Below are 115,343 nucleotides of genomic sequence, written 5' to 3'. Positions count from 1 at the left end.
TCTCTTCGATGGAGTAACTATACGTCCAGCCACTTATTTTACTTATAAAATTAACGACAGATGCCTATGAGAAAACCGACATTATCTTAAGTGTTTGATAAATAATAACTTGTTTTTGGTGGGGAGGATTTGTACTAGTGAGGTGGTTCTCGCTAGTTGTTGAAAGTAACGTTTTTGACGTAAACGTTTTTAACGAAATTTACGAGTATGTATTTTCGAAAACATTGATTTCACACAATAGAATTGTGGGCATGTATGTGTATCATAGCGTTAATAGCAATCTTTCTCATTATCAGTCACGAATTGGGTACTTATGAAACTCTCACAACTAGAGCAAGGAAAGGCGGCTTCTATTGTTGCACTAACAGGTTTAACACCAGACGTAAGGAAGAAACTTATGGTCATGGGTATGTTGCCAAAAACCGAGGTGACGCTTATCCGCCGTGCACCTATGGGTGATCCGCTTCAAGTTGAAGTGAGAGGTGTTTCTATCGCCATTCGTGAAAGCATTGCAGAACAAATCGAGGTTATCTAAATGGATTATCAAGTTCTTACCGTTGGTAACCCGAATAGTGGTAAAACAACACTGTTCAACGCACTGACTGGTGCTAAGCAGCACGTTGGTAATTGGGTTGGTGTCACTGTTGAAAAGAAGACGGGTTTATACTCGCACGCTGGTGATCAGTTTCAACTAACGGATTTACCGGGTATCTACGCACTAGACAGTGGTAATGATGCGAACAGCATCGATGAGTCTATCGCGTCTCGCGCTGTTTTAACTCACCCAGCAGATGTGATCATCAATGTTGTCGACGCTAGCTGTCTAGAACGAAGCTTATACATGACATTACAACTACGTGAGTTGGGTCGCCCAATGATCGTTGTGTTGAACAAAATGGATGTATTGAAGCGCGAACGTCAGGTGATTAACCTTAAAGCACTAGAGAAAGAGCTAGGTTGCCCAGTTCTAAGCTTGTCTGCAAACGATAAAGGTCAAGTTGTTCGCTTTAAAGAGCGTCTGCATAAACTGCTTGTTCAAGGTGTGAGCCTTGACCCTATCTCTATTGATTACGATGCCGCGTTAGAAGCTCTTATCCCTTCTGTTGAGTCACAATTTGATGATGCTGACGTATCTCACCGAGCGCTCGCGATTCGTGCTTTAGAAAATGATTACTTGGTATTGAATGGACTGGCTCCACAAACTCGCACTCAAATTGATAGCGTGCGTCTTGGTGCCGATTTCGATATTGACCTTGCTGTTGCTGACGCTAAATACACTTTCTTACATGACCTTTGTAAACGTGTTCGTCGCAGCGAAGGCAAACTAAGCCGTAACTTTACAGAGAAAGCAGACCAATTCATTTTGAACAAATGGGTCGGTATTCCTTTCTTCTTCGTCATCATGTACCTAATGTTCATGTTCTCTATCAATATCGGTAGTGCGTTTATCGACTTCTTTGACATTGGTGTTGGGGCAATATTAGTTGATGGTGGACACCACTTATTAGATGGCCATTTACCAGTTTGGTTAGTTACTGTACTTGCTGATGGTATTGGTGGTGGTATTCAAACAGTTGCGACCTTTATTCCTGTTATCGCAGCGCTTTACCTATTCTTAGCGGTACTAGAAAGTTCAGGCTACATGGCTCGTGCTGCATTCGTACTTGATAAAGTGATGCAGAAGATTGGTTTACCGGGTAAAGCATTTGTCCCACTTGTACTGGGCTTTGGTTGTAACGTGCCTTCAATCATGGCAACTCGTACTCTTGACCAAGAGCGCGAACGTAAATTGGCAGCATCAATGGCGCCGTTTATGTCATGTGGTGCTCGTTTACCGGTATACGCACTGTTCGCAGCGGCGTTCTTCCCAGGCGCGGGTCAAAACGTAGTATTCGCTCTGTACATCATGGGTATCGTTGCTTCTGTATTTACGGGGCTTTTCCTGAAAAACACGATCTACCCAGGTAGCAGCGATAGCTTAGTGATGGAAATGCCAGATTACGAATTGCCGACAGTGCAAAACGTAATGTTGAAAACTTGGCAGAAGCTGAAGCGTTTCGTACTTGGTGCAGGTAAAACAATCGTGATGGTTGTGGCTATTCTTAGCTTCCTAAACTCTCTAGGTATGGACGGTAGCTTTGGTAACGAAGATAGCGAAAACTCAGTACTGTCTAGAGCAGCTCAAGTTGTAACACCTGTATTCCAACCAATTGGTATTACTGAAGAGAACTGGCCTGCAACGGTTGGTATCATCACAGGTATTTTCGCTAAAGAAGCCGTTGTTGGTACATTAAATAGCCTATATACAACGCCTTCTGATGAAGAAGCAACTGAGTTTGACTTAGCAGCAAGCCTGCAAGAAGCGGTAATGACGATCCCTGAAAACCTAGCCGGATTGAGCTACTCAGATCCATTAGGTATTGAAGTTGGCGACTTGTCTGACTCTAATTCTGTAGCAGCTGACCAAGAAGTCGATACATCTATCTTTGGTAACTTGAAAGACAAGTTTGTATCTGGTCATGCGGCATTCGCTTACTTGATTCTTATCCTGCTTTACACGCCTTGTGTGGCCGCGATGGGTGCTTATGTTCGTGAATTTGGTCAGACGTTTGCACGCTTCATCGCGGTTTGGACGATGGCTCTTGGTTACTTTGGTGCGACTTTCTACTACCAAGCGGCAAACTTTGCTGTGCATCCTGTGACAAGTGCAGTATGGATGGTGGCGATTGCTGGTGGTTTTGTGGTGACGTATCGCGTCTTCAAGAAAGTGGGTAGTAAGCAGAAAGCGCTAGAGGTGCAAATCGTATGATTTTAACTGAACTTCATCAATACATTGATAGCCAAGGTGTTGCGGCTCGTAAAGAACTCGCTGCAAAGTTTGGCATGAGTGAAGATGGCGTCGATGCGATGCTGAGTGTGTGGTTTAAGAAAGGGAAAGTATCTCGCTTGGTCGACACCAACAAGCATGGTCATACAACACGTGTTCGCTACACCATCAGCAAACAAGATGGCCTGTCGCTGAATGTGATGATGTAGTTTGGTCAATATCTAATAAAAAACCGCAGCCTATGAACTGCGGTTTTTTTGTTTGTGTTTATAGACTTAAGACTCTTTGGTCTCACCTAACCCAAGAACTTTAAGGCCGATACTCAGTAACAGTATGGATACTGGAAGAACCAAAATGTCCCATCCAATGCTGTCGAAATTAACGAGCACAAGCTCCAAAAATTTCACGAAGAGAATGATGATAATCACTTCAGCCAAAATGTTTTTCAGGTGACCAATGTTGGGTGTTTTTATCCAACTCAGTACTTTGCTTTTATTGATTTGCTGGTCACTTTTCGTGGTATTACTTTTATCCGAGATGAATAAAGTGAACACACCGTGAGAAAAGATGAAGAGTACAAAAGCAATCAAGAATGTATCCAGAGACTTAATCAAGTACGAGATCGCGATATCTGTTGTGTCTAAATGCGCGAGCGATTCTGGTGGTACCTGATTGAGCATGAAGATCGCAAAAGCAGAGTAAGTCTTGGTTGCTCCCATAAAGAATAAGAGTAGGGAAGCGAGCATAGAACAGATGATGGCGATCCAGCTGATATGACGAAATAAGTTGAAGGTTTGTTTCATGATGCTCTCTCCCTATGTTGTGTGCAAGAGAGTATTCGTGGGAGTCTATGTTGTGATAATTGGGTGTTTTTGTGAATTATTATTACGCAGTGGTAATAATGGTGATACCTAGCTAGGAGGCATCACCTGTGCCAGAAGGTTAAGCTTTCTTAAAGATAGAGCTTAGTGACAGAACGTTCTGAATACGAGTCAGGATAGCAGCTTGCTCTTCTTCACTGCGTTGTTCACCTTTGGTGTTGCCCCATACTGGACCAGGCCAAGCAATGTCATCTTTGAAACGCGCAATATGGTGAATGTGCAGTTGTGGCACCATGTTACCCAGCGCGCCTAGGTTGAGCTTATCCGGTTGGAACGTTGCTTCTAGTGCTTGGCTTACCGCTTGAGATTCATGTAAGAATTGCTGTTGCTCTTTCATTGGTAGGTGGTGCAGCTCTTTCAGGTTGGCACGTTTTGGTACCAAGATAACCCAAGGCACTGCGTTATCTTTGCTTAGTAGTGCTAGGCTCAGAGGAAACTCGCCGATAAGCGTGGTGTCTTTCGCTAACTGTGGGTGAAGTTCAAAGCTCATTATTGTTATCCATTTCGATTTCTTGAATTCAGTATACGTTAGATAAAACAAAAGGTTGATGCTCTCACATCAACCTTTGTATTTATTCTTTGTAACCCTAAGAGAATTACATACGCTCTAGAGTATCGATACCTAGAAGCGACAGACCTTGCTTGATAGTCTTCGCTGTTAGTGCAGCAAGCTTCAGACGGCTCTGCTTAACAGTTTCGTCTTCAGCAACTAGGATAGGGCATGCTTCGTAGAAGCTAGAGAATTGACCCGCTAGTTCGAACAGGTAGCTACACATGATGTGTGGTTGACCTTCACGAGCAACAGACTGTACCGCTTCTTCGAATTGTAGAAGTTTCGCGATAAGTGCTTTCTCTTTCTCTTCAGTGATTTTAATTTCACCTTCAAGAGAGTCCATAGAAATGCCAGCTTTAGCAAAGATTGAAGCAACACGAGTGTATGCGTATTGCATGTACGGTGCTGTGTTACCTTCGAACGCAAGCATGTTGTCCCAATCGAACACGTAGTCAGTAGTACGGTGCTTAGAAAGGTCTGCGTACTTAACCGCTGCCATAGCAACCGTGTTAGCGATCACTTTCTTCTCGTCTTCTGCTAGTTCTGGGTTCTTAGATTCGATCAGTTGTGCTGCACGAACTTCTGCTTCATCAAGAAGATCAGCAAGGCGAACCGTACCGCCTGCACGAGTCTTGAATGGCTTACCGTCTTTACCTAGCATCATGCCGAATGCGTGGTGTTCAAGAGAAACAGATTCTGGGATGTAACCTGCTTTGCGAACGATAGTCCAAGCTTGCATTAGGTGCTGGTGTTGACGTGAGTCGATGAAGTAAAGAACGCGGTCTGCGCCTAGTTCTTCAAAACGGTATTTTGCACAAGCGATATCAGTGGTTGTGTAAAGGAAGCCGCCGTCACGTTTCTGAATGATAACGCCCATTGGGTCGCCATCTTTGTTTTTGTATTCTTCTAGGAATACAACCTGTGCGCCGTCATCTTCTTTAGCAAGACCTTGCTCTTTTAGGTCAGCAACGATAGTTGGAAGCATGTGGTTGTACATGCTTTCGCCCATTACGTCATCGCGTGTTAGAGACACGTTTAGGCGATCGTAGTTGCGTTGGTTTTGAATCATTGTTACGTCAACAAGCTTCTTCCACATCTCTGCGCAGAACTCGTCGCCGCTTTGCAGTTTAACAACGTAGCCACGTGCTTTAACTGCGAACTCTTCGTCTTCATCGTAAAGCTTTTTAGATTCACGGTAGAAGCCTTCAAGGTCAGCAAGCTCCATTGAAACTTCGCCAGACTCAGCCTGAACGCGCTCAAGGTTTGCGATAAGCATACCAAATTGAGTACCCCAGTCACCGATGTGGTTAGCACGGATAACGTTGTGGCCTAGGAATTCAAGAGTACGAACTACCGCATCACCGATGATCGTTGAACGTAGGTGACCAACGTGCATTTCTTTAGCAACGTTTGGTGCAGAGTAATCCGCAACAATAGTTTGCGTTTCAGCAACTGCAACACCAAGGCGAGAGTCAGCCAATGCTGCGTCTGCTTGTTTTGCTAGGAAAGCTTCATCTAGGAAGATGTTTAGGAAACCCGGACCTGCGATTTCAACTTTAGACGCGATACCGTCTAGGTTTAGAACGTCCAATACTTTTTGAGCAAATTCTCGTGGGTTAGTGCCTAGTCGTTTAGCAACGCCCATAACGCCGTTTGCTTGGTAGTCACCAAACTGTGGTTTTGCAGATTGACGAACAGCAGCAGGAGAGCCTGCAGGTGCGCCAGCGGCTTCTAGAGCCTGAGATACTTTGTCATTAATAAGTGCTTGGATATTCACACGCGTTTCCTTCAATTCAAGGATGATAAGAGTGGCCGTTAATTCTTGGTCATTAAACTGGTTAATTATGCTTCTAGTTAACGATTTAATGCCAAAATCAGCAACAGACTCTGTTTAAGTTCACAGAAATGGCGGTAATCATACCAATTTTGTGGGGTTTCTTATAGGTCGAATTGATAGAAAATTAACATTTCCTGAGTGGTTTTTGACAATCGACTTTTACCAAGACGCGTTTGCATGTTTAAGGATCGGAAAGAACATAGTTATTGAGTATCTTTTGTAAAAGCAACGCTTGTTGCAAAAGGCAAAACTGATAACATGCAGCCATTATTTGGAGAACGCAGACAATGATGATGAGCCTGAAGCAAGCTGAACTAGAACCACAACAAATGATCGCCCGCCTTGATACCTTTATGGCAAAAGTCGAGAACCTAGGAAATACATTAGGTTTGGATTTAAGCTTTGCTCAAGCGGATCATATTGCGCTGCGAGTCAATGACACTGAGTTAGCCAAATCTGCGCATCAAGCATGGTCTGATTACGGCTCTACCATTTCAGAGGCGATGATCAATGGTCGTCCAATTGTGGTGTTGGCTTTCGATGAACCCTTGCAAAGCCTTGGCTGGAAAATTGAATGCTTGGAGTTGCCATATCCAGCAGAAGGTAAGATTTACCCAAGCCAAGATTGGGAACATGTAGAGTTTGTGATTCCGTCTCATGCCCAAACGGCTGATGAGTATCTAGCGGATCTGAAAGGTACTTACCCGCAATTCGCTGCTAACTTTGAAACGCTGGCTGAGCAAGGTATTAAGATCAAACTCTCTAGTCCGAAAGGCGAGGGGGAACGCTTGAATAACCCAACAGTGGCTTTTAAACATCAAGGGATTTGCATCAAGCTGCACCCACACTCACTTAAGCGTATTGTTGAATCTGAACAGGCTTAATTTGAGTAGAGAGTTGCTAGAAAAAGATTCCTGAACTCGCCTAGGCTCGTCGGAATGACGGATAGGAGTGGATGACTCGTCATTCCCGATAGCGACGAAGGAGCGTAGTCGGGAATCTCTCAAAGCGAGTCTGATCATCAGATACAAAAAAACGCGCGATGGGTTAACCCTGTTGCGCGTTTTTTATTGGGTTCTAACTGGAAGTCTTACCGGAAATTGAATATCCGACTTACAGAATCACAGTCTTGTTGCCGTAAACAAACACGTGATCGTTGATCACCTTGTTTAGCGCCTTACTTAATACATTCTTTTCTACGTCACGACCAGCTTGTGCCATGTCTTTCGCGCTGAAGTTGTGATCCACAGGGATAACATCTTGCTTGATGATCGGACCTTCATCCAAATCATTCGTCACAAAGTGTGCCGTTGCGCCAATGATCTTCACGCCGCGCTCATACGCTTGTTGGTATGGCTTCGCGCCAATAAATGCTGGCAAGAAGCTGTGGTGGATATTGATGATCTTGTGGTTGTACCTTTCAACAAATCCCGGAGTCAGTACTCGCATGTACTTAGCCAAAACAAGGTAATCAGCCTCGTATTGGTCAATCACTTCTAGCATCTTCTTCTCATGCTCTTCACGGTTTAGCCCTTCGTGAGAAACATGGTGGTAAGGGATGTCAAAACGCTCGGTTAGGCTTTGTAGAATGTCATAGTTGCCAACCACTGCTGCGATTTCCACGTCTAAACTGCCATCGAAGTTCTTCATTAGAATGTCGCCAAGGCAGTGCGCCTCTTTGGTCACGAGTATCACAACACGCTTGCGAGATGAATCAACAAGTTTACGCTTCGTATTTTGTGGTAGCGCCTGGTCTAAATCGGCAAGCAAGGTTTCGTCATTGAAATACCCTTCAAGCTCGGTGCGCATAAAGAAGTGGCCACTTGTGTTATCTACGAACTCATTGTTGTGAATAATATTGAGTTGGTGCTTATAACAAATGTTGGTGATCTTAGAGATGAGGCCCGGGGCATCAGTACAATGTGTTAGTAAAGTTTTTCTTTCCATTTGCATCTTACTTCCATGAAATATTTTTATTTTTTAAATTAAATGCAGGCCGTCGAACGGTGAACTGAGCCGCAATATCACCGTTATAATTAATCTATTATCAAGTTGGTTTCAACAAATTCTGCTGCTCATTTATCGCATTGATAAATTGTTTGATGTGGAAATATCAGTTTTTAGATAAGAAAACAGGCAGAAGCTTCATTTTTAAAGTTTTGACCGTAGTACGCATTTGAACTTCAACCGAGGCATTTACGCCTTGGCCCAAAATAGAGGTGGTACTTATGGATAAAGAGTTACTAGCAAAAAAACTGTACTGCCAGCGAGTGAATTCATTGGTGGGTGGTACGGAGTTAGATGGTAATGTTCTAGATGAAATGTGGGAAAGCAAGACCTCGCCAACCGATGTGGTGAAGGCCATGCAACCTTGTGATAACCATTTTGAAGGCGCCTCTTGGTTGTCACGTTACCTAAGTCGAAAATAAAAATGACTCTCTAATTCTTACTTCTTCAGTTCTTACCTTTAAGGTAACTCAAGTCACGTCAAACTAAACCAAACACCTCCGGTGCGAAGTCATTCTTGATTCGCGCCGGCTCACTAAACCTGCCATAATTCGTCTTTTATTTTTCTAAACTTCGTACTCTATGATATCTAAAACGTTTTCTGCTGATGGTGCTCTGGGTAAAGCGATCCCAGGGTTTCAGCCACGACAAGCTCAGCTAGACATGGCTGAAGCGGTTTCACAAGCTATTGAGCAACAGAGCCAATTAGTTGTTGAAGCGGGAACGGGTACCGGTAAGACCTTTGCTTACTTAGTGCCAGCGCTGCTTAGTGGCAAGAAAACCATCATTAGTACGGGGTCTAAAAACCTTCAAGAACAGCTGTTTCACCGAGATTTACCATTGATGGTCGATGCGCTTGGCTTTTATGGTCAGGTTGCGTTACTTAAAGGGCGTTCAAACTATTTGTGTTTGGACAGACTCAGCCGTCAAATGATCGAGAGTCATGGTGCTCATACCGATCCAACACTGCTGGCTCAGTTAGTCAAAGTTCGTAGTTGGTCTTCATCCACTCAAACGGGGGATTTAGGCGATTGTGATGATATCGCTGAAGACAGCCCAATCATTCCTACGATTACTTCCACTAACGACAACTGCTTAGGTAAAGAGTGCCCAAGCTACACCGATTGCTTTGTGCTTAAGGCGCGTAAAAAAGCGATGGATTCGGATGTGGTTGTTGTAAACCATCACTTATTCTTAGCGGACTTAGCGATTAAAGAAACCGGGTTCGGTGAGCTAATCCCAGAAGCAGACGTGTTTATCTTCGATGAAGCCCATCAGCTTCCCGATATTGCCAGCCAATACTTTGGTCAGTCCGTGTCGAGCCGACAGATCAATGAGCTCGCTAAAGACATCGAGATCGCCTACCGAACCGAAGCGAAAGACATGCGTCAGTTACAAAAGGTGGGGGACAGGCTCGTTCAGTCAGCTGCCGACCTACGCATTGTGTTGGGCGATACCGGCTTTCGTGGTAACTGGCGTGAAGCACTAAAGTCTGAGTCAATTGCACGAGAACTTGTTCGTCTACAAGATGCGTTGCAACTGGCCGTCGATGTATTGAAGCTAGCATTGGGTCGAAGCCAACTGTTAGACACCGCTTTTGAACGTGCGAACATGATTAAGTCACGCATTGAACGTGTGTGCGATGTGTCGATTACGGGTTACTCCTATTGGTATGACACAACACCAAGGCAATTCGCTTTGCACATCACACCACTGTCGGTTGCGGATAAATTCCATGAGCAAATCGAACTTAAACCGGGCGCTTGGGTATTTACCTCAGCAACCTTGGCGGTGTCAGATGATTTCGATCACTTTACCTCTCGACTTGGCTTAAAGCCATCGGCTCAGTTTTCACTGCCGAGTCCATTTGATTATCCGAATCAGGCACGTTTATGTGTGCCTCGTTATCTTCCAGAACCCAATAGTCCGGGTTTGGCGGATAAGTTAGTTCGAATGCTGACTCCGGTGATTGAGCAAAACCAAGGCCGCTGTTTCTTCTTGTGTACTTCACACAGCATGATGAAAGAGTTGGGTGAGCGATTCCGAGAAACCCTCACTGTACCAGTCCTATTACAAGGTGAGACAAGCAAGCAAAAAACCTTAGCCGAGTTCATGGAATTGGGTAACGCATTGCTGGTGGCTACCGGCGCTTTCTGGGAAGGGATAGATGTTAGGGGCGACGCATTAAGCTGTGTTATCATCGATAAATTGCCCTTTACCGCCCCTGATGACCCTTTACTTAAGGCTCGAATCGAGGACTGTAAGTTAAAAGGGGGTGATCCTTTTGCACAGGTACAGTTGCCAGACGCCGTGATTACCTTGAAACAAGGTGTAGGCCGATTGATACGTGACAAGCGCGATAATGGCGCTTTGATTATTTGCGATAACCGATTGGTGACTCGCGATTACGGTGGCATATTTTTGGCGAGTTTACCGCCTATCCCACGTACCCGTGACTTAGGGGTCATTAAAGAATTCTTAGCTAAAGACCATTCAACCGCTGCTGAGTAATTGGCATTGTTGAGCTTAGCCATTATTTTTAGATTAGATAACAGATATTTGAGACACAAATGAGCGCGAAAATTCTTGCAGTAGATACCGCAACTGAAAACTGTTCAGTTGCATTAGTAATGGGTGACCAGGTGTTCGCACGTAGCGAAGAGGCTCCTCGAGACCATACAAAAAAAATTCTACCTATGGTTGATGAAGTACTGAAAGAAGCGAATGTCGCTTTAACCGATATTGATGCTATCGCGTTTGGCCAAGGCCCAGGCAGTTTCACGGGTGTACGTATTGGTATTGGTATTGCTCAAGGCTTGGCTTTTGGTGCGGATTTACCGATGATCGGTGTCTCTACACTGGCAGCGATGGCGCAAGGTAGCTACCGTAAATTTGGTGAAACTTATGTAGCAACAGCGATTGATGCGCGTATGAGTGAAGTGTACTGGGCTCGTTACAGCCGTGAACAAGACGGTCGTTGGACTGCGGTTGATGCTGAGTGTGTTACACCACCAAGCGAATTGGCTGCGCAGTTAGAAGCAGATTCTGAAACATGGGCGAAAGTTGGTACCGGTTGGGCAGCTTATGCCGAGCATATGGACACATTAGCGATCAACACCAAAGCGTGTGAAGTGCTATTCCCAGAAGCTCAAGATATGGCGTTCCTTGCTCAATTCGCTTATGCAGAAGGCAAAGCGGTTGCAGCAGAAGAGTCTGAGCCAGTTTATCTTCGTGACAAAGTGACTTGGAAGAAACTGCCAGGTCGCGAATAATTTTTACAAGGTTCTGATGCAAATTAGATCTAAATGCGTATTATTTAGATTTGAGAGGGCAGATATTTAGTCATGGTATCAATTAACAACTTACCTCCTTCTTCGATAGGCAGCACGTCTAAGCCTAATCGAATCAAAAAGAAGGAGCAGGCAAAAAAATCTGATGCTAGCACTGCGGTTGGGCAACCAACTAAGGTGGCTAATGCTGTTTCTCACTCTATTCGTCAAGTTAAAGAGTCTGAACTGCACAAGGCTCAAATCCAGTATGATCTTCCAGAAGGCCGAGGACGTAAGGCTATGGAAGAGTATATGGATGTAATGAATCAGGCGAAGAAAGAAGAACTTGCAAAGCTTATCGGTGTCGATATCTACATCTAGAGCTTCTTATTAATGCCTGTTTAAGGACCAGAACCATGTCAAATTATCTCTCTAAATCACGCTTAATAGCCCTTTCTCTTGGTGTCTTGGTACTTGCCGGGTGTTCATCACTTCCTAGCGAGCTTGAAGCAAAATCAGAGCCTGTAATTAGCGATTACCAACAATGGGTCGACCAACTACCGGATGCGCAAAGTGTTCGATTAGGTGGCGTTATCTCTAAAGTGACCAACTTGAAAGACAGGACTCGAATCGAAGTTGCTAATATGCCGATTTCGAGTAGCGGTAAGCCAGATCTAGACGCAGAGCCAAGCGGGCGTTTTGTTGGTTATATTGAAGGGTATGTTGAGCCTCTAAGTTTTGCAGAAGGTCGTCTGATTACACTGGTTGGTCAGTCAAGCGGAAGTGAAGATGGAAAAATAGGGGAATACCCTTACACCTTCCCTGTAATGAAAGTGGACAATCAACGACTGTGGAACATAACTGAGCGCGTGGTTGTTAACGATTTTGCACCAACCTACTACTCGTGCAGAAGTTTACATTGTCGCAGTTTTCAAACGATGCCAAGACAAGGTCGAGTTATACAGGACGTAGAGTAATTAACTTTATTCCACGTTGATTGCGCAAACAGATGGAACTACATGTTTGATGATTGAAAAGTCATACTCCCTCGCGAGCGGGACGCTTGCAACACAACAGATTGGCAACCCACAAACGACCGCAACGACGGTCGTTTTTATTCATGGGTGGTTGGATAATTCGTCCAGCTTTAATCAGGTTATGCAGCAAGTCGCCAAGTTTGCGCCCAATGCTCACCTTGTGGCTATCGATCTCTTCGGACACGGCTTCTCGTCGCACAAATCGGGAAGTTACTACCCATTTCATGATTATATTGATGACTTGCATCAGTTGGTGACTAAATTATCGCCAAACAGACTGGTACTGGTAGGACATTCACTTGGTGCATTGATAGCAAGTTGCTATAGTGCCGCCTTTCCTGAAAAGGTGTCAGGATTAATTCAAATTGAAGGTCACGGACCTCTTTCTGAAGCTCCCCACGAAACAGTCTCTCGCTTGAGGGATGGGGTACTCAGTCGTCTTCGACAGCGAAGAAAGCCTTCACGTCCTTTGGCAAGCCTTGAGGATGCTATTAAGCTGAGAGCTCACGCCAACCAAATTAATGCTGAATTAATCGCTCCTATTGTTGAGCGAGGTATTGTCGAGTTCGAGAACTCTTGGCAATGGCGATGCGACCCTAATCTAAAATGTGACTCGTTATATCGAATGTCACAGGCGCACGCTGAAGCGATCATGGCGGCTATTGAATGCCCTCAATTAATAGTTTTAGGAAATGATGGATTCCGACATTTGCAGCATAATCGCTACAAATCAGCCCATAGTCCTCTAAATATAGAGACTGTTCCTGGCGGACATCATTGCCATTTAGAGAGTCCAGAGTTAGTTTCTGAGCTAATTCTTGGTGTAGTTAACAAAATTTAAACAAGTGTTTGAGCCTTTTAGTGCTCATGCACTAAAGCTGTGCTGTAATACCGCAATGATAAAAAGCGGCGAAACAGTCGTCAGCTGATAAACGAGGAGTAACAAAGTGGATAAACCTTGGCTTTCACGTTATCCAAGTGACGTACCAGAGACGATCAACCCAGATCAGTACCCATCTCTTGTTGAAATGTTTGAACAGTCGGTACAGAAGTACGCAGACCAACCTGCATTCGAGAACATGGGCTCGATTATGACATTCCGTAAGCTAGAAGAGCGCAGCCGTGCTTTTGCCGCTTACCTGCAGAATGACTTGAAACTGAAGAAGGGCGATCGCGTCGCGCTAATGATGCCAAACCTACTGCAATACCCAATTGCACTATTTGGTGTATTGCGTGCAGGTATGATTGCAGTGAACGTCAACCCACTGTACACACCTCGTGAGCTTGAGCATCAACTGAACGATTCTGCTGCAAAGGCGATTGTTATCGTATCTAACTTTGCGAGCACGCTAGAGAAAGTGGTTGATAACACGCCGGTTAAACACGTTGTACTCACCAGCCTAGGGCAAATGCTGCCACGCGCGAAAGGTACAATTGTCGATTTCGTAGTGAAGTACGTAAAAGGCATGGTGCCTAAGTATGACCTGCCGGGTGCTATCTCATTCAGAAAAGCACTGCACAAAGGTCGCCGTCTTCAGTATGTGAAGCCGTTTATGGCGGGTGATGACATTGCATTCCTACAGTACACGGGTGGTACAACGGGTGTAGCTAAGGGCGCAATCCTAACGCACCGCAATATGATTGCGAACGTACTTCAAGCGAAAGGGGCTTACGGTCCTGTTCTGCAAGAAGGCCGCGAGTTGGTTGTAACAGCACTGCCGCTTTACCACGTATTTGCACTGACCGTGAACTGCTTACTGTTTGTTGAGATGGGTGGTCGTAACCTTCTAATTACTAACCCTCGTGACATTCCTGGTTTTATTAAAGAGCTACAAAAGGTTCCGTTTACCGCGATTACTGGCGTAAATACCCTGTTCAATGCGTTGGTAAACAACGAAGATTTCCATGAATTGGATTTCAGTAACATGCGTTTATCTGTTGGCGGCGGCATGGCGGTTCAACGCGCTGTTGCTGAGCAATGGAAGAAAGCAACAGGCGTTCACCTATTGGAAGGCTATGGGTTAACCGAGTGTTCACCACTAGTAACGGGTAACCCATACGATCTAAAAGACTACACAGGTGCAATCGGCCTACCTGTACCATCGACAGAAGTTCGTATTGTTGATGATGAAGGGAAAGTAGTAGGCAATGACCAAGTGGGTGAGTTGCAGGTTCGTGGCCCTCAAGTGATGCAAGGTTACTGGCAGCGCCCTGAAGCGACTAAAGAAGTGATCGATCAAGACGGTTGGCTATCTACAGGTGACATCGTTAAGTTTGATGACGAAGGCTTGTTGTACATCGTAGACCGTAAGAAAGACATGATTCTTGTGTCTGGATTCAACGTTTACCCGAACGAGATTGAAGACGTAGTGGCTCTGCATGGCAAAGTGTTAGAAGTAGCAGCTATCGGCCAGCCTCATGAAGTGTCTGGTGAGTTAGTTAAGATCTACGTGGTTAAGCGTGACCCTAGCCTAACCAAAGAAGACATTATCGCGCACTGTCGTGAGCACCTAACGGGTTACAAGATCCCTAAATTAGTCGAGTTCAGAGATGATCTTCCAAAGACTAACGTAGGTAAGATCTTACGCCGCGTACTGCGTGAAGAAAACGATGCAGAATTGGCTAAACGCGCTAGCGAATAATTAGCCCGTTTACGCGAAAGTACTGCACCATAACCATTGAGGCGCTTAATCTAAGCGAGCGCTGAAAAATGGTGTTAGAATGCCGACAGTTAATGTCGGCATTTTTGTATCCGGCGATCAAATAGAAACCTGTGAGAGTTTTTGTGGATTATCAAATCATTACCCAATTGAAAGACCTTGAGCGAGTTTGCCAACAAGCACGTGAAGCCGATGTCGTTATGCTTGATACGGAGTTTGTTCGTACAAGAACCTATTACCCTCAATTAGGCTTGATTCAGTTATTTGATGGTGAAACGCTGTCACTGATTGACCCTATTGCTCTTGGTGAAATGACACCATTTGTTGGATTGTTGAAAGACGCCTCTGTTCTGAAAGTGCTGCATGCTTGCGGTGAAGATTTAGAAGTGTTCCAAAACGCATTTGGCTGCACACCAACCCAAATGGTTGATACACAGATCATGGCAGCTTTCTTAGGTCATGGTTTATCAACGGGCTTTGCTGCTCTGGTTTCAGAGTTTGTCGGTGTCGATCTCGATAAAAGTGAATCTCGTACCGACTGGCTGGCGCGTCCGCTTTCTCAAAAGCAATTGGACTACGCAGCGGCAGACGTGCATTACCTAATGCCAATGTACAACAAGCTTCTAGAAAAAGTGATGGAAGCTGGCTGGTGGGAAGCGGCTCAGCAAGAGTCTGATTTACAAGTTGCCAAACGCATCCGTAAAGTAAACCCAGACACTGCCTACCTTGATATTAAAGGGGCATGGCAGCTTCAACCTAAGCAGCTAGCGATCTTACGACCTCTAGCAACTTGGCGTCTAAAAGAAGCAATCAAGCGCGATTTAGCGCTGAACTTTGTCTTCAAAGAACAAGACCTATGGGCTGTGGCGCGTTTTGCGATGAAAGATCCTAAGCACATGGAGCAAGAAGGTTTCGATTACCGCTCTGTGCGTCGCCATGGTGCGAAGATCAGCTCAATTGTAAAGTTAGCTGAACATACACCAGAAGAAGAGTACCCAGCACCAGTAGAACGTCTAATGGACTTCCCTGGCTACAAGCAACTCTTCAAAGTGCTGAAAGATGAAGTGAAAACAGCATCACAGCACAGCGGTTTGGCGACGGAATTCTTGGCATCTAAGAAGCAACTTAACCAAGTGTTAAGCTGGGTGTGGAAGCACGATCGTAACCCAGAAAAACTGCCTGATGTTATGCAAGGCTGGCGTTTAGATCTGGTTGGCGAAAAGCTGAATAAAGCGATTAAGTAACCTGTTCTTGTTCTAAGAGTTAGCCAGTTACAGATATAAAATGCAGACACAAAAAAGAGAGCCTAGGCTCTCTTTTTTATTTAATCTGCTGACTACTTACAAGATAACGAAGATCACTTATCGTCTTCTGGTAGCTTAACATTCAGCTCTAATACTGAGATGTCGTCATCTTTGTGTTCGAACGTCAGATCAACCATTGATGGATCTACCTCAACGTACTTTGCAATACACTTCAAGATGTCTTCTTTCAGTTGCGGTAAGTACGATGGAGCAGGGTCGTCATGACTGCGGCGCTCAGCAACAATGATCTGCAAACGCTCTTTAGCTAGGTTTGCGGTCGTCTTTTTCTGTGGTCTGAAAAACTCTAGTAATGACATTGCGTATTAGCCCCCGAACAGTCTTTTGAAGATGCCTTTCTTCTGTTCCGTTAAGAAACGGAAGTCCACTTGGCTACCTAGTAGTCGCTCTACAGTATCATTGTAAGCCATACCTGCGTCGGTTGCTTCGTCAAAGATAACTGGAACACCCTTGTTCGATGCATTCAGTACCGCTTGGCTCTCTGGAATCACGCCCAGTAGAGAGATGTGTAGGATCTCTTCAACGTCTTCAACACTTAGCATCTCACCTTGAGTTACGCGTGCTGGGTTGTAGCGAGTCAGTAGAAGGTGTGTTTTCACTGGCTCTAAGCCGTCTTCTGAACGACGAGATTTAGAGTCAAGAATACCTAGAATACGGTCTGAGTCGCGTACAGAAGAGACTTCAGGGTTAGTCGTTACAATCGCTTCATCAGCAAAGTACAACGCCATTAGAGCGCCTTGTTCGATACCCGCAGGAGAATCACAGATGATGAAATCAAAGCCCATTTCATCTAGCTCATCAAATACGCGACGAACACCGTCTTTGGTTAGTGCATCTTTATCACGAGTTTGAGAAGCAGGAAGAATGAACAGGTTCTCTGTGCGCTTGTCTTTGATCATCGCTTGGTTCAGCGTAGCTTCACCATTGATAACGTTAACGAAATCGTAAACGACACGACGCTCACAACCCATGATTAAATCTAGGTTACGCAGACCGATATCAAAGTCGATAACTGCGGTTTTCTTTCCTTTTAAAGCCAGACCCGAGGCAATAGCTGCACTGGAGGTCGTTTTGCCTACCCCGCCTTTACCTGACGTTACAACGATAATGCGTGCCATTCTTTTTTCCTTTTATTTCTCTTATATTGCGAGGACATCAACGTGTAATACATCGTTTGCCATACTGAACATGGTTTTCTTCTGCCAGTACTCGCTTTCAATTTGATCGCTGAGCCAGTAGTTTCCAGCAATGGAAACCAGCTCGGCTTGTAAGTCATTACAAATTATTTTTGCTTCAGTTTGACCACTTGCACCCGCAATCGCACGGCCGCGTAAAGTGCCATGAATATGGATACTGCCATCGGCAATCACTTCCGCGCCTGCACTCACATGGCTGAGTATCAATAGATCGCCATCTTTCGCATAAACCTGCTGACCAGAACGAATAGGGGTTCTAATCACTTTGATTGGTGCCATCTTCGCTGGAGCTTGAGACGGCGACTTGCTTGCCGTCATCACTGCAAAACCGGCTTCTTTAGCGAGGTTTTGCATTCGCTTATCAGAACAGCCAGCCACACCAACCGGGATCATGCCCGCTTGAGATATACCATTTTTAAGTTGCACAAAATCGATATCGCCCGCGACTTTGCTGATGTTGATAACAACAGGTGCGGCAGCGAAAAACGTAGGTGCTTGGTCTACTTTCTCTTGAAGAAAAGAGACTGCATTTTCGACTTGATCATCGGATAAGTGCAAAACAGATAGCGTAAAGCTGCTACCTTTTAGATCTGGGTTACTAGACATCGAAAAACTACAGGACCTCAATAGCGGATTGGTACAATTTCTTTATCAATAAAATAAAGGGCATTGCCTGAAACTAGGTTTATCATGTTATATTCCCAAACCAAGCACAGCAAGTAATCTTGTTGTCAAATGGACGTTTTGTTCCCAATATTTCCCTAACATAAACTATTGATCTCGCAAGTGAGAGTTTTGTAGTCATAATCAATTAAAAGGTTTGTCATGCTGTGTTCTATATATAAAAGCTCAAAGAAAGAAGGAACATACCTTTATATCCCTAAGAAGGATGATTTTTCACAAGTTCCTGACGCATTGATGCAAATGTTTGGTAAACCTAGTTTTGTAATGGTAATTAAAATGGATGGCCGTAAACTGGCTCAAGTAAACATCGAAAAAGTGAAAGAATCACTGAATACCGATGGTTTCTTTTTGCAGGTTCCGCCACCACCAGTTAACGAACTTGAGCTTCATAAAGAGCGTAAAGCTCAACAGAAATCTCAAGACGAAGAGTGATAGCCACCTCAATTCAGGGAGGAGTGATCGTTGAGTAAATTTTCGAAAACCATATTGGCTGTGTCGGCATTACTATTGGGTAACAGCCTGACCATAAGTTCAGTACAAGCTGAACAACTGAGCTTCGAGCAATATGTAGAAAAACTAAAGCAACAAGGCCGTGAAGAAGGCATCTCTGAAGCGATCATTGATGAAGCCTTTGATGGTGTAACGTTTAAGCCAAGAGCGGTGAAAGCCGACAAAAACCAACCTGAGAAAAAGCTGACTCTGGATGAATACATTCCACGAGCGGTACCAGATTGGAAAGTGAAGCAAGCTCGCTCTCTTTATAAAAAGCATTACACAGCGCTAAAGCGTATTGGTGATGAATATGGTGTTCAACCAAGATTCATTGTCGCACTATGGGGCGTTGAGAGTAACTTTGGTAAGTTCACCGGTAATTACAGTGTTATCGATGCGCTAACGACCATGGCTTACGAAGGGCGCAGAGAAGCGTTTTTCCGCAGCGAAGCAATGGCGGCGTTGAAGATTCTTGATCAAGGCCATATAGCACCAAAAGAGATGAAAGGCTCTTGGGCTGGTGCTATGGGGCAACCTCAGTTTATGCCAAGCTCATTCTTAGCGTTTGCCGCTGATGGTAATGGCGACGGTAAGAAAGATATCTGGGGCACTGAAGAAGATGTGTTTGCTTCGGCAGCCAATTACCTTAGCCAATCAGGTTGGGATGATAAGTACACTTGGGGCCGTCAGGTTCACGTACCGTCAACCGTGTCTATTGATTTGCAAGGCCGAACTGAAGAAAAAGCTAAATATCTAAAAGAGTGGTCTGAACTTGGTATTAAGCGCTACGACGATCGCCCACTGCCGACGCTTGATGAAGACATTAAAGCTTGGTTAATTATGCCGGATGATGAAACCGGACGTTCGTACCTCATTTACAACAACTACAATGTGTTAATGAAGTGGAATCGTTCTTACTACTTTGCTTTGGCAGTAAGCCACCTAGCCGACAGAATTAAGTTTGATTAATTGGCATAGCTTGCTTTTATAGCATTTGGCCTACCATAGGCAGAACGAACTAAAGGACTCTTCGGAGTCCTTTTTGATTTTATATTTTAGAGATTTGAGAAGGTGGCCTTGTGCTAACAGATAGAGCTGCACAGATGGTGATATTCCATGCGTTAATTAAGCATGAAGGCTTTACCAGTGCTGCAAAGAGCTTAAATGTTTCAGTGTCTCATATCAGCAAGCAAGTCGCTTTGCTTGAAGACTCGATAGGAATCAAGCTGGTGCAAAGGACGACACGAAGCCTCACGCTTACCGAAGCGGGAGACGTGTTCTATCAACACTGTGAGCAGCTGTTTAACACGGTGAAATCAGCTCAGATGGATATGGACAGCCAGCGCGATGATATCTCTGGAATACTGCGCGTCGGTTTGTCGCAGTCATTTGGCACGCTGCATATCATTCCCGCGATCGACCAACTCAGACAGCTTTACCCACAGCTGAGAATCGAGGTCCACTTGTTCGACTATAAGGTGGACATGATTGAAGAGCGCTTGGATCTCTGGATCACCAACAATGAAGACCTGCCTGAAGGTTACATTGCGCAGCGATTAGCCGACAGTCAGTTTGTGGTGGCTGCGTCACCGGATTATCTGATTAAGGCTGGGACGCCACATGTACCTTCCGATTTGATTGACCATAACTGTCTTATCTATCGCAGCCGTGAACGAGATTACACATCATGGGCGTTTGACAACGGGCAAGAAAACCTCAGCGTCAAAGTCGCGGGCGATTACTCAGTTGATTTGGCTGAGGCAGTACGAGACGCGGCAGTATCAGGGTGGGGCGTTGCTTATCTGGCGACTTACTTAGTGAAAGAAGAGTTTAGAACGGGAAAATTGATTCAAGTATTACCAGAGTGGAGAGCCAGTCAGCTAATGCCATTCTATGCTGTTTATCCAAGCCGAAAGAACATGCCGAAGAAGCTTTCAGCGGTGATTGAGTTCATTAAAGATCATATCGGGTCGCCGACATATTGGGACAAAAACCTTAAAACCTGCGTTGAACTGCATCGTTAACTGTTTCCTAATCTATAAATATAATTTCCACATGGAAAAAGTACGCTTTTTAATCAAAGTTAATTATTAAAATTCAATAACTTAATTATACTCATAGTTATATCGTGATTACCCCAACATCACGTTAACAACCTCAGCTTGCCGCAAACGATTTCCTCTATAGAATGCGTCGCCTTTCCTATCTATAACTTTTAGGTTGACGCACATGGCTTCCCTACTTGGAATTATCACTATTTTAGTTGCCGCTTGGTTACTATCTACGGACAGAAAAAATATTCCACTAAGAACAGTCTCTTTGGCTTTCTTATTACAAATCTCATTCGCGCTGTTGGTTCTGTATGTACCAATGGGTAAAGAAGCGTTGAATGCAGCCACGGGTGCGGTATCTAGCTTGATCAACTACGGTCAAGAGGGGATTAACTTTCTATTTGGTGGCCTAACGAATAACGGATTTGTTTTCGCGATTAATGTTCTTGGCATCATTATCTTTTTCTCTGCATTGATTTCAGGTTTGTACCACATTGGCTTTATGCCAAAGGTGATCAACCTTATTGGTGGTGCGCTACAGAAGTTCTTGGGTACAGGTCGTGCAGAATCACTGTCTGCGACTGCCAACATCTTTGTCGGCATGATTGAAGCGCCATTGGTGGTTAAACCTTACCTAAAGCACATGACGGATTCACAACTGTTTGCTGTGATGGTGTGTGGTTTGGCTTCTGTTGCTGGTGGTACGTTAGTGGGTTATGCATCGCTTGGCGTTGACTTAAACTTCCTGATCGCTGCGGCATTCATGTCTGCACCAGCCGGTCTATTGATGGCTAAAATCTTAGTACCTGGCAGCCCAGATGACGCTCAAGAAAATATTGAGTCTGATGTAGAAATTCCACGAGCAACAAACGTAGTTGAGGCAATGGCAGATGGGGCTATGTCTGGACTTCGTATTGCCGTTGCAGTGGGTGCAACACTTCTTGCCTTTATCAGTGTGATTGCAATGCTGAATGGCTTGCTAGGTATTGTTGGTGGCTGGTTTGGCGTAAACCTAAGCTTCGAAATTATCCTAGGTTATGTGTTTGCACCCGTTGCATGGCTAATCGGTGTACCGTGGTCTGAGGCTGTGGTTGCAGGTTCATTGATCGGTAACAAGATTGTCGTGAACGAGTTCGTGGCTTTCATCCAGCTAATGGATGCTAAAGAGGCACTGAGTGAGCACTCACAAGCGATCGTAACTTTTGCTCTATGTGGCTTTGCTAACATCTCTACCATGGCGATTCTGATCGGTGGTTTGGGCAGCTTAGTTCCAGAGCGTCGCTCTTTCATCTCACAATATGGCTTCAAAGCAATTTGTGCGGGTGTGTTTGCTAACTTAATGAGTGCCGCTATTGCTGGTGTTGTACTTTCTCTATAGCTAACTGATCATGGCTTTACTTCCCCTATAGTAAAGTAACTGATTAATCACAATAATATTCGGTTAGCGTGAAAAAGAGAGCCTATAGTGTAAGAACATAGGCTTTCTTATTTCATTGCATAGTTTGTACCACAGGGTGTGGTACAAACCTTTTAGGGGCACAAATGGATTTGTCGATTACTTCTTCTTTGGCGTTAATTGGACTCTTGTCTTTAGCTTGTCAGCTGCTCGGTTGGCGTTTACGTCTTCCCGCTATTCTTCCTCTCCTCATCGTCGGTCTATTGTTAGGCCCCGGCCTGAATATCCTAAATCCCGATGCCATTTTCGGTGATGTGTTGTTTCCTATGATTTCCTTAGGGGTTGCCATCATCCTGTTTGAAGGTGCATTGACCCTAAATTTCAAAGAAATCAGAGGCCATGGCCGGATGGTGACTCACCTCGTGAGTTTCGGCATGTTGATTACCTGGGCGTGTATCGTGGTGGGTGCTAATTACTTTGTGGATTTCAGTTGGCCTTTAGCGGCTCTGTTTGGTGCATTAGTCGTGGTGACGGGGCCAACGGTAATTGTGCCAATGCTACGCAGCATTCAACCTAAATCTTCCTTAAGCAGTATCTTGCGATGGGAGGGGATAGTGATTGACCCGATTGGCGCTCTGTTTGCGGTTCTCGTCTACGAGTACATTGTTTCTTCTGCCGACCCTACCGGACACGTTCTATCAGCTCTGGGCCTGACGTTAGTCATAGGTCTAGGCTTAGGGATCATCGGTGGCCATTTGATTGCCAAGATGCTGAAAGGGCATTGGGTTCCGCACTATTTGCGTAATGTTGCTGTACTGACGTTAATGCTCGCAGCGTTCTCTTTCTCGAATGACTTGAGTGAAGAGTCTGGTTTATTAACCGTGACCATCATGGGGATCTGGCTTGCCAACGTTAAAGGCTTGGATATCGAAGACATCATCGAATTCAAAGAAACCCTAACCGTGTTGCTTATTTCTGCGTTGTTTATTCTATTAGCGAGCAGGCTCGACTCCGGAACCTTCCTCTCGATAGGTTGGGGTGGGGCTGGCCTGTTAGCGGTAGTGATGCTGGTGGTGCGTCCTTTGAGTGTGTGGATCAGCGGGATCGGCACGGATCTTACCTCTGCGGATAAATGGTTTTTGAGTTGGATGGCACCACGCGGGATCGTTGCAGCCGCGGTTTCTTCTCTGTTTGCAATCAAGCTTCAAGAAAAACAATTAATTGAAGGCGCAGACCTTCTGGTGCCAATGGTGTTCTTGGTCATCATCGGTACGGTTGTGATTCAGAGCCTTACCGCGAGTTGGTGGGCGAGAAGGCTAGGTGTGACTCAAGAGAAGGCACAAGGCGTTATCTTCTTTGGTGCGACTCAGTTTTCACGCCAGTTTGCCAAAGTGCTAGCCACACATAACATCAACAGTGTGCTTGCTGATACCAACTGGGAAAGTATTCGCTTGGCGCGTATGGAAAACTTGAATGTTTATTTTGGTAACCCGGCTTCGAGCCACGCTGAAAATAATCTGGAATTGGATAGAATAGGGCGTGCGATGATCGTGTCGCCTTATCGTCAAACTAACCCGTTAGTTAGCATGCACTATCAAGACGAGTTTGGTGGAAATAAGGTGTTTGAGCTTGAATCTTCAGAGAATAAACATGAAAGGCACCAAGTGAGTCGCGATGGCAATAGAAGTCTGTTTTCGGAAGGGATCACCTATTCTAAGCTTAACTCACTGATGGCTCAGGGTAGCCAAATTAAAAGTACAGGTTTGACCGAGGCATTTGATTTAAAAGAGTTTAGCGCTCTGTACCCTAAAGCCATTCCTCTTGGGGTGATTACTGGCGGTGATTTCCGTCTAATTACACAAGGATCTGAGTTGGAAAAACTCATATCAACGGAGTGTGAGCTTATTAGTTTATTACCGCCTTCTGAACAGGTGGAAAAAGTCGAGACTCCAGATAAGTAGCAACGAGCACTTCATCAAAAGCGAGTCGCCTTGTTTCAAAGACGAATCGTTAAGCATAAAAAAGCCGCAACGTTCATTACGTTGCGGCTTTCTCATTCTATTTTTATGCGCTGCGGATTACTTCGAGTGAAATTGCTCGCAAGCGATCATGGTGTTTTCGATTAGGCTCGCAACCGTCATTGGGCCAACACCACCCGGTACTGGTGTGATGAAGCTTGCGCTTTCTTTCGCTACGTCGTATTCAACGTCACCCACTAGTTTGCCAGATTCTAAACGGTTGATACCAACATCGACCACAACAGCGCCTTTCTTAATCCAAGTGCCAGGAATGAAGTTAGGCTTACCAACGGCAACTACAACAACGTCTGCTTGACGCACGTGACCTTCAAGGTCTTTGGTGAAGCGGTGACATGTTGTCGTCGTACAACCTGCTAGAAGAAGTTCTAGCGTCATTGGGCGACCTACAATGTTTGATGCGCCAACCACAACCGCGTGTTTACCACGTAAGTCGATGTTGTAACGGTCAAGCAGCGTGATGATGCCTTTTGGCGTACAAGAGCGAAGCTTAGGCATGCGCTGAGCCAAACGGCCAACATTGTATGGGTGGAAGCCATCAACGTCTTTCTCTGGCGTGATACGCTCAAGAACGTGAGTGCTATCAATGCCTGCTGGTAGAGGCAGTTGAACAAGAATACCGTCGATCTCTGGATCGTCGTTCAGTTGGTCTACCAGTGTTAGCAATTCGTCTTCTGTCGCAGTGGCTGGCAAGTCGTAAGATTTAGATACGAAGCCAACTTCTTCACACGCTTTACGCTTACTTCCAACGTAAACCTGAGAAGCAGGGTCTTCACCCACTAAAACAACCGCTAGGCCCGGAGCGCGTAATCCAGCTTCAGTACGAGCTTTTACACGTGCAGCAACTTCGGAGCGAACCGTTTGAGAAATTAGCTTTCCATCAATATTTTGAGCAGTCATGAATTTCCTTAGTATTGATATTCAAGTTAGTGGCTGATGTTTTTGGCGCATTATTCCAGAAAATCTTTTTGATTACCATCAAGCAAACGTTTGCTTTGGTCTATTTTCCAACACTTATATGTTTGTTGCCCTTTTTTTACCCACTTAGATCAGAATGTTACATAAAGCCGTTGCTTTACTGATTCGAATTCGTATAATTCGTTCCTGTAGCGCGCCCTTAGCTCAGCTGGATAGAGCACCTCCCTTCTAAGGAGGTGGTCGAAGGTTCGAATCCTTCAGGGCGTGCCATTATTTAAAGAAACCCGATAACTCTCCGAGTTGTCGGGTTTTTTGCATTTTACACATCATAAAACACTTCTTTTCAAGCGCGACTCATTTTCTTCTGTTATTCGTTTCATTCGGCTTATGTAATAGAAAGTTAAAATTGTTCGTTTTTTGGGGTTTACATCATTTGGTAATAAAGCCACTATGAATTCACGAAGAATAGACAAGTAAAGCTATTAGCCAGTCGGTTTAGGAATCAAACCTTCTGCTCAATAGCTGATTTAGAGGAAGTAATGGCAGGAAACAGTATCGGACAACATTTCCGCGTGACCACGTTCGGAGAAAGTCACGGTATCGCACTAGGATGTATCGTAGATGGGTGCCCACCAGGATTAGAAATTACAGAAGCAGACCTTCAAAGAGATTTGGATCGTCGTCGCCCTGGTACTTCTCGTTATACAACGGCTCGCCGTGAAGCGGATGAAGTGAAAATCTTATCAGGTGTATTTGAAGGCCAAACTACGGGCACTTCTATTGGTCTATTGATTGAAAATACAGACCAACGCTCTAAAGACTATTCCGAAATTAAAGACAAGTTCCGCCCTGGACACGCTGACTATACCTATCATCAAAAGTACGGTGTGCGTGATTACCGAGGTGGTGGTCGTTCTTCAGCTCGTGAAACTGCAATGCGTGTAGCGGCAGGTGCCATTGCGAAGAAATACCTAAAACAAGAATTTGGTGTTGAAATCCAAGCTTACCTTTCTCAAATGGGTGATATCTCAATTGATAAAGTGGATTGGAACGAGATTGAAAACAACGCTTTCTTCTGCCCAGATGCCGACAAAGTACCGGAATTTGACCAACTGATTCGTGACTTGCTAAAAGAAGGCAACTCGATCGGTGCGAAGATTCAAGTGGTTGCGACTAAAGTGCCTGTAGGCCTTGGTGAGCCAATCTTTGATCGTCTAGATGCAGACATCGCGCATGCTCTAATGAGCATCAATGCGGTGAAAGGTGTTGAGATTGGTGATGGCTTTGATGTGGTTAATCAACGCGGTAGTGAACACCGTGATCCATTAACTCCAGAAGGTTTCAGCAGCAACCATGCTGGCGGTATCTTAGGTGGTATTTCTACTGGCCAAGATATTGTGGCAAGCATTGCGCTTAAACCAACATCAAGCATTACCGTTCCTGGTGACACGATCACTAAAGACGGTGAAGCAACGCAGCTAATCACTAAAGGTCGTCATGATCCATGTGTGGGTATTCGTGCTGTGCCGATCGCAGAAGCAATGTTAGCGATTGTATTGCTTGATCACTTGCTACGTCACCGTGGTCAAAACTTTGGTGTGACAACTGAAACGCCAAAAATCTAGTTCTGCTTCGTTTAATTCAGAACAGATTTGATAAAAACAAAAAGGGTTGCTTTCGTAATGAAGCAACCCTTTTTATATTGTGCGTAATTGAGAATATATTATCTAATGTACCGAGCTTTCCGGATCAAGCTGGAACGAAGGTAAACGCCACTTGAATCGCACGGCCGCCATGCGCAGCAAGTAACCCACCACAAGCGTAACAATCGTCGCGGTTACGTCGTTGATGCCAAGCTCAAGCAAACCGAGGTACAAACCTGAAGCGACAAGTGCGACAGACGCATACAGCTCTTCATGCAATACCAATGGTGTTTGACGACAGATAAGGTCGCGTAGCAAGCCACCAAAGACACCAGTCACCAGTGCCGATACCATGCAAATCATCGGGTGCAGACCCATAGTCATCGCTACTTTGGTACCAATGATACTGAATACAATTAGGCCTAAGGCATCCAAGCGAATAAATAAACCTTTTAGCTTGATAACCCATTTAGCCAGTCCGGTTGTAATAACACCTGCGATACAGGTGATGGCCAGATACTGCGGGTTTTCAACCCAACCTAAAGGATAATGGCCAAGTAAGATATCTCGCACCGTACCGCCGCCAATTGCCGTTGCACTCGCAACCAACATTACACCAAACCAATCCATTTTTTGTTTGCCAGCACTGAGAGCGCCGGTCATGGCTTCTGCCGTGATGCCAATGATATACAAAACACTTAGTAGCATTGCTGTAGCTCTATAATTTAGGTCTATAAACTCGAGTCTTATAGGCCTTAGGGATATAAAATGAAGCGCGAGTGTAGTAGTAAAAATGCTTGTTGACGAATGAATATTTGTACCGTGAATGGGCGTTTCAGATTAGCTAAACTAATCATTCACCTTAAAGTGGTGTAATCTGGGAATGGCAATCGATTGTCACTGCAAAGTATAATGGCGAACCCGATATCATTACGCTTGATAGGGCTTTACCGGGCGCTTAAAAAAACGCAAAATGCTCCAGTTCTTTTTACTTAAATTTGATTTTATGACACACCAATACTCAGACATTATCGATATCTTCAATCAGACCTTTTTTGAAAGCTTTAATACCAAACTAGAGCTAGGGGCTGATGAGCCTATCTATTTGCCTGCTGATGATACTATCCCACATCATCGAATCGTGTTTGCACGTGGCTTTTATGCCTCTGCACTCCATGAGATCGCACACTGGTGCGTCGCTGGGCCTGAACGTCGTTTGTTGGAAGATTTTGGCTATTGGTATGAGCCTGATGGTCGAACTGAGGCGGTTCAAGCTGAGTTTGAAAAAGTAGAAATTCGCCCACAAGCGTATGAATGGATCATTGCGATGAGTGCGGGCTTTCCTTTTAATGTCAGCTGTGACAATCTACACGGCGATTTTGAGCCAGATCGTTTGGCCTTTATGAATAAAGTACACAGTGAAGTCATGGGTATCTTTGAAGCTGGTCTTCCGCCTCGCGTGAAAATGCTCTCTGAAGCATTGCGCAGCTTCTACGATGTAGAACCTTTATGTACTAGCCAATTTATTGTGAAATAAGAGAATATTATGATTATCGAATTTGAAGAAAAACTACTTGAAGTAATTGATGCTCGCATTGAAAACGCATCAGACGATGAACTGTTTGCTGGTGGTTACTTACGTGGTCATATTTCTCTTTCTGTGGCTTCATGTGAAGAAGAAGGCATTGAAGATGTGGCTGAAGTAAAAGCTCGCATTGAAAAGAGTCTAGACGACGCTCGCTCTGAACTCACGCCTGCAGACCGTACCATCGTGAATGACCTTTGGGTTGAACTGCAAAACCAAGCTTAATCGCTGGTTGTTTATCATTATCCGCTCAGTCCCTTCCTTTTCATTTTGCTGAGCAGTGAATAGTTTGAGACTCATTCGAAATTTTTGAATGAGTCAGTTCAATCCTTGTGATGGTTCCATTTTCTGACTACGTTATTCTAATCCCACTTAACGGAATTACAGAAAAGGTCACATCATGAAAGTTATCGCATTCGGCGCAAGCACAAGCTCTACCTCTATCAACAAAACTCTAGCAACTTACGCAGCTAACTTGATTGAAGGTGCTGAAGTTAAAGTTCTAAACATCAACGATTACAACGTTCATATGTTCAGTGAAGACACTGAAAAAGAGATCGGCCAAGCAGAAGGTGCGCAAGCATTCCTACGCGACCTAGCAGAAGCTGATGCGTTTGTTATCTCTTTTGCTGAGCACAACGGCCACTACCCAGCCGCGTACAAAAACCTATTTGATTGGGCGACACGCATTGATCGCTCTGTGTTTGGCGAGAAGCCTGCGGTTTATCTAGCGACTTCACCTGGGCCAGGCGGCGCACAAACTGTACTGGGCGCAGCAACAGGTTCAGCACCATACTTTGGCGGTAACGTAAAAGCGTCAGTTTCAGTTCCAAGCTTCTACGATAACTTTGATTTTGAGTCTGGCTCTATCAGCAACGAAGAGATTGCTCAGCAGATCAAAGACGCGGTTGCTAAGCTGTAAACATCGAGCAGTTTAAAAAATCGTTTTAAAACAACACGATTAACAAAAAGCCCGAGGGACATAACGTCGCTCGGGCTTTTTAGCTTTTAGTTTCAGGTATTTCCAATATTCAGATGTTTTAGATGTTCAGAATAGTTGAACTAGAAACTACTGGTTTGTTTTTGAATGCTTGTCAGCAACCCATCCAGCCGTTAGTGCCTTGCCTTTACGCAGTCTACGCACCCACATTCTGCTTGGGTGGATGGCTTCTAGTACATCGACAGGTAAAGGCAGTGGATCGCCACAAATTTGTGACGCTAAAACCTCTGCCAGTAATGGCGCAGAGCTCAAGCCACGTGAGCCTAATCCGATAAAACAGTATAGGTTAGGGAAGCTTGTTACCGTTTCAACATCCTCAACCGAGTCACGCTGAGGGTTGAAGTTGTGCAGGTCTTGGTATTGCTCTTTGATTGATTCGAAATTGCCGACATTGCCGACAAAGGGTAAGTGGTCACGGCTTACGCTTCGAATCCCTTGGCGCGCTAGGTTGTCACTGGTGTCGACATCTTTTGTCCATGCTTGGTCTGGTAGCGACCCATGCAGGCGCTCGCCATTGTGCTGCTGAACCTCAATATCAAATTCTTGGTCGATATTGGTCTTGTCGTAGTTCGCACCAATACAGTGGTGTCCATTGTTTGGGTTTTGTGGCGTTAAGTAGCCATCAAAGCACAACACGGTTTTTAGCTGGCTGAGATTTTCCGTGGTCGGAATATGGCTTACTTGGCCTTTAACCGGAGTCAGTGGAACTGGCTGAGTTTGTTCAAACTGAGTGAACTTGTGTCCGTTCGCGACAACTACTTGGTCGTGCTTGGTTTGAATCTCACCTTGTGGTGCTTCAATCGTCAACAACCATTGTTGTTCAGCTTCGAGCCACTCAAGTTGAGTCACTTGATGTTGATATTGTGCGCTCATTTGGTTGCTCTCTTCTAACTTGCCAATCAAACCTTGAGTAAGTTGAAGAGGGCTCAACCAGCCACCCAGTGGAAAGTAAACACTCTCTTTATCGACCGGTAAGCCAATCTCTTCGTTGGCTTGGTCTGGCGTTAAACGCTGAATCAGGTCTGTGTGAAAGTTGCCTTCCAACATGCGGTTGAGCTTTTTAGTGGAGCCTTCGTCCCACATCAAAATGTTTACGCCGCACCAGCTGTGATCAAATTGGACAGACTGCGCCGCTTGATTAATAAATTGACGAGCAAACAGTAACCCTGGGCCAAATATGCGAGACACGTTCGAGGTTGCTTCACTTAACAACGGGTAAATCGCACCTTGGTTGTTACCTGAGGCATTGCCCGCAGCTTGTGGGTGTGCACAATAAAGGGTGATGTTTTTACCACGACGGCTTAGTGTTTTGGCTAATGCAGCACTGGCTACGCCACCACCAATAATCGCAATGTCCTGTGATTCTCTGTGTTGAGCGAGGCCATACCAAGGTTTGATGTTGGTGTGAACATGCTTCTCGCCAAGTCGACCGGCGATCATTTCTCGCTTAGTACCAAAGCCTTTAACCTTCTTCATCTGAAAGCCAGCTTCAATCAACCCGCGACGAACAAAGCCAGCAGCGGTGAAAGTGGCGCAACTACAATCTTGCTTAGCGAGCTTGGACATGCCGTTGAATAGGTTTTGATTCCACATCTCTGGGTTCTTGCTCGGAGCAAAACCGTCTAAGAACCAAGCATCAACCAAACCTTCATGTGGGGTTGGTACGTTAGGCATGCAATCTTTAATATCGCCAAACCACAAATCAAGCGTGATTGCACCGTCGCCCAGCACAATGCGGTGACATTCAGGTAGAGCGATAGGGTAGTGTTCTTGGAGTTGCGTCGCATACTCGGCTAATTCTGGCCACGATTGGTGTGCTTTGATGAGATCCTCTTTATTTAAAGGATATTTTTCAAAACTGATGAAATGTAACTCTTTGGTCATCGCTTGTGGGTTATCTTTAACAAAAGCATCGAACCATTGCCAAACTGCAAGAAAGTTCAAACCTGTGCCAAAGCCGGTTTCAGCAATCACAAAGCGGCGTTGTTCATGTTCAAGCCAACGCTCTGGAAGGTGGTTTTGCTTTAAAAAGACGTAGCGAGTTTCTTCTAAACCGTTAACATTGGAGAAGTAAACGTCGTCAAATTGGTCTGAAACTGGCGTGCCAGACTCATTCCATTCCAGTTCTGCATTAGTAATTGAGGTCATAAAATCTATCATTTTGTGATTTGAAGCGATATGTTGGTAGGGATTGTACGAATTTCTAGGAAAGCTGACCACTTTTGTTAGGCTTCTTAGTTATCATCTAGCTGAATTTAGAATTATAGGAATGTCACATGAAACGAGTCGTAATCACCGGTATGGGTATTGTTTCAAGTATCGGTAACAACGTCGAAGAAGTTTTAGCATCACTGAAAGAGGGTAAATCTGGTATTACCGCTTCAGAGCAGTTCAAGGAAAATGGCTTGCGCTCTCAAGTATGGGGTAACCTAAAAATGAACCCTGCTGACCATATCGATCGCAAAAAAATGCGCTTTATGGGTGATGCGGCGGCATTCGCTTATCTTTCAATGGAGCAAGCAATTGCTGATTCTGGTTTAACTGAAGATCAAGTATCTAATGACCGCACGGGTATCGTTGCGGGTTCAGGTGGTGCTTCATCTCTAAACCAAGTAAACGCGGTAGACATCATCCGTGAGAAAGGCGTGAAGCGCGTTGGTCCATACATGGTTCCACGTACAATGGCTTCTACGGTTTCTGCTTGTCTAGCAACTCCTTTCAAAATCCGTGGTGTGAACTACTCAATGAGCTCTGCATGTGCAACATCTGCACACTGTATTGGTCACGCAATGGAGCTTATCCAACTTGGTAAGCAAGACGTTGTATTCGCTGGTGGCGGTGAAGAACTGGATTGGTCTCTGACTATGATGTTCGACGCAATGGGCGCACTTTCTACTAAGTACAACGACACACCAGAACTGGCTTCTCGTACCTACGATGCAGACCGTGATGGTTTCGTTATCTCTGGTGGCGGCGGCATGCTAGTTATCGAAGAGCTTGAGCACGCTGTTGCTCGTGGCGCAAAAATCTACGGTGAAATCGTAGGCTACGGCGCAACTTCAGATGGCTACGACATGGTTGCTCCTTCTGGTGAAGGTGCGGTTCGTTGTATGAAGATGGCAATGCAAAACGTTGATGGCGTTGACTACGTGAACACTCACGGTACTTCAACTCCAGTTGGCGACGTGAAAGAGCTTGGTGCTATCCAAGAAGTATTTGGTGGCAACAGCCCAGCAATTTCTGCAACTAAAGCGATGACAGGTCATGCTCTAGGTGCTGCTGGCGTACACGAAGCAATTTACTCAACGCTAATGCTAGATAACGGCTTTATCGCTCCAAGCATTAACGTTTCGAACCTAGACGAAGCTGCTGCTGGCCTAGACATCGTAACTGAAGCTCGTGATCAAGAGCTAACAACGGTTATGTCTAACAGCTTTGGTTTCGGCGGTACGAACGCAACGCTAGTAATCAAAAAGTACCAAGCTTAACTTAGGCTTGAGTTACAGAGACAAGGTTAATCGTTAAAGGGTTGCGCTAGTGCAGATTCAACACGCACAGGTCACCCAGTAATAATGACCATCAGAACAAAGTTTTTAGACGCAGGTTGGTAAACGTGTTTTTTAAACATAGTTTTTAAATCTGGGTTTAGAAATTGAAAGGTTTCCAGAGCTTGACCAGTACTGACCTTGGTTAGTACTGGTTGAACAGACGCAAGACTCTGTCTCCTGGAGAGCGAGATAGGATCCTTTTGTTCTGGATGTTTGCCCGATTGTTTATTCAATCGGGCATTTTTCGTTTTAGGCTTGGATAATAAAATCAGATTAGGGTAGTTAATCCTCATCTCAACAAGCCTTTAATCATAATGTATTCCAATTGCTACTCGACACCGTGTGTGGAATTTTGCACAATCATTTCAATTCACATTTAGGTCGATAGACCCCAACAAAAGTACTCGCCAAATGAAAATCTTAATCGACGAAAATATGCCTTACGCTGAAGCGCTATTTAGCCAGCTAGGGGAAGTGACAATGAAGTCTGGTCGCACATTAACTGCGGACGACCTAGTTGACGTAGACGCATTGATGATTCGCTCTGTTACTAAGGTAAACGAGTCATTGATCAGCAAAGCCAATAAGCTGAAGTTTGTCGGTACTGCGACGGCTGGTATGGATCATGTTGACCAAGAATTGATGAAAGAGCGTGGCATCTTCTTTACTGCGGCGCCTGGCTGTAACAAGGTGGGTGTTGCTGAGTACGCGTTCAGTGCGATGATGGTGCTTGCGCAGCAACAAGGCTTCTCTGTTTTTGATAAAACGGTTGGTATTATCGGCTGTGGTCAAGTGGGCAGTTACTTAGCGAAGTGCCTTGAAGGTATTGGTATCAAAGTTCTGCTGAACGACCCTCTAAAACAGCAAGAGGGTGATACTCGCGAATTTACTGAGCTAGAAACTCTGCTTGAGCAATCAGACGTTATTACATTGCATACACCGATCACTAAGACGGGTGAGTTTCCAACGCATCACTTGATCAATGAGCAAGTGCTGAACAACTTACGTGCTGACCAAATTCTGATTAATGCAGCTCGCGGTCCTGTGGTTGATAACCAAGCGCTAAAAGCTCGCCTGCAAAAAGCCGATGGTTTTACTGCAGTGCTTGATGTGTTTGAGTTTGAACCTGAAGTCGACTTTGAGCTTCTTCCGTTACTTGCTTTTGCAACGCCTCACGTAGCGGGCTACGGTTTAGAGGGTAAAGCGCGTGGTACCACGATGATCTTCAATAGTTATTGTGAGTTTTTAGGTACTGAACAGCGTGCGTATGCAAGCGACTTATTGCCGACAGCGCCTGTACCTCAAATGAAATTAGATAGAGCTTGGGATGAAGCAACACTGCACAATTTGACTCAGTTGATCTATGATGTGCGCAAAGACGACGCCTTATTCCGTCGCAATATCGCTACGCCGGGTTCTTTTGACAAGATGCGTAAAGAATATTGGGACCGTAGAGAGTACAGTGCAGTCGAGTTAACGGGCGACGAATCTTGTAATTTAACGCCGTTATCTAAACTCGGTTTTATGGTAAAGCCAACTTTATAAAAGAGAGAAACAATGAGCCAAGAATTTAATATTGCTATTTTAGGTGCGACTGGTGCGGTTGGTGAAACCATTCTTGAAGTACTTAAAGAGCGTAAATTCCCTGTCGGTGAAATGCACTTACTAGCAAGTGAACGTAGTGAAGGCAAAACTTCCCGTTTTAACGGCAAAACAATACAAGTACAAAACGTAGAAGACTTCGATTGGTCTCAAGTACATATTGCGTTTTTCTCTGCAGGTAGCGAGCTTTCGGAGCGCTGGGCTCCAATTGCAGCTGATGAAGGTGTTGTTGTTATCGATAATACATCACGTTTCCGTTACGAATACGATGTTCCTCTGGTTGTGCCTGAGGTGAACCCTGAAGCAATTGCTGAGTTCCGTAACCGTAACATCATCGCGAACCCTAACTGCTCGACTATTCAAATGGTAGTCGCTCTGAAACCAATTCACGATGAAGTGGGCCTTGAGCGTATTAACGTTTCAACTTACCAATCTGTGTCTGGTGCAGGTAAGCCTGGTATCGATGAGCTAGCGGGTCAAACGGCTAAGCTTCTTAATGGTATGCCAGCTGAAAATTCAGCGTTCTCACAGCAGATCGCGTTTAACTGTATTCCTCAAATCGATGAATTTACAGAGAACGGCTACACGCGTGAAGAGATGAAGATGGTTTGGGAAACTCAAAAAATCTTTGCTGACTCTTCAATCACAGTGAACCCGACTTGTGTTCGCGTACCAGTATTCTATGGTCACGCAGAATCTCTGCACATTGAAACTCGCGCGCCAATCGGTGCAGAACAAGTGGTTCAGCTTCTAGAGAACACAGAAGGTGTTGAAGTATTCCAAGCGCTAGACTTCCCAACTCAAGTTCGTGATGCAGGTGGTAAAGACCACGTAATGGTTGGTCGTATTCGTAACGACATCAGCCATCACAGCGGCGTGAACATGTGGGTTGTCGCTGATAACGTTCGTAAAGGCGCAGCAACAAACGCAGTTCAAATCGCTGAAGTTCTGATTCGCGATTACTTCTAAGCTTTATTGCTTTGATAAACAAGCCTCACTCTTTAGTGGGGCTTTTTTAATCGATTAAAAATATTGTTAGTCAAATTGTGTGAAATTGCTGCGAATATTGTTGCTGCAACACATTTTTTGTTTTCATCTCTATAGTTTTACGTCATTTATCCGATATATTTAATAGATCATCACTTTTCCGAATTTAAGCACCTAGCTGAGCCTTTTATGTTTCAAATTTTCAAGCCGTGGTTAATGCCTTTTGCCTTTATCATTGCGACTCAGATTTCCGTTGTTCGTGCAGATTCCATTCGAGTTGTAGGACCTAATGGTCAGATACAATCAGCGCCTACGTTTTCAGAACCTCTTCAAAGAGCGCAATCGAATAGCGCTGAGCCTTCACGTTTCTATGGTCCTACTCGCGGCTCAGAAACATTGTGGTCTATTGCTTCAAAGTTACGCCCTGATAACTCCGTGTCAGTCCAACAAACCCTGTTGGCTATTTATCGCTTAAACCCACAAGCGTTTGAAAACCAGAATATCCATAGCCTGCTGCCTGCCAGTAATTTACGAGTGCCTTCTTTAGAGCAAGCACGTGCAAGCTCGACGCAGCAAGCTATCAACATCATGAACTCGCATCTTGCTAAGCTTGATGCTCCTGCAAGTAAGCCTGTCGCTTCAAAACCCAAAGCGCCGAGTTCTGATGCAAAAAATGTTGCTCCTGCTAAGCAAGTAAGCACTACTGAAACCGCTAAAAAGCCATTGTCTCCAACTCAATCATCTCTAGATCCATCTGCTCCAACCCAAGAGATGAACAAGTTAGAGAAGCAGCTAGAGCTTTCAGAAACTGAACTCCTGTCACTTGAAGAGAAAAACCACCAACTTCGTTTGATGTTATCGAATGTTCAATCGGAAGTTGATGAGCTAAAAACTGAGCTCAGCGATGAAGATCGCATTCGTAGCGAAGTGGAAAAGCTACTTGATGAAGAGCGTAGAAAGAACGCCGAAATTGAAAAAATGGCCCCAAGTGCCATGGATGAACTGTTATCTAATGGTTGGTTAGTTGCGGCTCTTGCGATTATTCCGGGTCTTCTACTTGGCTTGATCATCGTGATGCTGATAGGTCGTCGTTCTAAAAATGAAGAACAACAGCAAACCACTCAAGAACAACCGATTCAGCCTGAACCAAGCAGCGTCGCGCCTATTACATTGGGCGACGAGATGGACGACCTTAACGAGCTGTCTTTAGACGATGACTTGTTTGGCACTGAAGACGATGCCAATAAGTTGTTTGACGACCAAGCTCTTGCTGAAGAAGATGATGTATTTGCAGGATTGGATGAATCTGATCTCGATTTCAATCTCGACGGTGAAGATGATGACCCATTTGCGAGCATTGGCGAAAACGGTGATTTAGACACTAACTTTGATGATCTGGACTTGGACAGCAGTAACGGCATCAGTGTTAATGGTGAAGAGAAAGCGCTTGGCCTTGAAGAGATGGAGCGCGCGCTCGATAAAAGCGCAGAAAGCGCACTTGATACCGATGAAGTCGATTTTGATCTCTCAGATGATAACGCAATGTCTGCTGATGAGATTGAAGCACTGCTATCTAAAGAATCCGAGACTGAAGATTTAGGCTCTAACGAATTAGACCAGTCACTATTAGATGACCTGTTTTCTCTTGATGACGAAGATGATGATAGCTTCGACATCGATGCTTTGATTTCGGAAGAGCAAAATGATTCTACTTCTAGTGCCGACACATCAATAACCGATGATTTTGATATCGATGCGCTTATCTCAGAACAACAAAGCGATGCTACGCCTTCGGACATAAGCACTGACGACTTTGATATTGATGCTCTGATCTCTGAACAACAGACCACTCAATCTGCAGCTCCTAGTGTAGAGGATGATATTGATGACATCTTTGCTCAGGTTGCCGCTCAGAACGAGCAAGCGAATGATCCTTTCAACCTCGATAGCGACGATGAGATAGCGACGAACCTAAACAATGGTTTGGCGTCTGATGATGATATCGAAAACATCCTGTCTCAGTTTGATAAGCCAATCGTTGATGAAGAGACTCAAGACAGCGTTGATCTACTTGATGAGCAGTTGGAAGGGGATGACGTTGACCTAAGCAACTCGACCGAACTCCTTGATGAAATGCTGGGCGATGAATCGGATGATGAGCTTGAAAGTGAGCCTTTAGGTTTTGATGCCTTATCCGAACTTGAAGAACTTTCTGGTTTATCGACTGATGATGAGCTAAACATTGCAGAAGACAGCACGGAAACTCTGGATGAATTAATCGGAGATTCTGATGATGATTTCGAACTCGATGCGGAGAGCACCGACTTACTTGATGATTTCCTTGATAGTGAACTATCGGATGATGCGCTTTCAGCGGACCAAGCTGATTCACCAAAATCTGAATCTTTAGACCCGTTTGATGATTTACTGACAAGTGGTATTGAAGACGAGCTTGAATCAGAAGAGCAGACGTTTGATAAAGAGCTAGATGCTGCCTTTGGTTCTGATAAAGCTAGCGACGACCTTATCAAGGATTCAGACGTTGAACATACTCAATTAACGTCAGAGCCTTCTGAAGCCGAGTCTGAGCAAATAACGGACATTACTGAAGCACCACAACCTGAACTTGTTGGTGATGCTTCATTAGATTTAGAACTGACTCAAGACGGTGCTGATGTTAAGCCAGAAAATGATGAAGCCTTTAATCGTGATGGTTTTATCGATGATTTGTTCGGTGTAGCGCCTGCAACGGATGCGTTGCTTGATGACGCACTAGAAACAACAGATGAAGCATTGATTGATGAGTTGATGACTTCTGATGACAGCGATTCGTTGCAAGCTAATGAAGAGCCAGCTGAAGCATCAATCGAAAGTGCTTTGGAACCAGAACAAACGTCTCTTTCTGATAGTCATGAATTATCACCAGAAGAAGCGGTGTCGTCTGTTAAAGATGATGAACTGGATATTGACTCGTTGCTCTCTGAGAATTCTGACTTTGACAAACCAGTTTTTGAAGAGCCGACTCAAGAAGACACTGAGCAACAAGCATCAGATTCGGAAGAAGCTGACGTACAAGATCAGCGTGAAGACATCGCTGCGAGTACTGAAGATCAAGCTTCGCCGTCGTCTTTGAATGATATCTCTGAAGACGATGAAGAAACGGTAGAAGATTGGTTAGCCGAAGCCATTGATGATGTTGAATCTCCTGCGAATATAGACTCTGATTTTGACTTTGAACCGAAAATTCAAGGTAGCGACGAATTTGAAGATGTCGTTGAATCCTTGCCAGAGCCAGAGCCAGAGCCAGAGCCAGAGCCAGAGCCAGAGCCAGAGCCAGAGCCAGAGCCAGAGCCAGAGCCAGAGCCAGAGCCAGAGCCAGTTCGAGCTGCAAATATGCCAGAGATCATTCCAAATGAATTCGGCGTACCACAAGACGACGATTGGCTGATTGAAGACGAGGCGTCTGAACCAGAAGCATTAGCGGAAACTGACGTAACACCAGAGCTAGTGACACCAGTCGCTGAACCGCAAGTTGAAGCTACACCACAAGCGGAAGTAGCAGAACAAGCTGAAGTTCTAGGACAAGAAGGCGAAGAAGAATTCTCGTTTGATGATTTCGACTTACCAGAGTTTAGTGAAGAAGACGCACTAGCGGAAGCTGATGCTGAATCAACACCAGAATCAGTATTGCCTGCTGTTGAAGCTGAAGCTAAAGAGCAAGACGACGAAGAGTTCTCGTTTGATGATTTTGAGCTACCAGAGTTTGGTGAAGAAGACGCACTAGCGGAAGCCGATGCTGAATCAACACCAGAACCAGTAACGCCAGCTATTGATGCTCAACCAAGTGTTGAACCTCAAACTGAAGCCCAAGTTAAAGCTCAGGGGCAAGACGACGAAGAGTTTTCGTTTGATGATTTCGAGTTACCAGAGTTTAGTGAAGAAGACGCACTAGCGGAAGCTGATGCTGAATCAACACCAGAGCCAGCAACGCCTGCTATTGATTCTCAACCAAGTGTTGAATCGCAACCAACCGCTGAGCCTCAACTAGATGCTGCACCACAGGCTGAAACTGCGCAACCAGAAAGCGAAGAAAAATTCTCGCTTGATGACTTCGAACTACCAGAGTTTGGTGAAGACGATGCGTTAGCGGAAGTGGTGAGTGAACCAGATGAAGCACAGTTAGAGCAAGACTTAGCGCCTGACACAGAGAAGTTCGAGTTCGATGACCTTGATCTTCCTGAGTACGATGAAGAAAGCGCAAAAGCGGACTCTGTTTTAGATGATATTGAGCAAAGCAATGCTGAGCCGGTAGCGGAAGACCAAGGCGTAGAGTTTGATGAGTTTGATTTACCGGAATACGGTGAAGACGAAGCGATCTCCGATGCGTTTGCAGAGAAGCCAACACCACTGACTTCTTTCAGCCCACAAGGAGAAGAGCAAGATGCGTTGCATGATCTGTTCTCAAATCCGCAGAGCTACAGTCAGGCTGATGATTTCTCGAATGCAGAAGACTCTGAACCGGCTGGTTTTGCACAGCCAGAACAATCACTGAGCGCGGCTTCAGAGCCAAACTCAACGTCTGCAGCGGTTCAAGACGAGCCACTAGAAGGCTTTGATGACTTTGATGAGACAGCATTAGCTGAGTTGCTTTCTGAAGATGTTCAAGACTCTGTCGACAACATGTTCGATAAGCCATTGGACGCAACTTCGATTGATAGCGCAGGGCTAGATATTGACGCCATGCTTGAAGTCGGCGGCGAAGACTGGAAAGGCTTTAACCTAGCGCCAGAACAACAATCGAGCATGCATAATGATGTGCCTGATGACCAACAAGAGATTTGGGCATCGGCTGAGCAGCAAGCTGAACCGAAAATCAAAGAAGAGAATTGGGCTGAACAAGACAATCTAACCGAATCAGGCAACAGTCGTGATAAGCAGTACATGACGATTGATGAGCTAATGGCTCAAGTCGAGCAAGAAGGTGAAGAAGTCATTAATCCAGACGATGAAGAGCTTAAACTGGATGTGGGTCTTAACGAATTCCCTGATGTTATCGGTGATATTGGCAATTATGATGTCGACAGCAATGCAGAAGCTGCGGGTAAGCTTGATTTGGCCAAAATCTACATCGAGATGAGTGACTCGCAAGGGGCAATTAAGCTTCTAGAAGAGGCAATCGTTGATGGCAGCGATGATATTCGTCGAGAGGCAAAAAATCTTATCGATACGTTAAACGGTCGATAAATTTACAAATCAGAAAGGGTAGCGTTGGCTACCCTTTATTTTAAGGCGATGCAGAGCACTATTGCTTGATTTGGTTTTTCAAAAGCATCGTCTCGGTCGATGCTGATTGTTTATTAAAGTTTTAGCCCCATCCTATTTGGGCTAGCACTGATTTCCGTATATACTTCTCGCCCATTTTCAAAGAGAACAAGAACATGAAAATTGCTTTAGGTATTGAATATAACGGTACCCACTACTTTGGTTGGCAACGCCAACGAGACGTGAAAAGTGTCCAAGAAGAATTGGAAAAGGCTCTTTCAGTTGTCGCGAATCACCCTGTAGAAGTTATGTGCGCAGGTCGTACAGATGCCGGTGTTCACGGTACGGGACAAGTCGTTCACTTTGAAACTAATGTCGATCGTAAAATGGTGGCATGGACAATGGGCGCGAATGCCAACATGCCAAAAGATATTGCGGTTCGTTGGGCGACAGAAGTGAATGAGGATTTCCATGCTCGTTTCTCGGCTACTGCCCGCCGTTATCGCTACATTATCTTTAACCATGCACTACGCCCAGGCATTTTGAATTCAGGTGTGAGCCATTATCATGGTCATCTTGATGAGAAAAAAATGCATGAAGCGGGTCAGTACTTACTTGGTGAGAATGACTTCACTTCGTTTAGGGCAACACATTGTCAATCTCGTAGCCCATGGAGAAACATGATTCACTTGAACGTGACTCGTCATGGACACTACATTGTGATCGATATTAAAGCGAATGCCTTTGTTCACCACATGGTGAGGAATATTACGGGTAGCCTTATTGTCGTAGGTAAAGGTGAGCAGAAACCAGAGTGGATCCAGTGGCTTTTAGAAGCTAAAGATCGAAAAGTAGCCGGCGCAACTGCAAAAGCGGAAGGTTTGTATCTGGTGGATGTTGATTATCCTGAACATTTTGAGCTACCACAAGAGCCAATTGGTCCTCTATTTTTACCGGATAATTTGAACTAAATGTGAGACTTAGGTTCAAAAATTATTACGGTTTAGTGCGTAAGATAGTCCCAGAAAATAGGTACAACCAGTTTTTTATCTACAGTCGCTGTTTTATGTGCTTTAATTCCCACGCATAATTCCCAAATTTATTTCTTTCGCAATCAAGCGGAAGAATCGAAACAAAAAGGTCTTCCATGAGTTGGCTTGAAAAGATTTTAGAAAAAAGCAACATCGTAACATCTCGTAAAGCGTCTATCCCTGAGGGTGTTTGGACTAAATGTACTTCTTGTGAGCAGGTTCTGTACCATGCTGAACTAGAGCGTAACCTAGAAGTATGTCCAAAATGTGACCATCACATGCGCATGAAAGCACGTCGTCGTCTGGATACATTCCTAGACAAAGGTGAGCGTGTTGAACTAGGTGCTGATCTTGAGCCACAAGACAAGCTGAAGTTTAAAGACTCTAAGCGTTACAAAGAACGTATCTCTGCTGCTCAAAAGAACAGTGGTGAAACAGACGCATTAGTTGCAATGAAAGGCGAACTATTGGGTTTACCTATCGTAGCGTGTGCTTTTGAATTCTCATTCATGGGCGGCTCAATGGGTTCTGTTGTTGGTGCTCGTTTCGTGAAAGCGGTAGATGCTGCTATCGAGAACAACTGTGGTTTAGTGTGTTTCTCTGCAAGTGGTGGTGCTCGTATGCAAGAGGCATTGATGTCTCTAATGCAAATGGCGAAAACCAGTGCTGCGCTTGAGCGTTTATCTGCGAAAGGCCTACCGTTTGTTTCAGTTATGACTGATCCAACAATGGGTGGTGTTTCTGCAAGTTTGGCAATGCTTGGCGATATCAACATTGGTGAGCCAAAAGCACTGATCGGTTTTGCTGGACGTCGTGTAATCGAACAAACGGTACGTGAAGACCTTCCTGAAGGTTTCCAACGCAGTGAGTTCCTACTAGACCACGGTGCTATCGACATGATCGTTGACCGTCGTGAGATGCGTCAGCGCGTTGCAAGCCTTGTTGCTAAAATGACCAACCAGCCTTCACCATTAGTAGTTTCTGTGAACGATTCACCGAATGAAGCTACTTATGAAGTACCAGAAGCGCCAGAAAAAGGGTAAAGTACCTTCTAACAAACCAACTTAATTATGGTTATGAGTTAGATGAGTCAACAACCTATTCCTCAAGCCACATCCTCTTTGGAGATGTGGCTTGATTATTTATCAAACATCCACACAACCGCTATTGATCTTGGATTAGACCGAGTTCAAGCCGTCGCCTCTAAGGCAAACCTCACCAAACCTGCTCAACATGTTATTACTGTTGCCGGAACCAATGGCAAAGGCTCAACATGTGCACTGATGGAAGCGATTCTATTGGACGCTGGTTACTCAGTTGGTGTCTACAGCTCTCCTCACTTAATTCGCTATAACGAACGTGTTCGTATCAACGGCCAAGATCTATCTGATGAAAAGATGGTTCAGTCTTTCGATTTCATTGAGAAAGAGCGTGGCGAAATCAGCCTGAGTTTTTTCGAATATGGCACTTTAGCGGCGTTACGTGCATTTCAAACTGAAGCGGTTGATGTTGTGCTTTTAGAAGTGGGTTTAGGCGGGCGTTTAGACGCGACCAATATCGTTGAGCATGATGTTTCTGTGATTACTAGTTTGGCTGTCGACCATGTTGACTGGCTAGGTGATGACATCAATGTGATTGGTTTTGAGAAAGCGGGCATTTATCGTAGCGGTAAACCCGCTATCTGTGGTCAACCCAAGCCACCGGCTACGGTTGCAGCGCACGCTGATGACATTAAGGCTGAGTTCTACCAAGTCGGTATTCAATACACTTATGATGTTGACGGTGATACGTGGAACTGGCGCAGTGGTGCATTCCAACTAGAATCGCTACCTATTCCAAGCCTGCCGTTACCTAACGCTGCAACAGCGTTGATGGCATTGGGCACATCAGAGCTTAGTATTAGCGACGTGAACGTGGTTAACGGCATGAAGAATGCGCAGCTTCCAGGGCGTATGCAGCAAATTAGCGAACAACCCGTGATTGTGCTGGATGTGGCGCACAACCCGCATTCCGCTGAATACTTTGCGCAGCAAGTTACGAAGAAGTATGCAGGTAAAAATTTACACGTTGTAGTCGCCATGCTTCATGACAAAGATATTCCAGCGACATTGGAAGTATTAGCGCCAATCACAACTCATTGGTATCCAGCTTCATTGCAAGGGCCACGCGCAGCGACAGCTGCTGAATTGTGTCAAAGCCTACCCGAAGGCGTAGAGCAGCATTCAAACCCTGTCACAGCGTTTGAAGCGGCTTTAGCTTCTGTTAAAGGTGACGATGTTGTGTTGGTTGTCGGTTCTTTCCATACCGTGGGTGAAGTGTTGGAGCATTGGCAGAAAAAAGGAAACTAAATGGCAAGTAAATTCCAAAGCCGGTTAGTCGGCACCATCATTTTAGTGGCCATTGGCGTGATTGTATTGCCCGATGTACTAGATGGTAAGAAGCTCCACTACAAAGAAGAGTTTGCAAGCATTCCAATTAAGCCTGAGCTTGATAGTAATGTTGAAGTGTTTGAAGTACTCGATCCCGTTGAAGATCAGATAGCGCTACCAGATTCTCCGGTTGAGCAAGTGGTTGAAAGTGGTCGTACTGATAATTCAAACACGCAAACTGCGTCTTCTTCTAATGATAAAGAAGCAGATAAAGTGGCAGTCGTGGTTAAGCCAGTACCGGAAAAAAATGAATACCAAGACAGTGCTTGGATTATTCAATTGATGGCTTTGAAGAATGCTGACAACGCAAAAAACGTTGTTAAGGATTTGCAAAAGCGTGGTTATCAGGCTCACACCAAGCAAGAAAAAACTTTTACGCGAGTAATTATTGGCCCGGATGTCTCTAAATCCAAACTTGAGCGACAAATTAAGGAATTAGAAAAAATTACGGGTTCAAAAGGCCAATTGCTCAAATTTAAACCGTTAAATCCATAAGAAAACGTTTGCGTCAGCATTTTTTCTGTTAAAATGCGCGCCAACTTAAGATGAAGAATTCATGAATTGGTTAGATTTTGTCATTTTAGGCGTGATCGGCTTCTCTGCCGTGATCAGTTTAGTTCGCGGTTTCGCTAAAGAAGCGTTGTCACTTGTTATTTGGTTTGGAGCATTTTTTATTGCTAGCCAGTACTACGCTAAATTAGCGATGTACTTCACCAATATCGAAGATGAGATGTTTCGAAACGGAACTGCGATAGCAGCATTGTTTGTTGCAACGTTAGTTGTTGGTGCCTTAGTTAACTATGTCATCGGTCAGCTAGTTCAGAAAACAGGCCTGTCAGGTACAGACAGAATCCTCGGTGTCGTCTTTGGTGGCTTACGTGGTGTTTTGATTGTTTCTGCAGTGTTGTTTTTCATGGATGCGTTTACTGCATTCCCAAGTTCTGAGTGGTGGAAGAATTCGCAATTGGTTCCGGAATTTAGTCGAATCATTGCGCCGTTCTTCGAGCATTTACAAGCAACATCTAGTTTCTTATCTGGCGCGCTCTAGCGCCAGTTAATGTCGAAAAATCGAGGATTAGGACATGTGTGGTATTGTTGGAATCGTGGGTTCAACACCTGTAAACCAGTCTATTTATGACGCTTTAACGGTATTGCAGCATCGTGGCCAAGATGCCGCTGGTATTTGTACCATAGAAAGCAATCGTTTCCGTCTGCGTAAGGCGAACGGTTTAGTAAAAGATGTTTTTGAAGCAAAACACATGCAGCGCCTACAAGGTGAAGTTGGTATTGGCCATGTTCGTTATCCTACTGCGGGTAGTTCAAGTGCGTCTGAAGCTCAGCCTTTCTACGTAAACTCTCCTTTTGGCATTACGTTGGCACACAACGGTAACCTGACGAACGCAAACGAAGTTCGTGAGAAGTTGTTCGAAAAAGACCGTCGTCATGTAAACACAACCTCTGACTCTGAAGTTCTACTGAACGTATTAGCTCATGAGATCGATACCGTTAAAGGTAACGTAACTTCAGATGACGTTTTCCGCGCTGTGGCAAATGTGCACCGTACAATTCGTGGTGCTTACGCCGTAACTGCGATGATCATCGGCCACGGTATGATCGCATTCCGTGACCCACATGGTATTCGTCCACTGTGTCTTGGTAAGCGTGAAGTTCAAGGTAAAACAGAGTACATGGTTGCGTCTGAATCGGTAGCACTCGATGCTGTTGGTTTCGACTTCATGCGCGATGTAGCGCCAGGTGAAGCTATCTACGCAACGTTCGACGGTGAGCTTTTCACTAAGCAATGTGCAGACAACCCACAACTAAACCCATGTATCTTTGAGTTTGTATACTTTGCACGCCCAGATTCATTCATCGACAAAATCTCGGTTTACAGCGCACGCGTTGAGATGGGTGAGATGCTTGGTAAGCGTATTAAAGAAGAGTACGCAGACTTAGACATTGATGTAGTTATTCCAATCCCTGAAACATCAAACGATATTGCGCTACGAATCGCTCAAGCGATCAATAAGCCATACCGTCAAGGTTTCGTGAAAAACCGCTATGTTGGCCGCACATTCATCATGCCTGGTCAGCAACAGCGTAAGAAGTCAGTTCGCCGTAAGCTCAACGCAATCCGCTCTGAGTTTAAAGGTAAGAACGTTCTTCTGGTTGACGATTCTATCGTTCGCGGCACAACATCAGAGCAGATCATTGAGATGGCTCGTGATTCTGGCGCAAACAAGGTCTTCATGGTTTCAGCTGCTCCAGAGGTTCGCTTCCCTAACGTTTACGGCATTGATATGCCGAGCGCGACAGAGCTGATTGCTCATGGTCGTGATAACGAAACGATTTGTAAGCAGATTGGCGCAGACGCCTTGATTTTCCAAACGCTACCAGATCTGATTTCTGCAGTGGGCATGGGCAATCAAGACATCTCTCGTTTTGATACTTCTGTATTTAACGGCGAGTATGTAACGGGCGATATCGACCAAGCGTACCTAGATTTCCTAGACTCTTTGCGTAATGACGACTCAAAGGTTCAGCGTGAGATTCAACAAGATCTTGCTAACTTAGAGTTACACAACGAAGGCGCTTAACTAGCGTTTCGTTAGTCATACAGAGTTTCGCTAGCGATACAGAAAATAAAAAACCAGAGCATCGGCTCTGGTTTTTTGTTTATAGAGAAGGGGATTGACCTTAATGAATGTGGTATGCGATCACAAAATCAATAAACAATCTCACTTTCTCTGGTAGATGATCTTTGTGGTTATAAAGCATGTAAATATCACGAGGGTTAGCGCTCCAGTCTTCTAAGACTTGCACTAAGCTGCCATCTTCAATGTATTCACGAATCATCACGTCAGGCATCAGGGTGATACCTAGGCCTTCTGAGCACGCTTGTCTTACGACATTAAGCGCATTGGCGTTGAAACGGCCTTTCTCGCTATTCACCACTGTCTCTTCATTCGAATTACTCAGCTGCCACTTAATCAGCGGGTAGCCTTTGAGTAGCGAATGGTTCGCTAGCTCTTCAGCATGGCTTGGAGCTGGGTTCTTCGCTAAGTACTCAGGGCTCGCGATAAGAATATCTTTGACTTCACTGATTTTGCGAGCGATTAGGCTTGAATCACGCTGCGGGCCGACACGGAAAATTACGTCCCACTCAGTTGGATCCAGCTGATCTGCTTGGTTGTTCATCATCAGCTCAATATTGATATCAGGGTATTGAGTCATGAATTCACTGAACATTGGCATCATCATGCGCTTGGTCAGATTTGAGGGGGCCGTAATACGAATCTTACCGGAAGCGCCTTTGCACACGTCAGTTAACTCTTCTGCGGTAGAAGAGAGACGTTGCAACAGCGGAGAGCATTCATTGAAGAAACGTTCGCCTGCCTCTGTTAAAGAAAGTTTACGCGCGTGTCTATTGAGAAGCCTAAGGTTCAAAGAATCTTCCAAGGCTTGGATGCGTCGTGTGATGGTCGCAACCGGAATCATAGTCTTGCGCGATGTTGCGGTGTAGCTCCCATTTTCAACGACGAGTCGAAAGAGGTTTAAATCATCTAATTTCATAAATCCAGACACATTTGTTTACAATCTCATCTAATTTATACGTAACAGTGAGATCAATGTTTGCGTTACGTCAACTCGTTGCACTATTTACAAGTATTCCAACCCTGGTCACGAATTACCAGCAAAGAGTGCAAATTTGTGTATTTAGCATTTTATTACTAAGTTTTATATTAGTTCTTAGAACAGATAACAATAATAATTCGACTTAGTTTTGTGAGGTTATAGATTATGTACAAAACTCACAGTCAGCCAGTAATGACCTCGGCTCAGGAAGTAATTAACCAAAAATGCGTGATGTTGGTTGATGATGATCCTATTTTTCGCCGTATAACCAGCGCGTACCTAGACAAGGTCGGTTATAAAGTGGTTGAGGCTGAAAATGGACTGGACGCTCTGCAAAAGCTTAGAGACTCAGCGCCAGATTTAATTGTGTGTGACTTATCAATGCCAATACTTGATGGCATAGAGCTTGTGGAAGAGCTCAGTTTAGAGTACCCGTCACTGCCTATGATCGTGGTGTCCGGCACTGATGATATGTCTGATGTGGCGAAAGCCTTGCGATTTGGTATTAAAGACTTTTTAGCGAAACCGTTAGAGGATCACGGTCATCTAGGAAGTGCGATTGCGAATACATTGACAGATTCGTTCGATAACATTTCAGACCAACGAGATTTTTCGAGCCAGTGGTTCTGTGTGGATGACGGGGGAGAGATCCCTGAAGACCAAGAACTGCATTGGCACCTGAATTACCTTCAAGATAATCCAAGCGCCGCAAAAGATTTACTGCATGCGCTGCTTCCAGAGAAAGATACGCGACAAGGCTCATGGCGTTGCAGTTACCGTTTACTGCAATCAACAGAGATGATGCCACTTGTGTTTGATTATGCGTGGATGATGAACGGGCAATTTGCTTTTTACCTCGTCGATTCATCGTCTTCTGATAATGGCGGCTCAGCAACAACATTGTTGGTGAGAGCGCTGTTCCACGATTACATAAGAAACAGAAAAGATTTTAATGTTGATCTCAAAGATATTGCTGAGATCTTAGAGAAGGGGATTCGTTGCTCTAGATGTTCTACCCCAGTGAATGCCTTGTTTGGTGTTGCCGACCTTGCCGAGGGAACCATCTCCATTTTACCTGCGGGCTTAGATGGGCAATGGTCGAATGGTGAATTGAATCAACATATTGCAGCAGGTGAGCGCTTGGGCGAGAACTGCAAGAAGAACTTTATAACGCGGGACCTTCCGATCGAACAGGGCTGCCAACTTTCGTTAAGCCTACTTGGAGCGGCAAGTTTTAGTTTAGACATACACCAAGGGTCTACCGATTAACCCTATATTTCCTCGGTTTTTGTGAATAATTGATTAAGGTATAGTTGCGCAAATGGTGCGGCTATGCCTTTTTTGTTAAATGTCGATTTAGCAAAGCGGGTTTGGTTCGCCAGATACTTACCTTTACTAACAAAAACAAGAAGCAATCATGGCAGATAACAAAGACTTTCAAGACCCGTTTAATGTATTCTATTTTTTAGGCTTTCTAGCCGCATTTTTAATGATCCCATTGCTACCAGCAACACTTACGTTGATCCGTGTATTCAATGGTTACGCAACATTCTAGTTAAGCTGTCGTCGCTGATTAACGATAGCTAACTCAAGGAGGCCACAATTAGCGTTCGAGTTTTAAGTCTCAATATTGCTGGTGGCCTTTGCATATTTCTCGCAGTTCTAGGGATAGTTTTACCTGTTCTGCCAACCACACCTTTTCTCCTTCTTGCTAGCGCATGCTTCATGCGAAGTAATCCGAAAGTTCATAAATGGATGCACGAGCACAAAACGCTGGGTCCTTTACTGAACAATTGGTACCAACACGGTGCCGTAACCAAACAAGTTAAAACGCGCGGCGTATTCTTTATCTTGTTGAGTTTTACGTTATCCATCTACTTTGCCCCTATCATGTGGGTCAAGGCCTTCCTAATTTGTGTACTTGTTATTCTTCTCACATGGTTTATGCGACTTCCAACTCATGAGTTGGTTGCTGACAGCAAAGAAAATCACTACCATTAAGCCAGTGTGCCTGCTTGTATAGCGGGCGTTTATTATTTCAGCAATCAGAGTTATGACTCTCGTTGCAATGAATACCAATCGTACCTTTCCTTAATTCCAAGCGTTGATGTTTGATTCGTTGACGAGAGTTTGGAAAGCGGCCTAATGAAGTGCATAAGATTATGAACACAGAAAAAATCTCTCTGATCAAAGCAAGCATCAAAAGCATTCCTGATTACCCTAAAGCGGGTATTTTATTCCGTGACGTAACAAGCTTGATGGAAGACCCAGCGGCTTACAAAGCGACAATCGACTTGCTAGCGGAAACATACAAGGACATGGGCTTTACTAAGATCGTTGGTACTGAAGCTCGTGGTTTCTTATTTGGTGCGCCTTTGGCACTAGAGCTAGGTGTTGGCTTCATTCCTGTTCGTAAACCGGGCAAACTGCCTCGTGAAACTGTGGCACAATCTTATGAGCTTGAGTACGGCACAGATACGCTAGAAATCCATACTGACGCTATCGTTGAAGGTGATAAAGTGTTGATGGTTGATGATTTGCTAGCAACGGGCGGTACGATTGAAGCAACAACAAAGTTGATTCGTCAGCTAGGTGGTGTGGTAGAACACGCTGCATTTGTTATTAACCTTCCAGAAATCGGTGGTGACAAGCGCTTACAAGGCTTAGGTCTAGAAGTGTTTAGCATCTGCGAATTCGACGGCCACTAATCCTTTTCGGAATTATTCATGAGCTATCTTGCGTTAGCGCGAAAATGGCGACCAACCAAATTCAAAGAAGTGGTTGGTCAAGCCCATGTTTTAACAGCATTAGAGAATGCCCTTAGCCAAAATAGGTTGCACCACGCGTACCTATTTAGCGGAACACGCGGTGTCGGTAAAACGACCATCGGCCGCTTGTTTGCTAAGGGACTTAACTGTGAAACAGGCATTACTTCAACCCCTTGTGGTGAATGTGCAACTTGTAAAGAGATCGATGAAGGTCGCTTTGTTGACCTGCTAGAGATCGATGCGGCATCACGTACCAAGGTAGAAGATACCCGTGAGCTTCTGGACAATGTTCAGTACAAGCCAGCGCGTGGTCGCTTTAAGGTTTACCTTATCGATGAAGTACACATGCTTTCTAGGCACAGTTTTAACGCGCTTCTAAAGACGTTAGAAGAGCCGCCTGAGTATGTGAAATTCTTGCTCGCAACGACTGATCCGCAAAAGCTTCCAGTGACGATTTTGTCGCGTTGTCTGCAGTTTCATCTTAAGCCGATCAGCGTTGATAATATTCACGAGCAGCTCGATCATATTCTTGAACAAGAAGATGTGACGTCTGAATCTCGTGCTCTTGGAATGATTGCTCATGCTGCTGATGGCAGTATGCGTGATGCGCTAAGCCTTACAGACCAAGCTATCGCATTGGGTAATGGCAATGTCGTAACAGATACTGTTGCTCACATGCTCGGAACACTGGATACCGACCAAGCTATCCACTTGCTTGAAGCGATTAGCAGTAAGCAGCCGCAACAAGCAATGGCGTGTATTCAAAGCCTTGCTGAGAACGGTGTTGAGTGGGACGGTTTGCTGAATCAGCTTGCGACTCAACTGCATCGTCTTGCGATGTTCCAAGCTTTGCCATCTACACTAGATAAGGCACAGCCTGACGCTGAGAAGCTTGAACTACTGAGCAAAGCGCTTAGCCCACAAGACATTCAACTCTACTACCAGATCGTGTTGAAAGGTCGTGAAGACTTACCATTGTCGCCAACCGCTCGCGTTGGTATTGAGATGGTGGTTTTACGCATGTTGGCATTTAGTCCAGCTGAACAAGCGGTTGCTACGGCAATCTCGACTCAGTCGGCAAACCCTGCGCCAGTTCCAGCAGCTCAAGCTCAGAACGTTGCTCAGTCAGTGAGTCAACCTGCGCCAATGGCAGCTCCGAGACAGCCTCAGATGCAACAACAGGCGCCTCAACAGCAAGCTATGCAGCAGCCACCCGTGCAACAGACTCCGCAGCAGAATCCAGCACAGTATTCAGATTCGCAAGGTTACGCTGAACATTCAGGCAACCAAGGTTATCCTGAGCAGGATTACCCGCATAGCCAGTATGACGCGCCTCCTGCTTATGATGAGCGTCCAAGCTACGGTGCAGAGCAGCCTCAGCAGCAACAAACGAATTATCAAAACCAGAGTCCGGTTCAACAGCCAAGCGCTGCACCTTCTGCTCCGCAAGAGCAGCCAGCGCGTGCAACTTCGCCTGTGAGTGGTTTACGCCACCAATTACGTTCTCAACGTAGAGGCAGTTCGGCAACAGAAAACAAAGGCTCGGCGCCAAAAAAGGCTAAAGCGACACCTGCTAAAACTTCAGTTCTTGATCGAGTTGCTCAGCAACACGGTGGTTCTGAGCGGGTGTCGCCAGCTTCTTTATCATCCTCTTCGACAGAAAATGTGACCAACGATAATGAACCTTATCGCTGGAAACCGTCTAAACCTGTAGTGAAAGAGGTGAGCAAAGAGCTTACACCTACTCAGATCAAGCGTGCGTTGGAGCATATTAAGACACCAGAAATGGTCGATAAATTGCTTCAAGAGTCGATTGCTCAAGATGAATGGTCTGCCACGATTCAAAAGCTAGAGACAGCCAAGCTTGTTGAACAGTTAGCATTGAACTCAGTGTTTGCTAAAAACGACACATCAATCACTTTAACGTTAAGATCGAGCCAAGCTCATTTGAATACGGACCGTGCACAGAGTGAGTTATTGCAGTCTCTCAATACTGTGCTTGGGGAAGAGTGTCATTTGAGTGTTGAAATCGGTGATGGTGGAGAAACGCCGCTAGAATTACGAGAAAGATTGTATCAAGGTAAGTTGAAAGACGCATTTACCGCTTTAGAAAACGATGCCAACGTACAGTTCATTGAAAGACGTTTTGCCGCTGAACTCGACAGAGACAGCGTTCGTCCTATCTAGAACGTTTTCTTGTTTAGTGACCGGCGTATCATCCCAGATAAGCAAATCTGAGAACTGAACATCGAGGGGTTGAATCACACTGTTTTAACCCCCATTTAAGCTCGTATAGCTTAATTAATTTTAATAAACCAATTAGACCAGAGAGTATTAACATGTTTGGTAAAGGCGGTATGGGCAACATGATGAAGCAAGCCCAGCAAATGCAAGAGCGCATGCAAAAGCTTCAAGAAGAAATCGCAAATATGGAAGTTACAGGTGAGTCAGGTGCTGGCCTTGTAAAAGTAACGATCACTGGTAGCCACAGCGTTCGCCGTGTTGATATCGATGAAAGCCTAATGGAAGACGATAAAGAGATGCTTGAAGATCTTATCGCTGCTGCTTTCAACGATGCGGCTCGTCGCGTTGAAGAAACTCAAAAAGAGAAAATGGCTAGCGTAACTGGCGGAATGCAACTTCCACCAGGTATGAAGATGCCTTTCTAAGTAACTTATTCTTAAAGGTTAATTCAGGTGGTGGTTTGTATTGAACAGGCTATTACTTGAAAATTAGAACGGTTAAATATGCGTACCAGTCATATGCTGGAGCATTTGATGGAGGCCTTACGTTGTCTACCTGGGGTTGGACCCAAGTCGGCGCAGCGTATGGCCTTTCATTTGTTACAGCGCGATAGAAAAGGCGGCCTACAGTTGGCTGAAGCTCTTAGCCAAGCAATGACCGAAATTGGTCACTGTAATGAGTGCCGTACTTTTACTGAAGAAGATACTTGCCACATTTGTACCAATCCTAAACGTCAGGAAAATGGTCAAATCTGTGTAGTAGAGAGCCCTGCAGACATTGCAGCTATCGAAGCAACTGGCCAATATTCAGGTCGTTACTTTGTATTGATGGGTCACCTTTCACCACTTGATGGTATTGGTCCAAGTGACATCGGTCTTGATGTTTTGGACTACCGCCTGCGTCGTGGTGATATCTCTGAAGTAATCCTAGCGACTAACCCAACAGTTGAAGGGGAAGCAACAGCGCATTACATTGCTGAGCTATGTAATACCCATGAAGTGAACGCTAGCCGTATCGCTCATGGTGTTCCCGTTGGTGGTGAGCTAGAGCTGGTGGATGGCACCACGCTTTCGCACTCCTTACTCGGTCGTCATAAGATCTAAAAAAGCCGCTTAGTGAATCATCACTAAGCGGCTTTTTCTTTTATTGCTTTAGGCGCTTTTTCAGCGCTTAATCCGAACCTCTCACCGCTTTGTATATCATCGCGCCAATCACGGCACCAATAATCGGTGCAATCCAGAATAGCCACAATTGCGAAACGGCCCAATCACCGACAAACACAGCCACGCCAGTACTTCGAGCAGGGTTCACTGAGGTGTTGGTTACAGGAATACTGATAAGGTGAATCAAGGTCAAACAGAGACCAATTGCGATCGGTGCGAATCCAGCCGGTGCTTTCGAATCAGTCGCGCCCATGATCACGAACAGGAACACCATGGTCATGACCACTTCACAGACCAGTGCGGCAGTTAGTGAGTAGCCGCCCGGTGAGTGTTCACCGTAACCATTTGAAGCAAAGCCAGATGCCGCAGCGTCAAAGCCTGCTTGGCCTGAAGCAATCACGAATAACACACCACCCGCGATAATACCGCCAATCACTTGGGCAATAATATAAGGCGCAACATCTTTGCCATCAAAGCGACCACCACTCCATAGGCCGATGGTGACAGCAGGGTTGAGGTGGCAACCGGATATATGACCAATAGCGAAAGCCATAGTGAGCACGGTTAAACCAAAGGCAAGGGAAACTCCGAGTAGACCAATTCCCACATCAGGGAAAGCCGCGGCTAAGACGGCACTACCACAACCGCCCAACACCAACCAAAACGTACCAAACATTTCTGCGATATACCTATTCATAACGATCCTTATTAATCTGTACCAGTATCAACAAGATAGTTTAGATTTCGCAGAAGTGTGAAATCTTGTGTATATAGTTGAAAGAAAGAACAGAGAATCTTATGTAATCACTTCGAACTCGCACTAAAGATCGTTAAGGTCAGTCGTATTCTATCGCTATTTTAGCAAGCAAGAGTGACCTGATAATTAGCCGTATTTGTGTCAGTATTCGTTTTATTTAAACTACGATGAGTTGATAAAAATTAAGTAAGTTCTACTTCTACCAACACCCCAAAGTGATCTGATACAACCGGATAAAAATCGTGATTAAAAATCACCTTATGCTGCTTTACCACTACAGGCTGATTACTAAGCACTAAATCAATGCGTAGCGCTTGGCTATTTTGCTCCCAACCATCAATGTTTTTAATGACAGTGGTTCCATCATCTTTGATTTCAGCAACTTCATAACAATCCATCAAACCGCGTTGTAATACGTAATCATAGCCTTCATTACGTATATGGCTTGGGTTGTTGAAATCGCCTAATAGAAAGCTCAACTCTGTTGGTAAAGTTGCCTTGATTCGGTCGAACTGATCCTCAAATGAGTTCTCTGAGTCATTCCACCAGCCACAATGACAATTATAAAGATTAAAATCACCCTGTTGAGAGGTCACTTTAATACGCACTGCTCGCCGATGTTTCCAAAAGCTCACATCATAGTTATCACTTAAATCAATGACCTCATGTTCGACAATCGGTAGTCGCGTTAAAAATGAGAGTCCCTCTTGATATACTTCATAACTTTGATGAACGAAATCCCACGTAAGTTGGTAGTGATGACCGTATTCCATGAGTTTTTTCTGTAATAAATAACCATAGTTATTCGCCAACACAGTGTGATTGGTTAATATATTGGCATCAACGGCCGGGCTATCTTGATGTTGATTCACTTCCTGTAATGCAACCACATCGCACCCTTGCTCGATAATGGCTTGCGCGACCACATCTAACTTTTCTAGCTGTTTTTCTTCTTGCCAGCTGTGGGTATTTAGTGTCATTAACTTCATTATTATTCACTTATTTATTCTAGTGAGATAAAACGCAGCGCAAGGCTGCGTTTCTCGAGGTTATTTGATCTAAAAAGAATTACGCAGGTTGCGCTGAAAACTTCTGAACTAGTCTAGATTTAATGACATCCACCCCAGGGCCATAAATAACTTGTACTCCCTGTTCTTTAACCACAGCTCCAAGTGCTCCCGTAGGCTTCCATAGTGAATATTCAGCAACCAACTGCGGATCATTAACTGTAATGCGCAAGCGAGTCATGCAAGCATCAATCTCAGCAATATTGCCACGCCCGCCTAAATTCTGAATAATAATGTCAAGCTTCTCATCTTCCGACATAGCTTCTGAGCTTTCATCCAGGTAGTTACCCATACGACCCGGTGTTGGTAACTTCAATTTCACGATTAGGAAGCGGAACAATCCATAGTTAACCACAAAGAAAACAATAGAAACTAATGCAAAGCGAACCAGATCACCACCGATGCCCGCTGAAACCATCATAGGTATACGAGTGAGTAACTCAATCAAACCAAAGGCATGTACACGTAGGTCCATCACATCGACCAACGCAAATGCAACCCCTGTTAATACCGCATGCGCAACATATAAAACAGGAGCAATAAACATAAACATGAATTCAATAGGCTCTGTCACACCGGTTAATAACACGGCAAGACACGCAGATAAAAACATTGGCTTATATTGTGCGCGCTTATCACTATCAACACAGTGATACATCGCAAGTCCAATACCAATCAATGAAGAGGCTGCGATAATAACTTGGCCTGCTTTAAAGCGTGCTGGGTGCACCGTATCTAACAGGTGTTGGTAAGTTGTCGGATCGCTTAATTTAAGATTATTTAAATCGCTAACCCAAGCAAGCCATAATGGATCTTGACCATAAACACTTGAGCCCGCATTCATCCCAGTCAAAAGCTCATAAGTACCACCCAACTCGGTGTAATTCATTGGAATAGTTAAAGTGTGGTGTAAACCAAATGGCAGTAATAAACGCTCTAACGTACCATACAAGAAAGGAGCAGTGATCGGCGCAGTGTCTTTAGAGGTAGCAATCCATTGACCAAAATCATTAAGCGCACCTTGAATTAAAGGCCATATTACAGATAAACCAAACGCAATAATCAGCGAATAGAAAATAACAACAAAAGGCACAAAACGCTTACCGTTGAAAAATGCTAATGCCTGAGGTAAGCGAGCGAAGTCATGATAGCGGTTAAATAAGTTGGCACCTAAATAGCCAGACATAATACCGATAAACACACCCATATTTAGGGCAGGAGCACCCAAAATATTCGTGAAGAATTGAGAGACAGGTAGCTCAGAACCAAATAGGCTCATCACAACCGCTTCTGGGTCACTGAGCATAGCGTTATCCACGCCCAATATAACCCCAGTGATACGGTTGATTAAGATGAAGGCAATTAGCGCGGCAAATGCGCCACCTGCACGCTCTTTTGCCCACGAGCCACCAATCGCGACCGCAAATAATAGGTGAAGGTTAACAATGATCCCCCAACCTATGTTTTCCATTATAGCGCCTAGTGTTTCAATGGCACCAAACCCACCCGCATACATTGCGACCACTTTACCTAGTGATATCATGATACCAGCGGCAGGCATCACCGCGATAACAACGATAAGGGACTTCCCAAATCGTTGCCAAAAATCAAACGATAGTAACTTACTCATAAATAGTTCCTTGATTTAAATACAGGCTAACGTTATCAGCGCCTAGCCATAAATATAATTTAGTGCTTTCTTGCAAATATATACGCGGCATAAGCGGGGGCTATTTGCGTTGTTATAAAATCTGAGCGAACGTGTTCGTTGTTAATATTCTGATTATCAAGCATTAACTCGCCTAATTGGGTGCAGTCGATATCAACAACGCTCTCTTGTGGACTTAAATTGGTAATAATGGTCCATGTCATATCTTGAGCAACACGTTGATAAACATAGATATTAGGATCGTTAGCTAGCAGTAATTGATAACGGCCAACCACTAAGCTTTCATGTGACTTACGCAAAGCAATCAACTGCTTATAGAAACCTAAGATCGAATTTGGATCTTGCTGTTGTTGCTCAACATTGATATCTGCATACTGTTGATTCACCGAGAACCAAGGTTGCACCTCAGAAAAACCGGCAAAATCCTGGTCATTCCATTGCATTGGCAAGCGACTGTGGTCGCGGGATACTTGATTTAACAAGGCTAAGATATCGGCATCGCTCTGACCTTGTTGCGATAGCTTTTGAATTAAATTTCTCGCAGACACATCGTTAAATTCGTCAAGAGAAGTAAACTGATGATTTACCATACCAATCTCTTGGCCCTGATAAATAAATGGAGTCCCTTTCATCAAGAAATAACAACTCGCTAACGCGGTAGCACTGGCATACCTAGAGTTAGGATCGGCAAAAGTATCAATACTACGAGCTTGATCGTGGTTTTCTAAATAAAGCGCATTCCAGCCTTTACCTTCTAAGGCATCTTGCCAACGCGATAAAATGCGTTTGAACGCCACGAGATCAAAATGCTCGTTGCTTTGTTCTTCCGACCATAGCTTCATGTGTTCAAACTGAAAAATCATGTTAAAAACACCACCTTGATCGTGCTCGGTCGCTTCAGCAACCCAAGGCAATGCGTTGTCGGCCGTCACCCCATTGGCCTCACCAACGGTCACAATATCAAAAGGCGAAAACGCCTGTTCTTTTAACTCATACAGGTGCTTTTCAATACCTTCAACATTCATGTGATAATCGAATGAAGAGACATACTTTTCACCCTTTGGATTGGGTAAAGAGGGTAAACCAGTTTGTTTCTGAATATGGCTAATTGCATCGACACGGAAACCATCAATACCACGCTCCAACCACCAATGAATCATTTTAAATAGTGCTTGTTTTACTTCAGGATTTTCCCAATTAAGATCAGGCTGCTTTTTAGAAAATAGATGTAAATAATATTGTGCGGTTTTGTCATCATATTCCCATGCACTACCATGAAAAATACTTTCCCAGTTATTAGGTTCGCAAGTTGGTTTTTCATCTGTTGACTCACAACCATCACGCCAAATATACCAATCACGCTTAGGGCTATCTTTGTTGTCTCGAGATTCGATAAACCATGGATGCTCATCGCTAGTGTGGTTGATGACTAAATCCATAATAATGCGAATGCCACGTTCATGAGCAGCCGTGATTAATTTATCCACATCCTCAAGGGTTCCAAAGTCAGGATGAATCGCTTGATAGTCACTGATATCGTAACCGTTGTCATCATTCGGTGATGCGTAGAATGGGCAGATCCATATTAAATCAATGCCCAAATCAGCAAGATAATCCAGCTTAGCAATGATTCCATTGATATCGCCAATGCCGTCCTGGTTTGTATCATAAAAACTACGGGGATAAATTTGGTAGGCAGTTGCTTTCTTCCACCACGCGAGTGGTTTTGAGTGTAGATTATTAGCGAGTTTCATCGGTTATACTATGTGTGTTATCGTTAACACACAGTGTTAAATGGAACCTATTTGGACTCAATACAATTTCAGAGAAACTGTGAACTTTCTCTCATTCTTATGTCGAATGTGCCTTCAACGGAACTGAAATCGCGCTTGAGCAATTTTTTGACAGCTTGGTAGCCCACTTGATAGTAGTTAAAAGCGACAGTAGTCAGGCTTGGGACTAACAAATCGCTGTAGTCATAGTCACCCATGCCTACAATCCATAAGTTATGACCAATCTTGAGTTGCTGTTCTTTGGCGCGACGATATAAACGAATGGCAATATTATCGGTGGCACAAAAGTAGACATGATTAGGCTGTAATTGAATTGCCTGGTAGCCAGCTTTGTCCTCCGAGTTGGCTAGAGCTTGTAGTGAAAAATTCAACTCAGGGACGGTGTCAGTAATGGTGGCTTGCATCAACTTAGTACGGCTGGAAAGCATACGCTCATCATAAATATAATGTACGGCTGCCAGCGGTGCCTGCTGTTGTTTTAACTGAGTGATGGTTTGGGAAACGAGTGCTTTAATTGCAGCATGGTCGGGGTAATATAAACAGCAATGGTGGGGGGTGTTTTTACCAATAAATAACACATTGTCTAAGGTTTGATAAAACGTCTCTTCGACACTGTGCTTTGAAGCAATAATAATAGTGCCCAATGCATTTAAGCCATTAAACTCTCTCACAGCTTGGCATTCTGACTCATGGTTAAATCCTGAGGCATGAAAAAGCATTCGTACTTGTGATTCATTGGCAGCCGCCAGTGCCCCTTTAATTACTAAACTCGTTGTATACGACTCAATGCGAGGAGCAACGAAACCAATAATATTAGATTGGCTACGAATGGAACGAGCAAATATATTAGGGGTATAATGATTTTCTTTGACGATAGCATCAATTTTAAGGCGATTTTCAGCCGAGACATAACCGTCATTAAAGTAACGTGACACGGTCATTGTTGAAATTCCAAGCTGTCTTGAAATCTCCGCCATGGTCATTTTTTTACTCATCACATTTTCCTTCCATAATGTATTATTGCCATATTATCCAATATATTGGCTGACAACAAAGTAAATAAAAACGCTACCTGATGATATACACATAGTACTTCAAGTTTATAAGGTATTGTCCACTTCTCGACCTGAACTGAATGCCCGTAGTCACGGCCTTGCTCGCTAAGGTTTTCAGTGCAACGACTGCTAATTTAAAAATGGGCAGGAGACATCACCGACGTAGTTACAAACAAATGTTGGCTATAATTAGTTGCCATTATTGACCTTTATTCAAGGCAAGTTATTGGTTGGTTTATGGGTACGAGAATGACGGCCTCACTGGTCTGTGATGTCTTATCGATGGCTTTATTTCGCCGAGATTTTCCTGAAACGGTTATTACTCATAGCGAGGTAGTCAGTACTGTTCGAAAGACTATTGAGGTCTTATAAGCACCTATAACCTAAAGCAAAGTATGAGTAGGAAAAGAAATTGCTGGGATATAGAAAAGGGCTAATACGCTTAGGTTATGGCTTCTAACTCGATAAGGTTATCAAGGGCTTCTTGGTCGGTTTTACCACAAATGACAGGGCAAGCTTTGAACTGGTGACATACTTTCGGGCGTGAAGGTTGACCAAATAATTTGCATAGGTCTTGCTCATTTAATTGGATGCAGCGTACGCCAGCAGGCTTACCATTAGGCATTCCAGGAATAGCAGATGTAATACTTGGAGCGATACAACATGCTCCACAACCTAGACGACATTCCATCAAATTAAACTCACTAAATAACAGGGTGCGCGATAGTAGCAAAAAATGATGAGAGTGACAGCTGTTGATTGAATCAAAGAATGAACAATTATTATCCTTGAACTTTTTATGGGCTAGCGGTATAACACGCACCCCAGTAAAAGAGTAATAAGTAATCCTATGACGAATCCATTTTGGCAAGAAAAGACACTAGAACAGATGACCGAGAATGAGTGGGAATCACTTTGCGACGGTTGTGGTAAGTGCTGCCTGCATAAACTAATGGATGAAGATAGCGATGAAGTTTACTACACCAATGTGGCGTGTAGCTGGTTAAACGACAAAACATGTTCGTGTAAAGACTACCCGAACCGCTTCACTTCAGGTGAAGAGTGTTTGAAGCTGACTCGTGACAAGATCGATGAGTTTCACTGGCTACCAGACACTTGTGCTTACCGCCTTTTATCAGAATCTAAGCCGATTCCTGAATGGCACCCGTTGATCACCGGATCAAAAACAGAGATGCATGCAGCAGGTGAAAGCGTTCGTAACAAAGTGGTATACGAAATTGATGTTGTCGATTGGGAAGACCACATCTTAAACCACCCAAACCGTTAAGTATTATAAAAACAGCCGTTCTTTAGCGGCTGTTTTGCTATTTGGCGCCGCCTAAAATTAAAAACTAACTTACTTAACTTAAAGGCTTAAAACAAAAAACGCCCCGGAGGGCGCTAAAGTTAAACGAGCAAAAAAGATTCAGGCTAGTTTACTTGTTGTTTAATGTACTCACCCAGTTCTGAGTGGTGCATGATTTTCGAAACTGGCAGTATCTTTTCAGCAGGACCCCAAGCAAACACGTTCACTGGTGTGTGAGTGTGTGTACCTGTACCCCAAACGATGTTTTGACCGGTTGCTTGTTCTCGAGCAAGTAGGTTGCCACGGTCGTTATATGGGAAGAAAGCATCGAAATCGTTGATAGCAGGCACTTCTTCTGCCGATAAGTATTTGTGCTGAGCCAATCGGTATGGGTTCGGTTTACTGGCTAATACGTTTTTCGCTTGTTCCGTTGTGATAGGGAACTCACTGTTTTTGTTGACGATCTCAGCCAGCTTTTCAGGTGTTTGCAGCGCTTTATCCAGCTTCTGAAATTCGCTGATCATGCCGTAGTAGCTTTGCTTCTGATTGTATAGACCATCAAGAATATCGAATGCGCCAAAGTTAAAGTTAGGTGCATAGTCGCGATCGGCGAAGGCTTCGCCAGAACGTTTCTGAGGTTTTGGTAGGTCGTTAGAAGAGTAGCTGAAGCCGAAAGAGCCTGTTTCGTGGTCTGCGGTCACAATCACGATCGTGTCTTCACGATCTTTTGCCCATTCGTACACCGTTTGTATCGCTTCATCAAACTTGAGCAATTCATGCAGCATGGTGCCTGCATCGTTACTGTGTCCCGCCCAGTCGATTTGGCCACCTTCGACCATTAGGAAAAAGCCATCTTCATCTTTAGATAGGATGTTGAGCGCTTTTTGTGTCATCTCTTTCAGGCTTGGCTGAGTTCGTTCGCCACTCTTTTTCTTGTTGCTGTAAGCGATGCCATCATCCATACCTGAGTAGGCGAATAGACCAAGTAGTTTATCGCCCTTAGCGTCGTCTAGCATGTTGCGATTAAACGCGAGTTGGTAGCCGTCTGTCTCTGCTTCAGTCAGCAGGTTACGGTCGTCTTTGCGCTTCGATTTGAGATAAACATCACCTTGAGTCAGTTTTTCAAGTTGCTTATAGGTTTCACCTTTGTCGTTGGTCGATTTAGGGATCCAATGACGCAGTCCTCCAGAGAGCATCACATCAACGCCCGTTGCTAACATATCAGATGCAATTTGATTCTCTAAAGAACGGTGAGGTTGGTGAGCGGCGAAAGAAGCAGGGGTCGCGTGAGTTAAGCGTGTGTCTGAAACTAAGCCGGTCGCTTTGCCTGCTTTTTTCGCTTTCTCAAGTACTGTCTCAACATGGTTACCCTGGGAATCGATACCGATCACCTCTGAACCGCTGTAGATACCCGTTGCAAGCATGGTCGCAGAGCAAGCTGAATCCACTACGATTGCGTCTTCCGGATGCGTTAGGGATGAACCAATAACCCCTTCTTGAGCAAGTTGATAAATGGCCGTTTTGTTCCCGTTATAGATTGAATTTGGCGCTTGGTTTGCGTAGGTTTCCAATAAGCCAACTTGTTGAGGCCCCATGCCGTCACCGATCATCAGAATGACATTTTTGATTTCTGCTGAAAGTACGTTGAATGAGAGTGTAGAGGTTACCATTGCGGTAACAATTGGTTTCATAAAGTGCTTCATTAGTTGTCCCTTTTTATATAAGCGGGATGATTAGAACACCTATTTGTGTCAAAGTCGTTTCACATTTGTTTCATTAATATAAAATTGAGCAATAACTCAAGCTTTTAGAAAAGCATAAAAAAAGGCTCACATTTCTGTAAGCCTTTGTCGTATTTAGGAGGGTCCAAATCAATGGACTGTGTCATGGCTAATGTCAAGCAATCGGTAAGTCTGCAACCACCTGGTTGAACGTGATACGAGCATTCTGAGCTTGCTCAGATAACTCGATCTTTTTCGCTTGTGCGGCACTAAGATTACTCTCGGCCTGCTCAAGTGCTTGTTGTAGGTTCTCTGGTAACTCGTGAGTTTCCATTTGTGAACCTTGTTCTAGCACATAAGCGCGAATTTCTTTCTTCACTGCGGCAAGTTCTGTGTAAGCAACACGCTCAAGTTCTGCAGCTTCTTGTGCTGCATCTCTCTCTTTCTCAAATTGAGCCAGCGCCATACCTTCAGCAGACCAAGGGTCCATGTCTGGCAGTTCTTCGATGTTGATCGTTGGCTCGATGTACGCATCTTGATGGCGTAGGTCGAGGTTAGTCGCACGTACCGCTGAAATCATCAGCATGACAGAGATAGCAAGCAGCGGTAAGCCACCAACAATCGCCGCCGTTTGTAGCGTACTTAGACCGCCCAAGAACATCAGAATCGTTGGCAAGAACGACAGAGTGAATGCCCAGAACATACGGTTCCAGCGCATTGGCTCTTCAGTCACGTTGTTTTGTACAACAGACGCCAGGATGTATGAGATCGAGTCAAATGTCGTTGCCGTGAAGATAATACACAGCATTGTAAATACAGCGATAACCAGCGTGCTCATTGGCAGTTGTGCAAGCATCGAGAAGATAGCTTTGGTTGCGCCTTCAGCATTCAAAATCGCTACTACATCCAGCTCACCAGAAAGCTGCAGTGATAGGCCGTAGTTACCTAAGATCATGAAGAATAGGAAACAACCTAGAGAACCAAAGAAAATCGAACCTGATACCATTTGTTTGATGGTTCTGCCGCGAGAGATACGCGCAACAAACAGACCCATACTCGGTGCAAATACTAGCCACCATGCCCAGTAGAAAATCGTCCAGTCTTGTGGGAAGTGAGTGTTTTCGAATGTACCGTAGCCACCAAATGGTTCAGCCCACGTTGCCATCACGAAGAAGTTAGACAGTAGACGACCAATTGAGTCTAAACCTGTTTCTAACATGAAGATTGTTGGACCCGCGATCAGAACGAAAGCTAACAGGCCCATTGCACCCCAGAAGTTGATGTTACTTAGGATCTTGATGCCTTTTTCCAATCCAGCATAAGATGAGTAAGCAAAAATCGCAGTACACACTAAAAGCACCATCACTTGCGTTAGGTTATTTTTAGGTAGACCAAATAGGTGATTCAGACCTTCAGTGATTAGAGGTGCAGCTAAACCTAGCGTTGTTGCTGCGCCGCCTAATAGACCGAAAATGAATAGGATATCGACGATTTTTCCAGGTACACCTTTACTGCGGTGTTCACCAAGAACAGGCATTAACGCACTAGAGATCTTGAGAACTGGCTGTTTACGTACATAGAAGAAGTAAGCAATAGGAATCGCAGGGATCAGGTAGATAGACCACGCGATTGGTCCCCAGTGGAACAAACCGTAAGTTGCAGCCCAACGAACCGCTTCTTCACTGCCCGGCTCTAGTTGGAAAGGCGGTGATTGGTAGTAGTAAGCCCACTCAATACAGCCCCAGTACAAGATACTTGCACCGATACCGCCACAAAATAGCATTGCAGCCCATGATGCTGTTTTGAATTCAGGCTCTTCATCAGCTTCTCCCAGTTTAATTTGTCCCATATCACTGAACACAACGTAAACCATAAATGCACAGGCAGCGAGGCCTAGCGCAAGATATAAAAATCCAAGTTGGTCCGTCATGAATGTTTTCGCAACCGCAATCCAGTCTGCGCCCTGTGCAGGGAACAAAATGAGCGGGAAAACTATCGTGAGTAGGAGTGCAATCGCACCAAAGAAAGTAGGCTTATCAATAAGCTCAAAAGTGTTTTTCACGAGTATTATTCCATTAAAATGAGAGCGGAATTATGGAATGAACTCGTTTTTTAGACCAAATCGGGTCTGTTGTCGTTACGACAAATCGCTTTAATGCAGAGAGGAAAGTGCAGTAACCGAGGGGAAAGTTAGATTAAGGCAAGTAGAATGCCACCCACGGTTGCCGCTGCGGATAAGTATTGCCCAGCTGAATAAGAACCATCGTCCTCTTCTTCAATCTTATCTGGGTGATCCATACCTAAAGCGCCATGAGCAAATGACTCAACCTTATCGGTAACGGTCTCGTTTTCAGCTTCGACTTTCTTGGCTTCTTTATCGATTTCTTTAAGGGCAGATAATAGGGCTTTGCCTTCATCAGAAAGCTTGACGGTATTTTGTTCAACCTTAAGCGGTGCAGGCTTTTCAGCTTCAGTGCTTTTAGCTTGTACATTCATTTGCGAAGGTGAATACAGCTGAGTATTACTCGTTCCTACTGGCGTCATATCGCTCTCCTTACCTATCCTTAAATATAGTATCGGCAGAGGTGTGAAAAACTTGTGCAATTAATCATCGATAGTGATGTTTTTTATTCGCACATTACATTTTCGTCTGCTTGGTTAAATCGTCTATTTACTAAGCAAGTCTTGTGCCGATAAGAATGTTTGATTTAGATAGAGTTAGGATGAATGACGGGAACGTGATCAAGTTTTGACGATGGGCTAATTATCTAGGATTAGCCCATCGACTCTTTAGCTTAGAAGAGTGGATCAACAGACCTTACTCACATTCTAGGCTAGCGCTGCGTTTTGACAGGTGCTTGTATGCCTTCATTCGGTTCTCTTTCTTTACAAAGCGAGCCGGTGGCGAGAGAACTTCAAGCTGATAGTCACTGCTATCCGCTGAAATCGCTTCAACTGGGCTGATGATGGCAATTTTCAAATCAGGGTTACGACGTAGAATCGATGCTGCAGTGCCTAAACCACCTTCGGTGTGGAACTTACCGGCCACATGAATCACCTGTTGGTCTGGGTTTGATGCGAGGTAATCAACAATCGACTCTGCCATGGTTTCGTCCCATGTTACTTGAGCCGCAAACTGTTTTTCTGTTTGCTCTGGTGTTCCGTGATGCATCGAAGCCATGAACTTTTCTTTATAAGGGCTATCGCCAGTATCCACTTCTGAAGCAATCCATTGACGTTGTTCCGTCGTTAGCTGATCTAGATACGATAATCCTTTACGGCCGATACACTGTACAAAGGGTTTTGGTGCGTTTGCCGCAATGATATCGACGTCGTTGGTTTTAGCGAACTCCACTAACGCGCGGTAATCACTTTCGTAATTTGGCCAAGCAGCGGCTTGAGACATAAGAACTTGTTCGCCAATCTCATCATTTAGGTATCGGTTTAATGTGTCTTGATGCTCTCGAGTGAACTGTTCCATTGAAAGCGCAATGTTTGATGTCGCGTTAAAGCGCGCTTTTAAAAAATCGGTTTGGAAGCGGTGAATAGCAGAATGAGTGTGCCATTCGCCAATAAGAATTACATCAGCGTCAATTAGCTGTTTAGGTAATGCATCGAGAGGAAGCGTTTCGCCTTGTGGAGAAGCGAACTGGTAGTCATAGAATGTGGAAACAGATTCCTTTTGAGTCACTTTTTGAGAAGTGTCTTTTGCTGGTTGATTAGCACAAGCCGTGAGAAGAGTCACTAATCCGATAAGAATAATACGTTGCATGAAATGCCTCCTTGAAGAACACGCATACTAAAGGAGGCAAGATAAGAATTCAACGCAAACGATAATCAATATCAATTAAATTTGTTTGCGATACACTCGCAGCATAAAGTCAGCTTCACAGTTGAATTGCTCGGCTTCGGTGAGTTGTTGTTTAAACTCTTCACTCGCCTTCCAAGCAAACGGCGTCATCTGTAGCAGGTCGAATGCATCTGACCCCGATAGTTCCATCATATAGTTTAGTTGCTCTTGGTGTTCAAGAGTAAAACCTTCGATCACATCAGGATCTTCATCGTGTAAACGCACACCATCATAAATGGCATCACGCAGTTGATACAGGTGTCGGCTAGCTGGTGTCACTGTTATCACGACACCATTGTCTTTAATTGTGCGTTGAAGCTCTTCTGCTTTACATGGTGCATAAATGCGTAGAATGCCGTCTAAGCTTTTTTCAGCAAAGGGTAGGCGATGGCTTGATGCAACTGAGAAATCGACAGCAGGGTAGCGTTTAGCGGCGTATTTGATAGCAATTTTAGAAATGTCTAGGCCAAAAGTAGCGCCATTCTTTTCTTTAAGGTTTACCGCAATTTCGTTGGTGTAATAGCCTTCGCCACAACCAATATCCAATAGGGCAGGAGCCGTATCTGGCAGGTAGCGAGAGCAGAGTGCAACAACGGCTTGGCGCATTGGATCATAGTGGTTACCTTCAAGGAAGCGACGACGTGCCTGCATCATCTCTTTGTTGTCACCTGGATCTTTTGAGCGTTTGTGGTGCGCAGGCATCAAATTGACATAGCCTTCTTTCGCTAGGTCGAACTGATGGTTCTTTTCACACTTAAACGTACGATCGTTTTGAGATAAAGGTTGGTGACACAAAGGGCATTGGTAAGTCATTGCGAACTCGAGGTAGAAATTTCAAGTCCAAAATTTTAACAGGAAGCATAGTGGGGCGCTAGAATAAACGCAGCTGTGTTGATTAACGGCAATCCTAGAGTCGATAGAGCCAGTCCGAGAATAGATAGAGCCAACGCATGGTTGGGTTGGCTCTATTGGTTATGAGCGAGTCGCTGATAAAACAGAGAACTCAGATTCTAGCTAAAGAAGTTAACTTGATTTTTCAACGATTCCGCTTGTTTCTGAAGTTCATCAGCACTGTGAGAGGTCTTAGCGCTGGTTTCACGGCTCTGCTGGTTGAGGTCGCTTATCGCATGCGCGTTTGCCGCAATTTCTTGAGAAACCTGAGCTTGCTCTTCGGATGTCGCAGCAATGGTTTCAGCTTGAGAAGCAATAGATTCAACTTGAGAGGCAATCGACTCTAGTGCGGTGCCTGCTTCTTGCGCTTTATCGAGTACTTGGTTGGCATTCGATTGGCTTTGCGTCATCAGGTTTACGGCATTGTGGGTCGACGATTTCAGCTTCTCGATGATGCTTACCACATCTTGGACTGATGTTTGAGTTCGATGAGCCAATGTTCTTACTTCGTCGGCTACCACTGCAAAGCCACGGCCTTGCTCACCCGCACGTGCCGCTTCTATTGCAGCGTTCAACGCAAGTAAGTTGGTTTGCTCTGCGATGTCATCAATCATCTTAGTAACAGTTTGAATACTTTCGCTATCAGAGCTTACTTGCTCGATGGCCGATGCGGATTTGTCTAATTGATCATTCAGCTGGGCGACATCAATACACACACCTTCAACGACTTCTAAACCTTTCTGGCTGTCTTCATTGGCAAGGCGCACATTTTCAGCAATGCTGTTCACTTGCTGTGCCACTGATTCAGCAGAGGTGGCCATCTCTTCTATAGCGGTAACGACTTGCTCAACCTGTGCTTGCTGGCGGTCAGATTGACTCAGATTGTGACTGGCATCTTGTGACACACTGCTCGAGCTGTTCTGTACTTGGTCACTGGTCGCACGAATCTCGCCCACGAGTGTATTCAACTGGGCTGCCATGTTGGCAACGCCGGTATTTAGGTTGCTGATTTCGTTCTTAGTCTGCTGACCATTGTTTGGAATATGTAGGCTTACTTCGCCTTTTCCTAAACGCAGCATGTACTCGTTTAACGTGGTTAGCGGCGTCAGTGTGCGGTTTAACACGAAGGTTAACGCGATGATGGTAGCCGCAGCAATTAGGGTAGCAATAATGGCGATGAGCTTCAGTAAATCGTCACTGCCTTTGGTCACTTCTTTAATGAATGTACCGCCAAGCAGTTTCCAATCCCAACCCGGAACTTCGGTGTATACCAGGTACTTCTCACCAACCGTTTCTTGATACTGATATGGGTATAGAATCAGCCCCGATGGCTGTTCAAAAATTTGATAAAAAGGTTTGTTACCGTCGTAGTCAGCAACATCAACAATCGATTTACCACCACCAACGTTCGTGGGGTGCAGTAAGTACTGACCTTGATGCTCTTTCTCGTTATCGACAATAATGGTATAGCCCGTATCACCCCAAGAAACCGAGCGTAAAGATTCAAACAGACTTTGAGTCGCGTCTTCTACTGGCAAACCAATGAAAGAAACACCGTTTACTTTGCCTTGAGTGTTGATCAAAGGCGCATAGTAGGTAATGTAACGTTGGCCGAAGAGTTTAACTTGAGAGTAATAAGGTTGGCCACTTTTGAGCTTGTTATAGCCCGGATGGTCTTTCCCTAGTGTAGTCGCAACAACTCGTTCACCTGAAGGTTTCTTGAGAGAAGTCGACACACGAATAAAGTCATCGCCAAATGGGGCAAATAGGGTCGCTACGGCGCCAGTGTCGCGGGTAAAGCTATCGACCAGTTTAGTGTCGTTGATTAGGCTCTCACCATATTGAGTCATGTTTGGAATGGAATGGCCGTTGAATTCAACGTCATAATTTTCAACATAAACACCTGCTAGGTAACCGTTACGAAAAGTGGATTCTAAAACTTTGGCGGTGTGCAGGTAGGCGTCGAACTGACCAGAGATGGTTTTGGCCATCGCTTCGACTTTTGATTGGTGTTCCCTTAACGTGTTGTCTAATAATACCTGTGAGGCATTGCGGTACACGAGTGTTGCAATGGAACTAAAGGCGATAAGCAAGCACAGCAAAATGACCAACTTAAGTTGGAAGCCAACACTTTGATTTTTGTATTTATCGAGCATGAATTCACTATCCTGTCTTCATTGAGGTGTTGTTAAGTAGTTTTCATTAAGTTTGTTATTGAGCGTTCTATCATAGGAACTTATTTATCAGCAGTAATTGATAATAATTAATGAATTGACAGTTATATTTATAAATTGGAGTAATGAGAATAAATGTGGCGTGGATTTAAACGGAGAGGGAACAAGTTTGCATTAGGTCGTTGTTCACTGGATGATGCGAGTGAGGCTAAAGCCAATAAAAAATGCAGCTCAATGAGCTAACACTGATCATTTAAGCATTTTCCTGATCAGTTGAACGATCCTACAGATGGTTAACAATACCCTTAAGCACTTTTGTTTAAGGGTATTTTTTTATGCTGTCACACTGGTTAATCGATGTTGACGATTTTGCTAATCCAGAATCTCTTTCTTTGTTCCAAAAAGACCTTCCGCTAGATTGGATAAACCAAGCTTTATCTGAAACGAATAAAGCGAGTATGCGCCGTAGAAAGCTACCCGCAGAACTCGTTGTATGGTTAGTCGTTGGTATTGGTCTATATCGAGATAGACCGATTACCGATGTACTCGATAAGCTCGACCTCAAATTGTCTAATTCATTGGGTGAAACGATTGCACCTAGTGCAATTCCTCAGGCAAGAAAACGCCTCACCGCTAAGCCTTTAAAGTCATTATTCTCAATCACAGCAAAGCACTGGACACAGTCGGAAGATGCGGGTGATAAATGGAATGGTTTGAGCCTATTTTCAATCGATGGCACACAGTTTAGAACTCACGATAACCCAAGCTTAGCTGAGCATTATCAATATGTTTACTACCGAAAAGACAGGCACACTGAGTACCCAATCGTTCGAATGTGCGCACTCACATCACTACGGAGTCGCCTTATTCATGATGTGGCTTTTGGGGATAGTTCTAAAGGTGAAATCAGCTATGCAAAAGATTTAATTTCATCAGCAGTTCCGAATTCATTGACCATTTTTGACCGTTGCTACTTGAGCGCAGAACTAATGCTTAACTGGCAACAAGAGCATGGAACAAGCCACTGGATGACGCCAATAAAGTCAAATGTGAAATATGAAATCATCGAGCAGCTCGATGATGATGGGCGAGATCTGATTGTGGAGATGAAAGTCTCTCCCCAGGCTAGAAAACAAGCCCCGAGTCTCCCTGAAACGTGGAAAGCTAGGCTAACTCTATATCCCGATGACGTTGAACAGCAACCCAATCATATACAAGGGCTGCTAACTTCTCTAACAGATAGAAAATACAGTTTAAAATCATTATTAGATGTGTACTTCGAAAGGTGGGAAATCGAGAATAGCTATGGCGAGATTAAGCATGACATGCTTGGAGATGAAATCCTGCTCCGCAGTCAATCTGTAGAGGGTGTAGAGCAAGAGATATGGGGTATCCTTATCGCGTATAACTTAATCCGTCTGGAGATTAGCCGAATAGCAAAAGAGGCTGAAGTCTCGCCACTTAGGATAAGCTTTACGATGGCACTTCGAGATATTCAAGATGAGCTAATGTGGTGTGCTATCGCCTCCCCAGGTTCGGTTCCCAAAAAGCTGCGAGCAATGAGAGAGCGAGTGAAACGTTATATTTTGCCCGAAAAACAAAAACGGCCCAAAGATAGGACCGTTCGTTTTAGTAAGACTCGCTACACTGTGCTATCTAAACACCTTAAATGATAGGTGTTGGCTCAATGAGCTGCATTTTCTTAAATTAAATTTGCGATAGGCTTAGTGTGAAGAGATCACTGTAATAAGCTGGTGGCTTTCGCCAGGCTGTAATGTTTTGCCTGCTTCTAGGCTTGGTGCGTGCAGTGTTGATTCAACACATAGCATGGTTAGGTAACCGTCGTCTTGCATGTCACCCATACCAGCAGCACCTTCGGCCCACGGGTTCCACAGTACTGCAGAATTATGACCGTGGTTTTCAACCGTTAGTGTGCGATCCTGCTTTTTGTCAGCAACTAAGATTTGCGCTTCTGGTTGCGTGTAAACGCGGTCAATCGTGTCGGTCAGTACCAGTTCAGAACCACCTTGGCAGATTTTGCCGTCTTGCAGGCTATCAATGTACTCAGCGCCCATACCTGTGGTTGTTGTGTTATGGATGTCTGCAACGTTTAGGTAAGTGTGTAGTGCGCCAGAGAAAGTCCATGGCTGAGAATCAGTGTTCTTCACGTCCAGCGTTACTTTTAGCTGCTCGCCGATCTCAACATTCAAACGTGCATCGAACTGATGAGGCCATACTGCTAGCGTCTCTTCGCTTGGCTTCAGACCTAAGCTAACAATCACGCCAGCTTCGCTTTCACGGTGTTCAACCAATTGCCATTCACTTGAACGGGCAAAACCATGTGCTGGTGCTGCAATACGACCAAACCAAGGCCAACATACTGGAATACCACCACGCAGAGCCGTTTTACCGTCGAATTTAGCTTGTTGGCTCATCCAAATCAGGTCTTCTTGACCTTGCGGTTGGAATGACACCACATGGCCGCCAAACAGTGAAATCGCTGCGTTTGCTTTATCGTGGATAATGCGAACCAGTTTTACACCTTCGTGTTCAACGATAGTCACGTTGTCAGAAAGTACCGCTAGTGTAGGTAGAGTAGATAAATCCATTACATGATCCTTCTAAGGAAATTGAATTCAAATGCTGACTAGAGTGATGCTTGTGTTTTCATGAGTAACAAGCAGAGTCCGTATTAGAATTGAATTTTGCGTTTGGGCTATCTTGATGGGCTTAGATAGACGCGGTTTAAAAGATAGCAGGCATTAAAAAGGCGACACTAAGGTCGCCTTTTTCAAAGTCTGCTCAAAACAGTCTTCGCTAATGCTTATCTAAAGCGATTTCTAAAAAGAAATTACTTAGAGATGTGAGCGATTAGGTCTAGAACTTTGTTTGAGTAACCGATTTCGTTGTCGTACCAAGATACAACTTTAACGAATTTGTCAGTTAGAGCAACACCAGCTTTAGCATCGAATACTGAAGTTTGAACTTCACCGATGAAATCTTGTGATACTACTTGGTCTTCAGTGTAACCAAGAACGCCAGCCATTTCGCCTTCAGAAGCTTCTTTCATTGCAGCACAAATTTCTTCGTAAGATGCAGCTTCTTTTAGGTTAACTGTTAGGTCAACTACAGATACGTTAGCAGTTGGTACACGGAAAGCCATACCAGTTAGAAGGCCGTTTAGTTCTGGAAGAACAACGCCTACAGCTTTAGCAGCACCAGTTGAAGATGGGATGATGTTTTGAGAAGCACCACGGCCACCGCGCCAGTCTTTAGCAGAAGGGCCATCTACAGTTTTTTGAGTTGCTGTAGTAGCGTGAACTGTAGTCATAAGACCAGACTCAATGCCCCACTTATCGTTAAGTACTTTAGCGATAGGTGCAAGACAGTTAGTAGTACAAGAAGCGTTAGAAACGATGTCTTGACCAGCGTAAGATGCTTGGTTAACGCCCATTACGAACATTGGAGTTGCATCTTTAGAAGGACCAGTAAGAACTACTTTCTTAGCGCCAGCAGTGATGTGCTTACGTGCAGTCTCGTCAGTTAGGAAAAGACCAGTTGCTTCAGCAACTACGTCTACGTCGATAGCATCCCACTTAAGGTCTTCTGGGTTACGCTCAGCTGTAACACGTACAGTTTTACCGTTAACGATTAGGTTACCGCCTTCAACTTCAACAGTACCGTTGAAACGGCCGTGAGTTGAGTCGTACTTAAGCATGTATGCCATGTACTCTACGTCGATTAGATCGTTAATACCTACTACTTCGATGTCTGCACGCTCTTGAGCTGCGCGGAATACGAAACGGCCGATACGGCCAAAACCGTTAATACCTACTTTGATAGTCATTGTAGTTGCTCCACAACTTAATTTCTGATTAAAGATAACTGGTAGTAAAATTACAGAATCCAGTATACATCTGCAATAGATAATCCGACTTAACTTGTTTAATGTCAAAAAAAAGCGACGCTTTTCTTAACAATTGGGTGTAAGTGGTTGAAAATTGACCATTGCAAGTGGCTCTGTACCCTTCCAGTTGGGTAAAATACCCCTAAATGATGATTCACTTATGAGTGTATATGTACAATGTTTCCTGGTGAGAAAGTATGTGCTACAAAACGACTGATATGCAAGCCTTTATAGAAAAAAGTAAATATAATAACTGAGAATGTGGAGAGATATTAACGTGATTCAAAAGGGAGGAAATATGATAAAGCCTGATGAATACTGGCGTGAACGCCTAACAGACGACGAATTTGCAGTGTGTCGTGAACGTGGTACTGAAGCCCCATATAGCGGTAAGTTACTGCACAACCATAAGACTGGCGTCTATAGCTGCACATGCTGTGAAAGCCCTTTGTTTCTGTCGGATAACAAATATGACTCTGGGTGTGGTTGGCCAAGCTTTGATGCCCCAGTGAATGATGAAGCTGTACGCTATATAGAAGATCTAAGTCACGGAATGAAGCGTGTAGAGATCCGTTGTACCGCCTGTGATAGCCATTTAGGTCACGTTTTTCCTGATGGTCCGAAGACCACAGGTGAACGGTTCTGTGTTAATTCAGTGTCGTTAATTTTCAACAAAAATGACGAAAGTACGAAATAACTTGTAACTATTGTCTAATCCTTACAGGTCGCATTTGTCGATTTAGGAATGCTGAAACGCCCAAGATTTCAGATTTAACTCTAGTACAAATAAAAACAGCTACCAAAAAGGTAGCTGTTTTTTAAAAGCAGGTGAATAAGAAGCTTAAGTTAGAACACTATAAATGAAGCGATCAGTAACTCGGGACGATTGAAGGGCTGTAAATTCCATCCTCAATCGCTTCGACGATGTTGTCTGCGTCTTTATTTAGCTTCTTATAGGTTGCCTTGTCGAAATGGTACAGCACAGTTAGCTCTGCTTCAGAAGCAATCGGCACGTCAAAGTCTTTGGCAACCATCGCCCAAACGTACGCTTTTTCCATATGGCCAAGGCTGTGGTTGATACTTGCCATCGACTTGAAGATTTCAGTGTTGGCTACTGAGCCATTAGAAAGCGTTAGCGCATTATTGAGTAACTTAAGTGTCTTTGCATGATCGCGGGTAGTATAGAAGGTTGCCAAGGCATATTGCATCTCGGCTGTGTTTAACGCTTCAGAGCCTTCTAGTTGTAGGAAGCTGCGTCTGGCATTGGTGTCCCCAGTTTGCGACCACAAGAAGTAAAGTGTTTCCGGTGTATCGGATTTCGATAGCTCATCAACAATGCGCTCAGACTCTTCGATACTGTGCATTAAAGAGGTAAAGCGACGCTCTTGCAGCTTAGATTGATCGATCGTTTCGATCTGTGCCGCGAGCTCTAGGCACTTTTTGTAGGCAGTGACTAATTCGAATTCTTTAATTTTGTTGATTTCGGTGGGTTGCTTCTGAACTTCAAATCGATGCCAGATGAGGTCGGTACGTGCGACACGACATTGCCCATCGTTCATGTTCAACTGTTCACACTGAAGGCCAGGATTGCTTTGGCACAGTTGATCGGTATTTTTGTTCCCTTCAAGACACCCAACCAGAGTGAAAGGCAATAGGCTAATCGCCAACCATTTCATAATTTTCATATTCCTTCACTTGTGATCAGATGCACTTATTATTGGTCAGGTTCTTGACTCAATTCTGTTACGGGTTATTTTCTGGTGAAAATTGTTAAAACTAAGGCTTTACCATGGATGCAGAACAACTTCTTAGCGCAATGACCCCCGAGGTCTACGAACGTTTAACCTACGCAGTTGAAACGGGTAAATGGCCAGAAGGTACGGCGCTCTCAAAAGAACAGCGCGACTCGTGTATGCAAGCGGTTATGTTATATCAATCTAAACATAACTCTGAAGCTCAACATATGACAATTGCAGCTGGTGGTGAGATTAGCTTTAAATCTAAGTCTGAACTAAAGAAACAGTTTAAGTCAGAGCAAGAAGACATTGTTAGGGTTAACCCGAATCATTAAGCTTAAACTACAACAAAGGGGTGGCAATGTGCCACCCCTTTTAGTTTAACTCGTTTATTTATAAGCAATAAAACGATTTAGTTCACGTTAAGCCAGCGTTATTATCATCGAATAACTGGGGTTAACGTGAATCTTTGAACAGGTTATAAGCTCATCTCACCGCGCAACACTTGTTGCATCTGAGCCTTCACTTCTTCGTAGCCTAGGTTTTGGCTTAATAGATAATGCAACTTCGCCAATGCCGCTTCTGGTGTCATGTCATAACCACTGACAACGCCCGCTTCTGCCAGTGCACAACCTGTTGCGTAACCACCCATGTTGACTTTACCTGCTAAACACTGAGTTAGGTTCACCACAATCACACCGCGCTCTGAGGCATCTTTAAGGTGCTGAAGCAGTTCTGGGTTTTGTGGTGCGTTACCCACACCAAAAGTAAGCAGAATCATCGCGTTAACAGGTTGTAATAGCGTGTTACGGATCACTTCGTGTGAGATGCCTGGGTACATTGTGATTACACCGATAGGTTGCGGAGTAATGTTATGAACCTTAAAAGCACCTTCAGGTTGTTCGTTTACCTTTACGTTATTGCTAAGTTGGATATTGATACCCGCTTCTAGCAAAGGATTCAGGTTTGGAGACGTAAACGCATTGAAGCCATCTGCGTGTGATTTTGTGCTGCGATTACCACGCATCAACTTGTTGTTGAAGAACAGTGTCACTTCGTTAATTGGGTAGTTTGCTGCAATGTGTAGCGCATTCAGCAGGTTTGCTTGTCCGTCTGAACGAAGCTCTGCTAATGGGATCTGAGAGCCCGTAACAATCACAGGTTTGCCGAGGTTTTCAAGCATGAAAGACAGTGCTGAGGCAGTGTAAGCCATAGTGTCTGTACCGTGCAGGATAACGAAACCATCGTACTTATCGTAGTTCGCGCGAATGTCATCAGCGATAGTCTGCCAATCAAGTGGCGTCATATCTGAAGAGTCCATTAATGGAGAGTATTCGTGAATGGTGTACTCAGGCATCTCTGGGCGATGGAATTCAGGCATGCCAGCTAGCTGCTTATCCATGAAACCTGCGACAGGAACATAGCCGTGGTCAATAGACTTCTGCATGCCAATTGTGCCGCCGGTGTACGCGATATAGATGTGTTTTCTTTCCATGGCGATTAATACTTAGTGTGATGTAGGGAACAGGGGGGCGATTATAGCGAATTATCATGCAATAAAAAGAGGCACCTCACACAGAGGCACCCCTTAGTTATTGAGTTATTGGCTCAACTTATTGAACTTGGCAATTTAAGCAGAAAGCGTATCGGCCTTGTGGGTCGTTAAAGTTGCCTAACAGCTGGCTATCTTGAGCTAACTGCTGAGTAACAGGCTGTAAACTGCTTGGTATCATCGACTGAATATCAAGACCTATCGACATCTGAACTTGGTTCATAAATTCTTGAATAAATTGTTCAGTTGCTGAAAGTGGCTTTTCTACCCAGTAAATGTTGTAGCTTTCAAGCTCTGCAAGTGAAGCCGCTGCTGCAATCGCATCGTCAAAGTCACCAATCTCATCGACTAAGCCTTTCTGCATCGCATCTTGACCTGTCCAAACACGGCCTTGAGCGATCTCATCGACAGCATTAACGTCCATGCCACGATTTTCTCCAACCAAGCTGATGAAACGGCGGTAACCGTTTTCAATGCCCATTTGAAAAGCGTCTTTCGCGCCATCGCTAAGTCCTGTCGTAATACCGATACCTGAGAAAGGTGACGTACCAACGCCGTCAGTGTAAACACCAATATCGGTTAATCCTTTTTCGAAGGTCGTGATAACACTGAAGATACCAATCGAACCGGTGAGCGTGGTTGGTTGCGCTAGGATCTTATCCGCACCCATCGAGATCCAGTAACCACCTGAAGCAGCAAGGCTCGACATCGACACAACAACCGGTTTACCTGCTTGCTTGATCGCTTCTATTTCATTGCGGATCACTTCTGAAGCAAATGCGCTACCACCTGGGCTATCTACACGAAGTACAACGGCTTTCACTTTATCGTCATTACGCGCTTGGCGAAGTAGGGCTGCAGTAGTATCACCACCAACCGTACCACGCGGCTGTTTACCATCCATAATTGCGCCGCTAGCAACAATCACGGCGACATCGTGTGACTCACTGGTCATGTCTGGAAGCATAGTTGTACGGTATTCGTAGTAACCAAACGCGTTGTAGCTGTCTTGACCGTCACTGCCGAACACGTCTGCAAGCTCTAGTCGAACTTGTTGGCGGGTTGCTAGTTCATCCACTAAGCCCAGTTTTTCGGCCAGTTTCGCGATATCACCATCAACGGACTCAAGCTCTTTCAAGAAAGTATCCATGCTTGGGTTCAGTGTTTTCGCGTCGATTTGGCGGTTGTGGCTCACATCATCAACGTAAGCACCCCATAGCTGGCCTAACCAACGAGAAGCGGATTCTTTCGCTGCGTCAGACATGTCATCACGAATGAAAGGTTCGATGGCAGACTTATAAGTACCTACACGGAACACATGGGTGTTCACATCGAGCTTCTCTAATAAGGTTTTGTAGTAAAGCGAGTAAGCGCTGTAGCCTTTAAGAAGCACGCCACCGTCTGGCGATAAGTATACTTTGGTCGCATAGCTGGCTAGGTAGTATTGGCTTTGGTTGTAAAAATCACCTACCGCATAAATTGGCTTACCAGCGGCTTTGAACTCGTTCAGTGCTTTAGCAATATAACGAAGCTTGGTCAGGTTAGTTTCTGGTAGCTCTTTAAGCGCTAAAACGATGCCCGTTACGTTCTCATCATCTTTGGCATAGCGAATCGTTTCAACGATATCAAACAGAACGTTCTCTTTCGGAAGGTCTTTGCCAAGCAGTGAACCTGTCACCGAATCCATGGGGTTGATATAGCGGCTTTGTTCTACAATCGGACCAGAAAGGTTAAGCACCAAAGCAGATTGCTGTGGAACAGTCGGCTGAGCCGTATCTGAGTGAAAGTACACAAAGTAGATGATGGCAATACTGAGTAAAAAGATGATGTTAACAAGCGCAAGACGCACAAACGTAATGAGCTTCCAAATCCCTTTAAAGATCATGCCTATAAATTTGAATATTTTTTTCATTCTGTCTCCGCAGTGAGATCACGTCGCTTTAACAAGCCGTAGTACCATTAATCTCAATAATATGAACTGCTTAGTATCCTACGATAATTCCCAAGCTCAAACTACACCAAGAATTGTTAATCGATATATATTCTCATTAAGTGTAGTCAAATTAAGGGCTTCTGAACGATTAATACGCTCCGCATTATGATCGGTGTTACAAAAATGTAAACGGCTGTTTGAACTTTTGGTAATTGAACTATACTGTGGTCAGACCACAAGGATAAAATAATAGAAGTGATGTCTGCCATGTACCCACATTTACTTGAACCACTCGATCTTGGATTTACTCAGTTACGTAACCGTGTATTGATGGGATCAATGCACACAGGTTTAGAAGAAAATAAAGAAGGCCTACACAAACTCGCCGCGTTTTATGAAGAGCGAGCAAAAGGAGGCGTTGGTCTTATTGTTACCGGTGGTTTCTCTCCTAATTTACGTGGCAGATTAACCCCATTCAGTGCTGAATTCAGTAAAGTAAAGCACGCTAAAGCGCACCAAGTTGTTACCGAAGCCGTACACAAGCACGGCGGTAAAATTGCGCTTCAACTATTGCATGCCGGTCGTTATGCGATGCACCCATTCGCGCAAAGTGCTTCTGGCATTAAAGCGCCTATCGCTAAGTTCGCTCCAAGTGAGATGAGCCCTCGCCAAATCAAAAAGACCATTGGTGCCTTTGCCAATAGTGCTGAACTCGCTCAAGTCGCGGGTTACGACGGCATTGAAATTATGGGCTCTGAAGGTTACTTGATTAACCAATTCATCTGTAAACGTACCAATATGCGTTACGACGAATGGGGCGGTTCTTATGAGAAGCGCATGCGTTTCCCGCTGGAGATTGTTAAATCGATTCGCGAAGCAGTGGGCGACGACTTCATTATTATTTTCCGACTGTCGATGCTGGATCTGGTTGAGCAAGGCAGTACCTTTGAAGATGTTGTTCTATTGGCTCAAAAGCTGGAAGAAGCAGGCGTGACCATTATCAATACCGGTATCGGTTGGCACGAAGCACGTATTCCGACTATCGCGACACAAGTACCTCGCGGTGCGTTCTCATGGGTAACCGAGAAAGTTAAACCGCACGTTTCTATTCCGGTGATCACTTGTAACCGAATCAATACACCAGAAGAAGCAGAACGTATTCTTAGCTCTGGGCAGGCTGATATGGTGTCTATGGCTCGTCCGTTCTTGGCGGACCCTGATTTCGTCAACAAAGCAGCTCAAGATCAAGCTCAGTTCATCAATACCTGTATCGGCTGTAACCAAGCTTGTCTTGATAACGTGTTTAAGGGTAAGCGAGCGAGCTGTTTGGTTAACCCACGAGCTTGTTACGAGACTGAAATTGTTGTTCAGCCAGCGCAAGCTACTAAGACCATTGCGGTTGTCGGCGCAGGCCCAGCCGGTTTAGCCTGTGCAACGACTTTAGCGCAGCGTGGACACAAGGTTGACTTGATTGAGAAAAATGACCGTATCGGCGGCCAGTTTAGATTAGCAATGCAGATACCGGGCAAAGAAGAATTCAGAGAAACGATTCGTTACTTTGCTAACCAAATCGATGCATCAGGCGTGAACCTGAAACTGGATACTGAAGCAACGTTTGAGATGTTGTTGAAGTACGATGAAGTGGTGATGGCTGCGGGTGTTGAACCAAGAAAGCTCGATATTGAGGGCATCGACCAAGAAAACGTGGTCGATTACCAAACCTTGATTCGCGAAAAGACACCAGTAGGCGAAAAAGTCGCGATTGTTGGTGCTGGTGGTATTGGTGTCGATGTGGCAACCATGCTAACCGAGCCTACCTCTCACAGTTTAGATGACTGGCTGCATGAGTGGGGCATCGATAAGAACATGGAACACCCTGGCGGGCTTTACCCTTACCCTGATTCGTTCAGCGATAAAACGGTTTGGGTGATGCAACGTAAAGCGGGTCGTGTTGGTAAAGGTCCGGGCAAGACTACTGGTTGGATTCATAAGCGCACGCTAGAAAAACGAGGTGTAAACCTTTTAGGCGGCGTAAGCTACAACAAGATTGATGATAAAGGTCTGCATATCAGCGTTGGTAAGAAAGATCAGGTGCTGGATGCTGATTCGGTTATCGTATGTGCAGGTCAGGTGTCAGTTCGTCCATTCGAAGAGATGTGGCAAGAGTTTGGTGGCAAACTGCATGTGATAGGCGGTGCTGATTACGCGGGTGAATTGGATGCAGTACGCGCAATTCGTCAAGGTGTTGAGCTAGCGATTAAGTTATAGAATCAGCTATCAAACTGTAATCTTATCGGTAGATATTGTTACTTAATTTGCTGAGTTAGATTTTGAACAAGGCTCCTAAGTCATAGATTTAGGAGCTTTTATTGTTTCTAATCTAGGCCTGATGGACAGTGGTTGAGATTTATTATCGTTTGTATTCTGTGCTAAAGTTCAAGTATACAAATAATAAAGAAATAGTAAGGACTTCAAATGGATGCTTTGGATCTATTGCTCAACAGACGCTCAATCGCAAAACTCTCTGATCCGGCACCAGAAGGTGTGGCGTTAGAAAACATCATTAAAGCAGGGCTGCGCGCTCCAGACCACGGTGCACTAACACCTTGGCGCTTTGTTATCGCGCAAGGTTCTGGTCTACAAAAGCTTTCAGACATCTTGGTGCGTGCCGCTGAAGCGGATGCAAGCGAAGAAGCGGTTATCGAGAAAGTAAAAAAAGCGCCGTTCCGAGCTCCAATGGTGATTACTATCATTGCAAAGGTAACTGAGCACGAGAAAGTGCCTGCATTCGAACAACATCTATCTGCGGGTTGTGCTGCACAGGCGATGCAAATGGCCGCAGTCGCACAAGGTTTCCAAGGCTTTTGGCGCTCAGGTAAATGGATGTTCCACCCAGAAGTACATCAAGCATTTGGCCTAGAAGGCGACGACGAAATTGTTGGTTTCCTATACCTAGGCACTCCGGGCTGTACGCCAATGAAGGTACCAGAGCGCGACTTCTCTAAGTTCGTTGAGTTCTTATAAAGAAAGCTGAAGCTTGAATAGTGGAATGTTAACTGTATAAACAACCAGTTTTTCTTGATTTATTAGGGCCACATTAGATAATGTGGCCCTAATTGTTTGTAGCATCTGGAAAAACATGTCTCGTCTTATCATTGCTGAAAAACCAAGCCTCGGCCGCGCGATCGCCGCTGCACTGCCTAATCCACAAAAGAAAGACCAAGGGTTTATCAAATGTGGCAATGGGGATGTGGTGACTTGGTGTATTGGACACTTATTGGAGCAGGTTGAGCCGGATGCTTATGATGATCGTTATAAGAAGTGGAACTTAGCCGATCTTCCTATCGTGCCGGAGCAATGGCAGCTAAGACCTCGTAAGACATCCAGCAAACAGCTCACGGTGATCCGAAAGCTATTGAAGGACGCCACTCAAATTGTTCACGCCGGAGACCCTGACAGAGAAGGGCAGTTGTTGGTTGATGAAGTGATCGATTACTGCAAAGTCTCTAAGGCCAAAAAAGAGTCGATGGACAGGCTACTGATCAGTGACTTGAACTTACCTGCCGTAAAACGTGCTCTCTCTCAAATGCGCAGCAATCGTGATTTTATCCCTCTCTCTGTTTCAGCATTGGCACGCTCAAGAGCCGATTGGCTGTATGGCATGAACATGACTCGAGCTTATACCTTACTTGGTCAAAAGGCTGGTTACCAAGGCGTGTTGTCGGTAGGGCGAGTACAAACACCTGTACTTGGTTTGGTCGTAAGGCGTGATGAAGAGATCGAAAACTTCATTCCTAAAGATTACTTTACTCTGCATGCGCTGATCCCATACCAAAACAACGGCCAGAGCTTTGATATTCGTGCGCGTTGGAAACCGAGTGAAGCATGTAAGCCATGGCAAGATGAAGAAGGGCGCGTGCTCAATCGAAAGTTGGTTGAGAACGTTGCTCAGCGAATTGCGAACCAACCTGCAACGGTGACAGAATCAGAGCAGAAGCAAAGCAAGCAAGCCGCGCCACTGCCTTACTCGTTGTCAGCCTTGCAAATTGACGCGTCCAAGCGTTTTGGAATGAGTGCTCAACAGGTTCTCGACACATGTCAGTCTTTGTACGAGAAACACAAACTCATCACTTACCCGCGTTCTGATAGTCGCTATTTACCTAAAGATCACTACTCACAAAGAGAGTCGGTAGTGGACGCCATCGCTAACAATGCGAAAGAGCTGCAAAGTGGTGCTCAAGGTGCGGATCTTTCTCTTAAATCAAAAGCATGGAACGACAGCAAGGTCGACGCTCACCACGCAATAATCCCGACACCGAAGAAATCATCGGTGAATGGCTTATCTGCTAATGAGATGAAGATCTATCAGCAAATCGCTCGCCAGTATCTAATGCAGTTTTACCCACCTGCGGTTTTTGCTGATGCTAAGCTGGTCTTTGATATTGCTGGTGGCGTGTTCATTGCGAAAGGGCGTCAGCTTATTAACCCTGGTTGGAAGGCGTTGATGGGTAAAACAGATACCGAAGAGAAGGGGGATGGAACTGATGCGGTTCCACCGCTAGATAAAGGTTCTGTGTTGACGTGTCGTGAAGGCGTGATTGGTGATAAGAAAACTGAGCCACCAAAACACTTTACTGAAGCGACCTTGCTTCAAGCGATGACAGGTATCGCACGTTTTGTTGCGAACAAAGACCTCAAAGCTATTTTGAAAGAGACCGATGGCCTTGGCACAGAAGCAACCCGTGCGGGAATTCTAGACACTCTATTTAAAAGGCAGTTGCTCACACGTCAAGGTAAGAGCATACATAGTAGCCCTGCAGGTCGAGGCTTGATTCATGCCTTACCTGAGGATTCGACCTTCCCAGACATGACGGCACATTGGGAGCACCAGTTGCAAGGCATGGCAGAACGAAATCAAGCGTATCAACCTTTCATGCAAGCGCTAGAAAGCAAGATTGATGGTTTGATGGGCAAGGTAAAAACAGGCGAAGTTCCTGAATCTCTGCGTCATCTTCCTAAAGTCGAAAGACCGGCTTTTAAACGTCGCAAAGGCGGTGGTGCGAAGAAATCTTATGCCAAGAACGGTTCGTATGCTAAGAAAGGTACTTCCGCTAAAAAGGGCACTAAAAGCTAAGACTTATTGAGGTTAGGATTAACGACCGACTTTACGGCCACAACGTTTAAACAGTTGCTGCCAATAGTCGACATGGCGACGAGTTGATGCTCGAAAAACTTGATGTGCATCTTGGATGGGAAAGTAATAACTGTGCAGATCAGGTTGCGCGTCAAACATCCCTAGTTGCGGGGCTAACTGTTGATAGTAGCCATCCAGCTGCGCCATATAAGGCTGAACCTTACCTATATATTGCTGCTCGAATACATTGTTGAGATAACGAAACTTGGTCGTATCTCGTTGTTTACCACAGATGATATTGTCATCAAAAGTTGTTAGCTGTTTGGTGATGGTATCAAGCTCAACCGACGCACGGGCGAGCGAATAGTACAAATCCCCAAGGGTCGAACTCTTCTCTAGTACTTCTTGAACCTCAATGGTTTTGCCGGAAACGAGCGGAATGTTTAACGCTTGGTTGATATGTTGTAAGGCATCACTGGTTTGTCGTACCTGATCGCCGATATCAGCACGCAACCACTGACTACCCCGCATTTGTGACTGCATCGCATCACTGGCATAGATGAGATTCCATTGGTGCAGCGGAAACTGTGCGAGTTTCTGTTGCTCAATTTCTCTTAGCAATTCTACGATCTCTGGGTCTAATTCAGTACTGGATAAACACTTGCCTACGCCTTGAAGTAGCGCGACTTGATAATCGTAATTACGAAACTCATCCGCGACCTTGCCCAGAACCGAATTTCTTTCTGCAATTAGATTGAACAGTCCACACTGACGAAGCTGGTAGCTGTCGATGAGGCCGATAGAGAGTGAGGGCACGTCAAGAAGCAGTTCTCGCTTTCTCGGTAGGTTTTCAAATTCCCATTCCTCTTTTATCTTGTCAGCATCTTGTACTCTGGCTATCTTAGTTTGATAGTCGTCGAACAAGTCGCTGGAGCCATCACTGAAACAGCCAGCTAGCATCACTGTCAGACAAAACAGCGTTGAGTGCTTTACTAGGTTTGAGAGAGGGCCTACATTCATCTGCGGGTTACCAGTCTATTTCGCTGCCATCGAAATTGAAGAAGTGACCACTTACTTCAGTATTCGCGGACTCGATCAGAGCATTAGGGCCGCCCATTTCGGTCTGTACCCAACCTGGATGCAGTGCTAACACCGTAAAGCCATTCTCGGTTAAGTCGTTGCTTAGGCTCTTCACCACGGAGTTTAGAGCGGCTTTAGAGGAGCGATAGATATAACCGCCGCCTGAGGTGTTTTCGGTCATGCTGCCGACTCTAGAGGATAGACAAGCGACCTTTTTGATATGGCTGTCTTCTAGTAGCGGCAATAGCGTTTCGACAAGCTTTAGTGGAGCGATGGTGTTGACTTCGAATACACGACGCCACTCTTCAACATCGGTATTACCCAGCCCATAGCCTTTTGGTCCATAGTAGCCAGCGTTGTTGATCAAGATATCAATCGACTCTATTTGCGAAGGGAGTTGGCTTACTGCTTGGTAATCGGTTATCTCTAATTGAATACAGGTCAGGTTAGTGTTGTGGCCTGCGAGTGAGAGCAGTTCTTTTGCTGAATTGTCATCACGATAAGTCGCGTACACCTTGTGGTTACCTTCCAGGTATTGTTGAGTCAGGCTTAAGCCAATGCCGCGGTTCGCCCCAGTAATAAAAATAACGCTCATGGTGATTCCTTTTCAGTTCAATTAGTTAAGTTTGATGGCTTAACACGAGAAAATCAACGCTCCACCAACTGGCCATTAGCATTCCTACCAAAATCATTACTGCTGCCGCTGAGCCGCAGATCACCCCAAAGATGAGTATTACGCTTTTCATTGTTGTCTCTTTCCGTTAATTGATAGTAACAATAATCATTATCATTAATTCAGGTTGTCGCCAAGTCTGAGGCTGTTATGGTTTTGAGAAAGATACGCAATTAACCTGATTATGATTCCTTTAATTTACCACCCAATCTATTCACAGTTACCTTTACCAGAAGGTCATCGCTACCCAATCAACAAATATCAGTTGTTGCATAGTGCTGTTGAGGCGCTGATGGATCGTGAACCTCGATGGAAAAGCAAGTTTGAAGTGTGCCAACCAACGCCGGTTTCGGTTGAACAGGTAAAACAGGTTCACGATAGCGAATATGTCGATTTGCTCGTGTCTGGTAATTTGCCTGCGGCTAAAATGGGCTTTGTTGCGTAATTCAATGGAACTAAATCAAGAGCCTACGATCTGATCAGCTACGTTCACTCCTTCTCGTAGCTCTATGCCTAAACCTCGTTACAAAACAACCAACTGGAAGCAATACAACCAATCACTTATTAACCGTGGCTCTCTGACCTTTTGGATTGATGAAGAGGCAATAAACGGGTGGGCGCAAAGCAAACAGAGTAAGCGCGGGAGGCCACGTCGGTTCAGCGATTTAGCTATCACGACAGCGCTCATGGTGAAACGAGTTTTTTCTATGCCACTGAGAGCTCTGCAAGGGTTTATCGACTCAATATTTAGGCTTGCCCATGTTCCATTAAGTTGTCCGCATTACACCTGCATCAGTCGTAGAGCAAAGCAAGTTGAGGTCTCATTTAAGACTAAAGCGAGAGGAGCAATACAGCACCTGGCCATTGATGCAACTGGCCTAAAGGTTTATGGCGAAGGTGAATGGAAAGTCAAAAAACACGGGACAGATGGTAAGCGTAGAGTTTGGCGAAAGCTGCATATTGCCGTTGATACAAGCACTCATGAAATTATCGCAGCCGAGCTAAGTTTATCGACGGTTACAGATGGAGAAGTCCTCCCGAACTTACTGAAACAAACACGCCGAAGTATCCTTGAGGTGTCTGGTGATGGAGCTTACGACACGAGATTGTGTCATGCTGCTATTAAGATTAAGGGAGCCATTGCGCTTATTCCCCCAAGAGAAGGGGCAGCCTTCTGGGAGCATGGTCATCCTCGAAACCTCGCCGTGGGTTGCCAGAAGTTATACGGCTCAAATAAGTATTGGAAAGAGCGGTATGGGTACCACAGACGTTCACTATCAGAAACAGCGATGTATCGAGTTAAACAGTTACTAGGAGGACGATTGAGCTTAAGACATTACAATGCGCAGGTGGGTGAGACTTACGCGATGATAAAAGCGTTGAACAAGCTTACTGGGTTAGGTATGCCTGAAACTTGTCGTATTGACTAAGAAACACACGAAATGGGGTAGCTCTATCTATAAATTTAATTACGCAACAAAGCCACTTGGCTTTTCTTTCCCTCGGCTTAATAGATAGTTTAGAAAATCACTACAACGCTGCTGGAGCTGTTTAATCGTCAATCGGGTCACATTCTCAAGCTGCTTCGATTCAATGAACTGAACCAGCGCCTCTTTTCCAACACTTAGTCTCGGCGCTGTTGCCTTTGCTTCTACGGCAGGTCGCAGTATTGGTGCATTCGTCGTTGTCTCTGGTTGAGAACGATAATTTTGACGCAACTGATTAATACTATGAGTAAGCTCAGCTTTGAACTCGGCAAAACTTAATACAGTGACTTTGGCTCTGTCGAAAAGAGCATGGAGTAATTGAACCTGTTCGATATTTCTCAGGTAAGCAACTTTACGTTCACGAGTTAGAAGAGAGAATTTAAACTCTTTGGGATAACCGCTGCTACGCAGTGAAAGTGGGGTGGCGATGCGTGTGTAGTATACGCTATTTGGAAGTCTCAATAAGTACATCTGTGCTACCTTTCTGTGCAAGATGATTTTCGAGGCTTTAGATACGAAAAAACCGCTGTAAAAACAGCGGTTTAATCTTTAAAAGTGGTGGAGGGATAGGGATTTGAACCCTAGAACCGCTATTAACGGTTGCCGGTTTTCAAGACCGGTGCTTTCGACCACTCAGCCATCCCTCCAATGGCGCGTATAATATAAGGGTGGCTTTCGTTTGTAAATACCCTTATTAACTGACTGCTTTTTTTATGAACGCTTTTTGGTGTTTTTGTTCTGAATGATTATTTATTGTTCGGTTTATTAAGAAGCTGACAAAATCTAATATTCAACAAACCAAGTATTTCCAACTTTTGTTATACGCGCAGTGTTTCTGTGCCATTAAAAAAGAAAGTGTCTAATTGGCTTGCAGGTAAAGTTATGAGGGGAGTGGCTTAGGCGCATGAACTTTTAGTTTAGAACGGTGAGATCGGAATTTAAAACTAGGTATAGAGTGAATGGGTTTGAAACTGGGACTGTAGAGAGTTTTGTTAGATGAGCTTTATATTTTAAAAAGCTTCAGATGCAAAAAAGCCGCTGAATTCTCAGCGGCTTTCTTTAAAGTGGTGGAGGGATAGGGATTTGAACCCTAGAACCGCTATTAACGGTTGCCGGTTTTCAAGACCGGTGCTTTCGACCACTCAGCCATCCCTCCAGTGGCGTGAATAATATAAGGGGTGGAGGATCTTGTAAACCCTTAATTTTCATAATTTTGTTTTGTTGCTTGTTTTCTAATCATTCACGGCAATAAAAAAGGGAAGCCATTGGCTTCCCTTTGCTGTTTGCTGATTATTTAGTCATTTTTTGTGTAGAAACGCTGTAGCTCAGTCAGGCCTTGCATCAACACAGGTAAGCGAGGGCTTACGTTTTTCAGGCGCTTGTAATTCTGGTCGTACAATTTGTAGTTACCGAATTTATCTAACACCGTTGTTTGCTGATCAGTAACAAGCGCAAGTTCACGAGAGTCGCCTGCGAGGATCCACTTTCTGTTACGTTCATTAAACAGGCTGCGACCACTACTGAAATCCGTTGGGTTCGAAGATACACCCAATAGCTCTTGCATCAGTGTTACTGATACGTCTAGATGACTAGAACGGTGGGTGTATTCAGAAGCAGACTTACCAGGCCAGCTAATAAACAGTGGCACCTGTAACTGATAACGACTGTAGTTGGAGTTTGCACCCCAGCTGTTGGTTTTGGTTTCGTTAAACTCAGTACCGTGGTTAGAGGTAATGATAACCACCGTGTTGTCGGCAAGCTCTAAGCGTTCCAGTTCAGCGTAGATAGTTGCTAGCTGAGCATCGGCCGCTGTCGCTGACTTTTGATAGTCTGTTGCAAAACGCTCTGCTGTCGTTAGCGTAGAGTCCGACTCTGAACTTGAATCGTAGCTGGCGAAGTTATCCAGGGTAGTCAGTTCAATAAAGTTAAACCAAGGACGCTTAGCTTGCGGTGATTGAATCCAGTCAGACCAAGCTTTTATGGCACTCTGGTCATCATAAGTTGCTTGCTCTGGCATCACATCACGGCCTCGGAAGATGATATCCGAGTACAGTGCATCATTAAAGTTGTCGCCACTGAAAGCAGCGAACTTGTAATCGTGATTCTCTAAAACATCGAGCAATACTGCGCTTGACCCTTGAGCTTCAATGCTGCTTGCGTAGCTGCTCGGTAGGCCGTAGAACAAGCCAAAAATACCAAACATATCGTTGCTTGAACTGTAGTGGTTGGTGAAGTTGATCGACTGTTGTGCGTAGGCATAGCTGTTTGGCATCGCTGTCGCATTAAGTGCGTCAGAGCGAAGGTTGTTCACACTCACCATCAGGATGTTAAGATCGTCACTGCGGCGGTTGTATTGAATTTTTTCTAGCGGGTAGCTAACTAGGTTTACGGTCTCTTTATTCGCTTCTAAACGCTCAAGGTACTCTTCACGGTCTAATAGACCATGTTTTTCCATAAAGCTTTTCGCTGTCATTGGGTAAGACAGTGGGAAGTTCGCTTTCTGGCTAGTAATTGGGTTATAGAAGTACGCATCAGCCCACATGTAGGTCAAGTGGCTGCTGATGAAACACAGGAAGAAGACGGCAGTAATCGGACGGCCAATGTGTTTATGAGACAGTTTACGCTGCTTACGCCAAACCCACTCAGACAGACCAAGCTGTAGTAAGAAGATAAATGGCATAACAATGAAGAGGTGCTGCAAATCAGACGTGAATGCAGATTCCTCTCCACTGAATAAAACCTCCCACACGACAGGCGTCAGGTGGAGGTTTATATTTTGATACGTTTGGGTATCAATCAACAGGACAGTTAAACCTATGGTCGCGAAGATAACGGCAACCAAACGTAATAACTTCCTCGACGGAAGAACAAAAGTGAGCGGGAACAGCACTAATAGATAGAGCGCGAACACTAAAAAGCCAAAATGACCAACCCACGATGCAGCCAAATAGAATTGACCTAGCAAGGTTTCTGGCCAAGCAGATTGAGTAATATAACGAGTACCAATCAACATCGCAGCAATGATGTTGAAAAATGCAAACCAGTGACCCCAACCAACCAGTCGAGATACACGATCGCTATATGAGTTTGCGCTGTCTACCATTTATAATTCTTTTATCCGTCAATCAAATTTAGTGAGACTTTTTATCTTCAAGAGAAGAAATTAAAGCCTCGGCAAATTTTTCAGCAATTCCTTTGCGTTGTGAAGCAGCAACATTCTGATTTAAGACATTGGTTGCGATATTTCCAGCGATCATCAGTGAAAGTTCTGGCGAAGCTTTGTGCTTAGTTAGTACAGCACCTACTTCAGCTAGGATTTTTTCAACTTGATCATCTGTGTATTTAGATATAATCGGCATAAGGACTCTAATAATGATAGTAAAAGCGGCTTATGATAACCTACTATGCACGACAACTGAAACCTGAACGGTAATATTTTCACTATGAGCCTTCACCTTTCCAACGTAATTTTACACCAGCTGAGCAAGAACGATCAGGATGAGCTGATTGTTAACTATCGTGCTGAATCTCTAGAAAACGATGCTTCATCTGAAAGCCTAGTTGCTGAACTTCACCGTGTTTTTAATTCAAAAGCAGGCAAAGGGTTTGGTTCTTTCAAATCTGACAGCGAATTCCAGCAGTGGTTGCATCAACTTCGTGCTGGTGAGACAAACTTTTACGATTTTTCTCAAAAGAGTGCGCAACGTCTAAAAGATGAACTATCAAAGTACCCATTCGCTGACGAAGGCATCTTGGTAATGGCTGAGTATCAGTCACTTGCAACAGATTACCTTTTCATTGGTTTATTGCCTTCAAACCAAAGCCTAAAGGTTACTGAAGGGCTTGATATTAGTGCGACTGACTACCTTGATATCTCAAAAATGGATATCGCGGCTCGTCTAGACCTTTCTACTTATGAGACTGATAAAGAGTCAAACCGTTACTTAACTTACATTAAAGGACGTGTTGGACGTAAAGTCGCGGATTTCTTCTTAGATTTCTTACAAGCTGAAGTCGGTTTGGATGCGAAACAGCAAAACCAAGTACTGATGCAAGCGGTAGAAGATTTCGTTTCTGACTCTAAATTAGAGAAAGAAGAAGCGATCAGCTACAAAAAGCAGGTTGCGGATTACTGTAACGAGCAGCTTAAAGCGGGCGATGAAGTGCAAGTTCGTGAACTTTCCGGCGAGTTGCCAGCAAGCACAGATGGCACAAGCTTCTTTGACTATACTAGTGAGCAAGGCTACGAGTTAGAAGACAGCTTCCCAGCCGATCGCGCAACTATGCGTAAACTAACAAAATTTGTTGGTGCTGGTGGCGGTTTGAATGTTAGTTTTGATAGTCTGCTTCTAGGCGAACGTATCTTTTACGATCCGGAGACAGACACGCTAACGATTAAAGGCACTCCACCGAACTTACGTGACCAACTGACTCGCAATAAGTCATAGTCCGAAGTTAACGGATAAAAGCGGCAGCAGGGCGTTGTCGCTTATTTTGTGCTTAATCTTTTAGCTACGGTCATGGCTTCAAGTTAACACGCACAAGGAATATAGATGGAACAATCAGTAGCAAAGCCCAAACGCTTTAAAAAACCAGCCACTTTCTTGGTTGTGCTCTTGGCTCTGTGGCTACTTCCTTCATTGGCTCTTCTTAATCTAAGCCGTTCCTACACCAATTCTCTTGCTCAAATCGAAGAGCTCGGTATTCGAGTCAATGAATTGAGGCAATCGCTTTATTTCTCAGAACCACTTCGAGTCTCTCGTATCAATGATCTCGCACTCGATGCTCAGTTGGTTTATTCGATCCGACTGCAGATTGAATCTGATTTCCAACACGCCTTGTTTCGTCCTGATGTGAACCAACTGTTGTACGTAGCTGACCAGTTCCTAGAAAAGTTCGATGAGTTCATTCCAATAGAAAGCCAAGTTCAAGACATCGTTGATAACATTAAGATCTTGCGTGCGGATAAAGAGCTTTCCCCTAAGCTAAAACCACTCCTCAACGAATTCGGAGTTGTGGTATTTGAAGCCATGTATTCTGACAATCAAAGTTCGTCAGCGACTTATCGCGCCTTTGATTCCATTTTGGACAAATCTTATTCACTAGAAACCGAAGAGCAAGATGCACTCCAGCAGTTACTGGCTGATGCGTCAGCGTTGTTGAGTGATTATGCTCAGCTTAACTATTTGGTTGATAAGATTAAGAAAAACTCAGTGAATGAGCAGATCATAAAACTCGAAGCTGAGTTCCATGACCGTCAATTCAACCTATTGTTGGTAATGCTAGGTTTAAGCTTGGTAGCGATGAGCGGGATAGTGTTTTGGGGCGTTAGGTCCACAAAAACGATGAAAGAAGCAGACCAAGAACTCAGCTCTGAACTAGAAATTAATTCAAGTGAGGAAGACGCTTTTTTTAGCGATGTTGTTTCCTCAGCAGTGAAACAAGTAAATAACGACGTTTATGTATCCGAGAACAAGTCAACGAGCCAGTATTCCGCCTCTCAACCTATGCAGAGCGTTAACGTTACAAGCCAACCCGTTGTACCGCAAGACTCTATTCAGCAAGCCTCTGAGCAGGCACCAGTAATCGAGAAACACGTTGCCAGTGTCACAGATTCAAAGCCTGCGATTGATATCGAAGACATGTTAGAAACGCTCGACGGTGATGCTGAATCTGTCGAACTCTTGCTTGGTGTGTTTGTACAAGACCACGCAGGTGACTACGAGAAGTTTAAGTCTTTGCTGACCAAAGATGAAACTTCCGCTGCTCGCATTGTACATAGCTTAAAAGGTGTAGCCGGCAGTATTAAAGCGTCTCGGTTAGCCATCATTGCCGCAAGTATTGAAATGACAATGAAGCAGTCCAGAGCGATCAGTGAACATGATTTGGCTGAATTAGAGCAGGCAATAAAAGCCTCTGTGGATTCTGCTCATGAATATTTAGACAGTCAGCGTTAACTTTTACAGGATTTTTGACAATACTCTGACGAAGCGCTCATACAATCCGCGCCCTTAGTCTTTGTCAGAGGTTTATATGTTACGAGTTTCGAGTCGAAGTTGGATGGTGTTGGTGCTTAGCATTGTGCTAAGTGGTTGTTCTCTCTTAGAAGTTAAGTTAGATAGTCAAACGACGCCTCTCACTCAACAAGAGTTAAATGCTCGGATCATGACGCGTGAATACGCCAAGATGTTCTTTACTCGAGTAGAAGACTCGGCCGATCTCATCGCGCAATCTTACCATGCTGATGACACCTTACATCAATCTTATGTGTTGCTTTGGAAGATCCATGCAGAGCAGGGCTTACAACAAGCGGCTTACCAAACTTCTCCAATGTCTGCGTTAATTGACTCGTGGGTTTTCACTGCCCAAATGAATCAGTTTTATAGCCAAGGCGACGGCGCGGATCTGTTCGCCACGGATGATGCGGTAGAGACTGCTCGTTTTCTTGATCAAGAAGCTGAGAAACTGGCAAAGGGTGTATTGAGCTCCAGTGATTTCAAAAACAGCAAAGCGTTCGTTGCGCAGTTTGCTGCTAGCCACCCATTTAAAGACCTCACATTCAGAAGTACACCTGCTTACCGTGAATGGCTAAGTTACCTTGGTAAAGACGAATCGCAAATCGTTCAGAGCTTGGGCACCATGCCTGAAGCCATGAGTGACGCATCTGATCGTTTAAGCCTCATGGCTGACCAGACACCGAAACTGATGTCGTGGAAGGCGGAGCTGGTTGCATTGAATAGCTCATTAACGGGTGAAGACCTATCGATGACGCTGGAAAGCCTTCGTCAAACATCAGCAAGCATGCAAGACTTCATTGAGAACAACCCTGAATACATGCAAACACTAGCATCTATTATGTCGACAGAAATGCAGCCATTGCTCAACGACCTCAGCGATAAAACCGACCAAAAATTAGCGATGCTAAGTGATGAACGTGTGGCATTAGAAAAAATGGTGGCACGTGAGAGAGAAGCTCTAGTAGAGATGATTGCCAAAGAGCGCATCGAGATTGCAGGCATTGTGACTTCAGAAAGAGAGTTATTCACTCAAGATCTAGATCGTGTGTCTCAAGAGGTTGTGGTGCTTGCGATTGATAAACTGATGGAGTTAATCAAAGGTGTGATTATTTACTTCATTCTGTTTATCTTAGTGGTGTTCTTTGCACCGTTAGGCATCGGTTACTGGTTGGGTAAACGAACCGCCAATAAATAGATAGATAAATAAGTAAATCAGCAGATCAAAAAAGAGCGCTCTAGGGCGCTCTTTTTGCATTTATCTATTAACGTTTTGAGTTACGTTCGAAAGCGTTAGCTCCTGAACTTAAGCTTGTTGCTTGCTTAACTCTGTCGCTTCTTCAGCTTCAAACGCTGGTGCTGTTGGTTCACACTTATCAACGAACCAACCCATGTAAGATGTCACGATAGTCACGATGATACAGATGAAGCTTAACCACATGAAGGGTGCGTAAGACAGCGTTGCAACACCAAGAATACTCGCCATGTAGATACCGTTATCACTCCACGGAACCATACCCGACGTTAGCGTGCCACCAAACTCAGCATTACGAGATAGGTTCTTACGCTTATAGCCTAAACGGTCGTAGTTTTTCGCACAGATTTTTGGCGTAAGGATTAACGATACGTACATTGCAGAACCGAACACGTTACCCATGAAGGCCGTACCAATTGTGCTCGTCGCTAGTGAGCCTGCGCTGTTTACGCGGCGCTCAAACACCTTAGCAATTGTCTCTAGTACGCCTACTTTATCCAGTAAGCCACCGAAACCTAGACCAAATACGATAACCGCTACCGACCCCAGCATTGAAGACATGCCGCCACGGTTAAGAATCGAATCAATAAACTCGACGCCAGATGAGATTGAGAACGGTGCCCAAGCAGTGTTGAATGCCGTTAGGAAGTCGATATCTTGGATCATGACTGCCCAGATAATACCCAGCAGAGAACCAAAGCTGATGACCGGGAATGAAGGCATACGGAAAGCCAACAGACCAAGCACGATAAGTACCGGAACGAATGAGTAAGGCGTGATGTAGAACTGAACTTCCATTGCTTTGATGACAGAATCTACTTGGCTCATGTCAACGTTGCCCGCGTAGTGGAAACCAAACGCAGTGAACATGATGCCTGTAATCACGTAGCTGATTAACGCAACTGGAAGCATGCCCTTGATGTGTTCAACCACTTCAACACCAGACATTGAAGAAGCCAGAATCACTGAATCAGAAAGCGGAGACATCTTGTCACCGAAGTAACAACCTGACAGCACGGCACCTGCAGTAATCGGTGCTGGAACACCTAGACCTTGGCCGATACCCATCATCGCGATACCTGCTGTACCCGCAGCGCCCCAAGAAGTACCGGTCGCCAATGCGGTTAGAGAACAGATGATCATGGTCGCTAAAAGGAAGATAGAAGGGTGGATAGCTTTCAGACCATAGTAAATGATAGTAGGTACGATCCCGCCTGAGATCCAAGTACCCACAAGAGCGCCAACGGCTAAAAGTATTAAAACCGCGCCTAAGCCATTGGATATTCCTTTGAGTGCTGCTTTTTCTAAGTCTTTGTATTGGTGTCCAAGACGAATACCAAGAACCATGATAATGAACCAGCCAATATACAAGGCAAGTTGAATTGGAAGGTCAAGCTTTGCAGTAAAGGAAAAAGCAAGGGATAGAAATAGTCCTAACGCGATGAATACCTGCAATAGGTTCGGTAGGCGAGTTTTACTCTGCTTCATAAAAGCCTCTTGTGATTTCGAGCATTTATAGTGCTTTGTTATAGTGTGTGGTGCAAAACGGACACTACAGTAATTAGTTTATTATATCGAAAAAATACGTCCAAGTTGTGATATTTGACTGTTAACTCAATCAATTGTGGTCTCATAACCTAAGATTTTGTTAAATTCATGATTGTTACATGTTGAAACCTGTCGCACGTTGTTTTCGTTTTGTAAAATAAAATTCTGATTAACCTTGGTTTAAAAGAGGGATTTACTGTTTGTGATGAGCGTCGATTGAATCGATTTTGGCGATGTAAATGTTTGAATTTGACGATAATGGGCGCCTAATCAATGAGGTGGAGATGGAATGTCGATACAGAGATAACTGCACGATTCATTACGTTCACTTAAAAGAAACGAAAAAGTTACACTTTTTGACAAAAAGCACTTGAGTTCTGTTTCTGAAAAACTTATAGATGGGGGAGAGCAATTTTTAATTTATACATGGAGAGTGAGCAATGAGAGTAGGTCTAGTTGGTTGGCGCGGTATGGTTGGTTCTGTACTGATGCAACGTATGGTTGAAGAGAAAGACTTCGACTTGATTGAGCCTGTTTATTACAGCACATCTCAGATTGGTATTCCTGCCCCTGTTTTAGGTGGTAAAGATGCGGGTCTACTTCAAGACGCTTTTGATATTGATAGCCTAAAACAGCTTGATGCTGTGATTACCTGTCAAGGCGGCGATTACACATCAAAAGTATACCCAGCACTGCGTCAAGCAGGTTGGAAAGGTTACTGGATTGATGCAGCTTCTACTCTGCGTATGGATGCTGATTCAATCATCACTCTTGATCCTGTTAACTTGGCTCAAATTCAGCAAGGCATTCACAGCGGCACCAACACGTTCGTTGGCGGTAACTGTACTGTGAGCTTAATGCTTATGGCTCTAGGTGGTCTGTACGAGAAAGGCATGGTTGAGTGGATGAGTGCCATGACTTACCAAGCCGCTTCTGGTGCGGGTGCTAAGAACATGCGTGAGCTGATCTCACAAATGGGTGTGATCAACGACAGCGTAAGTTCTGAGTTAGCGAATCCTTCAAGTTCAATTCTTGATATCGATAAGAAAGTGGCTGATACGATTCGTTCATCTTCATTCCCAACAGACCAATTTGGTGCTCCGCTTGCAGGCTCACTGATTCCTTGGATCGATGTGAAGCGTGAAAACGGTCAGAGCAAAGAAGAGTGGAAAGCCGGTGTTGAAGCAAACAAGATCCTTGGTCTAGATGGTCAGCCAATCCCAATTGATGGTACTTGTGTACGAATCGGTGCAATGCGTTGTCACGCTCAAGCACTAACGATTAAGCTTAAGCAAGACGTTCCAATGGACGAGATCGAAGAGATCATCGCAACGCACAATGATTGGGTTAAAGTGATTCCTAATGACCGTGACATCACGGCACAGGAGCTAACACCAGCGAAAGTAACAGGCACAATGTCTGTACCAGTCGGTCGTCTGCGTAAGATGTCGATGGGTAACGATTTCCTAAACGCCTTCACGGTTGGTGACCAACTGCTTTGGGGTGCTGCAGAACCACTACGTCGTACTCTGCGCATTATCCTTGCTGAGAAAGCGTAATAGGCAAGATTGCTTAAATTCTATTAGCTGATAAACCGAAAGGGTTGACGACAAACGTCAACCCTTTTTAGTTTATTGCTACCTCGTTATTCGGCCCTCGAAACTGCCCTTAAATCTCTTCGCATCTCGCTACTCGAATCTCGTGTCTGCTTTTATTTCTCGTCGGTGACGACACGCTTGTCTGGATCCGCTAATTCGCTAGCACAGTGCTTGCAATACATGGCGTCCGAATCATGGCCCGCTCGGTTGCAGTTAGGGCACTTAACCAATTCTTTGTGCGAGTTCATCTCATTACTGAGTTCTGCAGTAATGATCCCGGTCGGTACCGCTAAGATAGAGTAACCCAATAGCATGGTCAGTGATGCTATGGCTTTACCAAGCGCGGTTTGCGGCACCATGTCACCGTAACCCACGGTTGTGATGGTCACGATTGCCCAGTAGATACTGTGAGGAATACTGGTGAAGCCATTGTGGGGACCTTCAATAACAAAGATCAGAGCGCCAAAGATAACGACCAAGATGCCCACTGTGCTGAAGAAAATCAGTATCTTTCGTCGTGCCATTAATAGTGAGCGTAATAGGATATTGGAATCTTGTAGGTAGCGAACCAATTTTAGGATACGGAATATACGCATCACACGCAGCAGTCTCACCACTCCCATAAATGAAGCGCCGGGGAAGATGATCGCTAGGTAAGTCGGAAGAATCGCCAATAGGTCAACAACACCATAAAAGCTGGTGGCGTAAGATTTTGGTTTTGGAGAGCAATAGAGCCTTAACAAATACTCAAGAGTGAAGAGCGCAGTGAAGGTGTATTCGATATAACGCAGCTGTTGTGACCATTCGGTCATCACATTAGGGATGGATTCTAAGATTAGAACCAACAGCGAAGCCAAGATTGCAACGATCAGAGATATATCAAATGCACGTCCGGCTGGCGTGTGAGTACCAAAGATAATGACGTACAAATGATGCTTAAGTGGCTTGCGTGACATAAGGAGAGGTTCGTCTTCTGTTAAATGCATTAACAGTCATTATACAAGCTTCATAATAACGAGGCGAGTGAAAGCCCAATTGCTTTACTCGCCTTATCTATATTTCAATATTGTTGCCCTTTATAGAGCAACCGAAATGCCGTTAAACGTTATGCTAAACCTGGGAACAGATTACGTAGGCCATTGGCGATGAACTCGATACCCAATGCGCCAAGAATCAGGCCCATGATACGAGTGATCACGTTGATACCCGTTTGACCTAAAAAGCGAACGATAACCGGCGCTGAACGGAACAAAAGCCAAGAGCATGTTGCGAATGCGATGATACTAATGCCGATGCCGACCGTATCAATAGCTGCAGGGTAGCGAGACCCGTAAACAATGGTCGAGCTGATAGCACCTGGGCCTGCCATTAGCGGCATAGCCAGTGGAACAACACCGATTTGCTCTTTGCTGATGTATTCAGATTTTTCTTGTTTGTTCTGCTTATCTTCACCGAGCTTACCGCTCATCATCGAAAATGCGATGCTCAGTAATAGTAAACCACCTGCAACACGGAATGAGTCCAGCGAGATACTAAACATATCAAGCAGCATTTGCCCCGCAACAAGAGAGACAATGAGGATCACGGCAACAGCAATGTTTGCTTGTAAGGCTGTCCTGTTCCTCTCTTCTGGCGGCATATGAGCAGTAAGAGAAACAAAAACAGGCATGATGCCGATTGGGTTTACGGCAGCAACAAGCCCAAGGAAGAATTGCATAAAAATTGCGAGTTCTAAGCCTTGCATGAGAGCGATCTCCAGTTAGCGTACTTAAGGTTGAAGGTTTGATCTGTGAATAGTTTAGGCGCGTAATGTAAGGCACAAACTCAATTTACGCGAATGAAAAAAACTAACTTGAAATGGGTGATTCTTTTTAGAAAAACTAATTGAATCTCACTTTTGTTTTAAGCCTGTTGCAAGCTAGTTGGTGGTGTTTAATTTTGTAATTTATTATTGAGTAACTGTTAACCGACGCACGAAATTAATAAAAATTATGTCAGAATCTAGCCCGTACAACGGTATGGATATACTCTCAGTAGCACGAATATAGCTGTATACATGTAATTTAACGGACTAAAAATGAAACTTTTTTACAGTTTATTACGCTATGTAGAAAAAAGTTGTCTGTTTGCTTGTTTTTTGCGCGAACGAAAAGTGTGAGTTTAATCTATATAAATCATGCTCTTAAGTTCATTTTTGCGATTGCCTTACTACTTTCTGGTTAATTCTTTTTGGGTAACTGATCTGGGTCAATTTTTTTCACACAGTGAAATAATATACTCAGCCCTGAAAGCAATTTACTAAGAACGCTGGTTTTTAAGGTTAACGGCAAGCAGCGAATTTAATAAAAAGTTTTTAATATTTATTATTTTAGGAGATCCACCATGCCTGTAACTAACTTAGCGGAACTTGATGCTCTAGTAGCTCGCGTTAAAGCAGCACAAGAAGAGTTTGCAACATTCTCTCAAGAGAAAGTAGACGCAATCTTCCGCGCAGCTTCTCTTGCTGCTAACCACGCTCGTATTCCACTTGCTCAACAAGCAGTTGCTGAATCTGGAATGGGTATTGTTGAAGATAAGGTTATCAAAAACCACTTTGCATCTGAATTTATCTACAACAAATACAAAGACGAAAAAACATGTGGCATCTTAGAAGAAGATGACAACCTAGGCACAATGACTATCGCTGAGCCTGTAGGTATCATCTGTGGTATCGTTCCAACAACGAACCCAACTTCTACAGCAATCTTCAAATCTCTAATTTCTCTTAAGACACGTAACGGCATCATCTTCTCGCCACACCCACGTGCAAAGAACTCAACTAACGATGCAGCGAAACTAGTTCTAGACGCGGCTGTTGCAGCTGGTGCTCCAAGAGACATCATCGGTTGGATTGACCAACCATCTGTAGAGCTTTCTAACGCGCTTATGAAGCACGACGGTATCGCACTTATCCTTGCTACTGGTGGTCCAGGCATGGTTAAAGCAGCATACTCTTCTGGTAAGCCTGCTATCGGTGTTGGTGCTGGTAACGTTCCTGTAGTTATCGATGAAACAGCTGACATCAAACGTGCTGTAGCCTCTATCCTTATGTCTAAGACTTTTGATAACGGCGTAGTATGTGCTTCTGAGCAAGCTGCAATCGTAGTTGGTGAAGTATACGACGAAGTGAAAGAGCGTTTCGCTTCTCATAAAGCTCACGTTCTATCTAAAGCTGACGCTGATAAAGTACGTAAAGTTCTGCTTATCGACGGCAACCTAAACGCTAAAATCGTAGGTCAACCTGCTCCAGCAATCGCTGAAATGGCTGGTGTTAAAGTTCCTGCTGATACAAAAGTACTTGTAGGTGAAGGTCTTGGTAAAGTTTCTTACGATGACGAATTCGCTCACGAGAAACTATCTCCAACTCTAGGTCTATTCCGCGCAGACGACTTCGAAGACGCAGTTGCTCAAGCGGTAACTATGGTTGAAATCGGTGGTATCGGTCACACATCTGGTCTTTACACTAACCAAGATACTAACGCAGACCGCATTCGTTACTTCGGTGACAAGATGAAGACTGCTCGTATCCTAATCAACATCCCGACTACTCACGGTGGTATCGGTGACCTGTACAACTTCAACGTTGCACCTTCTCTAACTCTAGGTTGTGGTTCATGGGGTGGTAACTCTATCTCTGAGAACGTAGGTCCTAAGCACCTAATCAACAAGAAAACTGTAGCGAAGCGAGCTGAAAACATGTTGTGGCACAAACTACCTAAGTCTATCTACTTCCGTCGTGGTAGCCTTCCAATCGCAATGAGCGACCTAGAAGGTAAGAAACGCGCATTCCTAGTAACTGACCGTTTCCTATTCAACAACGGTTACGCAGATGACGTAGTTAGCCTGCTTAAAGCACAAGGCATCGAAGTACAAACTTTCTTCGACGTAGAAGCGGATCCAACGCTATCTGTTGTTGAGAAAGGCGCTGAAGCAATGAAGAGCTTCCAACCTGACGTAATCCTTGCTCTAGGTGGCGGTTCTCCAATGGATGCTGCTAAGATCATGTGGGTTATGTACGAGCACCCAGAAACTCACTTCGAAGAACTAGCAATGCGCTTTATGGATATCCGTAAACGTATCTACAAGTTCCCTAAAATGGGTCAAAAAGCTGAGCTTGTATGTATCACTACAACTTCAGGTACTGGTTCAGAGGTTACTCCATTCGCTGTTGTTACAGACGACAAGACTGGTGCTAAATACCCACTAGCTGATTACGAAATCACGCCAAACATGGCTATCGTTGATGCGAACCTAGTAATGAACATGCCTAAGTCTCTAACAGCGTTCGGTGGTTACGATGCAGTAACTCACGCTCTTGAAGCTTACGTATCTGTTCTAGCGAACGAGTACTCAGACGGCCAAGCTCTTCAAGCACTTAAGATGCTTAAAGAATACCTACCATCAAGCTACAAAAATGGTGCGGCTGACCCAATCGCTCGTGAGAAAGTACACAACGCAGCAACTATCGCTGGTGTAGCATTTGCGAACGCATTCCTAGGTGTGTGTCACTCAATGGCTCACAAAATTGGTGCTGAGTTCCACCTACCACACGGTCTTGCTAACGCACTACTTATCTCAAACGTTGTACGTTACAACGCGAACGATAACCCAACTAAGCAGACTGCATTCTCTCAGTACGACCGTCCACAAGCACGCCGTCGTTACGCTGAAGTTGCTGACCACCTAGGCCTAAGCCAAGCTGGTGACCGTACTGCTCAGAAGATTGAACGTCTACTGACTTGGTTAGAAGAGCTTAAAGTTGACCTAGACATCCCACTATCTATCCAAGCTGCGGGTGTTAACGAGTCTGACTTCATCGCTAAACTAGACGAGCTAGCTGTTGAAGCGTTCGATGACCAGTGTACAGGTGCTAACCCACGTTACCCTCTAATCACTGAGCTAAAAGAAGTGCTAACAACTTCTTACTTCGGCCAACCATACGTTGAAGGCGAAACTTTCGAAGGTACTACAGTTATCCTTAAGAAAGCAGACCAAAAGCCAGCTGAAGCGAAAGCGCCAAAAGCTAAAAAAGAAAAAGCTAACGCATAATAAGTAAGCATTAGTTTTGAGATAAGTTTTCGCTAGCACGATACTTATCTATCGGGAAAAGATGAAAGCCCCAGTCGAGAGACTGGGGCTTTTTTTATGTTTGGTTCGTTTGTAAAACGGATTGAAAGGCAATTGCTTTGCTACTCGATTTGAGTCGAGTCTGCTATGTTAATTTGGAATAGGGAGTTAAACCTCTGCCGCGACAACTCGCCCACTGAAGTAGTCATTCGAGACAATGTATTCAGTGGTTCGAGTCAACTCGTCTTGCAGCTGCGCCCAGTGACATCGGTTGAGCTTACCATCGGAGTTATGAACGGCGGGAACAACACCACCGACTCGAATACCAAAGGGAGTCAGCTCTTTCGCCCAACTATGGGTAAAGCCAGTGATCATCGAATTTGCACTCTCTAAGCCGGACACATCATGAAAGTCATCATGAGATATCACATTCACAATCACGCCTTCTTTATCTTCTTCTCGCAATCTCTCAGCACTGATTTGCCCGAATGCAAACAGGGTCGATGCCATCGACGAGAGATCATTAATAAAGCTACTGACAGGTTGATCGCCAATCAGACTTGGCATTGGGGAGCTTATCCAGTTATTGACCAGCACATCGGGTGTCGTGTTGAAGGTGGTTTGAATAAAATCATACACGCTGAGAATAGCTTGGCTGTCATTGCCTTTGAGCGTGTAGTGATAAACCGAGTCAGAAAAGCGGGCACACTGTAGATACGTCGCCTGGAGTGCTTCCGAGTCTTTATCACAAAGGATGACGGTGGCTCCAAGGTTAACAAAGTGGTTCGCAATCGTCCCTCCCAGTCGCGAGCCGGCAGATGTCACCAATATGATTGAGCTTTTTATTTCCATCCCAGTACCTAAACAAATCATCCGTGTCGGATAAGGATGGGTCAAATTTTATACAATGGGTGTGAATTGGTTCAAACTAAGGTATGCCGATTAATAAGTTTTTATGAATTTAGTGGCACGTCACATTTTGTAGTAACTTCAAGAGGTAATCGACAAACTGGAAATTATAGATGCCTAAGGCTAGTGATTCATATCACTTGTATCAATGAATTCGTAGGTGCACACAAGATGGGAAAAGAGGAGCCTTAAGAGAAAGTCAGAAAGGGGGAGCCAGTAACTACACCTGAGCTTGAATCTGATATTGACGCTGAGCGGTCGACAATTCGTTGTAGAGCGTGGCATGAGGCAAATCAGGCAAGTGTTTATTCGCCAATTTACGTCGATCATGACCAGAAAGGTTTTGATAAACCTCTTCGGGAAAGTCATGCGTATCTTCAGGCATGAAAGCAAGCGCTTCAGGTTTCAAGTAATGGCTTAGCTTTGCACTGGCAAGGCTTGCTTGATGAAACTGAGCCGACTGTTGAGCCGAAATTTCATAAGACGATTGGTCCGAGCGCAAAGGTTGTGGATCTGCTACGCCGAAGTGTTTACGTAGACGATCTTCATTTGTCTCGCTAACTTCAATGGTGTCGATGGGCGTGCAATCACGAACATCATTAGAAAACATAGATAACAACAACGCGAAATCTGCACGGCGACCTTGCTCAACCGCTTGGCTGATCCCGATGCCGAACTTCAGTTCGTTGATGATTCCTGCTTTGTCTAAAGTATGTATTTGCATGTTGCCTCTCATTCGATACACCTTTAACGGCATGGAGTCGGCAAACTTTAGTGTTTAATTACAGGCAAATAACGAATTTCTGCAGGGCTGATATGAAAGGTAGGGATAGGTGGAAACTACGGTCTGTTGATTGATGCTGATTTTTATCTTGGAGACGACAGATACAAAAAAGCTCACGCCGAGGCATGAGCTTTCAATAGATAACTCGCTATAGATAGCGCAGCGTAAGTAATAATTACTTAGCTAGGTTCTCTTCTACGAAAGACCAGTTTACTAGGTTCCAGAATGCAGCCATGTAGTCAGGGCGAACATTGCGGAAATCGATGTAGTAAGCGTGTTCCCATAGGTCAACAGTTAGAAGTGGAGTAACACCTTCTTCTGTTAGAGGAGTAGCAGCGTTAGAAGTGTTAACGATGTCTAGAGAACCGTCAGCTTTCTTAACTAACCAAGTCCAAGAAGAACCGAAGTTGTTGATTGCTGAATCAGTGAATTTCGCTTTGAATTCTTCGAAAGAACCGAATGCAGCGTTGATAGCTTCTGCAACAGCGCCAGTTGGTTCGCCGCCTGCTTTAGGAGCAAGACAGTGCCAGTAGAACGTGTGGTTCCAGATTTGAGCAGCGTTATTGAAAACACCACCAGTAGAAGTCTTAACGATCTCTTCTAGTGTTTTGCCTTCAAACTCAGTACCTGGGATAAGACCGTTTAGCTTAACAACGTAAGTGTTGTGGTGCTTACCGTGGTGGAAATCTAGCGTTTCTGCTGAGATGTGTGGTTCTAGCGCGTCTTTCGCGTAAGGAAGAGCCGGTAGTTCAAATGCCATTGCTCAATTCTCCATTGATATGAAAGAGTTAATTCTTTCGATTGCTTCCAGTGATATTATTATTCATGGCTCGCTATACTGCCAACCATGGTCAATTTGCTGACTTGCGATATAGTTTAGCAAGTTTTTACTTTATTAAAAGCTTATTTCATTACTTTTGTGTGAATTGTTAGCTTAGCTTGTTAACCGCTTTTTTTATATGGTTTTTATTCTTTTAGTTTGGGGTAGAATAAAGGCAATAAACGCCGTAATCCATTAACGAGGAAGCAATGGAAACTATCGATAAAATCAAACAGCAAATTGAAGAAAACACTATTCTACTGTACATGAAAGGTTCTCCTAAGCTACCTAGCTGTGGTTTCTCTTCTCAAGCGTCTCAAGCTCTAATGGCATGTGGCGAAAAATTTGCTTACGTAGATATCCTACAAAACCCTGATATCCGTGCAGAGCTTCCTGCTTACGCACAGTGGCCAACTTTCCCACAACTTTGGGTTGAAGGTGAGCTAATCGGTGGTTGTGACATCATTCTTGAGATGTTCCAAAAAGGCGAACTTCAGCCAATCATCAAAGAAGCAGCGGCTAAAGTTGCTGGCGATGACGCTGAATAAGTTCTAGCCTTTGCGCTGAATAGTTAAAATGAGGGGCCTTAATCAGGCTCCTTTTTTGTTTTAATTGATCGAATCATTGACTCGATAAGGAATGAACAATGAACGTAAAACTTCATTATGTGCATGATCCAATGTGCAGCTGGTGTTGGGGTTACAAGCCAACACTTGAGTTATTGAAACAACAATTGCCTGCGAGCATTGAGTTTAACTATGTAGTGGGTGGTTTGGCGCCGGATTCTGATGAGCCAATGTCAGAAGAGATGAAAGGCAAGCTGCAAGCGATTTGGAAGCAGATCGAAGCTAAGTTGGGTACTGAGTTTAACCATGATTTTTGGACAGAGTGCCAACCTGTTCGCAGTACTTACCCTGCGTGCCGTGCCGTGATTGCTGCAGGTTTTCAAGACCACTATGAAGCCATGCTTGAAGCGATTCAACATGCTTACTATTTGCGTGCGATGTTGCCACACAGCCAAGATACTCATCTGCAACTCGCTGAAGAGTTGGGTATGAACGTACAACAGTTTGAAAATGATCTTTCTAGCAAACTATTGGAAAGTGAATTGGATGACCAGTTAGGCTTTAAAGAAGCGATAGGCGTACATTCTTACCCAACGTTAATGCTTGAAGTTAACGGTATCTTCACTGAGGTTGCGTTGGATTACCATTCGTCGGAGACGACGCTTAAATCTATTCGTGAAGTACTTGTGAATAGCGCTCCTACTGCTTAGTTCAATGAGAGCTCTAACTCTCAATTAGTTCACACTACTTTGAAGGCTTACTTACAACAGTAAGCCTTTTCTTTTATCTGGCGCAATGAGTTTATTGAGGTGGTAAAGGGTAAGAGAGAATAAAAGAGCAAGATATATCCCAGATACAAAAAAGACCGCACGAGGCGGTCTTTGTAATAATAGCTTAGGTTCTTTACTACAGAACCTAATTACAGAACCATGGCTGCAATCCAACCGAATACGATCAGTGGGATGTTGTAGTGCAAGAACGTCGGTACTACGGTTTCCCATACGTGCTCATGTTGACCATCAGCATTTAGACCAGACGTTGGACCTAATGTTGAGTCAGAAGCCGGAGAACCTGCATCACCAAGTGCTGCTGCTGTACCTACTAGAGCGATCGTTGCCATTGGTGAGAAACCAAATGCTGCTGCTAGTGGAACGTAGATAGTTGCAAGGATTGGAATCGTAGAGAACGAAGAGCCAATGCCCATTGTTACCAGTAGACCAACCACTAGCATAAGTAGCGCTGCTAGTGGTTTATTGTCACCGATGCTAGTTGAAAGAGCTTCAACCAGAGATTCAACGCCACCCGTTTGCTTCATAACTGCCGCGAAACCTGCCGCTGCAATCATGATGAAACCGATCATTGCCATCATATGAACGCCCTTGGTGAAAACATCTTGTGTCTCTTTCCAAGCAATGACGCCACCGAAGGTAAATACCATGAAGCCCGCTAGAGCACCGATGATCATAGAACCCGTCGACAGTTGAACTGTTAGCGCTGCTACGATACCAGCCGCTGCAACTAGGATGTGCTTCTTGTTGATCTCTTTCACTTCTGTTGAAACAACAGTGTGAGAGGTTTCTTTGTATTGGCGAGGCTTACGGTAAGTAAAGAATACTGCGGTAAGAAGGCCGAAGATCATGCCTGCTGCTGGTAACAACATTGCCATAGGTACTTGGCTCGCTACAACGTTTTCAAGACCATTGTCGTGAAGGTTTTTAAGCAGGATGTTGTTTAGGAAGATGCCGCCAAAACCAATCGGTAACACCATGTAAGGCGTAATCAGACCAAAAGTAAGCACACACGCAACTAGACGACGGTCTAGGTTCATTTTTGCGAATACGCCTAGTAGAGGTGGGATTAAGATTGGGATGAAGGCGATATGTACAGGAATCACGTTTTGTGAAGACATGGTCACTAAGATCAACGACGCAAGGATGCCGTATTTAAGACCAGTCGATGCTGCACTGTTCTCTTTGCCGTGAATGCGTTTGATAACACTTTGAGCAAGGAGATCCGTTATACCAGAACGTGAGATAGCAACAGCGAATGTACCAAGCATAGCGTAGCTAAGTGCGATAGTTGCACCGCCACCTAATCCACTTTCGAAAGCCGCGACTGCGTCGTTCAAGCCCATACCAGAGGCTACGCCACCGATAATTGCGCTGAACGTGAGAGCAACGACTACGTTTACGCGCATCAAAGCTAAAACAAGCATGATGCAAACTGAAATTACAACAGGATTCATATTATTCTCGGGATGTTGTGTTTTTTATGAAGGCAATACGAGTGAACGTTTACCGACTCTATTTTTTATTCTTCGTCAACAAGAGGCCAACCACCAAGGGCTTTCCATTTGTTTACAATGCCGCAAAATAACTCTGTGGTTTTTTGCGTATCATACAAAGCAGAGTGTGCTTCTTTGTTGTCAAATTCCATCCCTGCAGTGCGGCAAGCTTTAGCCAAAACGGTTTGACCGTAGGCAAGACCACTAAGAGCTGCAGTGTCAAAAGTAGCAAATGGATGGAAAGGGACGCGTTTAAGCTTACAGCGCTCACTTGCCGCATTAACGAAGTTCAAATCGAATGTAGCGTTGTGAGCAACCATGATTGCGCGACTGCAATCTGAAGCTTTTTGTTCTTTTCTCACTAGCTTGTAGATTTCTTTAAGGGCTTCTTGTTCCGACACAGCACCACGTAATGGGCTAAATGGGTCTTTAATTCCGTTAAAGTCTAATGCTGCCTGCTCTATATTTGCGCCTTCAAAAGGCTCAATGTGAAAATGAAGCGTTGATGCAGGGTGCAGATCTCCGTTCTCATCCATTTTTAACGTAATGGCACAGATTTCTAATAATGCATCGGTTTCAGCGTTAAACCCTGCGGTTTCCACGTCGATGACCACTGGAAAATAGCCACGAAAGCGTTTTTTTAGGGTCAGAGCTTCGTTTTCTACAGTCATGTTAGCCCAAATAAGTGTTATTAAGGCTGCATTATTGCAGATAATAGCAGTGATAAAAACTAGGGAAGGGCAATAAATCATAAATTACCTAATCCATTGCGGCTTGATAATTGCATATTTAAACGTGAGAGAAAAATGCGGCAATTGGCTGCATTGTTAAACGAATTGCTTAAGAGATACTCCACTTTATGAAGAAACAACTCATAACAGGTTCAATGCTATTTTCGCTACTTATGTCGTCACCAGTAATGGCACAAGAAAAGCGTTACGGAGCATCTCCTCAACAGTCAACGTGGGAGATGGTGGCCAACACGCCACTCGAATGCCGCTTGGTTCACCCTATCCCAAATTTTGGTGATGCTGAGTTCTCATCTCGCGCGAGTAAAAAAATCATTTTGGACTTTGAGCTTAAAATGCGTCGCCCGATGGGTGCTACGCGTAATGTCAGCTTGATTTCGATGCCGCCACCTTGGCGTCCGGGTGAAAGTGCTGATCGCATGACAACCATTAAGTTCTTCCAACAATTTGATGGCTACGTTGGCGGTCAAACGGCGTGGGGAATCTTGAGTGAGTTGGAGAAAGGGCGCTACCCGACATTCAGTTACCAAGAGTGGCAGAGCCGCGACCAGCGAATCGAAGTGTCGCTGTCGTCGGTGTTATTCCAAGAAAAATACAATGTGTTCAGTGACTGTGTTGCTAACCTGCTGCCTTACAGCTTTGAAGATATCTCTTTCACTATTTTGCACTATGACCGTAACAGTGATCAGCTGAACAAGTCGTCGCGCAAAAGGCTGAGCCAGATCGCCGATTACGTTCGCTATAACCAAGACATCGATCTTGTGCTGGTGGCAACGTACACCGATTCTGTCGACAGCAAAGGTATTAGCCAAAACCTTTCAGAGCGCAGAGCGGAATCGTTAAGAGAGTACTTCAAATCTTTAGGCTTGCCAGAAGATCGTATCCAAGTTCAGGGCTATGGTAAACGTCGCCCGATTGCAGACAACAATTCGCCAATTGGTAAAGACAAGAACCGACGCGTTGTTATCTCTTTAGGTCGTACGCAGGTTTAAGCAGAATAATTGCTTGTTTTGAAATCAGATAGCCCGTCGTAATGACGGGCTTTTTTGTCTTTAAAATTTGGAGCCATTGTCTAAACGCAACTCGTTTAGTTCAAGCGGAAACGAGCGATCATTTCACAGTTGGTCGCGGTATCGATCTTTTCTACCATAGAAGCAATTTTAGGATTGGGATGGCGTTTCATGAAATCGATCAGCGCTTTCTTACAGCAACCAATAGAATCGATAAAGCTGGAACATTGAGTGTTAGGGCACTGCGGGATCAGTGTCAGCACTTTTTCTGAAGCCAATTGAAGATACTTGAGCTCGTATTCGGTATCACCAGCCCATCGCCAGAATTGCGCGAGATTGTGGCAAGAGATCACAGAGATCAGTAGGCGTTCGTCAGCCTGAATATCGGTACGCTCAGTGATTTCTTCGCTCAAGTTCAATGCTTGCTGATAGTGGAGAATACTTCGTACAGGATCGTCGAGCTGCAATGCAGTATCGGCAAGTAACGTGTGTTTTTCCCATTCGCTAATCATTGTATTACCTCACTAATCAATAGGTGTTTAATTTAAATGATAATCATTATCATGTAAAGTTTCATTGGTGAGATTGTTAATAATAATTGGTGAAGGGTATTGTTCGTGCGTGGAAACATAAAAAAGAAGCGAGCACAGTGCTCACTTCTTTTTTTCATTTCATCAGGCGTTCAAGCTCAAATTCGCAAAGAGGTTGAGGAATTAACCTTCTAGACCGGCACTTGCTTGTTTGTTCTGAATAAGCTCAATCATGTAACCGTCAGGATCTTTAACGAATGCGATGTGAGTAGAGCCGCCTTTAACCGGGCCAGCTTGACGTGTCACATTACCGCCTGCTGCTTTAATCGCATCACACGTTGTGTAGATGTCATCAACACCGATAGCAACGTGACCAAAAGCTGAGCCAAGGTCATATTCAGTCGTGCCCCAGTTGTAAGTCAGCTCAATCACTGCGCCTTGAGATTCGTCGCCAAAGCCAACGAAAGCCAGTGTGTATTCGTACTCTTTGTTTTCGTTCTTACGTAATAGCTGCATACCCATTACATTGGTGTAGAACTCGATAGACTTGTCTAGATCACCAACGCGTAGCATGGTGTGTAAAATACGACCGTTTGACATGATTTGCTCCTAGCTTTAATTATGTATACGTTTTTGTAATTCTGTTTTATGCCGCTGGATAAACGCGGCGCTTTTTTGGCCAATAGGCTTGTTAGCTTCTTTCGCTTAGGGCTAACAGCTTATGAGCCTAGACGTCCGTTTTCTCTTTGAACTCACACAAGTCTTCAATGATACAGCTGCCACAGCGTGGTTTACGCGCGACACAGGTGTAACGTCCATGAAGAATGAGCCAATGGTGGACATCCAGTTTGAATTCTTTGGGAATAACTTTGAGCAGCTTTGCCTCGACATCGTCGACGGTTTTACCCATTGCTAGCTTAGTTCGGTTTGATACACGGTAGATGTGAGTATCAACGGCAATGGTTGGCCAACCGAAAGCGGTGTTCAATACTACGTTAGCAGTTTTACGGCCAACACCAGGAAGGGCTTCTAATGACGCGCGATCTTCCGGCACTTCACCGTTATGTAGGTCAAGCAGCATGCGACACGTTTTAATGGTGTTTTCTGCTTTTGAATTAAATAGACCGATTGTCTTGATGTACTCTTTTAAGCCATCAACACCTAGGTCAAAAATCGCTTGTGGAGTATTGGCAACAGGGTAAAGCTTATCCGTGGCCTTGTTCACGCTGACGTCAGTTGCCTGTGCAGACAATAGAACAGCAATCAGCAGTTCGAATGGACTGTTCCAGTTAAGCTCAGTCTCTGGCTTTGGGTTGTTTTCTCTTAAACGCTCAAGTATTTCTACTCGTTTTACATTGTTCATAGCGACATTACTTTCAAATAGTTAGGGCTTGAGTTCCAGAGTGGGTATTCAATAAACTCTAAATGCTCAGGCTTTATCATCTGTTACGCGCTCTTATGAGCGTCATTATTATGTGTATTTGGTCAATCTAATTACCCGCTGAGCGGTTGAGCTACTCAGCAGGCTTTAAACTACTGTAACTCATTAAGCATTGGTAACGCGAGCGCGTTCAATGACTGGTTTTTCTTGTTTAGGCTGTCTAGATTTTGCTTGGTTGTCGATGATGTTTTTCAACGCAATCAAGAAACCAACACCAATAAAGGCACCCGGTGGAAGCAGGGCTAACAAGAAGCTGTTATCAAATTGGAATATCTGGATTCGTAATACAGAAGCCCAATCACCAAGAAGCAGGTCTGCACCATCAAACAGGGTGCCGTTACCGATAACCTCACGCATTGCGCCCAGTACAACCAGTACCGATGTCATGCCAAGACCCATCCAGAAGCCATCTTGAGCCGCTGGTAGCACTTCATTCTTTGAAGCGAAGGCTTCCGCACGACCAATGATGATGCAGTTGGTCACGATCAGCGGGATGAAGATACCCAAAGAGAGGTAAAGCCCATAAGCGTAAGCGTTCATCAGTAGTTGAACACACGTTACTAGCGAGGCAATGATCATTACGAATACTGGGATACGCACTTCTTTTGGTACGTGGTTACGAACCAAAGAAACAGAAACGTTTGAACCGACCAGTACAAGCAAGGTAGCAATACCTAGCCCAAGTGCGTTAGTGACTGTTGACGATACAGCCAGCAGCGGACATAACCCAAGAAGTTGCACTAGGGCAGGGTTATTGGCCCACATGCCATTTTTGATCAGTGTTTTATGGTCACTCATTATTCACCACCACAATTTAGAGGTTGAGCAAGCAATGCTTGGTTGTTTTGGTTAACGTATTGAACCGCTTGTTTGACTGACTTCACGACCGCTCTAGGTGTGATGGTTGCGCCAGTAAACTGGTCAAAGTCACCACCGTCTTTACGAACCTTCCAACGGTCAAGATTAGAATTTGTTACTTGTTTGCCTGCAAACGAAAGAACCCAATCACTTACACGCAAATCAATCTTATCACCCAAACCTGGAGTTTCTTGGTGAGAAAGCACGCGAGTACCTAAAATAGTACCGTCGATCTTCATTCCAACAATCACTTTAATCGCGCCGTTGTAGCCGTCAGGGGCAATCGCTTCGATCGCAATCGCACTCGGCTCACCATTGATTTTAGCAATGTAAGCCGGCATCGCTTGCTCAGTTCCAAGCTCTTCTGCTTGAACCAAAGTACAAGACGAAAACAGCTCGTTGTCGTGCAGATCGTGTGGGATCACTTGGTTAAGCACAGACAGTAACTGAGCCTGTTCTTGTTGTTTGATTTGATCTTTGGTCAGGTAGTGAGTTACCGCGACCAAACCCGTCGAAGCGCAGGCAAAAATCGCAAGTACAAGACCGTTTTTCTTAATTGCATTTAGCATAGTATCTGCTTCCTTAGTGGCCGTATGTACGAGGTTTGGTGTAGTAGTCAATCAGTGGAACACACATGTTGGCTAACAATACAGCAAACGCCACGCCATCAGGGAAACCACCCCAACTGCGGATGATAAATACCAAACCGCCGATCAGAGCGCCAAACACTAAGCGACCTTTCACTGTCGTTGATGCTGAAACTGGGTCGGTCGCAATGAAAAATGCGCCGAGCATAGTCGCACCAGACAATAGATGAATGGTCGGTGATGCGGTTTCGCCAGGGGTGAACATCAAGAACACTAGGCTAAATAGGGTCAAGCTACCCAGAAACGCGACTGGGATATGCCATTGAATCACGCGTTGTTTGATAAGCACCAAGCCACCAATAAGGTAAGCAAGGTTTACCCATTCCCAACCCACGCCAGCTAACCAGCTAAATTGAGGTTGAGACAGAGCTTCAGAAGCGGTGTTACCTGCCGTTAGTGCGGTTTTGAAGGCATCGAGTGGCGTCGCCATTGTGGTGCCATCAATACCTAAACGAGCTTGCTGTAGAGATAATCCTTCATTATTGAAACCGGTAAAGATCATCAAGAATGAGTCAACAAAGTTCGTTGCTTCAGCCGTTAAGCTTGCAGGTGCATTCCAACTGGTCATTTGAACTGGAAATGAGATCAGCAAAACAACGTAAGCGACCATCGCTGGGTTAAATGGGTTTTGCCCAAGGCCTCCGTATAGGTGTTTCGCGATGACAATTGCGAAGAACATACCTATCACTAGAATCCACCACGGAGAATGTGGAGGAATCGCGACACTGAGTAGCCAAGCGGTGACAACAGCACTGTAATCACGTAGCGCCATCACTGGCGGGCGCTTTCTTAGTAGCATGATTGCCGCTTCAAAGGTAACCGCAAGTGCGATAGCAAATACTAACTGGATGAGCGTCCCCCATCCGAAGAAGTAGGTTTGAGCTAGTAGACCTGGCAATGCACAAATAGCGACCCATTTCATGAGGTCTGGGGTGCTTCTACGACTGTGTGCGTGCGGTGAGCTGGCGATAAAGAAGGCCACTACTCTTTCTCCTCATTGTTCTTTTTATCTAGCTGTTGCTGTGCTTTTCTTGCTTTAGCACGAGCAATAGCGGCAGCAACAGCTGCTTTTTTAGGATCGACTGGCTGTGATTTAGTCTCAGCTACCACTTCAGCCTCTTTTTCGACTACAGGCTCAGGAGCGATTTCTTGTGCTTCAACCTGTTTAGCTTGTTGAGCTTTTTTTGCCTTAGCGCGCGCAATAGCGGCAGCTACAGCCGCTTTCTTAGGGTCGACTGTCTCAGGTTGAGTTTCGTCTTCCACTTTTAGCACTGGCTCAGGAATATCAGCTATTTCATCTTGTTTGGCTTGCTGTGCTTTCTTCGCTTTAGCTCGAGCAATAGCGGCAGCAACAGCATCTTTCTTAGCATCGCCA

General features: G+C 44.6%; 103 protein-coding genes, 3 tRNA genes and 2 pseudogenes (1 of these 108 only partly in view). 57 read left to right on the top strand and 51 right to left on the bottom strand.

From position 1 onward, the window contains the following. Positions 1-313 precede the first annotated feature (313 nt). The 3 genes from AC3CH3_RS11045 to AC3CH3_RS11035 are packed head-to-tail and all read left to right on the top strand — an operon-like array spanning position 314 to position 3,036. Positions 314-535, top strand: coding sequence for a FeoA family protein (locus tag AC3CH3_RS11045; protein WP_004734203.1), 222 nt, complete (start codon positions 314-316; stop codon positions 533-535). Then, positions 536-2,809, top strand: coding sequence for a Fe(2+) transporter permease subunit FeoB (gene feoB / locus AC3CH3_RS11040; RefSeq protein WP_488537157.1), 2,274 nt, complete (start codon positions 536-538; stop codon positions 2,807-2,809). Continuing rightward, positions 2,806-3,036 carry a FeoC-like transcriptional regulator gene (locus AC3CH3_RS11035; protein ID WP_488537156.1) on the top strand — a complete coding sequence of 77 codons (231 nt, stop codon included), beginning with the start codon at positions 2,806-2,808 and terminating at the stop codon, positions 3,034-3,036. Before feoB ends, AC3CH3_RS11035 begins: the two co-directional genes overlap by 4 nt. A gap of 66 nt (positions 3,037-3,102) precedes the next feature. Here the strand turns inward: AC3CH3_RS11035 and AC3CH3_RS11030 are convergent, their stop codons facing one another. The 3 genes from AC3CH3_RS11030 to argS form a co-directional block, all read right to left on the bottom strand. After that, entirely contained in the window at positions 3,103-3,630 is a 528-nt protein-coding gene (locus AC3CH3_RS11030) for a YqhA family protein (protein ID WP_048660844.1), read from the bottom strand. Positions 3,631-3,769: 139 nt separating this feature from the next. After that, a complete protein-coding gene (locus AC3CH3_RS11025) occupies positions 3,770-4,198 on the bottom strand; it encodes an HIT domain-containing protein (protein ID WP_048664634.1) in 429 nt (142 codons plus the stop codon). Between the two features lie 106 nt (positions 4,199-4,304). Continuing rightward, on the bottom strand, positions 4,305-6,038 hold the full coding sequence (gene argS, locus AC3CH3_RS11020) for an arginine--tRNA ligase (RefSeq protein WP_048664632.1): 1,734 nt from the start codon (positions 6,036-6,038) through the stop codon (positions 4,305-4,307). Between the two features lie 347 nt (positions 6,039-6,385). Between argS and AC3CH3_RS11015 the strand changes: the two genes are divergently transcribed. Continuing rightward, positions 6,386-6,982 (top strand): VOC family protein, encoded by a 597-nt coding sequence (locus tag AC3CH3_RS11015; protein ID WP_488537155.1) that lies wholly within the window; start codon positions 6,386-6,388, stop codon positions 6,980-6,982. A 229-nt stretch (positions 6,983-7,211) separates the two neighbouring features. Here AC3CH3_RS11015 and purU read toward each other — a convergent pair whose 3' ends face one another. Further along, entirely contained in the window at positions 7,212-8,045 is an 834-nt protein-coding gene (gene purU / locus AC3CH3_RS11010; RefSeq protein WP_048660881.1) for a formyltetrahydrofolate deformylase, read from the bottom strand. Between the two features lie 281 nt (positions 8,046-8,326). Here purU and AC3CH3_RS11005 point away from each other — a divergent pair, with 281 nt between their 5' ends. The 8 genes from AC3CH3_RS11005 (at position 8,327) to rnd (ending at position 16,315) form a co-directional block, all read left to right on the top strand. Next, a complete protein-coding gene (locus tag AC3CH3_RS11005; protein WP_488537154.1) occupies positions 8,327-8,527 on the top strand; it encodes a hypothetical protein in 201 nt (66 codons plus the stop codon). A gap of 160 nt (positions 8,528-8,687) precedes the next feature. Further along, entirely contained in the window at positions 8,688-10,616 is a 1,929-nt protein-coding gene (gene yoaA, locus AC3CH3_RS11000) for a DNA repair helicase YoaA (RefSeq protein WP_488537153.1), read from the top strand. Between the two features lie 59 nt (positions 10,617-10,675). After that, complete coding sequence (gene tsaB / locus AC3CH3_RS10995) at positions 10,676-11,377, top strand: tRNA (adenosine(37)-N6)-threonylcarbamoyltransferase complex dimerization subunit type 1 TsaB (protein ID WP_488537152.1); 702 nt, start codon at positions 10,676-10,678, stop codon at positions 11,375-11,377. 72 nt (positions 11,378-11,449) lie between these two features. Beyond that, positions 11,450-11,755: a hypothetical protein gene (locus AC3CH3_RS10990; protein WP_017062378.1), complete on the top strand. Its 306-nt coding sequence runs from the start codon at positions 11,450-11,452 to the stop codon at positions 11,753-11,755. Positions 11,756-11,790: 35 nt separating this feature from the next. Beyond that, a complete protein-coding gene (locus AC3CH3_RS10985; RefSeq protein WP_488537151.1) occupies positions 11,791-12,351 on the top strand; it encodes a Slp family lipoprotein in 561 nt (186 codons plus the stop codon). Between the two features lie 49 nt (positions 12,352-12,400). Further along, positions 12,401-13,252: an alpha/beta fold hydrolase gene (locus tag AC3CH3_RS10980; RefSeq protein WP_019826147.1), complete on the top strand. Its 852-nt coding sequence runs from the start codon at positions 12,401-12,403 to the stop codon at positions 13,250-13,252. Positions 13,253-13,358: 106 nt separating this feature from the next. Continuing rightward, positions 13,359-15,053 (top strand): long-chain-fatty-acid--CoA ligase FadD, encoded by a 1,695-nt coding sequence (gene fadD, locus AC3CH3_RS10975; protein ID WP_488537150.1) that lies wholly within the window; start codon positions 13,359-13,361, stop codon positions 15,051-15,053. 143 nt (positions 15,054-15,196) lie between these two features. Continuing rightward, entirely contained in the window at positions 15,197-16,315 is a 1,119-nt protein-coding gene (gene rnd / locus AC3CH3_RS10970; RefSeq protein WP_488537149.1) for a ribonuclease D, read from the top strand. A gap of 113 nt (positions 16,316-16,428) precedes the next feature. Here rnd and minE read toward each other — a convergent pair whose 3' ends face one another. The 3 genes from minE to minC are packed head-to-tail and all read right to left on the bottom strand — an operon-like array spanning position 16,429 to position 18,195. After that, positions 16,429-16,692, bottom strand: a complete 264-nt coding sequence (gene minE, locus AC3CH3_RS10965) for a cell division topological specificity factor MinE (protein WP_004737949.1) — start codon at positions 16,690-16,692, stop codon at positions 16,429-16,431. A gap of 6 nt (positions 16,693-16,698) precedes the next feature. After that, positions 16,699-17,511, bottom strand: a complete 813-nt coding sequence (gene minD, locus AC3CH3_RS10960; RefSeq protein WP_009848498.1) for a septum site-determining protein MinD — start codon at positions 17,509-17,511, stop codon at positions 16,699-16,701. A 21-nt stretch (positions 17,512-17,532) separates the two neighbouring features. Continuing rightward, positions 17,533-18,195: a septum site-determining protein MinC gene (gene minC / locus AC3CH3_RS10955; protein ID WP_017063419.1), complete on the bottom strand. Its 663-nt coding sequence runs from the start codon at positions 18,193-18,195 to the stop codon at positions 17,533-17,535. Positions 18,196-18,414: 219 nt separating this feature from the next. Here minC and AC3CH3_RS10950 point away from each other — a divergent pair, with 219 nt between their 5' ends. The 5 genes from AC3CH3_RS10950 (at position 18,415) to AC3CH3_RS10930 (ending at position 24,173) form a co-directional block, all read left to right on the top strand. Continuing rightward, positions 18,415-18,705, top strand: coding sequence for a YcgL domain-containing protein (locus AC3CH3_RS10950; RefSeq protein WP_017062372.1), 291 nt, complete (start codon positions 18,415-18,417; stop codon positions 18,703-18,705). 30 nt (positions 18,706-18,735) lie between these two features. After that, positions 18,736-19,734 (top strand): lytic murein transglycosylase, encoded by a 999-nt coding sequence (locus AC3CH3_RS10945; RefSeq protein ID WP_488537148.1) that lies wholly within the window; start codon positions 18,736-18,738, stop codon positions 19,732-19,734. A 134-nt stretch (positions 19,735-19,868) separates the two neighbouring features. Next, positions 19,869-20,789 (top strand): LysR family transcriptional regulator, encoded by a 921-nt coding sequence (locus tag AC3CH3_RS10940; RefSeq protein ID WP_080967320.1) that lies wholly within the window; start codon positions 19,869-19,871, stop codon positions 20,787-20,789. Positions 20,790-20,994: 205 nt separating this feature from the next. Continuing rightward, on the top strand, positions 20,995-22,194 hold the full coding sequence (locus tag AC3CH3_RS10935; protein ID WP_488537147.1) for a NupC/NupG family nucleoside CNT transporter: 1,200 nt from the start codon (positions 20,995-20,997) through the stop codon (positions 22,192-22,194). A gap of 164 nt (positions 22,195-22,358) precedes the next feature. Then, positions 22,359-24,173, top strand: a complete 1,815-nt coding sequence (locus tag AC3CH3_RS10930; RefSeq protein ID WP_488537146.1) for a cation:proton antiporter — start codon at positions 22,359-22,361, stop codon at positions 24,171-24,173. Positions 24,174-24,290: 117 nt separating this feature from the next. Here AC3CH3_RS10930 and folD read toward each other — a convergent pair whose 3' ends face one another. Continuing rightward, complete coding sequence (folD, locus tag AC3CH3_RS10925) at positions 24,291-25,148, bottom strand: bifunctional methylenetetrahydrofolate dehydrogenase/methenyltetrahydrofolate cyclohydrolase FolD (RefSeq protein ID WP_488537145.1); 858 nt, start codon at positions 25,146-25,148, stop codon at positions 24,291-24,293. 211 nt (positions 25,149-25,359) lie between these two features. On the opposite strand from folD, the gene AC3CH3_RS10920 reads away from it, so the two are divergent. Then, positions 25,360-25,436 (top strand) — tRNA-Arg (locus AC3CH3_RS10920). A gap of 269 nt (positions 25,437-25,705) precedes the next feature. Next, positions 25,706-26,791: a chorismate synthase gene (gene aroC / locus AC3CH3_RS10915; RefSeq protein WP_004734182.1), complete on the top strand. Its 1,086-nt coding sequence runs from the start codon at positions 25,706-25,708 to the stop codon at positions 26,789-26,791. 102 nt (positions 26,792-26,893) lie between these two features. Here the strand turns inward: aroC and AC3CH3_RS10910 are convergent, their stop codons facing one another. After that, complete coding sequence (locus AC3CH3_RS10910) at positions 26,894-27,517, bottom strand: trimeric intracellular cation channel family protein (protein WP_004734183.1); 624 nt, start codon at positions 27,515-27,517, stop codon at positions 26,894-26,896. 298 nt (positions 27,518-27,815) lie between these two features. On the opposite strand from AC3CH3_RS10910, the gene AC3CH3_RS10905 reads away from it, so the two are divergent. The 3 genes from AC3CH3_RS10905 to AC3CH3_RS10895 all read left to right on the top strand — a co-directional run bounded on the left by AC3CH3_RS10905 (position 27,816) and on the right by AC3CH3_RS10895 (position 29,316). After that, positions 27,816-28,346 carry an elongation factor P hydroxylase gene (locus tag AC3CH3_RS10905; protein WP_488537144.1) on the top strand — a complete coding sequence of 177 codons (531 nt, stop codon included), beginning with the start codon at positions 27,816-27,818 and terminating at the stop codon, positions 28,344-28,346. A 9-nt stretch (positions 28,347-28,355) separates the two neighbouring features. Next, entirely contained in the window at positions 28,356-28,619 is a 264-nt protein-coding gene (locus AC3CH3_RS10900; protein ID WP_017632537.1) for a YfcL family protein, read from the top strand. Positions 28,620-28,794: 175 nt separating this feature from the next. Next, the gene (locus AC3CH3_RS10895; protein ID WP_488537143.1) at positions 28,795-29,316 is read left to right on the top strand and encodes an NADPH-dependent FMN reductase; all 522 of its coding nucleotides are present in this window, start codon (positions 28,795-28,797) and stop codon (positions 29,314-29,316) included. Positions 29,317-29,463: 147 nt separating this feature from the next. Here the strand turns inward: AC3CH3_RS10895 and mnmC are convergent, their stop codons facing one another. Then, a complete protein-coding gene (mnmC, locus tag AC3CH3_RS10890; RefSeq protein ID WP_488537142.1) occupies positions 29,464-31,614 on the bottom strand; it encodes a bifunctional tRNA (5-methylaminomethyl-2-thiouridine)(34)-methyltransferase MnmC2/FAD-dependent 5-carboxymethylaminomethyl-2-thiouridine(34) oxidoreductase MnmC1 in 2,151 nt (716 codons plus the stop codon). A 56-nt stretch (positions 31,615-31,670) separates the two neighbouring features. On the opposite strand from mnmC, the gene fabB reads away from it, so the two are divergent. The 10 genes from fabB to purF all read left to right on the top strand — a co-directional run bounded on the left by fabB (position 31,671) and on the right by purF (position 46,850). Further along, positions 31,671-32,882, top strand: coding sequence for a beta-ketoacyl-ACP synthase I (gene fabB / locus AC3CH3_RS10885; protein ID WP_017062353.1), 1,212 nt, complete (start codon positions 31,671-31,673; stop codon positions 32,880-32,882). Positions 32,883-33,353: 471 nt separating this feature from the next. After that, a complete protein-coding gene (locus tag AC3CH3_RS10880) occupies positions 33,354-34,487 on the top strand; it encodes a 4-phosphoerythronate dehydrogenase (RefSeq protein WP_048611503.1) in 1,134 nt (377 codons plus the stop codon). Between the two features lie 12 nt (positions 34,488-34,499). Beyond that, entirely contained in the window at positions 34,500-35,513 is a 1,014-nt protein-coding gene (locus AC3CH3_RS10875; protein ID WP_017062350.1) for an aspartate-semialdehyde dehydrogenase, read from the top strand. Between the two features lie 207 nt (positions 35,514-35,720). Beyond that, positions 35,721-40,775 carry a FimV/HubP family polar landmark protein gene (locus AC3CH3_RS10870; RefSeq protein ID WP_488537141.1) on the top strand — a complete coding sequence of 1,685 codons (5,055 nt, stop codon included), beginning with the start codon at positions 35,721-35,723 and terminating at the stop codon, positions 40,773-40,775. Between the two features lie 194 nt (positions 40,776-40,969). After that, complete coding sequence (gene truA / locus AC3CH3_RS10865) at positions 40,970-41,764, top strand: tRNA pseudouridine(38-40) synthase TruA (RefSeq protein ID WP_488537140.1); 795 nt, start codon at positions 40,970-40,972, stop codon at positions 41,762-41,764. 176 nt (positions 41,765-41,940) lie between these two features. Beyond that, positions 41,941-42,867: an acetyl-CoA carboxylase, carboxyltransferase subunit beta gene (accD, locus tag AC3CH3_RS10860; RefSeq protein WP_017062348.1), complete on the top strand. Its 927-nt coding sequence runs from the start codon at positions 41,941-41,943 to the stop codon at positions 42,865-42,867. 42 nt (positions 42,868-42,909) lie between these two features. Continuing rightward, positions 42,910-44,172 (top strand): bifunctional tetrahydrofolate synthase/dihydrofolate synthase, encoded by a 1,263-nt coding sequence (gene folC, locus AC3CH3_RS10855; RefSeq protein WP_019823172.1) that lies wholly within the window; start codon positions 42,910-42,912, stop codon positions 44,170-44,172. Further along, positions 44,173-44,748 carry an SPOR domain-containing protein gene (locus AC3CH3_RS10850; protein ID WP_017063432.1) on the top strand — a complete coding sequence of 192 codons (576 nt, stop codon included), beginning with the start codon at positions 44,173-44,175 and terminating at the stop codon, positions 44,746-44,748. A 61-nt stretch (positions 44,749-44,809) separates the two neighbouring features. Continuing rightward, on the top strand, positions 44,810-45,301 hold the full coding sequence (locus AC3CH3_RS10845; protein WP_009848678.1) for a CvpA family protein: 492 nt from the start codon (positions 44,810-44,812) through the stop codon (positions 45,299-45,301). Between the two features lie 34 nt (positions 45,302-45,335). After that, positions 45,336-46,850, top strand: coding sequence for an amidophosphoribosyltransferase (purF, locus tag AC3CH3_RS10840; protein ID WP_017066676.1), 1,515 nt, complete (start codon positions 45,336-45,338; stop codon positions 46,848-46,850). Positions 46,851-46,950: 100 nt separating this feature from the next. Here purF and AC3CH3_RS10835 read toward each other — a convergent pair whose 3' ends face one another. Then, positions 46,951-47,826, bottom strand: coding sequence for a LysR family transcriptional regulator (locus AC3CH3_RS10835; RefSeq protein ID WP_017067604.1), 876 nt, complete (start codon positions 47,824-47,826; stop codon positions 46,951-46,953). A gap of 228 nt (positions 47,827-48,054) precedes the next feature. Here AC3CH3_RS10835 and AC3CH3_RS10830 point away from each other — a divergent pair, with 228 nt between their 5' ends. From AC3CH3_RS10830 to recR, 7 genes are all read left to right on the top strand, one after another. Continuing rightward, positions 48,055-49,158, top strand: a complete 1,104-nt coding sequence (locus AC3CH3_RS10830; protein ID WP_019823180.1) for a response regulator — start codon at positions 48,055-48,057, stop codon at positions 49,156-49,158. A 148-nt stretch (positions 49,159-49,306) separates the two neighbouring features. Further along, the gene (locus tag AC3CH3_RS10825; protein WP_017067606.1) at positions 49,307-49,444 is read left to right on the top strand and encodes a hypothetical protein; all 138 of its coding nucleotides are present in this window, start codon (positions 49,307-49,309) and stop codon (positions 49,442-49,444) included. Positions 49,445-49,518: 74 nt separating this feature from the next. Then, complete coding sequence (locus AC3CH3_RS10820; protein WP_029405514.1) at positions 49,519-49,890, top strand: YbaN family protein; 372 nt, start codon at positions 49,519-49,521, stop codon at positions 49,888-49,890. Between the two features lie 161 nt (positions 49,891-50,051). Next, complete coding sequence (gene apt, locus AC3CH3_RS10815; RefSeq protein ID WP_019823185.1) at positions 50,052-50,597, top strand: adenine phosphoribosyltransferase; 546 nt, start codon at positions 50,052-50,054, stop codon at positions 50,595-50,597. Positions 50,598-50,615: 18 nt separating this feature from the next. Next, positions 50,616-52,844 (top strand): DNA polymerase III subunit gamma/tau, encoded by a 2,229-nt coding sequence (gene dnaX, locus AC3CH3_RS10810; protein WP_488537139.1) that lies wholly within the window; start codon positions 50,616-50,618, stop codon positions 52,842-52,844. Between the two features lie 152 nt (positions 52,845-52,996). Continuing rightward, positions 52,997-53,326: a YbaB/EbfC family nucleoid-associated protein gene (locus tag AC3CH3_RS10805; RefSeq protein WP_017062338.1), complete on the top strand. Its 330-nt coding sequence runs from the start codon at positions 52,997-52,999 to the stop codon at positions 53,324-53,326. A 78-nt stretch (positions 53,327-53,404) separates the two neighbouring features. Next, positions 53,405-54,004, top strand: coding sequence for a recombination mediator RecR (gene recR / locus AC3CH3_RS10800; protein WP_488537138.1), 600 nt, complete (start codon positions 53,405-53,407; stop codon positions 54,002-54,004). A gap of 67 nt (positions 54,005-54,071) precedes the next feature. Here the strand turns inward: recR and aqpZ are convergent, their stop codons facing one another. The 5 genes from aqpZ to AC3CH3_RS10775 all read right to left on the bottom strand — a co-directional run bounded on the left by aqpZ (position 54,072) and on the right by AC3CH3_RS10775 (position 60,345). Then, positions 54,072-54,761, bottom strand: a complete 690-nt coding sequence (gene aqpZ / locus AC3CH3_RS10795; RefSeq protein ID WP_019823191.1) for an aquaporin Z — start codon at positions 54,759-54,761, stop codon at positions 54,072-54,074. Between the two features lie 242 nt (positions 54,762-55,003). Beyond that, complete coding sequence (locus tag AC3CH3_RS10790; protein ID WP_019823193.1) at positions 55,004-55,810, bottom strand: endonuclease/exonuclease/phosphatase family protein; 807 nt, start codon at positions 55,808-55,810, stop codon at positions 55,004-55,006. 79 nt (positions 55,811-55,889) lie between these two features. Continuing rightward, positions 55,890-57,518, bottom strand: a complete 1,629-nt coding sequence (locus AC3CH3_RS10785; RefSeq protein WP_019823195.1) for a PTS transporter subunit IIBC — start codon at positions 57,516-57,518, stop codon at positions 55,890-55,892. Positions 57,519-57,577: 59 nt separating this feature from the next. Further along, complete coding sequence (locus AC3CH3_RS10780; RefSeq protein ID WP_488537137.1) at positions 57,578-59,311, bottom strand: alpha-glucosidase; 1,734 nt, start codon at positions 59,309-59,311, stop codon at positions 57,578-57,580. Positions 59,312-59,379: 68 nt separating this feature from the next. Beyond that, on the bottom strand, positions 59,380-60,345 hold the full coding sequence (locus AC3CH3_RS10775; RefSeq protein ID WP_017070321.1) for a LacI family DNA-binding transcriptional regulator: 966 nt from the start codon (positions 60,343-60,345) through the stop codon (positions 59,380-59,382). 140 nt (positions 60,346-60,485) lie between these two features. Between AC3CH3_RS10775 and AC3CH3_RS10770 the strand changes: the two are divergent. Continuing rightward, positions 60,486-60,827 (top strand): annotated as a pseudogene (locus AC3CH3_RS10770) (DDE-type integrase/transposase/recombinase); the annotation flags it as partial. Between the two features lie 20 nt (positions 60,828-60,847). Here AC3CH3_RS10770 and AC3CH3_RS10765 read toward each other — a convergent pair. Continuing rightward, positions 60,848-61,096, bottom strand: a complete 249-nt coding sequence (locus tag AC3CH3_RS10765; RefSeq protein ID WP_017059389.1) for a YkgJ family cysteine cluster protein — start codon at positions 61,094-61,096, stop codon at positions 60,848-60,850. A gap of 159 nt (positions 61,097-61,255) precedes the next feature. Here AC3CH3_RS10765 and AC3CH3_RS10760 point away from each other — a divergent pair, with 159 nt between their 5' ends. Further along, positions 61,256-61,693 (top strand): YcgN family cysteine cluster protein, encoded by a 438-nt coding sequence (locus tag AC3CH3_RS10760; RefSeq protein WP_017059388.1) that lies wholly within the window; start codon positions 61,256-61,258, stop codon positions 61,691-61,693. 143 nt (positions 61,694-61,836) lie between these two features. On the opposite strand, the gene AC3CH3_RS10755 is transcribed toward AC3CH3_RS10760, so the two are convergent. The 6 genes from AC3CH3_RS10755 to AC3CH3_RS10730 form a co-directional block, all read right to left on the bottom strand. Then, positions 61,837-63,414, bottom strand: a complete 1,578-nt coding sequence (locus AC3CH3_RS10755; protein ID WP_488537136.1) for an alkaline phosphatase — start codon at positions 63,412-63,414, stop codon at positions 61,837-61,839. Positions 63,415-63,607: 193 nt separating this feature from the next. Beyond that, positions 63,608-65,494, bottom strand: coding sequence for a BCCT family transporter (locus AC3CH3_RS10750; protein WP_488537135.1), 1,887 nt, complete (start codon positions 65,492-65,494; stop codon positions 63,608-63,610). A 128-nt stretch (positions 65,495-65,622) separates the two neighbouring features. Next, positions 65,623-65,976 carry a hypothetical protein gene (locus tag AC3CH3_RS10745; protein WP_488537134.1) on the bottom strand — a complete coding sequence of 118 codons (354 nt, stop codon included), beginning with the start codon at positions 65,974-65,976 and terminating at the stop codon, positions 65,623-65,625. Positions 65,977-66,250: 274 nt separating this feature from the next. Further along, positions 66,251-67,204, bottom strand: a complete 954-nt coding sequence (locus tag AC3CH3_RS10740; RefSeq protein WP_488537133.1) for a ChaN family lipoprotein — start codon at positions 67,202-67,204, stop codon at positions 66,251-66,253. Positions 67,205-67,279: 75 nt separating this feature from the next. Further along, the gene (rlmA, locus tag AC3CH3_RS10735; protein ID WP_488537132.1) at positions 67,280-68,095 is read right to left on the bottom strand and encodes a 23S rRNA (guanine(745)-N(1))-methyltransferase; all 816 of its coding nucleotides are present in this window, start codon (positions 68,093-68,095) and stop codon (positions 67,280-67,282) included. Positions 68,096-68,292: 197 nt separating this feature from the next. After that, the gene (locus tag AC3CH3_RS10730; protein ID WP_488537131.1) at positions 68,293-70,329 is read right to left on the bottom strand and encodes a methyl-accepting chemotaxis protein; all 2,037 of its coding nucleotides are present in this window, start codon (positions 70,327-70,329) and stop codon (positions 68,293-68,295) included. 353 nt (positions 70,330-70,682) lie between these two features. On the opposite strand from AC3CH3_RS10730, the gene AC3CH3_RS10725 reads away from it, so the two are divergent. Then, on the top strand, positions 70,683-72,020 hold the full coding sequence (locus tag AC3CH3_RS10725; protein ID WP_488537130.1) for an IS4 family transposase: 1,338 nt from the start codon (positions 70,683-70,685) through the stop codon (positions 72,018-72,020). Positions 72,021-72,071: 51 nt separating this feature from the next. Here the strand turns inward: AC3CH3_RS10725 and AC3CH3_RS10720 are convergent, their stop codons facing one another. Further along, positions 72,072-72,956 carry a D-hexose-6-phosphate mutarotase gene (locus AC3CH3_RS10720; RefSeq protein WP_488537129.1) on the bottom strand — a complete coding sequence of 295 codons (885 nt, stop codon included), beginning with the start codon at positions 72,954-72,956 and terminating at the stop codon, positions 72,072-72,074. 242 nt (positions 72,957-73,198) lie between these two features. Then, positions 73,199-74,194: a type I glyceraldehyde-3-phosphate dehydrogenase gene (gene gap, locus AC3CH3_RS10715; RefSeq protein WP_017059382.1), complete on the bottom strand. Its 996-nt coding sequence runs from the start codon at positions 74,192-74,194 to the stop codon at positions 73,199-73,201. A 319-nt stretch (positions 74,195-74,513) separates the two neighbouring features. On the opposite strand from gap, the gene msrB reads away from it, so the two are divergent. Further along, positions 74,514-74,951: a peptide-methionine (R)-S-oxide reductase MsrB gene (msrB, locus tag AC3CH3_RS10710; RefSeq protein ID WP_019823761.1), complete on the top strand. Its 438-nt coding sequence runs from the start codon at positions 74,514-74,516 to the stop codon at positions 74,949-74,951. 172 nt (positions 74,952-75,123) lie between these two features. On the opposite strand, the gene AC3CH3_RS10705 is transcribed toward msrB, so the two are convergent. Then, positions 75,124-75,930, bottom strand: a complete 807-nt coding sequence (locus AC3CH3_RS10705; protein ID WP_029405550.1) for a DUF2989 domain-containing protein — start codon at positions 75,928-75,930, stop codon at positions 75,124-75,126. 113 nt (positions 75,931-76,043) lie between these two features. Here AC3CH3_RS10705 and AC3CH3_RS10700 point away from each other — a divergent pair, with 113 nt between their 5' ends. Beyond that, positions 76,044-76,325 (top strand): YeaC family protein, encoded by a 282-nt coding sequence (locus AC3CH3_RS10700; RefSeq protein ID WP_488537128.1) that lies wholly within the window; start codon positions 76,044-76,046, stop codon positions 76,323-76,325. Positions 76,326-76,468: 143 nt separating this feature from the next. Here the strand turns inward: AC3CH3_RS10700 and ansA are convergent, their stop codons facing one another. Together ansA and sppA are read right to left on the bottom strand one after the other, a co-directional pair. Continuing rightward, a complete protein-coding gene (gene ansA, locus AC3CH3_RS10695; protein ID WP_019823767.1) occupies positions 76,469-77,485 on the bottom strand; it encodes an asparaginase in 1,017 nt (338 codons plus the stop codon). Between the two features lie 118 nt (positions 77,486-77,603). Continuing rightward, positions 77,604-79,454, bottom strand: a complete 1,851-nt coding sequence (gene sppA / locus AC3CH3_RS10690; RefSeq protein WP_488537127.1) for a signal peptide peptidase SppA — start codon at positions 79,452-79,454, stop codon at positions 77,604-77,606. Between the two features lie 279 nt (positions 79,455-79,733). Between sppA and AC3CH3_RS10685 the strand changes: the two genes are divergently transcribed. From AC3CH3_RS10685 to AC3CH3_RS10675, 3 genes are all read left to right on the top strand, one after another. Next, positions 79,734-81,743, top strand: coding sequence for an FAD-dependent oxidoreductase (locus AC3CH3_RS10685; RefSeq protein ID WP_488537126.1), 2,010 nt, complete (start codon positions 79,734-79,736; stop codon positions 81,741-81,743). Between the two features lie 207 nt (positions 81,744-81,950). Further along, positions 81,951-82,499, top strand: coding sequence for an NAD(P)H nitroreductase (locus tag AC3CH3_RS10680; RefSeq protein WP_488537125.1), 549 nt, complete (start codon positions 81,951-81,953; stop codon positions 82,497-82,499). A gap of 115 nt (positions 82,500-82,614) precedes the next feature. Next, entirely contained in the window at positions 82,615-84,609 is a 1,995-nt protein-coding gene (locus AC3CH3_RS10675) for a DNA topoisomerase III (protein ID WP_488537124.1), read from the top strand. A gap of 18 nt (positions 84,610-84,627) precedes the next feature. Here AC3CH3_RS10675 and AC3CH3_RS10670 read toward each other — a convergent pair whose 3' ends face one another. Genes AC3CH3_RS10670 through AC3CH3_RS10660 form a run of 3 tightly spaced genes read right to left on the bottom strand, consistent with a single transcriptional unit; the run spans position 84,628 to position 86,435 of the window. After that, positions 84,628-85,629: a DUF3080 domain-containing protein gene (locus AC3CH3_RS10670; RefSeq protein WP_488537123.1), complete on the bottom strand. Its 1,002-nt coding sequence runs from the start codon at positions 85,627-85,629 to the stop codon at positions 84,628-84,630. A 7-nt stretch (positions 85,630-85,636) separates the two neighbouring features. Next, positions 85,637-86,284: an SDR family oxidoreductase gene (locus tag AC3CH3_RS10665; RefSeq protein WP_488537122.1), complete on the bottom strand. Its 648-nt coding sequence runs from the start codon at positions 86,282-86,284 to the stop codon at positions 85,637-85,639. Between the two features lie 25 nt (positions 86,285-86,309). Continuing rightward, positions 86,310-86,435: a hypothetical protein gene (locus tag AC3CH3_RS10660; protein ID WP_488537121.1), complete on the bottom strand. Its 126-nt coding sequence runs from the start codon at positions 86,433-86,435 to the stop codon at positions 86,310-86,312. A gap of 111 nt (positions 86,436-86,546) precedes the next feature. Here AC3CH3_RS10660 and AC3CH3_RS10655 point away from each other — a divergent pair. Next, positions 86,547-86,792 (top strand): annotated as a pseudogene (locus tag AC3CH3_RS10655) (histone deacetylase); the annotation flags it as partial. 79 nt (positions 86,793-86,871) lie between these two features. Next, positions 86,872-87,792, top strand: a complete 921-nt coding sequence (locus AC3CH3_RS10650; protein WP_488537120.1) for an IS5 family transposase — start codon at positions 86,872-86,874, stop codon at positions 87,790-87,792. Positions 87,793-87,831: 39 nt separating this feature from the next. Here AC3CH3_RS10650 and AC3CH3_RS10645 read toward each other — a convergent pair whose 3' ends face one another. From AC3CH3_RS10645 to AC3CH3_RS10625, 5 genes are all read right to left on the bottom strand, one after another. Continuing rightward, positions 87,832-88,320, bottom strand: a complete 489-nt coding sequence (locus AC3CH3_RS10645; RefSeq protein WP_488537119.1) for a DUF6538 domain-containing protein — start codon at positions 88,318-88,320, stop codon at positions 87,832-87,834. An 85-nt stretch (positions 88,321-88,405) separates the two neighbouring features. Continuing rightward, a tRNA-Ser gene (locus AC3CH3_RS10640) sits at positions 88,406-88,496 on the bottom strand. Between the two features lie 418 nt (positions 88,497-88,914). Next, a tRNA-Ser gene (locus AC3CH3_RS10635) sits at positions 88,915-89,005 on the bottom strand. 138 nt (positions 89,006-89,143) lie between these two features. Further along, on the bottom strand, positions 89,144-90,952 hold the full coding sequence (locus AC3CH3_RS10630) for a DUF3413 domain-containing protein (RefSeq protein ID WP_488537118.1): 1,809 nt from the start codon (positions 90,950-90,952) through the stop codon (positions 89,144-89,146). Between the two features lie 28 nt (positions 90,953-90,980). After that, positions 90,981-91,208: a YejL family protein gene (locus AC3CH3_RS10625; protein WP_004734063.1), complete on the bottom strand. Its 228-nt coding sequence runs from the start codon at positions 91,206-91,208 to the stop codon at positions 90,981-90,983. Positions 91,209-91,292: 84 nt separating this feature from the next. Between AC3CH3_RS10625 and yejK the strand changes: the two genes are divergently transcribed. The 3 genes from yejK to AC3CH3_RS10610 all read left to right on the top strand — a co-directional run bounded on the left by yejK (position 91,293) and on the right by AC3CH3_RS10610 (position 95,061). Continuing rightward, a complete protein-coding gene (yejK, locus tag AC3CH3_RS10620) occupies positions 91,293-92,297 on the top strand; it encodes a nucleoid-associated protein YejK (protein WP_017061190.1) in 1,005 nt (334 codons plus the stop codon). Between the two features lie 105 nt (positions 92,298-92,402). Continuing rightward, positions 92,403-93,806 carry an Hpt domain-containing protein gene (locus AC3CH3_RS10615; protein WP_488537117.1) on the top strand — a complete coding sequence of 468 codons (1,404 nt, stop codon included), beginning with the start codon at positions 92,403-92,405 and terminating at the stop codon, positions 93,804-93,806. A gap of 76 nt (positions 93,807-93,882) precedes the next feature. After that, entirely contained in the window at positions 93,883-95,061 is a 1,179-nt protein-coding gene (locus AC3CH3_RS10610; protein ID WP_488537116.1) for a chemotaxis protein, read from the top strand. 108 nt (positions 95,062-95,169) lie between these two features. Here AC3CH3_RS10610 and nhaC read toward each other — a convergent pair whose 3' ends face one another. Continuing rightward, on the bottom strand, positions 95,170-96,606 hold the full coding sequence (gene nhaC, locus AC3CH3_RS10605; RefSeq protein ID WP_017063453.1) for a Na+/H+ antiporter NhaC: 1,437 nt from the start codon (positions 96,604-96,606) through the stop codon (positions 95,170-95,172). Between the two features lie 500 nt (positions 96,607-97,106). Here nhaC and asd point away from each other — a divergent pair, with 500 nt between their 5' ends. Next, a complete protein-coding gene (gene asd / locus AC3CH3_RS10600) occupies positions 97,107-98,225 on the top strand; it encodes an aspartate-semialdehyde dehydrogenase (RefSeq protein ID WP_017629874.1) in 1,119 nt (372 codons plus the stop codon). 152 nt (positions 98,226-98,377) lie between these two features. Here asd and AC3CH3_RS10595 read toward each other — a convergent pair whose 3' ends face one another. Together AC3CH3_RS10595 and AC3CH3_RS10590 are read right to left on the bottom strand one after the other, a co-directional pair. Then, positions 98,378-99,220, bottom strand: a complete 843-nt coding sequence (locus tag AC3CH3_RS10595; protein ID WP_029405552.1) for an ion transporter — start codon at positions 99,218-99,220, stop codon at positions 98,378-98,380. A 149-nt stretch (positions 99,221-99,369) separates the two neighbouring features. Then, positions 99,370-100,008: a YchE family NAAT transporter gene (locus AC3CH3_RS10590; protein ID WP_004734056.1), complete on the bottom strand. Its 639-nt coding sequence runs from the start codon at positions 100,006-100,008 to the stop codon at positions 99,370-99,372. A gap of 638 nt (positions 100,009-100,646) precedes the next feature. Here AC3CH3_RS10590 and adhE point away from each other — a divergent pair. Further along, complete coding sequence (gene adhE, locus AC3CH3_RS10585; RefSeq protein ID WP_017056490.1) at positions 100,647-103,352, top strand: bifunctional acetaldehyde-CoA/alcohol dehydrogenase; 2,706 nt, start codon at positions 100,647-100,649, stop codon at positions 103,350-103,352. A gap of 186 nt (positions 103,353-103,538) precedes the next feature. Here adhE and AC3CH3_RS10580 read toward each other — a convergent pair whose 3' ends face one another. The 3 genes from AC3CH3_RS10580 to sodB form a co-directional block, all read right to left on the bottom strand. Further along, entirely contained in the window at positions 103,539-104,222 is a 684-nt protein-coding gene (locus tag AC3CH3_RS10580) for an SDR family oxidoreductase (RefSeq protein WP_019823804.1), read from the bottom strand. A gap of 277 nt (positions 104,223-104,499) precedes the next feature. Continuing rightward, the gene (locus AC3CH3_RS10575) at positions 104,500-105,003 is read right to left on the bottom strand and encodes a VC2046/SO_2500 family protein (protein ID WP_264158385.1); all 504 of its coding nucleotides are present in this window, start codon (positions 105,001-105,003) and stop codon (positions 104,500-104,502) included. A gap of 235 nt (positions 105,004-105,238) precedes the next feature. Next, on the bottom strand, positions 105,239-105,823 hold the full coding sequence (gene sodB / locus AC3CH3_RS10570; RefSeq protein ID WP_004734050.1) for a superoxide dismutase [Fe]: 585 nt from the start codon (positions 105,821-105,823) through the stop codon (positions 105,239-105,241). 269 nt (positions 105,824-106,092) lie between these two features. Between sodB and AC3CH3_RS10565 the strand changes: the two genes are divergently transcribed. Both AC3CH3_RS10565 and AC3CH3_RS10560 read left to right on the top strand, forming a co-directional pair. Next, the gene (locus AC3CH3_RS10565; RefSeq protein ID WP_004741702.1) at positions 106,093-106,431 is read left to right on the top strand and encodes a Grx4 family monothiol glutaredoxin; all 339 of its coding nucleotides are present in this window, start codon (positions 106,093-106,095) and stop codon (positions 106,429-106,431) included. A gap of 98 nt (positions 106,432-106,529) precedes the next feature. Further along, on the top strand, positions 106,530-107,159 hold the full coding sequence (locus tag AC3CH3_RS10560) for a DsbA family protein (protein WP_488537115.1): 630 nt from the start codon (positions 106,530-106,532) through the stop codon (positions 107,157-107,159). Between the two features lie 209 nt (positions 107,160-107,368). On the opposite strand, the gene AC3CH3_RS10555 is transcribed toward AC3CH3_RS10560, so the two are convergent. Both AC3CH3_RS10555 and rnt read right to left on the bottom strand, forming a co-directional pair. Next, positions 107,369-108,694: a Na+/H+ antiporter family protein gene (locus AC3CH3_RS10555; protein ID WP_048659751.1), complete on the bottom strand. Its 1,326-nt coding sequence runs from the start codon at positions 108,692-108,694 to the stop codon at positions 107,369-107,371. Between the two features lie 65 nt (positions 108,695-108,759). Beyond that, on the bottom strand, positions 108,760-109,404 hold the full coding sequence (rnt, locus tag AC3CH3_RS10550; protein ID WP_017061178.1) for a ribonuclease T: 645 nt from the start codon (positions 109,402-109,404) through the stop codon (positions 108,760-108,762). A 188-nt stretch (positions 109,405-109,592) separates the two neighbouring features. On the opposite strand from rnt, the gene motY reads away from it, so the two are divergent. Continuing rightward, positions 109,593-110,474: a flagellar protein MotY gene (gene motY / locus AC3CH3_RS10545; RefSeq protein ID WP_004734048.1), complete on the top strand. Its 882-nt coding sequence runs from the start codon at positions 109,593-109,595 to the stop codon at positions 110,472-110,474. 95 nt (positions 110,475-110,569) lie between these two features. Here motY and AC3CH3_RS10540 read toward each other — a convergent pair whose 3' ends face one another. The 7 genes from AC3CH3_RS10540 to rsxC form a co-directional block, all read right to left on the bottom strand. Continuing rightward, positions 110,570-111,004, bottom strand: a complete 435-nt coding sequence (locus AC3CH3_RS10540) for a DUF2753 domain-containing protein (protein WP_004734047.1) — start codon at positions 111,002-111,004, stop codon at positions 110,570-110,572. A 201-nt stretch (positions 111,005-111,205) separates the two neighbouring features. Continuing rightward, positions 111,206-111,622 (bottom strand): lactoylglutathione lyase, encoded by a 417-nt coding sequence (gene gloA / locus AC3CH3_RS10535; protein WP_123283437.1) that lies wholly within the window; start codon positions 111,620-111,622, stop codon positions 111,206-111,208. A gap of 127 nt (positions 111,623-111,749) precedes the next feature. Continuing rightward, the gene (gene nth / locus AC3CH3_RS10530) at positions 111,750-112,385 is read right to left on the bottom strand and encodes an endonuclease III (protein WP_488537114.1); all 636 of its coding nucleotides are present in this window, start codon (positions 112,383-112,385) and stop codon (positions 111,750-111,752) included. 183 nt (positions 112,386-112,568) lie between these two features. Further along, positions 112,569-113,261, bottom strand: coding sequence for an electron transport complex subunit E (locus AC3CH3_RS10525; RefSeq protein ID WP_017099961.1), 693 nt, complete (start codon positions 113,259-113,261; stop codon positions 112,569-112,571). Beyond that, a complete protein-coding gene (gene rsxG, locus AC3CH3_RS10520; protein ID WP_488537113.1) occupies positions 113,261-113,890 on the bottom strand; it encodes an electron transport complex subunit RsxG in 630 nt (209 codons plus the stop codon). Before rsxG ends, AC3CH3_RS10525 begins: the two co-directional genes overlap by 1 nt. A 13-nt stretch (positions 113,891-113,903) precedes the next feature. Further along, positions 113,904-114,950, bottom strand: coding sequence for an electron transport complex subunit RsxD (gene rsxD / locus AC3CH3_RS10515; RefSeq protein ID WP_488537112.1), 1,047 nt, complete (start codon positions 114,948-114,950; stop codon positions 113,904-113,906). Next, positions 114,950-115,343: the end of an electron transport complex subunit RsxC gene (gene rsxC / locus AC3CH3_RS10510; protein WP_488537111.1), read on the bottom strand. It continues 2,255 nt past the right edge of the window; only the last 394 of its 2,649 coding nucleotides appear in the window; its start codon lies beyond the right edge, outside the window; its stop codon occupies positions 114,950-114,952. The genes rsxD and rsxC overlap by 1 nt, the downstream gene beginning before the upstream one ends.

It is taken from the genome of Vibrio sp. QJM3NY_35, from assembly GCF_057785915.1.
The sequence above is the reverse complement of the archived record's forward strand: the minus strand, read 5'-3'. Positions and strand labels throughout refer to the sequence as shown.

Excerpts from the sequence above, each read along its gene's own strand:
- AC3CH3_RS11045 (WP_004734203.1), top strand. The coding sequence starts at position 314 with ATGAAACTCTCACAACTAGAGCAAGGAAAGGCGGCTTCTATTGTTGCA.
- feoB (WP_488537157.1), top strand. The coding sequence starts at position 536 with ATGGATTATCAAGTTCTTACCGTTGGTAACCCGAATAGTGGTAAAACA.
- AC3CH3_RS11035 (WP_488537156.1), top strand. The coding sequence starts at position 2,806 with ATGATTTTAACTGAACTTCATCAATACATTGATAGCCAAGGTGTTGCG.
- AC3CH3_RS11030 (WP_048660844.1), bottom strand. The coding sequence starts at position 3,630 with ATGAAACAAACCTTCAACTTATTTCGTCATATCAGCTGGATCGCCATC.
- AC3CH3_RS11025 (WP_048664634.1), bottom strand. The coding sequence starts at position 4,198 with ATGAGCTTTGAACTTCACCCACAGTTAGCGAAAGACACCACGCTTATC.
- AC3CH3_RS11015 (WP_488537155.1), top strand. The coding sequence starts at position 6,386 with ATGATGATGAGCCTGAAGCAAGCTGAACTAGAACCACAACAAATGATC.
- purU (WP_048660881.1), bottom strand. The coding sequence starts at position 8,045 with ATGGAAAGAAAAACTTTACTAACACATTGTACTGATGCCCCGGGCCTC.
- AC3CH3_RS11005 (WP_488537154.1), top strand. The coding sequence starts at position 8,327 with ATGGATAAAGAGTTACTAGCAAAAAAACTGTACTGCCAGCGAGTGAAT.
- yoaA (WP_488537153.1), top strand. The coding sequence starts at position 8,688 with ATGATATCTAAAACGTTTTCTGCTGATGGTGCTCTGGGTAAAGCGATC.
- tsaB (WP_488537152.1), top strand. The coding sequence starts at position 10,676 with ATGAGCGCGAAAATTCTTGCAGTAGATACCGCAACTGAAAACTGTTCA.
- AC3CH3_RS10990 (WP_017062378.1), top strand. The coding sequence starts at position 11,450 with ATGGTATCAATTAACAACTTACCTCCTTCTTCGATAGGCAGCACGTCT.
- AC3CH3_RS10985 (WP_488537151.1), top strand. The coding sequence starts at position 11,791 with ATGTCAAATTATCTCTCTAAATCACGCTTAATAGCCCTTTCTCTTGGT.
- AC3CH3_RS10980 (WP_019826147.1), top strand. The coding sequence starts at position 12,401 with ATGATTGAAAAGTCATACTCCCTCGCGAGCGGGACGCTTGCAACACAA.
- minE (WP_004737949.1), bottom strand. The coding sequence starts at position 16,692 with ATGTCATTACTAGAGTTTTTCAGACCACAGAAAAAGACGACCGCAAAC.
- minD (WP_009848498.1), bottom strand. The coding sequence starts at position 17,511 with ATGGCACGCATTATCGTTGTAACGTCAGGTAAAGGCGGGGTAGGCAAA.
- minC (WP_017063419.1), bottom strand. The coding sequence starts at position 18,195 with ATGTCTAGTAACCCAGATCTAAAAGGTAGCAGCTTTACGCTATCTGTT.
- AC3CH3_RS10950 (WP_017062372.1), top strand. The coding sequence starts at position 18,415 with ATGCTGTGTTCTATATATAAAAGCTCAAAGAAAGAAGGAACATACCTT.
- AC3CH3_RS10940 (WP_080967320.1), top strand. The coding sequence starts at position 19,869 with ATGGTGATATTCCATGCGTTAATTAAGCATGAAGGCTTTACCAGTGCT.
- AC3CH3_RS10935 (WP_488537147.1), top strand. The coding sequence starts at position 20,995 with ATGGCTTCCCTACTTGGAATTATCACTATTTTAGTTGCCGCTTGGTTA.
- AC3CH3_RS10930 (WP_488537146.1), top strand. The coding sequence starts at position 22,359 with ATGGATTTGTCGATTACTTCTTCTTTGGCGTTAATTGGACTCTTGTCT.
- folD (WP_488537145.1), bottom strand. The coding sequence starts at position 25,148 with ATGACTGCTCAAAATATTGATGGAAAGCTAATTTCTCAAACGGTTCGC.
- aroC (WP_004734182.1), top strand. The coding sequence starts at position 25,706 with ATGGCAGGAAACAGTATCGGACAACATTTCCGCGTGACCACGTTCGGA.
- AC3CH3_RS10910 (WP_004734183.1), bottom strand. The coding sequence starts at position 27,517 with ATGCTACTAAGTGTTTTGTATATCATTGGCATCACGGCAGAAGCCATG.
- AC3CH3_RS10905 (WP_488537144.1), top strand. The coding sequence starts at position 27,816 with ATGACACACCAATACTCAGACATTATCGATATCTTCAATCAGACCTTT.
- AC3CH3_RS10900 (WP_017632537.1), top strand. The coding sequence starts at position 28,356 with ATGATTATCGAATTTGAAGAAAAACTACTTGAAGTAATTGATGCTCGC.
- AC3CH3_RS10895 (WP_488537143.1), top strand. The coding sequence starts at position 28,795 with ATGAAAGTTATCGCATTCGGCGCAAGCACAAGCTCTACCTCTATCAAC.
- fabB (WP_017062353.1), top strand. The coding sequence starts at position 31,671 with ATGAAACGAGTCGTAATCACCGGTATGGGTATTGTTTCAAGTATCGGT.
- AC3CH3_RS10880 (WP_048611503.1), top strand. The coding sequence starts at position 33,354 with ATGAAAATCTTAATCGACGAAAATATGCCTTACGCTGAAGCGCTATTT.
- AC3CH3_RS10875 (WP_017062350.1), top strand. The coding sequence starts at position 34,500 with ATGAGCCAAGAATTTAATATTGCTATTTTAGGTGCGACTGGTGCGGTT.
- AC3CH3_RS10870 (WP_488537141.1), top strand. The coding sequence starts at position 35,721 with ATGTTTCAAATTTTCAAGCCGTGGTTAATGCCTTTTGCCTTTATCATT.
- truA (WP_488537140.1), top strand. The coding sequence starts at position 40,970 with ATGAAAATTGCTTTAGGTATTGAATATAACGGTACCCACTACTTTGGT.
- accD (WP_017062348.1), top strand. The coding sequence starts at position 41,941 with ATGAGTTGGCTTGAAAAGATTTTAGAAAAAAGCAACATCGTAACATCT.
- folC (WP_019823172.1), top strand. The coding sequence starts at position 42,910 with ATGAGTCAACAACCTATTCCTCAAGCCACATCCTCTTTGGAGATGTGG.
- AC3CH3_RS10850 (WP_017063432.1), top strand. The coding sequence starts at position 44,173 with ATGGCAAGTAAATTCCAAAGCCGGTTAGTCGGCACCATCATTTTAGTG.
- AC3CH3_RS10845 (WP_009848678.1), top strand. The coding sequence starts at position 44,810 with ATGAATTGGTTAGATTTTGTCATTTTAGGCGTGATCGGCTTCTCTGCC.
- purF (WP_017066676.1), top strand. The coding sequence starts at position 45,336 with ATGTGTGGTATTGTTGGAATCGTGGGTTCAACACCTGTAAACCAGTCT.
- AC3CH3_RS10835 (WP_017067604.1), bottom strand. The coding sequence starts at position 47,826 with ATGAAATTAGATGATTTAAACCTCTTTCGACTCGTCGTTGAAAATGGG.
- AC3CH3_RS10830 (WP_019823180.1), top strand. The coding sequence starts at position 48,055 with ATGTACAAAACTCACAGTCAGCCAGTAATGACCTCGGCTCAGGAAGTA.
- AC3CH3_RS10825 (WP_017067606.1), top strand. The coding sequence starts at position 49,307 with ATGGCAGATAACAAAGACTTTCAAGACCCGTTTAATGTATTCTATTTT.
- apt (WP_019823185.1), top strand. The coding sequence starts at position 50,052 with ATGAACACAGAAAAAATCTCTCTGATCAAAGCAAGCATCAAAAGCATT.
- dnaX (WP_488537139.1), top strand. The coding sequence starts at position 50,616 with ATGAGCTATCTTGCGTTAGCGCGAAAATGGCGACCAACCAAATTCAAA.
- AC3CH3_RS10805 (WP_017062338.1), top strand. The coding sequence starts at position 52,997 with ATGTTTGGTAAAGGCGGTATGGGCAACATGATGAAGCAAGCCCAGCAA.
- recR (WP_488537138.1), top strand. The coding sequence starts at position 53,405 with ATGCGTACCAGTCATATGCTGGAGCATTTGATGGAGGCCTTACGTTGT.
- aqpZ (WP_019823191.1), bottom strand. The coding sequence starts at position 54,761 with ATGAATAGGTATATCGCAGAAATGTTTGGTACGTTTTGGTTGGTGTTG.
- AC3CH3_RS10790 (WP_019823193.1), bottom strand. The coding sequence starts at position 55,810 with ATGAAGTTAATGACACTAAATACCCACAGCTGGCAAGAAGAAAAACAG.
- AC3CH3_RS10785 (WP_019823195.1), bottom strand. The coding sequence starts at position 57,518 with ATGAGTAAGTTACTATCGTTTGATTTTTGGCAACGATTTGGGAAGTCC.
- AC3CH3_RS10780 (WP_488537137.1), bottom strand. The coding sequence starts at position 59,311 with ATGAAACTCGCTAATAATCTACACTCAAAACCACTCGCGTGGTGGAAG.
- AC3CH3_RS10775 (WP_017070321.1), bottom strand. The coding sequence starts at position 60,345 with ATGAGTAAAAAAATGACCATGGCGGAGATTTCAAGACAGCTTGGAATT.
- AC3CH3_RS10765 (WP_017059389.1), bottom strand. The coding sequence starts at position 61,096 with ATGGAATGTCGTCTAGGTTGTGGAGCATGTTGTATCGCTCCAAGTATT.
- AC3CH3_RS10760 (WP_017059388.1), top strand. The coding sequence starts at position 61,256 with ATGACGAATCCATTTTGGCAAGAAAAGACACTAGAACAGATGACCGAG.
- AC3CH3_RS10755 (WP_488537136.1), bottom strand. The coding sequence starts at position 63,414 with ATGAAGCACTTTATGAAACCAATTGTTACCGCAATGGTAACCTCTACA.
- AC3CH3_RS10745 (WP_488537134.1), bottom strand. The coding sequence starts at position 65,976 with ATGACGCCAGTAGGAACGAGTAATACTCAGCTGTATTCACCTTCGCAA.
- AC3CH3_RS10740 (WP_488537133.1), bottom strand. The coding sequence starts at position 67,204 with ATGCAACGTATTATTCTTATCGGATTAGTGACTCTTCTCACGGCTTGT.
- rlmA (WP_488537132.1), bottom strand. The coding sequence starts at position 68,095 with ATGACTTACCAATGCCCTTTGTGTCACCAACCTTTATCTCAAAACGAT.
- AC3CH3_RS10730 (WP_488537131.1), bottom strand. The coding sequence starts at position 70,329 with ATGCTCGATAAATACAAAAATCAAAGTGTTGGCTTCCAACTTAAGTTG.
- AC3CH3_RS10725 (WP_488537130.1), top strand. The coding sequence starts at position 70,683 with ATGCTGTCACACTGGTTAATCGATGTTGACGATTTTGCTAATCCAGAA.
- AC3CH3_RS10720 (WP_488537129.1), bottom strand. The coding sequence starts at position 72,956 with ATGGATTTATCTACTCTACCTACACTAGCGGTACTTTCTGACAACGTG.
- gap (WP_017059382.1), bottom strand. The coding sequence starts at position 74,194 with ATGACTATCAAAGTAGGTATTAACGGTTTTGGCCGTATCGGCCGTTTC.
- msrB (WP_019823761.1), top strand. The coding sequence starts at position 74,514 with ATGTGGAGAGATATTAACGTGATTCAAAAGGGAGGAAATATGATAAAG.
- AC3CH3_RS10705 (WP_029405550.1), bottom strand. The coding sequence starts at position 75,930 with ATGAAATGGTTGGCGATTAGCCTATTGCCTTTCACTCTGGTTGGGTGT.
- AC3CH3_RS10700 (WP_488537128.1), top strand. The coding sequence starts at position 76,044 with ATGGATGCAGAACAACTTCTTAGCGCAATGACCCCCGAGGTCTACGAA.
- ansA (WP_019823767.1), bottom strand. The coding sequence starts at position 77,485 with ATGGAAAGAAAACACATCTATATCGCGTACACCGGCGGCACAATTGGC.
- sppA (WP_488537127.1), bottom strand. The coding sequence starts at position 79,454 with ATGAAAAAAATATTCAAATTTATAGGCATGATCTTTAAAGGGATTTGG.
- AC3CH3_RS10685 (WP_488537126.1), top strand. The coding sequence starts at position 79,734 with ATGTCTGCCATGTACCCACATTTACTTGAACCACTCGATCTTGGATTT.
- AC3CH3_RS10680 (WP_488537125.1), top strand. The coding sequence starts at position 81,951 with ATGGATGCTTTGGATCTATTGCTCAACAGACGCTCAATCGCAAAACTC.
- AC3CH3_RS10675 (WP_488537124.1), top strand. The coding sequence starts at position 82,615 with ATGTCTCGTCTTATCATTGCTGAAAAACCAAGCCTCGGCCGCGCGATC.
- AC3CH3_RS10670 (WP_488537123.1), bottom strand. The coding sequence starts at position 85,629 with ATGAATGTAGGCCCTCTCTCAAACCTAGTAAAGCACTCAACGCTGTTT.
- AC3CH3_RS10665 (WP_488537122.1), bottom strand. The coding sequence starts at position 86,284 with ATGAGCGTTATTTTTATTACTGGGGCGAACCGCGGCATTGGCTTAAGC.
- AC3CH3_RS10660 (WP_488537121.1), bottom strand. The coding sequence starts at position 86,435 with ATGAAAAGCGTAATACTCATCTTTGGGGTGATCTGCGGCTCAGCGGCA.
- AC3CH3_RS10650 (WP_488537120.1), top strand. The coding sequence starts at position 86,872 with ATGCCTAAACCTCGTTACAAAACAACCAACTGGAAGCAATACAACCAA.
- AC3CH3_RS10645 (WP_488537119.1), bottom strand. The coding sequence starts at position 88,320 with ATGTACTTATTGAGACTTCCAAATAGCGTATACTACACACGCATCGCC.
- AC3CH3_RS10630 (WP_488537118.1), bottom strand. The coding sequence starts at position 90,952 with ATGGTAGACAGCGCAAACTCATATAGCGATCGTGTATCTCGACTGGTT.
- AC3CH3_RS10625 (WP_004734063.1), bottom strand. The coding sequence starts at position 91,208 with ATGCCGATTATATCTAAATACACAGATGATCAAGTTGAAAAAATCCTA.
- yejK (WP_017061190.1), top strand. The coding sequence starts at position 91,293 with ATGAGCCTTCACCTTTCCAACGTAATTTTACACCAGCTGAGCAAGAAC.
- AC3CH3_RS10615 (WP_488537117.1), top strand. The coding sequence starts at position 92,403 with ATGGAACAATCAGTAGCAAAGCCCAAACGCTTTAAAAAACCAGCCACT.
- AC3CH3_RS10610 (WP_488537116.1), top strand. The coding sequence starts at position 93,883 with ATGTTACGAGTTTCGAGTCGAAGTTGGATGGTGTTGGTGCTTAGCATT.
- nhaC (WP_017063453.1), bottom strand. The coding sequence starts at position 96,606 with ATGAAGCAGAGTAAAACTCGCCTACCGAACCTATTGCAGGTATTCATC.
- asd (WP_017629874.1), top strand. The coding sequence starts at position 97,107 with ATGAGAGTAGGTCTAGTTGGTTGGCGCGGTATGGTTGGTTCTGTACTG.
- AC3CH3_RS10595 (WP_029405552.1), bottom strand. The coding sequence starts at position 99,220 with ATGTCACGCAAGCCACTTAAGCATCATTTGTACGTCATTATCTTTGGT.
- AC3CH3_RS10590 (WP_004734056.1), bottom strand. The coding sequence starts at position 100,008 with ATGCAAGGCTTAGAACTCGCAATTTTTATGCAATTCTTCCTTGGGCTT.
- adhE (WP_017056490.1), top strand. The coding sequence starts at position 100,647 with ATGCCTGTAACTAACTTAGCGGAACTTGATGCTCTAGTAGCTCGCGTT.
- AC3CH3_RS10580 (WP_019823804.1), bottom strand. The coding sequence starts at position 104,222 with ATGGAAATAAAAAGCTCAATCATATTGGTGACATCTGCCGGCTCGCGA.
- AC3CH3_RS10575 (WP_264158385.1), bottom strand. The coding sequence starts at position 105,003 with ATGCAAATACATACTTTAGACAAAGCAGGAATCATCAACGAACTGAAG.
- sodB (WP_004734050.1), bottom strand. The coding sequence starts at position 105,823 with ATGGCATTTGAACTACCGGCTCTTCCTTACGCGAAAGACGCGCTAGAA.
- AC3CH3_RS10565 (WP_004741702.1), top strand. The coding sequence starts at position 106,093 with ATGGAAACTATCGATAAAATCAAACAGCAAATTGAAGAAAACACTATT.
- AC3CH3_RS10560 (WP_488537115.1), top strand. The coding sequence starts at position 106,530 with ATGAACGTAAAACTTCATTATGTGCATGATCCAATGTGCAGCTGGTGT.
- AC3CH3_RS10555 (WP_048659751.1), bottom strand. The coding sequence starts at position 108,694 with ATGAATCCTGTTGTAATTTCAGTTTGCATCATGCTTGTTTTAGCTTTG.
- rnt (WP_017061178.1), bottom strand. The coding sequence starts at position 109,404 with ATGACTGTAGAAAACGAAGCTCTGACCCTAAAAAAACGCTTTCGTGGC.
- motY (WP_004734048.1), top strand. The coding sequence starts at position 109,593 with ATGAAGAAACAACTCATAACAGGTTCAATGCTATTTTCGCTACTTATG.
- AC3CH3_RS10540 (WP_004734047.1), bottom strand. The coding sequence starts at position 111,004 with ATGATTAGCGAATGGGAAAAACACACGTTACTTGCCGATACTGCATTG.
- gloA (WP_123283437.1), bottom strand. The coding sequence starts at position 111,622 with ATGTCAAACGGTCGTATTTTACACACCATGCTACGCGTTGGTGATCTA.
- nth (WP_488537114.1), bottom strand. The coding sequence starts at position 112,385 with ATGAACAATGTAAAACGAGTAGAAATACTTGAGCGTTTAAGAGAAAAC.
- AC3CH3_RS10525 (WP_017099961.1), bottom strand. The coding sequence starts at position 113,261 with ATGAGTGACCATAAAACACTGATCAAAAATGGCATGTGGGCCAATAAC.
- rsxG (WP_488537113.1), bottom strand. The coding sequence starts at position 113,890 with ATGCTAAATGCAATTAAGAAAAACGGTCTTGTACTTGCGATTTTTGCC.